This window comes from Streptomyces sp. NPDC092296 (assembly GCF_044755465.1).
Taxonomy (GTDB): Bacteria; Actinomycetota; Actinomycetes; order Streptomycetales; family Streptomycetaceae; genus Peterkaempfera.
Genome location: NZ_JBIVRB010000002.1, coordinates 209,737 through 325,079 on the forward strand (window position 1 = coordinate 209,737; position 115,343 = coordinate 325,079).

The following is a 115,343-nucleotide window of genomic DNA, read 5'->3' on the forward strand; positions in this document are numbered from 1 at the left end:
GCAGCAGCGAGGAGCTGCTGTTCGGCGGCCCGCTGCGCTATGAGAGCGGCTGGTCGCGGCATGAGTTCGCCTGGATGGGGATGTCGTTCCTGGCCATGGCGCGGCGCCTGCCGCGTACCGCGCTCCAGTCGTTCGGGCTCGCCTGGGCGGCCGACCGGCGGGCCCTGGTGGCGGTACTGGTGGCGGAGACCGGTCAGGGTGTGTCCCGGGCCTTCGGGCTGCTGGCGACCAACCTGGTGCTGGTGAAGCTGTTCGCGGCCGGTCCCACCCCGGACCGGGTGCGCGCCGCCCTGCCGTCGCTGGCCTGGGTGGCGGCGGCGGGCGCGCTCGGGGCGCTGCTGGCGGCCTGGTCCACCGCTGCCACCGGCTCGCTGGAGCCCAAGGTGGCGCGGCTGGCCACCGTGCGCTACCTGCGGCGGGCCGCGCGGGTGGAGCTGGCGGCGGTGGAGGACGCGGAGTTCCACCGGCTGCTGGACTCCGCCCAGTTCGGCGCGGACGCGGCCCGCCGGATGGTCGGCCACAGCGTGGGCGTGCTCAACGCGCTGCTGGCCCTGGTCGCGGCCGGCGGCGTACTGACCGTGCTGCACCCGGTGCTGCTGCCGCTGCTGGTGCTGATCGCGCTGCCCAGGGGCTGGGCGGCGGTGCGCACCGCGCGGCGCCGGTACGGGTCGTTCCTGGCCTGGCTGGAGCACGAGCGTGCCCGCCGGCTGCTCTCCGAGCTGATCACCAGTCGGGAGGCCGCCCAGGAGGTGCGGGTGCACGGCGCGGGCGGCTTCGTCCTGGACCACATCGAGCGGATGGCCGCCAGTGCGGAGGCCGAGCAGACCCGGCTGGCCCGCGCCGAGGCGGTCACCGGTGTGACCGCCTCCGCCCTGGCCGGGGTCGCCGCCGCGGCCACCTACCTGGTGCTGGGCCTGCTGCTGGTCGGCGGCGGCATGCCGCTGGCGATCGCCGGCACCGCCGTACTGGCCATCCGGACCGGCACCGCCGACCTGGGCTCGCTGGTGATGCAGGTGAACATCCTCTACGAGCAGGCGCTGTTCTTCCAGGACCTGGAGCGGGTCAACGAGGAGGCGGAGCGCCGGGCCATCCCGGTCGGCGGCGCGGACGTGGCGGCCCGGCCGCAGTTGGTCCGGGTCGAGCAGGTCGGCTTCGCCTACCCGGACCGTGAGCAGCCCGCCCTGCACGGGGTGAGCCTGATCCTGCGGCGCGGCGAGATCGTCGCGCTGGTGGGGGAGAACGGTTCCGGCAAGTCCACCCTGGCCAAGCTGCTGGCCGGGCTGTACCTGCCCACCGCCGGGCGCATCCTCTGGGACGGCGTGGACATCACCGAGCTGGACCGCGCCCAGTTGTTCGACCGGGTGGCGCTGGTCTCGCAGGACTTCCACCGCTGGCCGTTCACCGCCCGGGTGAACGTCGCCATCGGGCGGTCCGAGGCGCTGCCCCCGGCCACCGACCCGGCCGCCGGGGACGCCCGGCTGGAGCACGCCGCCCGGCAGGCCGACGCCCGGCCCGTGGTGGACGGGCTGCCCAAGGGCTGGGACACCCTGGTCGCCCGGCAGTTCTCGGGCGGCGTACAGCTGTCCGGCGGACAGTGGCAGCGCCTCGGGCTGGCCCGCGCCCACTACCGGGCGGCGCCGCTGCTGATCTGCGACGAGCCCACGGCGGCGCTGGACCCCAAGGCCGAGATCGAGACCTTCGAACGCATCCGCAGCCTGGCGGACGACGGCCAGAGCGTCGTCCTGATCACCCATCGGCTGGCCTCCGTCCGGCACGCCGACCGGATCTACGTCCTCTCCCAGGGCCGCCTGGTCGAGGAGGGCACCCACGCCGAACTGCTCGCCGCCGACGGCCACTTCGCCGAGCTGTACCACCTCCAGGCCGACCAGTACCACCCCACCCCGGTCCGGGCCGAGCCCGTGAACCCCTGAGCGCCGCCGAGCACCGGCGGACTGTCAGTGGCGGGTGCGAGCATCGCTGCCATGGCTGACACCACCTTCGACTGGCGGTCCTTCCCGGCTCGGTGGCCATGGGGGGCGGTGAGTGCCATGCGGTCATCCGTGCGCCGTGATCGGCGGGGCGGTGGTGGGGGGCGGGGTGAGGTAGCCGAGGAGTTCGCGGGCGGCCGGGCCGAGGCGGTCGTCGGCGGGGACGGCGGCGGAGACCTGCCAGGTCCGGGGCTCGGGGCAGTCCAGCGGGACGGCCCGCAGGCTCGCCGCCTGCTCCTTGCGGGCGTACGGGAGCGGGACGACGGCGATGCCCAGCCCGTGGCGGACCAGGTCGATCAGGCTGTGGACGTCGTTGACCTCCAGGGCGACCTGCCGCTCCGCACCCGCCGAGGCGAAGGCCCGGTCGGTGACGCCCCGGGAGCCCCAGTCGGGGTGGAAGTCCACGAACACCTCGCCGCTCAGCTTGCCGCAGCCCACCCGTTCGACGGTGGCCAGCCAGTGGTCGGCCTGGCAGAGCACCACCATCGGCTCGCGGAGCAGCGGCAGCAGCCGTACGCCCTCCGGTGGCTCCCCGCACAGCGCCACGAACGCCAGATCGAGCCGCCCCGCCGCCACATCCCCCACCAGCGCGGCGGAGCCGGCCTGCCGCAGCCGCACCTCGACCCCGCCGTGCTCGGAGCGGAAGCGGGCCAGCAGCGCGGCCACGTCCACCCCCGCGACGCACTGCTCGATGCCGACCGAGAGCGTGCCGCGCAGCAGCCCCTGCACGGCCGCCACCGCCTCCCGGGCGGCCCGCACACTGGCCAGCGCCCGGACCGCGTCCACCAGCAGCGCGCGGCCGGCGCCGGTCAGTTCGACACTCCGCGTGGTGCGCATGAAGAGCGGCGCGCCCAGCTCCCGCTCCAGCGACCGGATGGACGCGGACAGCCCCGACTGGGAGACCATCAGCCGCTGTGCCGCCCGGGTGAAGTGCTGCTCCTCCGCGACCGCGACGAAGTACTCCAGATGCCGCAACTCCATGATTGTGCAGCCTAGTCGATCAATGCCTTCGATTTCTTCTATTGGACGCGCGGCCGCCCGCGCGTGAGGCTGGAAACGTGTGCTCGACCGGAGCGCACCGGCACTGAGAAGGGCGTGAAGACCATGCAGACCCGCCGTATCGGTGACGTCGAGGTGAGCGCGATCGGGCTCGGCGGCATGCCGATGTCCATCGAGGGACGCCCCGACGAAGCGCGTTCGATCGCCACCATCCACGCAGCGCTCGACGCGGGCGTCACCCTCGTCGACACCGCCGACGCCTACCATGAGCACGCCGACGAGGTGGGCCACAACGAGTCGCTGATCGCCAAGGCGCTCGCCTCCCACCCCCGGGGCTCCGAGGTGCTGGTCGCCACCAAGGGCGGCCATCTGCGGCCCGGCGACGGCTCCTGGACGGTGAACGGCTCCCCCGAGCACCTCAAGCGGGCCTGTGACGCGTCGCTGGCCCGGCTGGGGGTGGAGGCCATCGGCCTGTACCAGTTCCACCGGCCCGACCCGAGCGTCCCGTACGCGGAGTCGGTCGGCGCGCTGCGCGATCTGCTGGACGCCGGCAAGATCCGGATGGCCGGCGTCTCCAACGCCGACCCGGAGCAGATCCGGCTGGCCAATGACGTGCTGGGCGGCCGACTGGTCTCGGTGCAGAACCAGTTCTCGCCGGCCTTCCGGTCCAGCGAACCGGAGCTGGAGCTGTGCGACGAGCTCGGCATCGCCTTCCTGCCGTGGAGCCCGCTCGGCGGCATCTCCCAGGCCGGCGGCCTGGGCTCCACGCACGAGGCGTTCGCCCGGGTGGCCAAGGCCCACGACGTCAGCCCGCAGCAGGTCTGCCTGGCCTGGATGCTGGCCAAGTCGCCGGTGATCGTGCCGATCCCCGGCTCCAGCCGCCCGGAGACCGCCCGCGACTCGGCCGCCGCCGCCGACCTGGTGCTCGACCCCGCCGAGCTGGCGGAACTGGACGCCCGCTGACCCGGGCGGCGACCGGACCGGGCGGGCGGCGGCCCGCCCGGTCCGGTGCGTGAAACCGCCGCCGCCGGGCAGGCGTGCGGAGCACGGGCCCGAGCGGATGGCTTCCGGCAGCCGCGCCCCGGTCGGCAGCCGGACCGCCGCGCCGGGCGGACCGGACGTACGCGGCTTGGACGTGCGCCACGGCCCGGACAGCACGCCCTGGCTCGGACGGACACCACGGCTTGGAGGCACACCATGGCCGAGCACCGCATCCCGACCGGCGGCACCGCCCTGGTCACCGGCGCCTCCCGGGGCCTCGGACTGCTGATCGCCCGCGAACTGGCCGACCGGGGCTGCCGGCTGCTGATCTGCGCCCGGGACGCGGCCGAACTCGACCGCGCCGCCGACCGGCTGCGTTCACGCGGCGCCGTCGTCACCGCACTGGCCGTGGACATCACCGCGCCCGGCGCCGCCGAGCGGCTGGTCACGGCCGCGTACGACCGCTACGGCAGCCTGGATGTGCTGGTCAACGACGCGGGCGTGATCCAGGTCGGCCCGCTGGAGGCGATGCGTGAGGAGGACTTCCGCGCCGCGATGGAGACGATGTTCTTCGCCCCGCTGCGGCTGGTGCTCGCTGCCCTGCCCCGGTTGCGCGCCGAGGGCAGCGGCCGGATCGTCAATGTCGCCTCGATCGGCGGCCGGATCGCCGCGCCGCACCTGCTGCCGTACGACGCGGCCAAGTTCGCCGTCACCGGCCTGTCCGAGGGGCTGCGGGCCGAGCTGGCCGGGACCGGCGTCAGCGTGACCACGGCGGTGCCCGGCCTGATGCGCACCGGTTCCCACCTGGCCGCCGAGTTCTCCGGCCGGTCGGAGCGGGAGTACGCCTGGTTCGCCGCCGCCGCGTCGATGCCGCTGCTGGCCATGGACGCCGAGCGGGCCGCCGCCGCCATCGTCCGGGCGGCCGAGCACCGGCGGCCCGAGGTGGTGCTCACCCCCGCCGCCCGGCTCGCGGTACGGCTGCACGGCCTGGCCCCGGCCACCACCACCCGGGCACTGGGCCTCGCCGCCCGGCTGCTGCCCTCGGCCGACGGCGGCACCACCCGCAACGTACCCGGCGCGGCCGCCGCCCGCAGCCTGGGCTCCCGGCTGGTCGGCCGGCTCACCACGCTGGGTGACCGGGCGGCCCGCCGCCACAACGAGCCCGCCGCCTGAGGCCGGTCCGACCCCGGTCGGCCCGGCTCACGACGGACCCCTCGGTCAGCGCCGGGCTGTTCCGCTCGAACACCCGGTGCCCGGCCGCCTGGAGCGCCCAGGCCGCCGCAGCACAGGCCGGTGGGGCGGGGCACGTCGGCCCCGCCCCACCGGTTCAGCGCGGTGTCACTTCACGGTGTCACTTCAAGGTGTCACGCCACAGCGTCACTTCACGGTGCACGAGGTGCCGTTGAGGGTGATGGCGCTGGGCTTGGCGTTGGTGCTGCCCGCGTTGCCGGTGAAGCCGAAGGAGGCGGTGCCCCCGGCCGGCAGCGACTTGTTCCAGTCGGCGTCCGTCACCGTCACGGCGGCGCCGCTCTGGGCGAGGGTGCCGTTCCACAGCGAGGTGATCTGCTGGCCGTTGGCGAAGTTCCACTTCACGCTCCAGCCGTTGATCGCGGTGGTGCCGGTGTTCTTCACCGTCACATCGGCCTGGAAGCCGCCGCTCCACTGGTTGGTGATCGCATAGGTGACCTCGCAGCCACCGGCCGCCGGCGGGGTGGTGGGCGGCGTGGTCGGCGGGGTCGTCGGGGGAGTCGTCGGCGGAGTGGTGGGCGGAGTCGTCGGCGGGGTGGTCGGCGGCTTCGTGGGAGGCGTGGTCGGCGGAGTGGTCGGCGGGGTGGTCGGCGGCGCGGTCGGGGTGTCCGAGGTGTCGCCGTAGATGACGCCGCGCCCGTTGGTGGAGACGTACACCCGGCCGTAGACCCGGGGGTCGCCGGTGATCGCGGCGCCGGTCCAGCCCCACTGGTGCTGGTCGTCGTTGATCCGCACCCAGCTGGTGCCCGCGTCGTCGGAGCGGTAGATGCCGCGTACGCCGCCGATCTTGGCGCTGGTGTAGAGCGCCGGGTAGCTGCGGCCCGGCGCGGCCTTGCCGAAGCCGATGCTGTCCGCCTCGTCCACGCCGGACACCTTGGTGAAGTGCGCGCCGGAGTCGGTGGAGTGCCACAGGCCGTACGTCTTGCCGGTGGCGCCGCCGGCCAGCCAGACGTCGCCCTCGGTGCCGGGCACCGCCTTGAACCGCACGGTGTCGGCGGGCAGGCCGGTCGCCGCGCTGGCGGTGAAGCTCGCGCCGCCGTCGGTGCTGGTGTAGAACTTCCCGGCCGCGAAGGCGTAGAACTTCTTGGCGTTCACCCGGTCCGCCGCCACCCGGGCGCCCTTGGGCACGCCGCTGGAGGCGGTCCAGGAGCTGCCGCCGAAGGAGGAGGTGGAGACGGCGGCGCCGTCCGGGCTCCACAGCACCCGGCTGCCGTCGGCCGCCACCGCGACCGTGCCGCCGCCGGTGGTGCCGGCCGGCTCGCTGCTGCCCTGGTACCAGTTGGCGCCGTTGTCGTTGGAGAACGCGATCCGCTTGGAGGTGTCGCCGTCGCCGAGGTTGCCGGTGCGCACCACCTGGAGCGGGTTGGCCTCGGCGAAGTCCAGGCTGGTGGTGGTGGAGAAGTTGGGCGAGGTGTACATCATGGCCGGGACCTTGGTCAGGTCGGTGTGCCGGAAGCCGCCGATGTCACCGAGCGCGCTCAGCAGCGGGGCGCCGCTGGGCGGGCTGATCAGGTCGTTGACCGCGGTCTCCTCCAGGCCCTCCACCATCGGCTTGATGGTGATCTTGCTGCCGGAGTCCCACTTGGTCAGGTCCGAGGAGCCGTAGATGGTGGCGCCGGTGCCGTACATCATCCGGTTGGAGTCGAACGGGTCGATCTCCAGCGACTCCGTCATCCAGCCCAGCTTGGGCGTCTCCTCGGGCGGTGACGGGTTGCCGCCGAAGGTCAGCCACGGGGAGGAGGAGACGTCCATCGTGTACTGGTCGACCCGGTTGGGGTAGCTGCCGAAGTCCCAGATCTTCTTCCAGCTGGCGCCGCCGTCGGTGGAGCGGAAGATCTGGGTGTCCGGCCACCAGGAGCTGTAGCCGGTCACCATCAGGGTGTTCGGGTGCTGCCGGTCGATGGTCAGCCCGCTGTACCCGAAGTAGTCGTCGCCGTTGGAGTCGTCCGACGGCATCGGGCTGATCCGGGTCCAGGTGCCGGTCGCGGTGGCGTACTTCCAGACGTCGCCCTCGCTGCCGTCGTACGGGCCGCCGGTGTCGCTGGTGGCGATGTACAGATAGCCGCCGACCGGGTCGAAGACGCCCTTGTGCGGCAGGTAGCCGGTGGGCTGCCCGGCCACCCGGGACCAGGTCACGCCGCCGTCGGCGGAGTGGTAGATGCTGTTCTGCTTGTCGGCCACGCCCACGAAGATGGACTGGGTGGCGCTGCTGCCGCTGCCGGTGCGCTTGTCGAACGAGACCCAGAGCACGCCCTGGTTGTCGCTCTGGTAGCCGCTGCTGTCCGACGGGTCGGCCACGTAGTTGCCCACGTTGGGGAAGGAGGCGACCTTCGCCCAGGTCACGCCGTAGTCGGTGGAGCGCCACAGCCCATTGCCGCTGGGCGCGCCGAAGTACAGCACGCTGTCCTTGTTGGGGTCGATCGCCAGCCGCTCGCCCTCACCGCGACCGGGCATATTGCCGCCGATCTTGAACGGCAGCACGGTGCGCTTCCAGGTGGCGCCCTTGTCGGTGGAGCGCAGGATGGCGCCGTTGTTCGGGTCCCAGCTGGTGGTGTAGTTGCCGGCGGCGACGTACACCCGGCTGGTGTCCACCGGGTCGGTGGCGAGGCTGGCGACGCCGGAGTAGCTCCAGTCGTCCCAGCCGACCGAGTCCAGCAGCGGAATCCACTTCTTGCTGGTGGGGTCCTGGCGGTAGGCGCCGCCGATGTCGGTCCGGGCGTAGACCAGGTTCTTCTCGGTCTGGTTGAAGATGATGCCGGGGACGAAGCCGCCCCCGTCGATGCGGACGTTCTTCCAGCTGTACGACCCGGCCGGGGTCGCCGCGGCGGCGTCGGCGCCGGTGCCGGCGAGCCAGCCCAGGCCCAGCCCGGCGGTGACCGTCATGGCGACGGCCGCCGTCCTGACGCGTTTCAACATGGGTGCGGACTCCTTGTATCGGTGCCCGCACTGCGGGAGCCAGGCAGTCCCGCCGGGGGGAGCCGGGGGAGTGCGCGGCCGATACGTCCGCAGCGTCACTGGCTCGCCGCACCCCGGAGGGGCGCGCGGGCGCGTGGTGGGGGAACCGGGCTGTCCGGGCCCCGTTGCATGAGGAATGCCGAAGCGGCGCGCGATCCGTCGCAGCCGTCGCTCAGGGCAGGCTACTGCCCCCGTCACGCCGTGCCACCGGCGTGGTCGGGCACTGTCCGACATCGGCCACCGCGCCGCCGGGCGCCTCACCGGTGGCGCACGGCCAGCGCGAGATAGCGGTCGTCCTGGTCGGTGTAGCGGGTGAGCCGCCAGCCGGCCGCGTCCAGCAGCGGGCGGAGGTTGGGCTCGGCGCGCAGGTCGTCCGGGGTGACCGCCCGGCCGTGGCGGGCGGCGAGCGCGGCCCGGCCGACCGGGTGGAACAGCGCCAGCCGGCCGCCCGCCCGGGTCACCCGGGCCAGCTCGGCCAGCCCGGCGGCCGGGTCGGGCAGATGGGAGATCAGCCCGGCCCCGAAGACGGCGTCCAGCGCCCGGTCGGGCAGCGGCAGCCGTGCGCAGTCCGCGACCAGCAGCCCGGCGGCGCCGGACCGGCCGGCCGCGGCGGCGGTGCGCAGCATGGCGGGCGTCAGGTCGGCGCCCAGCACGGTGCCCTCGGCGCCGACCGCCGCGCGCAGCGCGGGCAGGGCGCGCCCGGTGCCGCAGCCCGCGTCCAGCACCGCCTGGCCGGGGGTCAGCTCCAGCTCCGCGACGGCTGCTCGGTAGCGGGGGCCGTCATCGGGGAAGCGCACCTCCCAGTCGGCGGCCCGGGAGGTGAAGAACGCCCGGGTGCGGCTGTGGTCGGCGCGCGCCGCCACCAGCGCCGCGAACCGGTCCAGCACGCCGTCCCGCCAGGGGGCCAGCGTGGCCAGCCGCCCGGGCGCGGCGGCCAGCAGCGCGTCCCCGCCGTGGGCGCACGCCTGTTCGGGGGAGCCCGCCGCGAACGCCGCGACGGTCTCCGGCACCGCCTCCAGGTGGAACTGCACGCCCCAGGCGCTGCCGCCGACCCGGAACGCCTGCACCGGGTAGCGCTCGCCGGTGGCCAGCAGCACCGCGCCGTCCGGCAGCCGGATGGTGTCGCTGTGCCACTGGAGCACCCGGTGCTCACCGCCCGGCCCGGTGATCAGCGGCTCGGTGATCAGTGGCCCGGCGAACAGCGGCCCGCCGAACACCGGGTCGGCCGCCGCCGCCCCGGTCAGCCGGACCGGCTCCCAGCCGATCTCGGGGCCCGCCGCGCCCCGGTGGGCCGCCCCGCCGGCCGCCACGGCCAGCAACTGGGCGCCCAGGCAGATGCCCAGCAACGGCAGTTCGGCGGCCAGGGCGGCGCGGATCAGCGTCAGCTCGGCCCGCCGCGAGGCGAAGCCCTGGTCGCGCCAGGCGTCCTGCGGGCCGCCCATCACCACCAGCGCCTCCACGTCGTCGGGCAGCTGCTCCGGCACCGGTTCGCCCAGGTGGGCGCGGCAGGCCCGCAGTTCGAGACCGGCCCGCCGCAGGGCGTCGCCCGCCGCGTACGGGCCCTCGCCGGCTCCGTGCTCGACCACCAGTACCGCCATCGGGGCTCCCTCCGCCGTGTCCGCCCGCTCCCGGCATCGTACGAGAGGGGTCGGACACGGCGGGCGCGGTGGAGCGTCCGGGGCGGCAAAACCGGTGGCGGAGGTGGTGGGGCGGCATGGGAGCATGCGGCTGTCCGCACGTGGGTCCGACCCGAGGAGCGACCTTGTCCGTGCCGCGTCCCGTCCGTACTCCCAAGCCGCCGTACTACGTCGTCACCTTCGTCTCGCGGCTCGGCGCGGAGACCGAGGGCTACGCCGAGACCGATGTCCGGATGACCGCCCTGTCGGAGGGCCGGCCGGGGCTGCTGGGCGTCGACTCGGTGCGCGGTCCCGACGGCTTCGGCATCACCGTCTCGTACTGGACCGACGAGGAGTCCATCGCCAGTTGGCGGGCCGACGCCGAGCACACCGAGGCGCGGCGGCGGGGCCGGGAGACCTGGTACGACGAGTTCGTGGTGCACATCAGCCGGGTGGAGCGCGCCTATCGCTTCGAGCGGTGACCGGGGGCCGAGCAGCCTTGTAAGGCCAGGCTTCCCTACGTAGGGTCGGGCGTTGGATCGCGCGGCCCGGTCCGCCGGTGGTGCGCCGCCGACGGCGGTGCGTGCACTGCGGGTTGACGGTCCGTCAACGCCGAGCGAGAGGGACCGATGTGACCGTCGACCTGCCACCGTCCGCCGCACCGCGCGCCGCCTACCCCGCCGAGGTGCTGCCCGAGCGGGTGCGTGAGCGGCTGCTCGCCCTCGCCGCCGAGCGGACGCCCGTCTCCGCGTACCTGTACGACCCGGCGGTGGCCGCCGACCGCGCCCGCGCGCTGCGCGAGGCGCTGCCCGGCTGGGCCGAGGTGTTCTACGCGGTCAAGGCCAACTCCTTCGCCCCGGTGGTCGAGGCGCTGGCCCCGCAGGTGGACGGCTTCGAGGTCGCCTCCGTGGCCGAACTGGAGCTGACCGCCGACGCCGCCCGCGCCGCCGGGCGCCCGCACCGGGTGGTGGCGGCAGGCCCGGGGAAGACCGAGGCGCTGCTCACCGCGCTGGTGCGGGCCGACGCCGAGGTGGTCAACGCGGAGAGCCTGCTGGAGCTGCACCGCCTCAGCCGGATCGCCGCCGCCTGCGGCCGCACCACCCGGGTGGCGCTGCGGGTCAACCCGGCGTCGGTGCCGATCCGGGGCTCGCTGGGCATGGGCGGCGCGCCCACCCAGTTCGGCGTCCCCGAGCCGGACGTCCCCGGGGTGCTGGCCCAGGCCCGCGACCTGCCGGGGCTGGACGTGGTCGGCTTCCACATCCACGCCGCCTCCAACAACCTGGACGCCGCCGCCCACGCCGCCTATCTGCGCTGGTGCCTGGAGTGGAGCGCCCGGACGGCCGCCGCCTGCGGGGTGCGGCTGCGGCACGTCGACATCGGCGGCGGCATCGGCGTCGACTTCGAACTGCCCGGCGGCCAGCGGCACGGCGGCTTCGACACCGCCCTGTTCGGCCGGCTCGCGGCCGGGATCACCCCGCCGCCGGGCGTACGGGTGGTGCTGGAGCCCGGCCGCTACCTGGTGGCCGACTGCGGGTGGTACGCGGCGGCGGTGACCGACGTCAAGTACGCGTACGGGGCCTGGTACGCGGTGCTGCGCGGCGGCATCCACCACTTCCAGCTGCCCACCTCCTGGGAGCTGGTGCACAACGCGGCCGTGCTCCCGGTGGACGGCTGGCCCGCCGGGCTGCCCCGGCCGGTGGCGGCGGAGGTGCCGGTGACCGTGGTCGGGGAGTTGTGCACGCCGGAGGACACCCTGCTGCGCGATGTCCGGGTGGAGCGGGTGCGGGCGGGGGACCTGGTGGTCTTCCCGGTCGCCGGCTCGTACGGCTGGGAGTTCGCCATGCACAGCTTCCTCGGCCACCCGGTCGCGGACCGGCTGGTGCTCCCGGCACGGGCGCAGGGGCCGGGTCGGTAGCCGATAGGTCGGGTTCTGGCGGGTCGGTCGCCGGCAGGCCGGTTTCTGGCGGGTCGGTTTCTGGCGGGTCGGTAGTGGTTGGGTCGGTATCTGGCCATGTCCGGTGCCCTGGCCGTCGCCGGGCGCGGCGTGCCCGTGCCCCCGCGCCCGGCGGACGCGTTGGACAGGTGTGCCCGCCTGCGGAAGGCGGCCGGTGCGTCAGATGCCCTGGTATCGGGGGCGGCTGACGACTCCGTCGGTTGACGGAAACGCCGGTGCTGCCGGTCGGTGCGACTGGACCCACTGGACGGCCGCCGCTAGGTTGGGCACGCCGTTACTAAGGTAAGGCTTGCCTAAGTAAAGGTGAGCTCTCCGCCGTGACACCCCTACAGCCCTGCCCGCCCGGACACCCCCGGAGCCCTTTGATGACCCTCGCCGGCTGCAGCACCCTCGACCAGGCCACCCCGGCCGCGAGCCCGGCCACCACGCCGCCCCCCGCCGGGGACCAGGACGCCATCCTCCAGCGGCAGCGCGCCCGCGAGTCCTCGGCCCGCACCTACGCCCGGTCCTTCCCCATCGTCCCGGTCCGCGCCCACGGCATGACCGTGGAGGGCGCCGACGGCCGCCGCTACCTGGACTGCCTCTCCGGCGCCGGCACCCTCGTCCTCGGCCACAACCACCCCGTCGTGCTGGACGCCATCCGCCGCACCCTGGACAGCGGCGCCCCGCTGCACATCCTGGACCTGGCCACCGCCGAGAAGGACGACTTCACCACCGCCCTCTTCGGCACCCTGCCGGCCGGCTTCGCCGACCGCGCCCGCATCCACTTCTGCGGCCCGGCCGGCACCGACGCCGTCGAGGCCGCGCTCAAACTGATGCAGACCGCCACCGGCCGGCGCGGCGTGCTCGCCTTCACCGGCGCGTACCACGGGATGACCGCCGGGGCGCTGGCCGCCACCGGCAGCGTCGCCGTCAAGCAGCCGCTGCCGCCCGCCGGCGAGGTCACCCGGCTGCCCTACCCGTACGGCTACCGCTGCCCGTTCGGCGTCGGCGGCGAGCGCGGCGCCGAACTCTCCGCCGTCTACACCGAGCGGCTGCTCGACGACCCGTCCGGCGGTGTGGTGCCGCCCGCCGCGATGATCCTGGAGGCCGTCCAGGGCGAGGGCGGCGTCGTACCGGCCCCCGACGGCTGGCTGCGCGAGATGCGCAGGATCACCGCCGAGCGCGGCATCCCGCTGATCGTGGACGAGGTGCAGACCGGCGTCGGACGCACCGGCGCCATGTGGGCCGTGGAGCACAGCGGCATCGTGCCGGACGCGATCGTGGTCTCCAAGGCCATCGGCGGCAGCCTGCCGCTGGCGGCGGTCGTCTACCGCGACGACTACGACGGCTGGCTGCCCGGCGCCCACACCGGCACCTTCCGGGGCAACACCCTGGCCATGGCGGCCGGCACCGCCACCCTGCGGTTCGTCGCCGCCGAGGGCCTGGCCGACCGCGCCGCCGTGCTCGGCGCGCGGATCACCGCCCGGCTGGAGGCGCTGCGGTCCGTGCTGCCGGTGGTCGGGGACGTCCGGGGGCGCGGTCTGATGATCGGTGTGGAGCTGGTCGATCCGACCGGCGCACCGGACGCCTGCGGTGCGCTGCCGCCCGCCCCCGACCTGGCCGCCCGGGTACGGGCCGGCTGCCTGGAGCGCGGCCTGATCGTCGAACTCGGCGGCCGCCACGACGCCGTACTGCGGCTGCTGCCGCCGCTCACCATCAGCGACGAGCAGGTCGAAGCCGTCCTGGACCGGCTCTGCGACGCCCTCACCGCCACCGCCCGCGACACCCGCCCGGAGGGAGGCGCGTGACCGGCCGCCCACCCGCACTGGCCGGCGGCGGCGCCGGCCCCCGGGCGCTGCGGCCGCTGCTGAAGACCGTGCTGGACGCGCTCGCCGAGGGCGCCGCCCGGCGCGGCGGCCCACTGCCGGCCGGCACCCCCGGACAGCTCACCGCCCTGGTCGCGGAGACACTCGGGACGCTGGAGAGCGACGGCGGGCCGGAACCGGACGACGACGCGCTGCACCGGCTCACCGCGCTGCTCGCCCAGGGCAGCGCCGACCCCGCCGACCCGTCCTGCGCCGCCCATCTGCACTGCCCGCCGCTGGCCCTCGCGGTCGCCGCCGACCTGGCGGTCAGCGCGCTCAACCCCTCCCAGGACTCCTGGGACCAGGCCCCCGCCGCCACCGCCCTGGAGACGCTGCTGCTGCGCGACCTGGCGGCACTGGCCGGCTACGACCCGGACGCGGCCGCCGGAGTGCTCACCTCCGGCGGCACCGAGTCCAACCTGATGGGCCTGCTGCTCGCCCGCGACCACGCGCTCGGCCGGACCGGCGGGCGCCCCACCGAGCTGTACGGACTGCCGACCGGCGCCACGCCCCGGATCTTCGCCTCCGCCGCCGCCCACTTCTCCGTACAGCGCGCGGCGGCCCTGCTCGGTCTCGGAGAACGGGCCGTGGTCGCGGTGCCCGTCGACCGCGACCTGCGGATGGACGCCACCGCGCTGGCCGCCGCCCTGCGCGACTGCGCCGCGCGCGGCGAGACCCCGGTCGCGGTCGTCGCCACCGCCGGGACCACCGACACCGGCGCCATCGACCCGCTGCACCGCGCCGCCGACCTGGCCGCCGAACACGGCGCCTGGCTGCACGTGGACGCCGCGTACGGCGGTGGCGCGCTGCTCTCCGACCGGCTCGCCCCGCTGCTGGACGGCATAGCCCGCGCCGACTCGCTCTCCCTGGACTGGCACAAGCTGGGCTGGCAGCCCGCCGCCGCCGGGATCTTCCTCACCCGGCGCGCCGAGCACTACGCGCCGCTGGCCCGCCGCGCCGCCTACCTCAACCCGGCCGACGACGAGGAGGCCGGCTACCCCAGCCTGCTGGGGCTCTCGCTGCGCACCACCCGCCGCGCCGACGCGTTCAAGATCGCGGTGACGCTGCGGACCCTGGGCCGCGCCGGACTCGGCCGCCTGGTCGACGCCTGCCATGACCTCGCCCGGCACGCCACCGCCACCATCGCCGCCCACCCGCTGCTGGAAGCGCACACCGAACCGGTCCTCACCACCGCTGTCTTCCACTACCTGCCGCAGCGGCCCGAGCTGCGCACCCCCGCCGCCCGGGACGCCGTCAACGCCGCGCTGCGGCGGCGGCTGCTGCGGGAGGGGCGGGCCGTCGTCGGCCGCACCGAGCTGCCGGGCACCGGCCCGGGGCGGGTACGGCTCAAACTCACCCTGCTCAACCCGCACACCACCCCCGCCGACGTCGAGCGGCTGCTGCACACCGTCGCCGCCGCCGGCCAGGCCGAGGAGGCCACCCCATGACCCCGGCCCCCGCCGACCCCACGGCGCCGCGACCCGCCCCCGGGCCCGCCGTCCCCGGTTCGGGATCGCCGGGCGGCGAGGCCCCCGTACGGGCCGTCGAACCCGGCTCCGCCGCCTTCGCGTCCGCCCCGCTCCCGGTGAACGACTCGCCGGACGACCCGTTCCCGCCGGACGACCCGTTCCCGCTGGACGACCCGCTCCCGCTGGACGGGCCGGACCCCGGCCGGGCCGGGGAGGCGGCGGCGGTGGAGACGCTGCTCCGGGCCTACGTACGGGAGACCGGAGCGGCCGTGCCCAAGGCGGGCGAGGTACTGGGGCTGGCCCTGCCCGCCGCCGGGATCACGCTGCGGGTGCCCGTCCGCTACCGCTCCGCGACCGGCCGCCACCGGTTCGGGGAGCCGACCGTCGCAGGCGGCGGCCCGGCGGACACCGCGCTGGTGGCCGCCGCCGCCGTCCGCGAGACCGTACTCGGCCAGGGACTCCCCGCCCACCTGGGGTCGGACGCCGTCGCCCGGGTGCTCGGCTCCGCCCGCCGCACCGCCGTCCACCTCACCCACCGCCGGGCGGAAGGCGCCGAGAGCGGCCCGACTCCCTTCCTGGACGCCGAACAGGCCCTGCTGCTCGGCCACCCCTTCCACCCCGCGCCCAAGAGCCGCGAGGAGGCATCCGACGCCGAACTCGCCGCCTGGTCGCCCGAACTGCGCGGCGCCTTCCCGCTGCACTGGTTCGCCGCCCACCCCACCGCACTGGTGGGCGAGGACGCCGCCGGACGCCCCATCGCGGACCTGCTGCACGCCCTCGCCCCGCCCGGCCTCGACCTGCGGCCCGGCGAGGTACCGCTGCCCGCCCACCCCTGGCAGGCCCGCGAGGTGACCGGCCGCCCGGCCGCCGCCGCGCTGATCGAGGCGGGCCTGCTGCGGCCGCTCGGCGCCGCCGGACCCGCCTGGTACCCGACGTCCTCGCTGCGCACCGTGCACCGCCCCGACGCCGGGGCGATGCTGAAGCTGTCGCTGGGCATGCGGATCACCAACTCCCGCCGCAACAACCTGCGCGGCGAGATGCACCTCGGCGTCCGGGCCGCCCGCCTGCTGGACCTGGGGCCGGGGGAGTGGCTGCGCGCCCAGCACCCCGACTTCGCCGTACTGCGCGACTTCGCCTGGGCCTCGGCGGGCCACGGCGACGCCGAGACCGGCCTGGAGACCGCCCTGCGGGACAACCCCTTCCACGGCGGCCCCGGCGACGCGCTCTGCGTGGCCGGACTCACCGCCGAACGCACCGGCCCCGGCGACGGCACCCCGCCGCGCCACCGCTCCCTGCTGGCCGCCGCGGTGCACCGCGCCGCCGCCCGGCACGGGCTCGGCACCGCAGCGGCCGCCGCCCGCTGGCTCACCCGCTACCTCCAGGTGCTGGCCGTCCCGCTGATCCGCCTCCAAGCCCACTGGGGCATCGCACTGGAACCCCACCAGCAGAACACCCTGGTCGCCCTGGGCCCCGACGGCCTGCCCACCGCCGGCTGGTACCGCGACAGCCAGGGCTACTACCTGACCGCCTCCCGCGCCGAGCAGGCCGAACGGCTGCTGCCCGGCCTCGCGGACGGTGTCCACCTGGTCTTCGACGACGCCTTCGTGGACGAGCGGGTCGCCTACTACCTCGGCGTCAACAACCTGCTCGGCCTGGTCGGGGACCTCGGCGCCCAGGGCCTCGCCGACGAGGCCGACCTACTGGCCGTCTGCCGCCGCACCCTGACCGCGCTGCACGCCGCCGAACCCGGCGCCCGAGGGCTGCTCGGGCTGCTGCTCGACGCCCCGGTGCTGCGCTGCAAGGCCAACTACCTCACCTGCGTGGACGGCCGGGACGAACTCGTCGGGGACGTCCACAACCAGTCCGTCTACTTCGACCTGCCCAACCCGCTCGCGGAGGTATCCCGGTGACCGTGCCCCAGCCCAGCCCCAGCGACGCCACGGCCCCCGCCGCCGAGCCCGACGACGGGGTGTACGACCTCGTGGGCGTCGGCATCGGCCCGTTCAACCTGTCGCTGGCCGCCCTCGCGGACGGCGTCCCCGGGCTGCGCACCCTCTTCCTGGACGCCAAGCCCGCCTTCTCCTGGCACCCCGGCCTGCTGATGGAGGGCACCACCCTCCAGGTGCCCTTCCTCGCGGACCTGGTCACCATGGCCGACCCCACCAGCCGCTGGTCCTACCTCAACTATCTGCGCGCCCACGACCGGCTGTTCCCGTTCTTCTTCTCCGAGCGGTTCCACATCCCGCGCCGCGAGTACGACCACTACTGCCGCTGGGTGGCCGAGCGGCTGCCCGGCTGCCGCTTCGACGCCCCGGTGACCGCCCTGGAGTGGGACGCCAGCGCCGGAGCCTTCGCGGTCACCCACGGCGGCGCGGCCGGACCGCGCCGGGTGCTGGCCCGCCAGGTGGTGCTGGGCGTCGGCACCCGGCCGGTGGTGCCCGAGCCGCTGCGTGCGCTGCTGGAGCCCGGCCGGGTGCTGCACAGCGCCGACTACCGCACCCACCGCGACACCCTGGCCGAGGCCGGCGACGTCACGGTGGTCGGCGCCGGCCAGTCCGGCGCCGAGGTGCTGCTCGACCTGCTGCGCCGCCAGGACGGCGACGGGCAGGGCGGCCCGTATGTGCGCTGGCTGGCCCGCTCCACCGCCTTCGCGCCGATGGAGTACTCCAAGATCGGCCTGGAGCACTTCACCCCCGACTACATCCGCTACTTCCGGCAGCTGCCCGAGCCGGTCCGCGACCGCCTGGTCCGGGAGCAGTGGCAGCTCTACAAGGGCGTCAGCAGCGAGACGCTGGGGGAGATCCACGACGAGCTGTACGAGCGGACCATCGGCGGCGGCGCACCCCGCGCGGCGCTGCACCCCGGCACCGCCATCACCGCCGCCCGGCGGGACGGCGACGGCTACCTGCTGACCTGCCGCCACGTCCAGCAGGACACCGAATTCACCCTGCGCACCGACCGGATCGTGCTCGCCACCGGCTACGCCGCGGCCCGGCCGGACTTCCTGGCGCCGGTCAGCGACCTGGTCGACTGGGACGCCCAGGGCCGCTACCGGGTGGACGGCGACTACCGGGTGGCGCTGGACCCGCGCGTCACCGGCACCCTGTACGTGCAGAACGCCGAGATGCACACGCACGGCGTCGGCGCGCCCGACCTCACCCTGGGCGCCTGGCGCGCCGCCACCATCCTCAACGCCGCCACCGGACGCACCGTGCTGCCGCTGCCCGCCCGCGCCGCCTGGACCGTCTTCGGCGCCCCGGCGGACGGGGCCACCGGCACCGGGACCGCCCCCGCCCCCACCGCCGCCCAGGCCCGCTGACCGGCCTCGCCCCGAAGGGACCGCCGCCCGCCATGCACACCACCCCCATATCCGCCACCGTCACCCCCGCCGACGCCTGGGACCGCGCCGGACAGCGCCTGCTGGCCAAGGCCATCGCGGAGTTCGCGTACGAGGAACTGCTCACCCCCGAACCGGACGCCGAACCCGACGCCGAACCGGACGCCGAACCGGAACCCGGCGCCCCGGCCCGCTACCGGCTCAGCCTGCGCTCCGGCGCCACCTGGACCTTCACCGCCCGGCGCGGCACCTTCGGCAGCTGGCAGCCGGACGCCGGGTCCATCCGCCGCACCCCGGCCCCCGAGCACGGCACCGAGGCCGGCCCCGAGCTGCTGCTGCTCGACGCCCGGGACGCCCTCGGCCTCGACGGCCCCACCACGGCCGAGGTGCTGCGCGAACTCACCGCCACCCGCCGCGCCGACGCCGCGCTGCTCACCCGCGCCCTGCCCGCCGCCGACCTGGCGGACCTGGACCACCTCGACCTGGAGGGATACCAGGAGGGCCACCCCTGCATGCTGCTCAACAAGGGCAGGCTGGGCTTCTCGGCGGCCGACACCGCCGCCTACGCCCCCGAGTCGGCGGGCACGGTACGGCTGCTCTGGGCCGCCGTCCACCGCGACCTGGCCGACTACGCCGGCATACCCGGGCTCGACGCCGACACCCTGCTCCGCGAGGAGCTGGCCGCCGAGACCCGCACCCGCTTCGCCGCCGCACTGGCCGACCACTGCGCGGCCACCGGCCACGACCCCGCCCACTTCAGCTGGCTGCCGGTCCACCCCTTCCACTGGGACGAGGCCGTCGCCCCGCTCTTCGCCCCCTATCTGGCCGACGGCCGGATCGCCCTGCTGGGCGAGGGCCCGGACCGCTACCGGCCGCTCCAGTCCATCCGCACCCTGGCCAACCTCGACCACCCCGGCCGACGCAACGTCAAGGTCCCACTGCTGATCCGCAACACCCTGGTCTGGCGCGGGCTGTCCACCCGGCCGACCCAGGCCGCCCCCGACATCACCGCCTTCCTGTACGGCCTGCGCGCGGCCGACCCGTACCTCCGCGACGAACTGCGCTTCCACCCGCTCGGCGAGGTCGCCGCCGTCTCCGTCCGCCACCCCCTCTACGAGGCCGTCCACGACGCGCCGTACCGCTACCACGAACTGCTCGGCGCCGTCTGGCGCGAGCCCGTCACCACCCACGTCCGCCCCGGCGAGCGGGCCCGGACCCTGGCCTGCTACCTCCAGATCGGCACCGACGGCCGCGCCCTGGTCACCGAACTCGTCGCCCGCTCCGGCCTCGCCCCCCGCAGCTGGCTCACCCGCTTCCTGGCCGCCCTCCTCCCCGGACTGCTGCACCACCTCTACCGCTACGGCCTCGCCTTCTGCCCGCACGGCGAGAACACCGTCATCCTGCACGACGCCACTGACATCCCGGTCGGCATCGCGGTCAAGGACTTCGCGGAGGACGTCAACCTGCTGCCCGGCCGCCGCCCCGAGTACGCCGCCCTCACCGACCGCGCCGACGCCGTACTGCTGCGCTGGCCCGCCCAAGAGCTGGCCCACTCGCTGCTGTCCGCCGTCTTCGCCGGGCACTTCCGCTTCTTCGCACCGCTGGTGGCCGAGCACCTGGGCGTCCCCGAGCCCGAGTTCTGGCGGCTGGTCCGCGCCGAGATCGAGCGCTACCACGCCCGCTTCCCCGAACTGGCCGACCGCTTCGCCGACTTCGGGCTGCTCGCCCCGGCCTTCGACCGGGTGGCGCTCAACCGCGAACAGCTGCTCGGCGGCGGCTTCCACGACCGCGCCGAACGCGACGAGGGCTTCGACGTCGTCCACGGCACGGTGGCGAACCCGCTGGCCACCGCCCTCCCCGCCCCCCGGCACGAGGTGGCCTGACCCATGACCGCCACCGGACCCCACCTCACCCTCGAACAGCTCCGCGCCGAACACGCCGCCGGCCGACTGGACGATGTCGTGGTCGCCGTACCCGACCTCCAGGGCCGGCTCCAGGGCAGCCGCCTCGCGGTGCCGTACTTCCTCGACCAGGCCGCCGAACAGGGCTTCGGCGCCTGCCTCTACCTCTTCTCCACCGACGTCGAGATGGCCACCGGCCCCGGCTACGCCGTGGACGCCTGGGACCGGGGCTTCGGGGACTTCGTCCTCCGGCCCGACCTCACCACCCTGCGCACCCTGCCCTGGCAGCCCGGCTCCGCCTTCGTCCTGGCCGACGCCGTCTGGCCCGGCGGCGAACCCGTCGCGGTCGCCCCCCGCCAGATCCTGCGCCACCAGCTCGCCGCCCTGGCCGAACACGGCCTGACGGCCTTTGCCGGCACCGAACTGGAGTTCCTGGTCTTCCTGGAGGACTACCGGCACGCCTGGGAGCACGACTACCGGGGGCTGCGCCCGGCGACCCGCCACAACGTCGACTACGCCCTCCAGGGCCTCACCGAACTGGAACCGCTGGTCCGCAGGCTGCGCCGCGAGATGCCCGGCGCCGGGCTCACCCTGGAGACCGCCCGCGCCGAGTGCCACCCCGGCCAGTACGAGATCGTCTTCCGCTATGCCGAGGCCCTCACCACCTGCGACAACCACGCCGTCTTCAAGAACGGCGCCAAGCAGATCGCCGCCGAGGAGGGCCGGGCGCTCACCTTCATGCCCAAGTACGACGCGGGGGAGGGCAACTCCTGCCACATCCACCTCTCGCTGCGCGGCCGCGCCGACGGCGCCGCCGTGCTCGCGGACCCCGGCGCGGCGGACGGCATGTCGGAGCTGATGCGGCACTTCGTCGCCGGACAGCTGCACTGCCTGGCCGAACTCACCCTGCTGATGGCGCCCAACGTCAACTCCTACAAGCGGCTGCGGCCGGGCGCCTTCGCGCCCACCGGGATCGCCTGGGGGCGGGACAACCGCACCTGCCCGATCCGGGTGGTCGGCGCGGGGGAGTCGCTGCGGATCGAGCACCGGGTGCCGGGCGGCGACGCCAACCCCTACCTCGCGGTGGCGGCGGCGGTCGCGGCGGGGCTGTACGGCATCGAGCACCGCCTGCCGCTGCCCGAACCGCACCGGGGCAACGCGCTGGCCGACCCCGCCGTGCCCCGGCTGCCCACCACCCTCACCGAGGCGCTGCACCGCTGGGAGAACGGCGGCCTGGCCCGCAAGCTGTTCGGCGACGACGTGGTCTCCCACTACGCCCAGGCGGCCCGTACCGAGCTCTCCGCCTTCGAGTCGGCCGTCACCGACTGGGAACGGGTCCGCGGCTTCGAACGGCTCTGACCCGCCGGGTGGGTGGTTGTTCGCGCGGTTCCTCGCGCCCCTGGGAGGTGCGTGGCCTGGGGATGCGGACGTGCGCCGGGCAGGCGGGGGTCGTTCGCGCAGTTCCTCGCGCCCCTGAGGCCCGCGCGGGGTCGCGCACGGCGTCCGGCCCCACCGCGCGGCCGACGGTCACCCCGTCTGGGGCGCGGGGAACTGCGCGACCAGCCACCCCCGAGAGGCGAGCGTCCGCACCCTCAGGCGAGGTCCACCGGGCGGAGGCCCAACTCGCGGCGCACCTGCTGCCAGGACTCCTCGTCCGCCGCCACCAGCAGCCCTTCCACGTCCCGCCCGACCCGGTACGGGTCGCCGTCCAGCCGGGCGGAGACGCCGCCCGCCTCGGTGACCAGCAGTGAGCCGGGGGCGTGGTCCCAGGGCAGGGTGCGCCAGAAGAGGGTGAAGTCCTGGTCACCCTCCGCCACCCGGGGGTACTCCACACCGGAGCACCGACTGCCGGGGGCCAGCGTGCCGATGCCTCCCGTACGCGCGTCCACCGCCGTCCGCAGGTCGGGCGGCATGAAGCGGCTGAGCACCACCCCCCGCAGCGCCGCCGGCCCGCCCCCGGCCGGGGCGCGCCGCAGCCGTTCGCCGTTGCGCCAGGCGCCGCCGCCCAGCTCGGCGGTGTACCCGAGGCGGGTGGTCGGCTGCCAGATCCACGCGGCGACGGTCTCGCCGTCCTTGATCAGCGCCGCCATCACCGCGTACTCGGGTCGGCCGGCGACGAAGTTCCCGGTGCCGTCGAGCGGGTCGACCAGCCAGACGGCCGGTTCGGAGCAGACCGCCTTGACCAGCGAGGGGTCGGCGGAGACCGCCTCCTCGCCCACCACCGGGACCGGGAGCAGCCCGCGCAGCCGCTCGGCGATGATCAGCTCCGCCTCCCGGTCGGCCACGGTGACCAGCTCGCCCGGCGCCTTCTCCGACACATCGCCGTCGGCCAGGGCCCGGAAGCGCGGCTCGATCACCTCCGCCGCCGTCTCGGCGAGGATCTCCGCCACCTTGTCGACCAGCACGCGCCGCTCCTCTCGCTTCCCCCTCACTCTCCCACGCCGGTGATCGAGGCGTCGTACCAGGCGCCTCGCACACCCGGGTACCGAGGAGGGACCGGCGGCTCAGCCGGCCAGGTCCTGCTGGATCTGGTCGAGGATCTGTCCGGCGCCGGTGTAGCCGATGCCCAGCATCCAGAGGTTGTCGTCCACCTTGAAGGCGTGCTTGGACTTCACCGCCGCGAGGTCCTTCCAGAGCGCACCGTCGGTGATCTTCTTCTCGTTGCTCTTCACCGCGTCGCCGTAGGTGGAGTAGAAGATGACGTCCGCGGCGGCCTGGTCGACCTGCTCCGGGCTGATGTCGATGTTGAAGCCGTCCTTGTCCTGGTTGGCCGGCCGGCCCACGCCCAGGTCCTTGAAGATCGACCCGATGAAGGTGTCATTGAGGTAGAGCCGGGTGGGCGCGCCCTCCACGAAGCGGGCCATCTCGAACTTGGTCGCCTTGACCTTCGCCGCGCCGCCCAGCTGGTCGACCAGCTCCTTGACGTGGTTCTGGTAGGCCGCCTCCACCTGCTTGGCCTCGGCCTGCTTGCCGAGCGCCTCCGCGTGCAGCTCGAAGTTCTGCTTCCAGACCGGGCCGGTGGTCTCGGTGAAGACGGTGGGGGCGATCTTCGACAGCTCGTCGTAGCGCTTCTCGTCGCGGACCTGGCTGCTCAGGATCAGGTCGGGCTTGAGCGCGGCGACGGCCTCCAGATTGGGTTCGCCGATGGTGCCGACCGCCTTGATCCCGGCCAGCTCGTCCTTCGGGAGGTACGTGGAGAAGGGCGCGCCCGCCGCCACGGTGGTGGCGCCGACCGGGGTGATGCCCAAGGTGACCGCCGAGTCCAGTGCGTCGGTGTCCAGCACCACGACCCGCGAGGGGTGGTCCGGCACCTGGGTCTCGCCTCGGAAGTGCTTCACCGGGTGCGTACCGGCGCCGGCGCCGGCGCTCGCGGCGGCCGTCCCGGTGCCGTCCGTGGACGGGGTGCCGCCGTCGGAGCCGCATGCGGCGGCGGCGAAGGCGGTGACCAGGGCGAGCGCACCGGCGGCGGCCGGACGAAGGACGGTGCGGGACATGAGGGTGTGCTCCCCGGGTACGGCCGACCGGCGGGCCGGCGAACGGTGTGCTGTGGCCCGCGCAGGCGCCGTCGTCGCCGGACCACCTGAGCTTAGGTAAACCTAATCCACGCTCCGACGGCGAATCAAGCCGCCTCCGCCGCCGGGGGACAGCCGGGCGGACGGGCCGTCAGCTCTCCTCGGGGCGGTCGTCCGGGGCCAGACGGGGGCGCAGCACCTTCTCGTACTCCTCGCGCACCCGGCGGTCCATGGCCAGGGTGAACCGGGCGTCCGCCACCGCGCGGCCCAGCGGGCGGACCCGGAGCACCGTCTCGGTCAGCCGGTGCGCCTGGTCGGGGCTGAGCCCGGCCTCCAGGCCGCCGAGCAGCCGACCGCTCACCAGCTGGACGGAAGACGTCGGCCACCGCCTCCGCGCACTCCTGGGTGCGCCGGGCGACATCGAGGACGGGCGCCGGCGGGATGCCCTCCTGGACCAGGGCGGCGGTGGCGTCCAGCAGCCGCCGGCTGACATGGGTGACGCCGTCCTGGTCGGCCGTCACCTAGCCCAGCTCGATCGAGGCGCGGGTGTCGGCCTCGTCGGCCTGCCCGGGGAGCGCCGCCGCCACCTCCGCCCAGGTCGCCGTCGTCACCGGCGCCGCCCGAGGCGTCGGCGCGCTGCTGGCCCGCAAGCTGGCCGAGCGCGGCGCCCTGGTCGCCCTGGTCGCCCTGGTCGGCCTGGAACCGGCCGAACTGGCCGAGGCAGCCGCCGCCTGCGGCCCCGGGGCCGGCCACTGGGAGGCCGACGTCACCGACCTGGCCGCGCTCACCGAGGCCACCCGCGCCATCCAGGACCGCTACGGCCGCATCGACACCGTGGCCGCCAACGCCGGCATCGCCATCGGCGGCCCGCTGCTCGACTCCGACCACGCCGCCTTCAGTCGGGTCGTCGAAGTCAATCTGCTCGGCAGCGTCGCCACCGCTCGGGCCTTCCTGCCCGCGCTGACCGCGCCACGCGGCTATCTGCTCCAGATCGCCTCGCTGGCGGCCATCACCCCCGCCCCGCTGATGACCGCGTACTGCGCCGGCAAGTCCGGCGTCGAGGCGTTCGCCCACTGCCTGCGCGCCGAGACCGCCCACCAGGGCGTCAGGGTCGGCGTCGGCTACCTCAGCTGGACCGACACCGACATGGTCCGGGGCGCCGACGAGGACGAGGTGCTGCGCGAGCTGCGCACCCGGCTGCCCTGGCCCGTCGGCCGGACGTACCCGCTGGAGCCCGCCGTGGACCGGCTCGTGGCCGGGATCGCGCGCCGCTCCCCGCATGTCTACGCCCAGTGGTGGCTGCGCGGCATGCAGGCCGTCCGGGGCGGCCTGCCGTCCGTCATCGGCCGGTTCGGTCCCCGGGAGATCGGCCGGTTGGAACCGCGTCTCAAGGCCACCGCCGCCACCCGCCTCGGCCCGGTCGGCGCCGGCGGCGCGGCCGACAGCCGGGCGCGCCGCGTCCGCGACTGAGCCCGAAAAGCGCCCAGGGGCCCCCGCCGACGGCGGGAGCCCCTGGGGTGACGCTGGATCAGGAACCGCTGCACACCGCGCCGTTGAGCCGGAAGACGGTGGGCGACGGGTTGGCCCCGTCATTGATGCCGACGAAGCCGAAGGAGGCGGTGGAGCCGCCGTTCGCGGCCAGGACGCCGTTCCCGGCCGGGCTGGTCACATGCACATGGCTGCCGCTGGCGGTGACCGTGGCGTTCCACGAGGAGTCGATCGACTGGCCGGCCGACGGCCAGTCGAAGTCCAGGCTCCAGCCGTTGATGGCGGTGTCGGCCAGGTTGGTGACGTTGACCGTGGCGACGAAGCCATTGCCCCAGCCGCTGTCCACGTGGTACGTGACGGCGCAGCTGCTGTGCTGCGGGGTCCCGGTGGTCAGCAGCAGCGGGTCGGACGGGCGGGAGAGCCGCCCGGCGGAGTCCATGGCCAGCACATTGACGGTGTGGGTGCTGCCCGGCGGCAGGTTGCGCAGCGTGACGCTGGTGCCGGAGGACTCGCCCAGCAGCTGCGCGTTGACGCCGCTCAGCTGCTCGTACACCTGGTAGCGGGTCACCGGGCCGCCGCCGGCCGCCCAGGACAGGGTGGCCGTGGTGTCGGTGACGGCGGTGAGGGTGGGCGCGCCCGGGGTGCCGGTCACGGCCGAGGGGGTGGTGCCGGACTTCGGGTGCAGGGTGACGGTGGTCAGCGAGTACGGCTCGACGGTGAGGCCGGAGGCGGTGGCGCCGCCGGACACGGTGGTGATGTCGGAGTCGCCGCGGCCGTACCGCTGCACCTGCGGGGCGCCGGCCGCCGGGGTGAAGCCGTTGTAGCGCAGGTCGACCGAGTGGGCGGCGTTCGGGTCCTTGTTGACCAGCAGCACGCTCAGGTCGCCGTTGGCCCGCTGCACGGCGTGCACCGAGACCTGGCGGTCGGAGGAGGCGGAGGCGACCATGGTGTCACCGGTGGCGCCGAGCGCGGTGAGCATCTTCAGCCCGTAGTACGGGTGGAACGGCGTGTTGGCCGCCGGTTCGCAGACCGTGCCGGTGCAGGTCTCGCTGGACAGCATGCCCATGTCGCCGTAGTCGGTCTCGCCGTCCACGGTGCGGATGTCGCCGGCGCCGTTGTGGGTGTCCCACCAGTCGACGGTGAAGACGCCGTTCTCCAGCGCGGTCATCATGGCGTCCGCGGTGAACAGGCCGTTGGGCCGCCCGGTCAGCAGGGCGCCGCCGGTGTTGGTGTTGACCTCGGTCATCGCGATGCCGATGTGGGCGGAGTCCGCCCCGGCGTACTGGTTGAGCTGGCTGCGGACCTCGCGCAGCTCACCGGGGAGCTGGGCGACCTTGGTCAGCGCGTCGTCGGCGCTGCCGCCGCTGGGGTACCAGTGCACGCTGACGAAGTCGACGTGGTGGGCCACGATGCTGAGCACCGTGTGGTTCCAGTCACCGATGTCGCCGCCGTTGATGACGCCGTCCGGCCAGTTGCCGGGCATGGTCAGCACCGCGCCGATCTTGACCGTCGGGTCGACGGCCTTCATCGCGGCGGCGTAGGCCAGCACCTGCCTGCCGTACTCCGCCGGGCTCTTGTCGGCGTGGTTGTCGGTCTCCCAGCCGGAGCCGTAGTAGCCGTTGCCGTAGATCTCGTTGCCGATCTCCCAGTACTTGGCGCCGTACTTCTTGGTGACATTGGCGTACCGGACCCAGTCGGCCGCCTCCTCGGGGGTGCCCGAGCCGTAGTTGGCGATGATCACCGGCTGGGCGCCGGTGGCCTTCACGGTGCCCATGAAGTCGTCGAAGCCGGTGCCGGGCGCCACATAGCCGCCGGGGGCGGTGTGGTCCTTCCAGTGGTAGATGTCCGAGTACGAGCCGCCCGGGTAGCGCATCGCGCCGACGCCCGCGCTCTGCATCAGGGTGGCGACCTCGGGGTCGTTCATGTGCGAGTCCCAGATGGCCGCGTTGACGCCCCGGGCGGCGTCCCCGATCGTCCCCAGGCCCGAGCGGGCGTTCACCGTGACGGTGGCGTCGGCCGCCGGCGGCGCGGTGCCGGCGCCGTCGGCGGCGAGGGCCGGTCCGGCGAAGGGCAGGACGGCCAGGACGGCCGCCACGGCGGCGGTTCTGGCGAGCCGGCGGGGTCGGCCGGAAGTCGTGTGGAGCGATGGCACGTTGCGTTCCTCCTGGGACGGCCGCGGTCCCGGGCGGGCATCGTCGGGAGCGCACGGCGGAGTGGGGCAGTGCTTTCGGCGTCGACGATGCGGCGACAGCGGACGTGCGCGCTCCTCGCTGGGAGCGCTCCCATGATGGGAGTGCCGACACATCGTGTCAACGGCCCCGCCCGCCCCGGCCCGCACCGCATCCCCATCGGCCCCAGCCGCCCCCGCCGCCCGGCCCGGCACGGCCGACCGGTCAGCCCAGGCGGCGCCGGAAGAAGGCCAGCACATCCTGGCCGGCCGCCGCCCGGACGGCCGCCGCACCCGGCTCGTCCCGGACGAACTGATAGTGCGTCACCTCGTCGCCGGCCGGGCGCAGCTCGGCGCCGGGGATGTGCTCCGCGTACCGCAGCGCGTTCTGCTCGGCCGGGGTGTGCACGTCCGAGCCGCCCCAGCGGACGGCGACCGGGCGGTGCACCCTGGCCAGGCTCGCCTCGTCCACCAGCTCACCGATCCCGGGGCAGATCAGATAGGCGGCCCGGACCCGGTGGTCGGACCGGTCCGCACCGCAGTCGGCGAGCAGCGCCGCCAGCGCCGCGTCGTCGTACTTGGCCCGCAGGGCGCCCAGCAGGTCGGGGAACTCCGGCAGCGGCGGCAGCGGCACCCGCCCCTCGCCCACCGCCCGGACGCGCTCCGGGGCGAGGCGCGCGCCCACCAGGGCGGCGGCGGTGTAGCCGCCCAGCGAGAACCCGGCCGCGCCCACCGGGCCGAACTCCTCGCGCCGGGTCAGCCGGTCCAGTACGAAGGACAGGTCGCGGGGCCGCTCCCAGCCGCAGGTGAACCCCTCCGGCAGATAGCCGTCCAGGTAGTTGTTGCCGTGGTGGTCGCAGCCGGCCACCAGGTACCCGGCGTCGGTCAGCGGCTCGGCCAGCCAGCCCAGGTCGCGGGCGCTGCCCCCGGTGCCGTGCGACAGCAGCACCAGCGGCGGCGGCCCGGCGGTGGTCCGCTCCGGCCGCCAGGTGTACACCCGCACCGGGCGCGGGCCGTCGGAGTCCCAGCTGCGGCGCTCGGGATCGTGCAGTTCGCGGATCTCGGGTTCGGTCACGGCTCGGATACTACGGCTCGTCTGTTCGATTCCCGGCGGCCCCCCGGCGGGCCGGGGCGGCGGCCTCCAACTCGGCGACGCTGCCGGACATGATCGTCCGCACCTGGTCGGTGATGTGCTCGGCAGGCCAGTCCCACCAGGCCACCGCCAGCAGCCGGGCGATGTCCTCGGCGCTGTGGCGGGTGCGGATCAGCCGGGCCGGATTGCCGCCGGCGATGCCGTAGTCGGGCACGTCCGAGGTGACCACGGCCCCGGCACCGATGATCGCGCCGTGCCCGATCCGTACGCCCGGCAGCACCGTCGCGCCGCGGCCGAACCAGACGTCATTGCCGACGACGGTGTCCCCCCGGCTCGGCAGGTCGGTGAGCAGGTCGAAGTGGTCGGCCCAGGAGCCGCCCAGGAGGGGGAAGGGGAAGGTGGACGGGCCGTCCATCCGGTGGTTGGCGCCGTTCATCAGGAACCGCACCCCGGTGCCCAGCGCGCAGAACCGGCCGATGACCAGCTTCTCCGGCCCGTAGTGGTAGAGCACATTGCGGGTCTCGAACGCGGTCGGGTCGTCCGGGTCGTCGTAGTACGAGTACTCCCCGACCTCGATCAGCGGGGACGTCACCAGCGGTCTGAGCAGCACCACCCGGGGCTGGTCGGGCATCGGACGGACCACGGTCGGGTCGGCGGGCACGGGCATGGCCCCATGGTCGCAGCACCCGCGCCGGGCGGCACCGGGATTTCCGTGCGCCGGACCGCCGCCGCAGCGCGCGGCCCGTCCGGCCGCCGGGGCCGCCGCCGCTGCTGTCGGCCGGCGGGTTCAGCGGTGGCCGAGGACGTTGACCACCCGGCCGTTGGGGTCGCGGACGAAGAAGCGGCGGACGCCCCACTCCTCGTCCCGCAGCTCGCGGACGATCTCCGCGCCGGTGGCGGCCACGGCGGCGTGGACAGCGTCCACGTCGTCCACCTCGATGCTCAGGTCGGGGGTGACCGGTGCGCTGCTGTCGCGCCGGACGAAGGTGATCTGCGCGGTGGGGTTGGCGGGGGAGGCGAGCGTCATCACCCAGCCCTGGTCCATGACCTCCCGGAGCCCCAGCAGGCCGTAGAAGTCCCGGCTCTCCTCCATGGCCTCGGACGGGATGTCGGGCACGACCCGGCGGACGGACATCGGTGGCTCCCGGTGGGTGTTCGACGGCGGTGTCCGTCCGATCATGCCGCAGCGCGGCCCGCCGCGTCCCGGACGCCCCGACCGGCCGCCGCCGCACGGGGCCGTCCGGTGGCGGTGCGTCGGCGCCTCCGGGCCGGTCGGCCTGGGTAGCGTCGGGCCATGACGACTTCACTCATCACCGGCGCCACCGCCGGGATCGGCGCCGCCTTCGCCCGGCGGCTGGCTGCCGACGGGCATGACCTGGTCCTGGTGGCCCGGGACGGCGAGCGGCTGGAGCAGGCCGCGCAGGAGCTGCGGGCGGTGCGCGGCCGGGCGGTGGAGGTGCTGGTGGCCGACCTGGCGACCGACGAGGGGATCACCGCCGTCGAGCAGCGCTTGGCCGACGCCGGGCGGCCGGTGGACGTGCTGGTGAACAACGCCGGGTTCGGCCACCGGGGCCGGTTCCTCGATGTGCCGCAGGCGGACGAGCTGGCGATGGTCAAGGTCCATGTGGAGGCGGTGCTGCGGCTGACCATGGCGGCGCTGCCCGGGATGCGGGAGCGGCGCCGGGGCTGGGTGGTCAATGTGGCGTCGGTGGCGGCGTTCCTGCCGCGCGGTACGTACGGGGCCAGCAAGGCGTGGCTGGTCAGCTTCACCCAGGGCGTGGCGCGCGACCTGGCCGGGTCCGGGGTGCGGCTGCTGGCGCTCTGCCCGGGGCTGACCCGTACCGAGTTCCACCAGCGGGCCGGGATGGGCGTCGACAGCGTGCCCGGCTGGGCGTGGCTGTCGGCGGACCGGGTCGTCCGCGACGGGCTGCGCGACCTGGCCCGGGGCCGCACGCTGTCGGTGCCCAGCCGCCGCTACCAGGCGGTGGTCGCCCTCAGCCGGGTGGTGCCGCCGGGGGCGCTGGGGGCGGTGTCGTCCCGGGCGGCCCGGGAGTACGGGTCGGCCGGCGGGAGCGCGGGCCGGGAATGAACCCCTACTGATATTAGGTTGCCTAACAATGAGCAAGACTCGGTATGCTCGGAGTCCGCCCTAGCCCCACGCCCAGGAGCCGCCCGTGAAACCCCAGGGACCCGACTGGACCCCGCCCACGCCCGCCCCCGGCGAGCCGCGTCCCCCGGCGCAGGTCCGACGCATCGTCGCCCTGTTCCGGCCCTACCGGGGCCGGCTCGCCGCCGTCGGACTGCTGGTGGGGCTCTCCTCCGTGGTCTCGGTCGCCTCGCCGTTCCTGCTGCGCGAGATGCTGGACACGGCCATCCCGCACGGCCGCACCGGGCTGCTCAGCCTGCTGGCCCTCGGGATGGTCGCCGCCGCCGTCGTCAACAGCATCTTCAACGTCCTCCAGACGCTGATCTCCACCACCGTCGGCCAGCGGGTCATGCACGACCTGCGCACCGCCGTCTACACCCACCTCCAGCGGATGTCGCTGGCGTTCTTCACCCGCACCCGCACCGGCGAGGTGCAGTCCAGGATCGCCAACGACATCGGCGGCATGCAGGCCACCGTCACCTCCACCGCCACCTCGCTGGTCTCCAACCTCACCGGCGTGATCGCCACCGTCGTCGCCATGATCGCGCTGGACTGGCGGCTCACCGTCGTCTCGCTGCTGCTGCTCCCGCTCTTCGTCTGGATCAGCCGCCGGGTCGGCGGCGAGCGCAAGCGGATCACCACCCAGCGGCAGCAGCAGCTGGCGGTGCTCTCCTCCGCCGTCCAGGAGTCGCTGTCGGTCAGCGGCATCCTGCTGGGCCGGACCATGGGCCGCGCCGACTCGCTCTCCCGCGAGTTCACCGAGCAGTCCGACAGCCTCGCCGACCTGGAGGTCCGCTCCAGCATGGCCGGGCGCTGGCGGATGTCCACCATCCAGATCGTGATGGCCGCCATGCCGGCCGTCATCTACTGGGCGGCCGGACTGGCCACCGCCGCCGGCAGCCCGGTCGTCTCGCTGGGCACCCTGGTCGCCTTCGTCTCCCTCCAGCAGGGCCTGTTCCGGCCGACGGTCAGCCTGCTGGCCACCGGCGTGCAGGTGCAGACCTCGCTGGCGCTCTTCCAGCGCATCTTCGAATACCTCGACCTGCCGGTCGACATCGCGGAGCCCGCCGACCCGGTCCACCTGGAGCGGGTGCGCGGCGAGGTCCGCTTCGAGGGCGTGGAGTTCGGCTACGACCCGGCGGCCCGGCCCACCCTCACCGGCATCGAGCTGTCCGTACCGGCCGGCGGCAGCCTCGCCGTGGTCGGAGAGACCGGCTCCGGCAAGACCACCCTCAGCTACCTGGTGCCGCGCCTGTACGACGTCACCGGCGGCCGGGTCACCCTGGACGGCACCGACGTCCGGGAGCTGTCCTTCGCCACCCTGGCCGCCGCCGTCGGCGTGGTCTCCCAGGAGACGTACCTCTTCCACGCCTCGGTCGCGGACAACCTGCGCTTCGCCAAGCCCGACGCCAGCGACGCCGAGCTGGTCGCCGCCGCCCGCGCCGCCCAGATCCACGACCACATCGCCGGGCTGCCGGACGGCTACGACACCCTGGTGGGGGAGCGCGGCTACCGCTTCTCCGGCGGTGAGAAGCAGCGGCTGGCCATCGCCCGCACCATCCTGCGCAACCCGCCGGTGCTGATCCTGGACGAGGCCACCAGCGCGCTGGACAACCAGACCGAGCAGGCCGTGCAGCAGGCCGTCGACGCCCTCGCCGTCGGCCGCACCACCATCACCATCGCGCACCGGCTCTCCACCGTCCGCGACGCCGACCAGATCGTCGTCCTGGACCACGGCCGGATCGCGGAGCACGGCACCCACGACGAGCTGATGGCCCTCGGCGGCCGCTACGCCGCCCTGGTCGCCAGGAACGGCCTCTACGCCGAGGCCGCCTGAGCGGCCGGGCCCTCCCGGGGCGGAGCCCGGTCCGCTAGCCTCGTGACACGGCATCAGGCCGTTCACGGCACGGGGGCAGTGATGGATTCCATCGGGGGCGCCTGGAACGACGCCAAGGGGCCGGCCGGGGACGCGGTCAAGCTCGGCGAGGACATCGTCATGGCCCCGGCCGAGGTCGCGCACTGGGCGCTGACCCGGATGTTCGGCGGCGGCGAGGCCGACCTGCACGCGATCGCGAGCGAGCTGGCCGAGCTGAGCCGGCAGGTGGAGGGGCTGGCCAAGGAGGTCACCACCGCGCTGGGGAACCTCACTTGGCACGGCCCGGCGTCCGACGCCTTCGTCGGCTGCGCGCAGGGGCGGGCGGGCGAGCTGAACGGGCTGGCCGACGACCTGTCCTCGCTGGGCCGGTCGGTCGACCGGCTGGCCGACGTCCACTGATTGCACGGGCTTTCTCCACGGCGGCGCGATCCACGGGGGTGTCAGCGCGACATGGCAGGCGACCAGTTCGGAGTCCAGCTGCGAGAGCTCGCCACGATGGAGCAGGACTGGCGTTCGCTCAGCGCACGGCTTGAGCAGCTGAGCCGGCGGCTCGGGCAGATCCAGTCCACGCTGACCAGGGCGACGGCCGTCGACCTCGCGGCGGGCGGGCTCGCCGGGACACCCGGGTTCGGGATCGCCCTCCAGGTACTCGACGATGTGAGGCAGATCCGGGAGGCGACCGAACGCCTCCAGGCGGACAAGGATCGGTTGATCCAGGAGATCACCCAGGACGCCGACAAGATCAAGGCGGTCAGGGCCGAGTACGAGGCGACCGAGAAGAAGATCGCGGACGACCTGGAGCGGCAGCAGCGCCCCACCCCGCCGGTCCCCGAACCCCAGCAGCCCGCAGAGCCCGGGGGCCACCGGGACGGCACCGACGGGACCGGCGGGACCGACGGCGGTACCGAGACCAGCGCCGCCAGGATTCCGGTCTCGGCGGTCACCTACGGCGGCGCCGGATCGTGGCAGGGCGGCCAGGCGGCCTGCGAGGACTACATCGACCAGGCGCTGGACGAGCTGGGCATCACCGACCCACAGGCCCGGGTGGACTGGATGCGCGGCATGCTCACCATCGCCTCCCGCGAGTCCGCCTACAACTCACCGAACTACCAGGTCAACAAGACGGACAGCAACGCCGTCGGCGCGATGATGCCGGACGACGCACCGGCCCAGTCCTCGCGCGGCGGCTGGCAGTGCATCCCGAGCACCTTCGCCGCGTACCACCAGCCCGGCACCTCGACCGACATCTACGACCCGGTGGCCAACTGCGCCGCGTCCATGAACTACCTGATGTCCCGGTACCAGGTGTCCCGTGACGGCTCGAACCTCGCCGCCCAGGTCCAGCAGGCCGACCCGAACCGGCCGCCGCACGGCTACTGACGCACGTCCCGACCGCACGTCCCGACCGCACGCCCGACCGCGCGGCGGCGCCGAAGCGCCGTTCACCAGTGCCTGACACCCGACACCCGAGGACGAGCCACCCACGTGTCCCGCGCCACCGCTCTCGTCACGGCCGCCGCCCTGCCGGCCGCCATCGGCCCACTGACCGGGCGACGGCGGTGACCGGGACCTGGCCGCGACCGTCACCGTCCCGGAGTCCGGCGGCGGCTCGTACACCCTCCACCAGTACCTGTCCCTGACCGGCCGCGCGTGACCGAACTCGCCCTCTGGGCGGACCACCCGGTGAACCCGTGGTCGGCGCCCTCGGACGCCACCGTCCTGCGGGCACTGGAAGCCCCGATCTGCCCGGCCCTCGGGGACTGCTGACTCTCTCCGACGTCGGCGGACCCGGTGGACGGGAGCGACACGGCTCTGGCAAATAGCGTCACTTCTGATCATGGGCTGTTCATATTCGGAGGATTAGCGTAATTCCGGTGCTGCGCCCCGACCCGGGATTATTCTCGGGTCGTACGCAGTCATTCCGCCAGGGTTGTCCCTCCACGATCGTTTTCGCCCGCCGGTGCACACGGCCGTACAACCGAGACCGATCCCCGCGTGGGGTCGGCACCCCGCCCGACCTGGTGCTACGGCCAGCAGCAGCGGGTCATCGGCCTGCACATCCACTACGAACCCGGCAGTGCCACCAGCGCCGCCCGGGGAATTCCCCCTGCCTGGAAAAAGCAGCCGACATCCCTGAACGCTCCGGCCGACCGGGCGTAACGGCTGCCGGTACGAACCGTTCTGTGCTGCGGGCCACCGCGTACAGCAGCTGCGCCCGGCGCCGGGCCGCCCACCCTGCCGTCGGACGGCCCCGCCCCGCCCGCCCCGCCCGCCCCGACCACCACCGACCGCACCGGAGGCCCGTCATGACCCCACCGACGACCACACCGCTCACCGGACGCACCGCCCTGGTCACCGGCGGCACCCGCGGGATCGGCCACGCCATCGCCAAGCGCCTCGCCCAGGCCGGCGCCGACCTGGTCATCACCGGCCGCAGCCGGACCCATGGCCAGGCCGCCCTGGCGGACCTCGGTGACCGTGCCGTCTTCGTCTGCGCGGACGCCACCCGCCGCCCGGACGCCGAGCGGGCCGTCGAGGACGCCCTCACCCACTTCGGCCGACTGGACATCCTGGTCAACAACGTCGGCGGCGCCACCGGATTCGGCACCGTCGCGGAACTCAGCGACACCGACTGGCACGACACCCTGGCCGCCAACCTCGACCCGATGTTCTACACCACCCGCCGCGCCCTGCCCGAGCTGGTCCGGGCCGACGGCGGGCGGATCATCAACGTCTCCTCCATCGAGGGCAAGCACGCCGATCCCGGCCTGGCCGCCTACGCCGCCGCCAAACACGCCGTCATCGGCTTCACCAAGAGCCTGGCCCGTGAGGTCGGCCCGCTCGGCATCACGGCCAACTGCCTCTGTCCGGGCATGGTGGTCACCGACTGGATCGAGCAGCAGGGCCCGCACGCCGCCGCCGCAGTCGGCATCTCGTACGAGCAGCTCATCGGCGCCTTCACCCAGCGGACCGCGCTCGGCCGCCTCACCACCTGCGAAGAGGTCGCGGACGTCGCCCTCTTCCTCGCCACCCCCGGTGCGGCGGGCGTCACCGGCGTGGCCTGGTCCGTCGACGGCGGCAGCGCCGACCACTGACCGGCCGCTCCGGCCGGGCGTCGGCGAGCCTGCCCGCCCGGCTGCGGGCGGGCAGGGGACGATCGGCGGGCGGGCCGGGCGCCCGCCGGCTGCGGCGCGGGCCGCCGCAGCCGTGGGAAGGCGAGCGAGGGAGTGCGGAGCATGGCGGAGGACGCGTCGCGGGGGACGGCCGTGGTGACCGGGGCCTCATCGGGGATCGGCGCCGAGTACGCCCGGCGGCTCGCGGCGGACGGCAGCGCGGTGGTGCTGGTCGCCCGGCGGGCCGACCGGCTGGCCCGACTGGCCGGGGAGCTGCGGGAGCGGACCGGCTCGGCGGTGGAGGAGCTGGTGGCCGACCTCTCCCGGCCCGACGACCTGCACCGGGTGGCCGAGCGGGTCGCCGCCGCCGATGTCACCCTGCTGGTCAACAACGCGGGCATCAGCGGCTATGGACCGTTCGCGGAGACGGACGCCGGGCTGCTGGCGAAGGTGCTGGCGGTGAACGTCATGGCGCCCACGCTGCTGACCCGCGCCGCGCTGCCCGGGATGCTGGCCCGGGGCCGGGGCGCGGTGGTCAATGTGGCGTCCCTGCTGGCCTTCGCCGGTTCGCTGCCCCCCGACCCGCTGCCGCAGCGGGCCGTGTACGGCGGCTCCAAGGGGTACCTGGTGACCTTCACCCGGACGCTGGCCGCCGAGCTGGCCGGCACTCCGCTGCGCGTCCAGGCGCTGTGCCCGGGGCTGACCGCCACCGAATTCCACCTGTCCACCGGTGCGGAGCCCGTCGCGGGCGACCCGGGGCAGGTCCACGCCGACGGCGGCATGCCCGCGGCGGACGTGGTCACCGCCTCCCTGGCGGCACTGCGGACCGGCGAGACGGTCTGCGTACCGGGCCTGGCGGACGCCGCGGCCGTCGACCTGCTGGCCGCCGCCGAACTGGGCATCCGAGGCGCTGCGGGCGGCCCACTGGCCGCCCGCTACCGGCCGGGCCGCTGAGCGCGGGGCTCCCGGCGCGGCCGCCCGGGGTCACCGGGGGCCGGTACCGGCCTGCGGCTGCGGCGCGGCCGGGGCGAGGACCGAGCGGACCGCCTCCGGGGAGCGGCCGACCACGGCGCGGCCGTCGTCGGCGGTGATGATCGGCCGCTGGATCAGCGCCGGGTGCGCGGCCAGCGCGGCGATCCACCGCGACCGGTCCGCCGCCCCGCGCGGCCAGGACGCCAGGCCCAGCTCCGCCGCGACGGGCTCGCCGGTACGGGTGATCTCCCACGGCTCCAGGCCCAGCCGCTCCAGTACGGCCGTGATCTCCGGCGCGCCGGGCGGGTCCTCCAGATAGCGGCGGACGGTGTACTCGGCACCGGCGCCGTCGAGCAGTTCCACGGCCGAGCGGCACTTCGAGCAGGCGGGATTGAGCCAGATCTCCATGGCCCAAGCCTAGGGTCGGACCGGCCCACCGCCGGAAACCCGGTCTCCCGCGAGCGGGCCGCCGTCATCCCGAGGGCCGTGTCGATGACGACCCCGCCCAGGTGGCCCGCGCCTTCCGCGCCCACCTCACCCCTGGCACCCCGGCTGCGGTAGCTCAGCTCTTGTCGACCCGGTCCAGCACCGCTTCGGCCAGCCCCCGGAACTCCCGGAAGCAGGTCTGCACGTACTTCTGGGTGCTGCCGAGCGCTCCGTCAGCCGGTTTGAGGTCGAACATGGGCTTGCGGGCGTCGTGGGACAGCGGCATCAGGCTGCGGTAGTTCCGCAGGGTGGCGATCCGGTGGGCGCCGTCCTCCGCAGCCGGGGGTCGGCCGCCGAGCACCGCCGCCGCATACACCCCCGGGATGCGCTCCAACCACCGCTCGTACGCCTTGACCGGTCGGTCGAGGCGCATCTCCGGCTGCATGATCACATAGCCGATCGGCCGCATGTCCGCCCGGGGGGCCGGGAAGCCGGCCGGGATGCGCGGCAGCACCAGCTGCTGCCAGTCCCGGCGCCACTCCCGCAGGGTGGGGCCGAGGTTGCTCAGCCCCTTGAGGGAGAAGAGGTCGGCGGCCAGCGGCATCAGCACCGTGTCAGCCGCGATCAGCGCGGCCCGGTTGATGGCCCCGAGGTTGGGGCCGACGTCGATCAGTACGATGTCGGCTTCCACCGCGTCGGCCGCCGCGTCCACGATCCGGTGGAAGGCGGTGGTGGTCCGGATGGCCGCGATATCCCCGGCGAAGGTCTTGAACCACTCACTGGACAGCTTGTCCTCGAACCGGCTCAGATCCAGGCTGCCGGGCAGCAGCCACAGACCGGGCTGCAGCGCCGCCGGTTCGACCCGGGCGATGTCGCCGGTGCCCTCCAGGATCGGCCGTACCGCGTCGGCGATCGTCTGCCCGGCCCTGACCCGGCCGCCACCGGCGGGCCGTCTCGGCGCCGCGCCCTGCGCGATCAGCTCCGAGGGGTTCTCCCACAGCTCCTCGATCTCGTACTCGTCCAGACACATCGCGGTCAGGTTCGCCTGCGGGTCCAGGTCGACGGCGAGCACCCGCAGCCCGAGCCGCCGGAGCATATGGGCCAGGTGGTAGGTCAGCGTCGTCTTGCCGACGCCGCCCTTGTTGTTGAAGAGCGCGACCGACGTCATGCCGCCCTCCGCAGGACGACCGCCCACGAGGACGCGTCCACCTGGAACTCGGCGGGCGGGTTCCCGTTGCGCCGCAGTGCCGCCTGGATGCGCCCGATGCCGCGCCCGAACCGGTTGACGTAGCCGAGCCCCTTCATGGCGGCGGCGAGCGAGGGGTTGCGGTAGTCGGTGACCCGGTCGAAGTTGTCGTCCCGGACCTGGCCGTAGGGGCCACCGGGGTTGGTCACCTCGATCCGGTCGTCGAACCAGGCGATGCGGGTGGGGGCGTAGGAGGTCTCGTAGTTGCGGTGCATCAGAGCGTTCATGCAGACCTCGCGCAGTGCCTCCAGGGGGTAGTCCGGATGCTGGGTCTCGCGGAACCCCTCCTCGACGAGCCGGGTGTGCAGATGCCCCCGCAGCACGGCCTCCAGTCGGGCCGCCGTGCCCACCAGGTTCTGCCGCAGCTCCTGGTCGTCGGCGACCGGTGCGTCGAGGTCGCCGCCCTGGTACCGGATGAACTGCACATAGGCTCCGGGGACGCGGCTACCCGGGTCCAGCCCGACGGCCAGCAGGCCCAGAGCGGTGGGCACCCCGCCGGGGCTGCTCAGATGCAGGGACGAGAGCTGCTGACCCGGCGGACGGCCGTTCTCCTCGATCACCTCGGGGTCGACCATGGACGGCAGGTAGGCCGTGCGGAAGAGGTCCAGGTCCAGATCGTCCAGCGTCGAGCCGAGCACCGGACGGCTGTCGAACGGCCCGTCACCGGCCCGGCGCCGCTCGGCCAGCACCCGCTCGTCGTCCCGGGTGGCCCGGCGGGTGGTCGGGCCGGGGCGTACCCAGACCACGCCCTCGAACCGGACCGGCGGGGTGGCGCAGGCCGCGACGTGGATGTGCACCACCGGCTCACCCCGGTAGACGGCCGCCCGCACCGTGAAGGACGGACGGTCCAGAATCCGGCCGTCGTCCCGCAGGTCGGTCAGGGCGAGCAGCGCCCGGTCGCCGGTGTCCACGCCGCCCACCGGGTACCCCCGGTCGTCCACGCCGATCAGGATGTCCCCGCCACCCAGGCCGGCCAGGTCGTTCGCCATCGCGCAGACGGCGTTGCCGACGGCGTCGCCCCGCCGGCCCTCCCGCTTGGCCGTGCTCTTGAACTCCAGGGCCGGGGTCTCCTGGGTGCCGAGGAGCTCGGCCAGATCGTGGTTGCTCACGTCGGCCATTCTCGCGTACCGGGCGGCTCCGAGCCGTACGGCGGCCACCCCGCTGCGGTAGGGGCGGACCGTCAGCGGGGTTCCAGGGCGGCTCGGGGGCGGCCGGAGCGGACGTGCCAGCGGCCGTCGGTGCGTTCGAGGCGGACCGGGTGGTCGAAGCAGGCGCTGATGCCGTCGCTGGTCAGTACGGAGTCGACCGGGCCCGAGGCCAGGCAGCGGCCGGCGCGCAGCAGCAGGGCGTGGGTGGTGCTGGCCGGCAGCTCCTCCAGGTGGTGGGTCACCAGGACGGTGGCCAGCTGCGGGTGTTCCAGGCGCAGCAGGTCGAGGCTGTCGAGCAGCTGTTCGCGGGCGGGCAGGTCCAGGCCGGTGGCGGGCTCGTCCAGCAGCAGCAGGCGCGGCTGGGGCATCAACGCCCTGGCGATCAGCGCCCGGCCGCGCTCGCCCTGGGAGAGCGTCGGCCAGCGGGCCTCGCTCCGGGTGCCCATGCCCAGCATGCCGATCAGCCGGTCGGCCTGCGCCCGCTGCTCGGCGGTGGGCGCCCAGCGGGGTACCGGCTCGATGCTGTTGGTCAGCCCGGTCAGGACCACGTCGCGGACCCGCAGCGGTGAGCGCAGCGGGTGGCGCGGGTTCACATGGCCGACCTGGGTGCGCAGTTCGCGCAGGTCGACCCGGCCGAGCCGCTGCCCCAGGATCTCCACGGTGCCGTGCGTGGGGTGGTTGAGCGCGCCCAGCAGGCTGAGCAGGGTGCTCTTGCCGGCGCCGTTGGCGCCGAGCAGCGCCCAGTGCTCGCCCTGCCGGACGGTCAGCGAGATCGCGTCCAGCAGCGGGTTGCCGTCGCGGACGAGTCCGGCGTCGGCCACCCGCAGTACGGGCGCGTCCGGGGGGAGCGGGTTGCTGGTCACTGGTCGGCCACCTCCGAGCGGATGTGTTGCATGGTCGTGTCGAGGTTCCGTACGGCGGCGGCGACCGCCGCGTCCACGTCCCGGTCGGCCAGCGCGGCCAGCAGGTCGGCGTGGGCGCACGACAGGTCGGGCAGCCGGGTCTCGTACGTGATCATCTGGGTCAGCGCCTCGTGCAGCACCGGCTGGACCGAGGTGAACAGCGCCAGCAGTACGGCGTTGCCGGACAGCTCCACCACCGCGCGGTGGAACTCCAGGTCGGCCGCCACGAAGGCGGCCGGCTCACCGCCGACCCGCTGCTGGCGGCCCCGCAGCAGGGCGGCCAGCCTCGCGACGTCCTCGGCCCGCACCCGCTGCGCGGCCAGCCGGGCGGCCTCGACCTCCAGCGCCCGGCGGACCTCGTAGACCTCCAGCAGCCGGGCGCGGCGCAGCAGCCGCCGCAGGCCCGCGTCGTCGTCGGCCGGGCGTGCGGCCGGTGCGTCGGCGGCGTAGGTGCCCGAGCCGTGGCGTACGTCCAGCAGCCCGTCGTGCGCCAGCAGCCGGACGGCCTCGCGCACCGAGGAGCGGCCCACGCCCAGCTCGGCCGCGAGCTGTACCTCGTTGGGCAGCCGCTCGCCGCCGCGCCAGCGCCCGGCGCGGAGCATCTCGCGCAGCGCGTGCTCGACCTGCGGCACCACCGGTCCGTGCCGCAGCCCGGTTGATCCGGCCATCCGGCGCCCTCCGCTCTCCGGCTCCCTCGACGGCACGGACCGTAGCATGACTCCTCAGACGTCTGAGGACTTGTCCCACCATCCGGAACGCAACCCGGGGCCGCCCACCCACTGAGGGCGAGCGGCCCCGGGCCCGGCCGGTGAGGATCGGCCGGTCAGACCCGGCCGTTCAGAACGGCCGGTCAGGCCGCGGCGGGAACCATCCCGTGCGGGTCGAGCACGAACTTGCGGGCCGCCCCGGCGTCGAACTCCCGGTAGCCGCGCGGCGCCTCGTCCAGCGGCAGCACCGTGGCGTCGACCGCGTCCGCGATCCGCACCCGGTCGTGCAGGATCGCCTGCATCAGCTGGCGGTGGTACCGCATCACCGGGCACTGCCCGGTGGCGAACGACAGCGACTTCGCCCAGCCCAGGCCGATCCGGATCGACAGCGAGCCCTCCTGGGCCGCCTTGTCGGACGCCCCCGGGTCGCCGGTCACATACAGCCCCGGGATGCCGATCGCACCACCGGCGGCGGTGACGTCCATGGCGGTGTTCAGCACCGTCGCCGGCCGCTCCGCCCCGGCCTCGGCGCCATGGCCGTGCGCCTCGAAGCCGACCGCGTCGACCGCGCAGTCCACCTCGGGCACGCCGAGGATCTGCTCGATCTGCTCCTTGGGCCCCGCCTTGGTCAGGTCGGCCGTCTCGCAGCCGAAGCTGCGGGCCTGCGCCAGCCGCTCCCCGTTGAGGTCCCCGACGATCACCACGGCGGCGCCGAGCAGCCGCGCCCCGGCGGCTGCGGCCAGTCCCACCGGGCCCGCGCCGGCGATGTAGACGGTGGAGCCGACCCCGACGCCCGCCGTGACGCAGCCGTGGAAGCCGGTCGGGAAGATGTCCGACAGCATGGTCAGGTCGCGGATCTTGGCCAGCGCCTGCTCGCGGTCGGGGAAGACCAGTACGTTCCAGTCGGCGTACGGCACCAGCACGTATTCGGCCTGGCCGCCGACCCAGCCGCCCATGTCGACATAGCCGTAGGCGGAACCGGCCAGCCCCGGGTTGACGTTCAGGCAGATGCCGGTCTTGCCCGCCTTGCAGTTGCGGCAGCGGCCGCAGGCGATGTTGAACGGCACCGAGACCAGGTCGCCCACCTTGACGAACTCCACGTCCCGGCCGGTCTCCACCACCTCGCCGGTGATCTCGTGGCCCAGGACCAGGCCGACCGGCGCGGTGGTCCGGCCGCGCACCATGTGCTGGTCGCTGCCGCAGATGTTGGTGGCCACGCATTTGACGATCACGCCGTGGTGGCACTGGCGCCCCACGTTGGCCGGGTTGACGCCCGGCCCGTCCTTGATCACGAAGTCGGGGTAGTCGATGCTCTCCACGTCGACCTGGCCCGCTCCCTTGTACACGACGGCCTTGTTGCCCGGCATCGTCGACCTCCACTGCTCGTCGATGACTCGGTGCCCCCGTCTTCCAGGGTGCTCCTTCCCCCTCGGATGCGCCGCCGGACCCCTGCGGATGCGCCGCCGGACCCCCTCGGATGCGCCGCCGGACCCCGGCCGATCCGCCGCCGCGCCGGTCTCCGCCACGGAGTCGGCGGAGTCGGCGGAGGGCTATCGGCGTGTCACGGTACGTACTTTTTCCGGACTGGAGGTGTCATATCCGACAAGGCGGGAATGCCACCCGGGTCCGCAGAGGTGACCGAGTCATCCGCACCCGCCAGACAGGGAGGCACTGTGCCCCGCTTGACCAAGCGCACGGCTGCGACCGTGGCGACCTCGATCCTCGTGGCCGCCACCGCCGTCTTCGCGACCCACACCGCCGCCGGGGCCTCGGCAGCGTCCTCCGACCCCGCGCCCGCAGCCGTGTCCGCTGCCGCCGGACCCGCCGCCCCCGGCGCTGGCGCGGCACCCGGTTCCCCTGCCATCCCCGGTTCCGGCGTGACCTCCGGTTCCGGCGTGACCTCCGGTTCCGCCGGGGCTCCCGGTTCCGCCGACGCGCCCGTGACCTCCGTCGCGCCCGTGGCGGAGACCGGAGCGGCGGCGCCCGCCGTCCCGTCCGGGTTCGTCGACCTGCCGACCCGGCCGCTGGCGGGCGACGGCGCGGCCCACGAGTTCACGGTGCACTACCGCAACACCGGGTCCACGCCCCGTACGGTCGCCCCGCAGATCCTGGTCGAGTCCCCGGAGGCCGGGCCCTACCTCGCGCCGGGCGATGTCACGCTGGAGCGGTTCGACCAGGCGGCCCAGCACTGGACCGCCGTGCCGCTCGGCTCCCAGACCGGCACCCTGTACACCGCCATCCCCAGCTCGGGCAGCCGGCTGGCGGGCGGCGCCGACCTGGACGTCCGCTACCGGCTGACGGTCGACCGGGCGGGTTCGGCCGCCGCCGAGCACGCCGTGCTCCAGCCCCGGATCGTGCTCTTCGCCGCCGGAGCCTGAACCGCCGGAACCTGAACCGCCGGAGCCGGGCTGTCGCAGCCTGACCGCCGCAGCCCGATCGGGCGCCAGGGCCCCCGCCGCCGGAACCCACCCGGGTCCGACGGCGGGGGCCTCGGCTTGCCCCGGCCGGCCGACCGACTTTCGATCGGCGCAGCGATGCCGCAAGGGTTGACATGTACGCCGGTCCGGGCGACCATCGGCCTTGCGATCTGGGAGCGCTCCCACGTCTGATGATGTCGCCCGCCGGAGCGCCGCCGCCCCCTCGCCGTCGACGGAGCGGGACCGGTCGCCGTCCACTGCACCCACCCACCGGTACGGGCCGCCCCGCTCCGGGCCCACCGCCCCGGAGCGCTTCCGCACGTTCGCGCGCGGTCCGGCGAACCCCGTCCCTGCCCCACCCACCCCGCAGGGGTCGCGGACCCGCCCACCCCGCAGGGGTCCAGGCCGCACGACCCCGCCGGGGGCGAGGAAGGAGAACCACCACCATGCCCCTGCTCCACCGCAAGCGGCTGGCGATCGGGACTGCGCTCGCAGCCCTGGCCGCCGCCGTCACCGCCCTGGTCGCGCCGCAGGGCGCCTCGGCCCACGGGGCGCTCACCGCTCCGGCGAGCCGCACCTACGCCTGTTACGTCGACGGCACCAACGGCGGCAACGGCGGCCAGATCATCCCGAAGAACCCGGCCTGTGCCGCCGCCGTGGCGGCGGGCGGCACCCAGCCGCTGTACGACTGGTACGGCGTGCTGCGCTCCGACGGCGCCGGGCGCACCCGGGGCTTCATCCCGGACGGCCAGCTGTGCAGCGGCGGCTTCGACAAGTACGCGGCGTACGACGCGGCCCGCAACGACTGGCCGGCCACCAATGTGCAGTCCGGCGCGAAGATCGACATGTCGTACGGCGCCTGGGTCCCGCACCCCGGCGGCTTCAAGCTGTACATCACCAAGCAGAGCTATGACCCGACCAAGCCGCTCACCTGGAACGACCTCGAGGACCAGCCCTTCCTCACCGCCGATCCCGAGCCCGCCGTGGTCGACGGCGCCTACCACCTGAGCGGCACCCTGCCCGCCAGGACCGGCCGCCAGCTCATCTACGCGGTCTGGTACCGCTCGGACAGCACCGAGACCTTCTACGGCTGCTCCGACGTGGTCTTCAGCGGCGGTGGCGGTGGCACCACCACCCCGCCGACCAACCCGCCCACCACTCCGCCGACGACGCCTCCCACCACCCCGCCCACGACGCCGCCAACCACGCCGCCGACCACGCCTCCGCCGGGGGCGACCCACTGCACCACCACGGTGTCGGTCGACAGCAGCTGGCAGGGCGGCTTCCAGGCCACCGTCACGGTCAAGAACACCGGCACATCGGTGATGAACGACTGGTACGGCAGCTGGACGATGCCTGCGGGCACCACCTTCAACCAGGGGTGGAGCGGCAACTTCATGACCAGCGGCACCACGGCCATGGTCCACGCCCCGGACTGGGCCAAGTCGCTCGCCCCGGGTGCCACGGCCACCGCGGGCTTCCTGGCCAACAGCACCGGCACCGGCGCGCCGGGTGCCTTCACCAACCTCGCGTGCGGCTGACCTGACCGGAGCCGGACCTGAGTGGGTGCCCGGGGCATATGCCCCGGGCACCCTTTTTCTTTACCACTGACCGGTCGTGATGTGCTGCTCGACTAGCGGTAGTGGTGGTGGTGTCCGTGGTGGTGGCCACCGTGTCCATGGCCGCCGTGTCCGTGGCCGCTCACCGCGAACCCGTCGTTGAAGTGGTTGTCACCGAAGCGGCCGTGTCCGTCGCCGTAGCCGTTGCCATAGCGGCCGTGCCCGTCGCCGAACCCATAGCCGTTGCCGTACCGGCCGTGTCCGTCACCGAACCCGTAGCCGAAGCGGCCGTGTCCGTCCCCGAAGCGGCCGTGCCCGTCACCGAAGCGGTCGCCGGGCCCCCAGTGCTGCGCGGAGGTGCTGGTCGTCGGGTGCGCGGGCTCGGCCGAGGCCGCACCGGCGGTGGCCAGGGCGGCACCGCCCATCAGCATGATGCCGCTGGCGCCCACGGCTGCGGCTCGCACGAAGCGGTTGGTGGACATGAATCCACACCTTCTAACGCTGACTCGGAATCGTCGGCCCTGCCCGGGATTCCGGACTCCGGCCAGGCCGGAGGGGCCGAACCTTCAGTGGGTGGCAGCGCCGGGTTCTTCGCCCCGATCGCGCTTCACGCGCGCGCTTGAGAACCTCCCACGAGTTGCGAGCCTACACCTCCATGAATCGGGTCAAAAGGGAAATCTCACCCCCTTTTCACTTGACTCTGGAGGCGCCTTCCGTACGGCCCCACGCGCCACCCGACCCCCGCTCAACCGGCGGCCAACTCCGCCACCAACGGCTCCAGTTGCGCCAGCTCCAGCAGGAACGCGTCATGCCCGTAGGGCGACTCGACCACCCGCAGCCGGTCGGCGCCCGGGATGCCCGCCGCCAGCCGCCGCTGCTCGTCCAGCGGGTACAGCCGGTCGGAGTCCACCCCGGCCACCACCGTCGGCATGGTGATCCGGCGCAGCGCCGCCGCCGTACCGCCCCGGCCGCGCCCCACGTCATGGCTGTTCATCGCCTCGGTGAGCACCACATAGCTGCCCGCGTCGAACCGCCGGGCGAGCTTGGCCGCATGGTGGTCCAGGTAGGAGCCGACCGCGTACCGGCCGCCGCGCGCCGGGTCCTCGCCGCGCTGCGCTGCCCGCCCGAACCGGGCCGCCAGCTCGTCCGGCGTGCGGTACGTGAGGTGGGCGATCCGCCGGGCGACGCCCAGCCCGGCGTGCGGCCCGCCGCCCGGCCCGGCGTCGTGGTAGTCGCCGCCGCGCCACTGCGGGTCGGCGCGGATCGCGGCCAGCTGGGCGTGCGCCCAGCCGAGCTGCTCCGCCCCGGAGGCGGCCGGGCAGGAGGTGAGCAGCAGCGCCCCGACCCGCTCCGGGTGGCCCACCGCCCACTCCAGCGCCCGCATGCCGCCCATCGAGCCGCCCAGCACCAGCGCCCAGCGGTCGATGCCCAGCAGATCCGCGAGCGCCACCTCCGCCGCCACCTGGTCACGCACCGTCAGGTACGGGAACGCGCCGCCCCACCGCCTGCCGTCCGGCCGCCGCGAGGCCGGCCCGGTGCTGCCCTGGCAGCCGCCCAGCACATTGGGCGCCACCACGAACCAGCGGTCGGTGTCCACCGCGCGGCCCGGCCCGACCAGCCCGTCCCACCAGCCGGCGGTGGGGTGGCCGGGCCCGGCGGCGCCGCTGACATGGCTGTCCGCCGTCAGGGCGTGCAGCACCAGCACCGTGTTGGAGCCGTCGGGCGCGCGCCGCCCCCAGGTCTCGTACGCGATCCGGACGCCCGGCAGCTCCCCGCCCGCCTCCAGCGGCAGCGGCCGGGGGAGGACCGCCCACTGCCGACGCCCGACCGGGTCGCCGTCCTGCCAGGCGCCGGTGGCGGGCGGCGGGCCGCCGCCCGCCACCGGGCGCGGCTGGGGGACCGGTCGGGCGTACACGGTCAGGCCGTCCCCTTGATCGCGCGGAATCCGGCCTCCAGGTCGGCCTTGAGGTCGGTCAGGTTCTCGATGCCCACCGAGAGCCGCACCAGGCCGGGGGAGGCGCCGGTGGCCGCCAGCTCGGCCTCGTCCAGCTGGCTGTGGGTGGTGGAGGCCGGGTGGATGATCAGACTGCGTACGTCACCGATGTTGGCCAGGTGGCTGAACAGCTCCACCGCGTCCACGAACCGCTTGCCCGCCTCCACGCCGCCGCGCAGCTCGAAGGCGAGCACCGCGCCGGCGCCGCGCGGCAGATAGCGCTGCGCGGCCGGGTACCAGCGGTTGGACGGCAGCCCCGGGTAGTGCACCGCGCTGACCTCGTCGCGGCCCTCCAGCCACTCCGCGATGGCCTGCGCGTTGGCGGAGTGCCGCTCCAGCCGCAGCGACAGCGTCTCCAGCCCCTGGATGATCAGGAAGGAGTTGAACGGCGCGATGGCCGGCCCCAGGTCGCGCAGCAGCTGCACCCGCAGCTTCACCGCGAAGGCCGCCGCGCCCAGGTCCGGCCAGTAGCGCAGCCCGTGGTACGAGGGGTCGGGCTCGTTGAAGTCCGGGAACCGCTCGGCGTGCGCGCCGTAGTCGAAGGTGCCGCCGTCCACCACCACGCCCGCGATGGCGGTGCCGTGGCCGCCCAGGAACTTGGTCGCGGAGTGCACCACGACGTCCGCGCCGTGCTCGATCGGCCGCAGCAGGTAGGGGGTGGGCACGGTGTTGTCGACGATCAGCGGCACGCCCGCCGCGTGCGCGGTGTCGGCCACCGCCCGGATGTCCAGCACATTGCCGCGCGGGTTGCCCAGCGTCTCCGCGAACAGCGCCTTGGTGTTCGGCCGGATCGCGGCGCGCCAGGCGTCCAGGTCGTCCGGGTCGTCCACGAAGCTCACCTCGATGCCGAACCGGGGGAGCGTGTGCCGCAGCAGGTTGTAGGTGCCGCCGTACAGCGAGCTGCTGGAGACGATGTGGTCGCCCGCGCCGGCCAGGGTGAGGATCGCCAGCGTCTCGGCGGCCTGCCCCGAGGAGGTCGCCACCGCCGCCACCCCGCCCTCCAGGGCCGCGATGCGCTGCTCCAGCACATCCTGGGTGGGGTTGTGGATACGGGTGTAGATATTGCCCTCCTCGGCGAGGGCGAAGAGGTCGGCGGCGTGCTTGGTGTCGCGGAAGACGAACGAGGTGGTCTGGTAGATCGGCACCGCGCGGGCACCGGTCGCCGGGTCGGGGACGGCGCCGGCGTGCACCTGCTTGGTCTCGAAGGACCAGGCGGCGGCGGTCTCGGCGGTGGTGGCCTCGGCGGCGGCGACGGCCAGGTCGAGTTCGGCGGCTGCGGGGTCGACGGAAGCGCTCATGGACGGCTCCAGCGGTGCGTGGGGACGCGGCGGTCCCCCGGGACGGGTGGGGCGGGTGCCCGGCGGTCCGGCCGGGCGGTGCTCGCGGACGGGCCGCAGCGGTGCCCGGGTGGGCCGGGTGGGCGAGGTGGGGCGGCGGGCAGCGGCGGCGGCGTACCGGTGACAGGCGTCGGGTGGGCCGGGTCGGCCGCTGCGCGGCGGGCGGGGGCTGGGCCGGGGATCGGGCAGGCGGCATCCGACCGGATGCGGCGCGCGGGATCAGCCCTGGCGGCGACAGCCGGTGCTGGTGACGCGCACGTAGTCCACGTGGCGGCGAATCACAAGCACGGTCATGGCGAAGACCCTAGCGCCGAGCCGGGGGCGGCGCCAGCACCCTTGCGGAGTCGGTGGGTTGTCGGCTAGTGCTGTGACCGGGATGGTTCACCGTGATCGGAAGGCGGCTCGCGGGACGGGCGCACGCGAAACGGCTGGTATTACTGGAACATGCAGGAAGAGACCGCACGCTCCGCGATCGACACGTTCATCTCCGCGTTCAACGCCTCGGACGACAGCTATGTGACTGCCCTCCTCGCCCAGGCCCTGACCTCAGACGTGGTCTTCTGGGGGCCGTTGGGCCGCAGCGAAGGAATCGCGGCGGTCGAGCGGTTCGTGCTGGACATCCGGCGCCACCCGGCGGGGACCGGCACGATGGTGCGCTGCTCAGAGGTGGACATGCCTGACGAGTGGGCCCGGTACCAGTGGGTTTTCACCACGCCGGATGGAGGCCCCCGCCTGGCGGGAACGGACGTCGTCCATCTGCGGCGGAGCCTCATCGACCAGGTCATCGTCTTTGCGGGGGAGATCGAGCCATCCGCCTCCTGAGTCATCCTTCTGTCGCTGTCCTTCTCCTGAACTTGCCCCCTTCGGCGCTCGGGGGGCTGCGGTTCGCAGTTGGTCAGGCTGCGGTGTCGAGGGGGACGTCCGCCCCAGCGGATGCCCTTTTCGCTGCGGATGCGGGCGCGTTCCTTGCGTTGGGCGGCGAGTACGTCGGGGTGGCGGGCGTCGGTGTTGCGCCAGCGCAGGTAGCGGTGCAGTGCCTGGGTTTGCACGGATCGACCAGCGGGTGAAGGGTGGCCGGGCTTGCTGGGGCGAGTGGTGGCCGTCCGGATGACGAAGTCCTCGTCGTCACGACTGAGTAGGCGGGGACGGCCTCCCGCCCACTGAGGGTCCAGGCAGGCCAGGTCGATCCCGTTGAAGCGGTGGATCGCATCGCGCACGGTGTCCTCGTCGGCCTGGACCAGCTGGGCGATCACCGGGACCCGGTTCCCGCCGGCCGAGGCCAGCAGCATCATCGCGCGCCGGAACCGCACCGAACCGGTGCTGCCCCGACGCACGATCTGCTGCTGTTTTTGCCCCTCCTGGTCGGTCAACCTGCGCACACGGACAGGCTCAGCCACCGCGCCTCCAGCGATCGGATCGGACGTCACCGCACATCGAACCGTCGCGACCACCAACCCGGCGAACCTTCACGGTCAGAGCACCGGGCCGGGCCGGGCGTCAGGGCCGGGGGACGTTGCGCAGATTGGAGCGGGCCAGCTGGACCATCCGGCCGACCCCGCCCTCCAGCACCATCCGCCCCATCGACAGCGCGAAGCCGCTCACCTGCTCGCCGGTGATCTTCGGCGGGATGGAGAGCGCGTTGGGGTCGGTCACCACGTCCACCAGCGCGGGCCCCCGGTGCTTGAGCGCCGCCCGCAGCGCGCTGCGCAGCTGCTTGGGCTTCTCCACCCGCACCCCGAAGGCGCCGCACGCCTCCGCGACCGCCGCGAAGTCGGGGTTGTGGTTGCCGGTGCCGAAGGCGGGCAGCCCGGCCACCATCATCTCCAGCTCCACCATGCCCAGCGAGGAGTTGTTGAAGAGGACCACCTTCACCGGCAGGTCGTACTGGACCAGCGTCAGGAAGTCGCCCATCAGCATGGTGAAGCCGCCGTCGCCGGACATCGAGACCACCTGCCGTCGCCGGTCCAGGAACTGGGCGCCGATCGCCTGCGGCAGCGCATTGGCCATCGAGCCATGGGTGAAGGAGCCGATCACCCGGCGCTTGCCGTTGGGGGTGAGGTAGCGGGCGGCCCAGACGTTGCACATGCCCGTGTCCACGGTGAACACCGCGTCGTCCGCCGCCTCCTCGTCCAGCACCGCCGCCACGTACTCCGGGTGGATGGGGACGTGCTTGTCCACCTTGCGGGTGTAGGCGCTGACCACGCCCTCCAGCGCCTGGGCGTGCTTCTTCAGCATCCCGTCCAGGAACCGCCGGCTGGTCTTCTCCTTCACCCGGGGGGTGAGGCAGCGCAGCGTCTCGCCCACATCGCCCCAGACCGCCAGGTCCAGCCGGGAGCGGCGGCCCAGGTGCTCGGCCCGCACGTCGACCTGGGCGATCCGGACGTCGTCGGGCAGGAAGGCGTTGTACGGGAAGTCGGTGCCGAGCAGCAGCAGCAGATCGCACTCGTGCATCGCCTCGTACGCGGCGCCGTAGCCGAGCAGGCCGGACATCCCCACGTCGTAAGGGTTGTCGTACTGGATGAATTCTTTGCCGCGCAGCGCATGGCCGACCGGCGCCTTGACCCGCTCCGCGAAGGCCATCACCTCGGCGTGCGCCCCGGCCGTGCCGCTGCCGCAGAACAGGGTGACCTTCCCGGCGGCGTCCACCAGCCGGGTCAGCGCGTCCAGCTCCGCTTCACCCGGGCGGACCAGCGGCCTGCGGGTGACCAGGGCGTGTTCACTGGCCCGCTCCGGCGCCGGCTCGGCCGCCACGTCGCCGGGCAGCGCGATCACCGCGACACCGCTGCGGCCCACCGCGTGCTGGACGGCGGTCTGGAGCACCCGGGGCATCTGCCCGGCGGAGGAGACCAGCTCGCAGTAGTGGCTGCACTCGCGGAACAACTGGTCGGGGTGGGTCTCCTGGAAGTACGCGGTGCCGATCTCGCTGCTGGGGATCTGCGAGGCCAGCGCCAGCACCGGGGCCATGCTGCGGTGGGCGTCGTACAGGCCGTTGATCAGATGGAGGTTGCCCGGCCCGCAGGAGCCGGCGCAGGCCCCCAGCCGGCCGCCGATCTGCGCCTCCGCCCCGGCGGCGAAGGCGGCCACCTCCTCGTGGCGGACCTGGACCCAGTCGATGCCCCGGTGTCGGCGGATCGCGTCCACCACCGGGTTGAGGCTGTCCCCGACGACGCCGTACAGCCGCTGCACCCCGGCCCTGACCAGAACCTCGACAAACTGCTCGGCTACGGTCTGCTTGGCCATCGGGACCTCCGGGCGGCGGACGGGACGGGGCATGGCACCCCGACCATCCCCGCACGGGCGGGGGAGCGGCGCCACCGGGGGCGCCCGGCGCGCGGCCGATCGGATGGCTGTCGATACACAGGGCGGCCGGCACACAGGGCGGGTCGATACGCAGGACGGGCGGCGGCTGCGGTGGATGCACGCAGCGGGCCCGAGGGGAGAGGTCGTACGACCGCCGGTGCCGCACCAGTGCGGGGTGCGACACCGGCGACCGTCCATGGCGGCCCGACCGACCCTCAACGGCCGACCGCCGGTCCGCACACCGCCGGGAGCCAGGCCCCCGCAGCGTCGAGAGGGCCGGACAGCGACTCGGAGCGGTGTCGGAAGTCCTGGGTGAGCGCTGATCGTCACAGTGCTCGCTCGTGGCTTCACCAGTCGAACGGTGTGCGGCCCGAGCTTTCCTGTGCAGCGCTCATGAATATATTGCTTTCAGGTTTCCGTTGCGTCAATCCCTGCGGTGTGTTCACCTCCTGAACGTGTTGTCACTGGGCGTAGGCGAATGGCGGCCCGCAGGCACTCCCCGGCGGCACCCGGCCCAGCGGCCCCTGCCGCCGGGCGAGTTGTGGCCACGCGATACGGTGGAAAATCACAGGGACGGTTGCGTGGCGACCGCCAAGCACGGGTAGTCTTCGCCCACGGCCCTGGCGCCTCGTAGGGGTGGGAAGTCTCATGGAACAGATGCATGTGCGCAGCAGGCCCCGCGTGCCGGCCATCCAATGCGGTGTCGGTACCACGGGTCGGCGCATCGACCGCCACCTGGCGGTGCTTGGTGCGCCCGCTGTGCCGGCGGTGGACTCCGCCGATGCCGCGGGCCTGATAAGGGAGCTCACACCGCGCGGTGTGTGCACACCGGAAGCCCCGAGCCGCAGCGCCCGGGTCTCGTTGCTCGCACCGCTCCGGCGGCTGCGGCGCAGCCTCTTCGGAGGCCGCAGCTAGTCGTTCCCGCCGGCCGGTCAAGGCCCGGTGGACCACACGGTCCACCGGGCCTTCGCTGTGCCCGGGAGCGGCGGCCGAGGGCCCGGCCCCGTCCCGGGCGGCACGGGCCGCCCGGCCAGGAGTCGATCCACCGCAAGCTGGGCAGGGATCACGGCGCGATCCGCCCACCCGATGAGTACAAGGAGAAGCGATGGCGCACGAGCGGGCCGGGCAGCCGGCGCAGCCCGGAGACCTGGTGGACGTGGCGCGGCTGGTGACGGCCTACTACGCGCTGCACCCCGACCCGGGCGAGCCCACCCAGCGGGTGGCCTTCGGCACCTCCGGGCACCGGGGCTCCGCCCTGGCCACCGCCTTCAACGAGGACCACATCGCCGCCACCACCCAGGCCATCTGCGACCACCGCACCGCCCAGGGCACCGACGGGCCGCTGTTCCTCGGCGCCGACACCCATGCCCTCTCCGAGCCGGCCCGGGTCACCGCCCTCGAAGTGCTGGCCGCCAACGGCGTCACCGTGCTGATCGACTCCGAGGACGGCTACACCCCGACCCCGGCCGTCTCGCACGCGATCCTGACCTACAACCGGGGCCGCGGCGACGGCCTGGCCGACGGCATCGTGATCACGCCCTCGCACAACCCGCCCGCCGACGGCGGCTTCAAGTACAACCCGCCGCACGGCGGCCCCGCCGGGTCGGACGCCACCTCGTGGATCCAGGACCGGGCCAACGCCCTGATCGACAAGGGCCTGGGCGAGGTCCGCCGCATCCCGTACGCCCGCGCGCTGGCCGCCGACACCACCGGCCGGTACGACTTCCGCACCGCGTACGTGGACGACCTGCCCGCCGTCCTGGACCTGGACGCGGTCCGCGACGCCGGAGTGCGGATCGGCGCCGACCCGCTGGGCGGCGCCTCGGTCGGCTACTGGGGCCGGATCGCCGAACGGCACCGGCTGGACCTCACGGTGGTCAACCCGGCCGCCGACCCCACCTGGCGGTTCATGACGCTGGACTGGGACGGCAAGATCCGGATGGACTGCTCCTCCCCGTACGCCATGGCCTCGCTGATCGCCCAGCGCGACGCCTACACCATCGCCACCGGCAACGACGCCGACGCCGACCGGCACGGCATCGTCACCCCCGACGGCGGGCTGATGAACCCCAACCACTATCTGGCCGTCGCCATCCGGTACCTCTACACGCACCGGAACGGCTGGCCCGCCGATGTCGGCATCGGCAAGACCCTGGTCTCCTCCTCCATGATCGACCGGGTCGCCGCCGACCTGGGGCGGCAGCTGGTGGAGGTCCCGGTCGGCTTCAAGTGGTTCGTCGAGGGGCTGTACGGCGGCAGCCTCGGCTTCGGCGGCGAGGAGTCCGCAGGCGCGTCCTTCCTGCGCCGCGACGGGCGGGTGTGGACCACCGACAAGGACGGCATCCTGCTCGCCCTGCTGGCCGCCGAGATCACCGCCGTCACCGGCCGCACCCCCTCCCAGCACTACACCGACCTCACCGGCCGCTTCGGCGCCCCCGCGTACGCCCGAGTCGACGCCCCCGCCACCCGCGAGCAGAAGGCGGTGCTGGCCAGGCTCTCCCCGGACCAGGTCACCGCCGACACCCTGGCCGGCGAGCCGATCACCGCCGTGCTCACCGAGGCCCCCGGCAACGGCGCCGCGATCGGCGGCCTCAAGGTCTGCACCGACAGCGCCTGGTTCGCCGCCCGGCCGTCCGGCACCGAGGACGTGTACAAGATCTACGCCGAGAGCTTCCAGGGCGCCGACCACCTGGCCCGGGTGCAGGACGAGGCGCGGGCCCTGGTCGGCACCGCTCTGGGCGGGGCGGGCTGATGGACACCGGGGGGAGCACGGCGGCCCTGCGGCTGCGGGTCGCCCTGCTCACCCGCGAGTACCCGCCCGACGTCTACGGCGGGGCAGGCGTGCACGCCGAGTTCCTGGCCCGGGAACTGCGTCCGCTCATCGACCTCCAGGTGCACTGCTGGGCGCCGGCCGCCCCGGCGACACCGGTCTGCCACCACGACCGCAACGGCCGGGGCTCCGTGCACCGCCACCCCGTCCCGGTCGAACTGGCCGGGGCCAACCCCGTACTGCGCACCCTCGGCGTCGACCTCACCATGGCCGACGCCGTCGCCGGGCAGGACCTGGTGCACTCCCACACCTGGTACACCCACCTCGCCGGGCACCTCGCCCAACTGCTCTACGACATCCCGCATGTGATGACCGCCCACTCACTGGAACCGCTGCGCCCCTGGAAGGCCGAGCAGCTCGGCGGCGGCTACGCCGTCTCCAGCTGGGCGGAGCGCACCGCCGCCGAGTCCGCCGACGCGGTGATCGCGGTCTCGCACGGCATGCGGCGGGACGTCCTGAGCTGCTACCCGGCGGTCGACCCGGACCGGGTGCACGTCATCCACAACGGCATCGACACCGAGCTGTACCGGCCCGACCCGGGCACCGCCGTCCTGGAGCGGCACGGCATCGACCCGGCCCGCCCGATCGTGGTCTTCGTCGGCCGGATCACCCGGCAGAAGGGCGTACCGCATCTGCTGCGCGCCGCCCGCGACTTCGCCCCCGGCGTGCAACTGGTGCTCTGCGCGGGCGCGCCGGACACCGAGGAGATCGACCGGGAGTTCCGCAGCCTGGTCGCGGAGCTGCGGCAGCGCCGCGAGGGCGTCTTCTGGATTCCCGAGATGCTGCCCCGCCCGGATGTCGTCCAGCTGCTCAGCCACGCCACCGTCTTCGCCTGCCCGTCGGTCTACGAGCCGCTGGGCATCGTCAACCTGGAGGCGATGGCCTGCGGCACCGCCGTGGTCGCCTCCGCCGTCGGCGGCATCCCCGAGGTGGTGGCGGACGGCCGTACCGGCCTGCTCGTCCCGTACCGGGAGCAGGACCCGGCGGGCTTCGAGGCGGCCTTCGCCACCGCCGTCAACACCCTGGTCGGCGCCCCGGAGACCGCCGCCGGACTGGGCCGCGCCGGACGGGAGCGGGCGGTGGCCGAGTTCGACTGGCAGCCGCTGGCCCGGCGGACCGTCGCACTGTACGAGGAACTGGTCGCCCGGCGCCGCCACAACGGTGCCGGGGCCCGCCGCCGCAGCGGGCTCGGCGCCACGGACATGACCGGACGCTAGGGGAGGAGCGGGCCATCCGTGGTGGACCCTCCGGCACCGGGCGTCGTGCCGTCGCACCGAGCGCCGTCGTCACCCCGGCCAACCGGCAGCGGGTCGACCGACCGGCGGGCGGGGTAGGGATCAGCCCAGCCTTCCCGTCCGACCAGGGAGTCCGCCGCCCATGCTGCTGCACCGACTGGCCCTGACCTCCCGCGCGGTCGGCGCCGAACCCGCCCGCAACGCCAAGACCGCCCTGCTCGCCGAGGTGCTGCGCGAGCTGGACCCCGCCGAACTGCCCGCCGCCGTCGCCCTGCTCTCCGGCGAGTCCCGGCGGATGCGGATCGGCGTCGGACCGGCCGCACTGCGCGACCTGCCCGACCCCGCCGGGCGGCCGCAGCTGGAGGTGGCACCGACCGAACGGGAACTCGCCCGGATCGCCGCCGTGCACGGCAGCGGCGCCCAGGCGGAGCGGCGCCGGCTGCTGGGCGCGCTGTTCGCCCGCGCCACCGCCGAGGAGCAGGACTTCCTGCGTGCCGTCCTGGTCGGGGAGCTGCGGCAGGGCGCCCTCGACGCCGTGATGGCGGACGCGGTGGCCAGGGCCGCCGACGTGCCGGCGGCCGAGGTGCGCCGCGCGCTGATGTTCCGCGGCTCCGCGCGGGCCGTCGCGGCGGCGGCGCTCAGCGGCGGCGCCCCGGCGCTGCGCGCCTTCGGCCTGGAGGTCGGCCGACCCGTCCGACCGATGCTGGCCGCCGCCGCGCCGGACGTGTCCACCGCGCTGGAGCGGACCGGCCCCGCCGCGCTGGAATGGAAACTGGACGGCATCCGGGTCCAGGTGCACCGGGACGGCGCGGACATCGCGGTCTTCACCCGCAGCCTGGACGACATCACCGCCCGGGTCCCCGAAGTGGTCGAGGCGGCCAGGGCCCTCCCGCTGCGCAGCGCCGTACTCGACGGCGAGGCGCTGGCCCTCGGACCCGACGGCCGCCCCCGCCCGTTCCAGGTCACCGCCGCCCGTACCGCCTCCCGGCAGGACCCGGCGCGGCTGCGCGCCGAGGTGCCGCTGCACGTCTTCTTCTTCGACCTGCTGCACCGCGACGGCGAGGACCTGCTCGACCTGCCCGGCGAACGCCGCTGGGACGCCCTGGCCCAGACCCTGCCACCGGAGCTGCGGGTGCCGCGCACCGTCACCGGCGACGCCGACCGGGCGCACGCCTTCTTCCGCGACGCGCTGGCGCACGGCCACGAGGGCGTGGTGGTCAAGGACCCGGCGGCGCCGTACGCGGCGGGGCGGCGCGGCGCCGGGTGGATCAAGGTCAAGCCCCGGCACACCCTGGACCTGGTGGTGCTGGCCGCCGAGTGGGGGCACGGGCGGCGGCGCGGGTGGCTGAGCAATCTGCACCTGGCGGCCGGTGGCGGCCGGGCCGAGGGGCTGGAGCCGTGGGTGATGCTGGGCAAGACCTTCAAGGGGCTCACCGACGAGCTGCTGGCCTGGCAGACCCGGGAGCTGCTGGCCCGCGAGGTGCACCGCTCGGCGTACACCGTCCACGTCCGGCCGGAGCTGGTGGTCGAGGTGGCCTTCGACGGCCTCCAGCGCAGCCCCCGCTACCCGGCGGGGCTGGCACTGCGCTTCGCCCGGGTGCTGCGCTACCGCGACGACAAGGGCCCGGCGGAGGCCGACACCCTCGCCACCGTGCGGGAGCTGGCGGCCGAAGGGCTGTAAAGCCCGGCCGGCGCCGGGCGCCCGGCACCGCAGCGGGTACGGCTGCCGGGGCGGGGCGCAGCACGTCGTGACGAGGAGGCAGCATGGAGCAGCGGGGCAGCGGGCCCGCCGACCCGGGGCACGACCAGGGGCACGACCCGGGGCACAGCCGACCGGACGGCACACCGGACCTGGCGGTGACGGCGGCCGGGCGGTTCTCCGAGGCGCTGGAGCGGCTGGAGCGGGCCCGGGGGGCTCTGTACGACTTCCACCAGCTGGTCGGGCGGGCCGACGCCCTGCTGGACGAGGTCGCGGACGCACTGGACCGGCTCGGCCACGACGAGCTCTCCATCGAGCTGCGCGAGCGGCTGATCGGCCGCGACGTCCTGGAGGGCCGCTGGACGTACCAGATCGTGGAGGAGTTCGACGACGGGTACTACGCGATCTTCCGGGCGCTGGAGGCGAAGGGCCGTCAGGTGCTGGTCGGCGGGCGGCGGCATGTGTACGAGGCGGAGCTGAGGGAGCGGCGGCGCACCCCGGGCCGCCCCGGGGACGGGCCGCTCCCGGCGGGCTGAGGGCACCCGGACCGTCCGAACTCCGTGCGCCGCCTGCGCGGGCCGGTCCGCAGGGGCCACCATGGGTCCATGGCCGACACCTTCCTCACCCGCACCTTCGACCTCACCACCGGCTCCCAGGAGGCGGCGGTGGACATCACCGACCGCTGCGCCGCCTTCCTCGGGGAGGCGGCGGCGGGCCGCGACGGCCTGCTGAACGTCTTCGTGCCGCACGCCACCGCCGGGATCGCGGTCATCGAGACCGGCGCCGGCAGCGATGACGACCTGCTGGCCGCGCTGCGCGACCTGCTGCCCGCCGACGACCGCTGGCGCCACCACCACGGCAGCCGGGGCCATGGGCGCGACCACGTCCTCCCGGCCCTGGTCCCGCCGCACGCCACCCTGCCGGTGGTCGACGGCCGACTCGCCCTGGGCACCTGGCAGTCCGTCGTCCTGGTCGACACCAACCGCGACAACCCCCGCCGCACCGTCCGGCTCTCCTTCCTGGGCTGACGGCCCCCCGGGGGCGGCGGCAGCGGCTCGGCCCGCCGGGGAGCGGGCGGCGTGGGGTCCGCTTCCCGGCGGGCAAGGGCGGGGCAGAGGCGGCGTGGGGCTCGCTGCCGGGCCGGGGGGCGCGTCTGTGTGGGGCGGGGTGGGGAGCGGGCGGCGTGGGGCTCGCTGCCGGGCCGGGGGTCGGTGCGGGCTCGTCTTTGTGGGGGCTCGTCTGTGTGGGGCGGGCGGCGTGGGGCTCGCTGCCGGGCCGGGGTCGGTCCAAGTACGGGTGGCGGGGACGGTCAGCCGGAGCAGGCGGCGCGTTGGGCCTGCTGCCAGGTGCAGACCGGGCAGAGGGTGCCGCCGGGCTGGGTGACGGGGTGCTCGGTGGGTTCGCCGCACAGGACGCAGTCCGCCCGGGGCCCGGCCTCTTCGGGCGCGGGCGCCAGGCCGGGGTGGTCGGGCGTGTCCGAGGCCGGTGCGGTGTAGCAGTGCGCTGTCAGGTCCGCCATCGACCGGTCTCCTCGCTCTCGCCCTCCGGCCCACCCGGACGACCACTCCCAGCGTAGAGCCCCGGCCCGGCCCCTGGTGTCGGCTCGTTGGGTGGTCGGTTGTCTGGGGTGGGCTGCTGGTGGTGTGTCTGCCCATGGCGGTGGTTGGGGTTGGGGGCCCGGTCCGTGGTGTCGGCTCGTCGGGTGGTCGGTTGCTTGGGGTGGGCTGCTGGTGGTGTGTTTGCCCGTGGTGGTGGTTGGGGTTGGGGGCCCGGTCCGTGGTGTCGGCTCGTTGGGTGGTCGGTTGCTTGGGGTGGGCTGCCGGTGGTGTGTCTGCCCGTGGTGGTGGTTGGGGTGGTGGGCCTGGGTTGTTGGCGTGGGTTGGTTGGGTGGTCGGTTGTCTGGGGTGGGCTGTTGGTGGTGTGTCTGCCCGTGGTGGTGGTTGGGGTGGTGGGCCGGGTCGCTGGCGTCGGCTGGTTGGGCGGTCGGCCTTCCGGCGTGGGCCGCCGACGGTGTGTCCGCCCACGGCGGCACGCGGGTGCGTGGGCCCGGGTGCCGGGGGCTGGACCGTGCCGGACGGCGACCACCCCAGGTCGGCCGCCGCCCAGCACGACCCCGGCACGGACGGCAGCCGCGCCCCGGCTCAGGCGGCGTCGGGGCCGGTCAGGTGGAGGGTGGAGCCGGTGCGGCCCTTGCGGACGAGCAGTTGGGCGGGCACCCGCTGGCGCAGGTCGGCGACGTGGCTGACGATGCCGACGGCCCGGTCCCGCTCGCGCAGCCCGTCCAGTACGTCGAGCACCTCCTCCAACGCCTGCTCGTCCAGCGTGCCGAAGCCCTCGTCGATGAAGAGGGTGTCCAGCGGCATGCCCCCGGCCTCGTCCGTCACCACGTCGGCCAGGCCCAGCGCCAGCGCCAGCGAGGCGAAGAAGCTCTCGCCGCCGGAGAGGGTCGCGGTGTCCCGCTCGGTACCCGTCCATGCGTCCACCACCCGCAGGCCGAGCCCGGACCGCTTGGTTCCCGCCGCCCGGTCGGCGCTGTGCACCAGCGTGTAGCGGCCGCCCGACATCCGGACCAGCCGGCCGCTGGCCGCAGCCGCGACCTGCTCCAGCCTGGCCGCCAGCACATACGACTCCAGCCGCATCCGCAGCCGGTTACCGCCGCCGGTGCCCGACGCCAGGAACGACAGGCGGCTGATCCGGGCCTGCTCGGCCAGCGCCGGGGCCAGCCCGGCGGCCCGCTCCGCCAGCTCGCCGCCGAGCCGCCGCAGCTCCGCGCAGCGCCTGCGGGCCGCGTCGTCGGCCGCCGCCGCCGTCCGCAGCCGGGCCGTCGCGGCCTCCAGCGCCACCCGCGCCGCCGCCGGATCGGCCGGGGGCAGCGCGGCGGCCGCCGCCAGATCGGGATCGTCCAGCAGGGCCCGGACGGCGGCGTGCTCGCGGTCCCAGCGGGTCAGCCGCGCCTCGACCGCCGCCCGCTCCTCGGCGTCCAGCAGGGCCGCCGAAGCCTCCTCGGCGCCCGCGAACCCGGCCGCCACGGCGGCGGCCGACACCTCCGCCTGGGCGTCCTTCAGCCGGGCCGCCGCCTCCTCGGCCTCCCGGGCCGCCCCGGCGGCGGCGGCCAGCCGCTCGGCCCGGTCCGTCAGCCCGGCCGCCCGCACCGCCACCGACGGCGCGTCACCCCGGGCGGCGGCCACCCGGGCCGCCAACTGGCCGAGCTCGGCGGTCAGCGCCTCCAGCCGCGCGGTGAGCACGGCCACCCGGCCGGTTGCCTGCCGCTGCTGGTCCTCCTGCTCCGTACACTGCCGATCCAGCGCGGCGAGCGCCTGCTCGGCGCCCACCAGCCCCTCGGCCACCGCCAGCGCGTCGGCCAGGCCGGCCGCCAGCTCGGCCAGCCCGGCGGCCAGCGCCGCCACCGGCTCCTCCCCGGCCACGGCGGCGGCACCCGCCGCCTCCTCGCGCACCGAGCGCAGCGCCTCGGCGGCCCGCAGCTCGGCGGTCTCGGCGTGCCGGAAGGCCGCCTCGGCCACCTGCTCGTCCTCCCGGGTGACCCGGCCCCCGGACGGCCGGGCCGGGGCCGGATGCCCCGCCGAGCCGCAGACCGGGCAGGGATCGCCGTCCCGCAGCCGCTCCGCCAGCTCGGCCGCCATCCCGTCCAGCCGCCGCTCCCGCAGGTCCAGCCAGCCCGTGCGGGCGTCGGCCGCCGCCGTACCGGCGTCCGCCGCCAGCTGCGCCGCCCGCCGGGCCCGGTCGCGCAGCGCGTCCCGCTGCCGGGCCGCCGCCAGCCGCTGCCGGGCCTCCTGCTCCCGGGCGGCCAACTGCTCGGCCCGCGCCGCGCCCTCCCGGGCACCGGCCAGCAGCAGATCGAGCCCGGCCCGCTGCTCGGGCAGCCGGGCCAGCCAGCGCTCGGCCTCCTCGGCCAGCTCCTCGGCGGCCCGCCGCTCGGCCTCCAGCCGGTGCAGCTCCGCCGCCGCGCCCGCCTGCCGCCGCTCGTCCTCCCGGGCCGCCTCCAGCCGGACCAGGTCGGCCCGCGCCCGCTGCTCGGCCTCGACCAGCTGGGCCACCGCGTCCGCCGCCTCGCCGCCCAGCCCGGCGCGGGCCCGCCGCTCCCGCTCGGCGGCCGTGCGGTACGCCGCGTCCGCCGTACGCTCCAGCCGCAGCGCCGCCGCCACCACATCGGCGGCCCGAGCGGCGGCCAGCCGCTGCCGCAGCGCCTCCCGCTCGGTGTCGGCCTTGGCCAGCTCCCCGGCCCGGCGCAGCGCCTGGGTGTGGCTCTCCTGGCGGCGGGTCAGCTCCCGGGCGGCCGCCTCCTGCTCCGCCCGCAGCCGGTGCTGCTGCTCGGCCCGGTCCAGCGCCGCGGCGGCGACCGCCCGCTGCTCCTCGGCGCCGCAGCGCAGGATCGCCGCCCAGGCCGGGGCGGACCGCGCCAGTCCGGCGGCGTCGTCGGCGGGAATCCACGCCTCGGCGGGCTCCGCGTCCGCCCCGGCGGCCTGCTCCAGCCGGGCGACCAGCTGCCGCAGGCCGTCCTGCGCCGAGCGCAGCCCCTCCTCGCCGGCCCGCCGCCGCTCGGTCAGCCAGTCCTCCACCCGGCCGAAGCGGCGGGTGTCGAAGAGCCTGCCGAGCAGTTCGGCGCGCTCGGTGGCGTCGGCGCGCAGGAAGCGGGCGAAGTCGCCCTGCGGCAGCAGCACCACCTGGCAGAACTGGTCGCGGCTCATGCCCAGCAGCCGGCCGATCTCCTCCCCGACCTCCTGGTGCGACTTGCTCGCCGCCCGCCAGCCCGGCGGGTCGCCGGCGGTCCACTCGCGCAGCAGGGTCTGCGCCCGCTCGGTGGTGAAGCCCTCGCCGCGCTTCTTGGGGCGCGGCTGCTCGGGCCGCCGGGTGATCTCCAGACGGCGGCCGCCGAGGGTGACGTCCAGCACGACTTCGGTCATCAGCTGCGGGTCGGCGTGGTCGCTGCGCAGCCGGGTGCCCTGCCGGGAGCCGGGCACCGCCCCGTACAGCGCGAAGCAGACCGCGTCCAGCACGCTGGTCTTGCCCGCGCCGGTGGCTCCGCGCAGCAGGAAGAGGCCGGAGGCGGTGAGCGCGTCGAAGTCGACCCGCTCGGTGCCCGCGAACGGCCCGAAGGCGGTGACGGTCAGGCTGTGCAGTCTCATCGGGCCCCCTCCTGCGCGCGGTCGGCGCTCTGCCGCACCGCCTCGAACGCCTCCCGCAGCCAGACCCGCTCGGCCGGGTCGACCTCGTCACCGGGGCGGACATGCCGGACGAACCCCTCGGCGACCTCCAGATCGGTGCGGCCGCGCAGCCGGGCCGCGTACGACGGCTTGCCGTCGCCGGGTGTCTCATCGGGGTCGAACAGCAGTTGCAGGGTGTGCGGGAAGCGCCGCCGCAGCCGCTCCATGGGCTCGGCCGGGCGGCCCGGGTCGGTGAGGGTCACCTGCACCCAGCAGTCCCGGTAGGTGTCGTACTCGGGAAGGGTCAGCAGCTCCTTCAGCGACCCGCGCAGGCAGGCCAGCTCGCGCGGCACCGGGCAGGCGATCCGCTCGGCCGCCACCGCGCCGTCCGCGCCCAGCTCCACCAGCCACATGCTCTTGCGCTGCCGGGCCTCGGAGAAGGAGTACGCCAGCGGGGAGCCGCTGTAGCGCAGCCTGGGCGTCAGCGTCTGGCAGCCGTGCAGATGACCCAGCGCCACATAGTCCACCCCGTCGAAGACCGGCGCGGGCACGCCGGCCACGCCGCCGACCGTGATGTCCCGCTCGCTGTCGCAGGGCTGCCCGCCGGTCACGAAGGCGTGCGCCAGCACCACCGAGCGGGTGCCCGCCGGGCGGCCCGCCAGGTCGGCGCGCACCCGGTCCATCGCGGCGCCCAGCACCGCCGCGTGCCCGCCGCGCTCCAGCCCCAGGCCCTCCCGGACCAGCGCGGGCTCCAGGTACGGCAGGCCGTAGAGCGCCACCGGGCCGTGCCGGTCGGCCAGCAGCACGGGGGTGGCGCAGTTCGCCGGGTCGGTCCGCAGATGGATGCCGGCCCGGCCGATCAGCCCGGCGGCCACCCCCAGGCGGCGCGCCGAGTCGTGGTTGCCGCTGATGAACACGGCCGGCACCTCCAGGGCGGCCAGCCGGTGCAGTACGTCGTCGAAGAGCGCCACCGCGTCCAGGCCCGGCAGCGCCCTGTCGTACACGTCCCCCGCGACCAGCACCGCGTCCACCCGCTCGGACCGCACCACGGCCACCAGGTGGTCGAGGAAGGCCCGCTGGGCGTCGAGCAGGCTCTCCCGGTGGAAGGACCGGCCGAGATGCCAGTCCGAGGTGTGCAGAAGTCTCACCGCTCCGCCCCGCCCTTCATGTACGCCTGCCACCTCTCGCCGGGAGCCGCCCTCTGACCGCTCCAGTTCTACCGGTCGGCACTGACAACCGTAGAGCCACCCGGCCCGCCGCCCGCCACACACCGGTGACCAGGGCGCGCGGGCGGGGTCGGGGCCGGTCACCGGTTCCGCCGGTCGGTCCGGTCGCCGGGCTGTTCTTCGACCCCCCGGATCGGAGAGGATCGGATGATCAAGAGTCGGACGGCCGTGCGGGCCCGGCGGGAGGGATGTATGGGCGGCAGCACCGAGTACAGCGCCGAGATCGCGGAGCTGCTGGGCCGGGTCCGCCGCCGTCCGGTCGCCGACTGGCCGTGGCGGCCGGGGGAGGAGGTCCCCGGGCAGCTGCCGGTGAAGCAGTGCTGGGGGTGGCTGTTCGCGCCGGACGGCCGGGTCCTCACGCTGGTCAACCCCCGGGACGGCGCGGTGGGGCTGCCCGGCGGCTCGCTGGAGCCGCAGGACGGCGGCGATCCGGCGGCGGCGCTGGCCCGGGAGGCCGCCGAGGAGGCGCAGGCGGTGATCGCCGCGCCGCGCTATCTGGGCTACCTCTACGACCGGGTGGGCGCCGCCAACGGCGGCCGGGAGTGCGCCCGGGTGCGGATGGCGGCGGCGCTGTGCTCGGTGGGCCCGACCCGGCCCGACTCGGCGTCCGGCCGCCACTACCGCCGGCTGCTGGTCGCCCCGGGGCTCGCCGTCGAGCTGCTCGGCTGGGGCGCACCGGGGGTGCGCCAGGCGTGGGCCGCGGTGCGGGCGGCGGTGGACCGGCTGGGCGTGCCGGCGGTGGCCAACGAGGCGATAGAGGAGCTGCCGGCCGACGGCTGCGAGGTCTTCCCCCGCCCGACCGGCTGAACGTCCCGCTGCGGATGCGCCCGTTCGGGGTAATTCATGTCCCCGGCAGCGGTGAACGGCGGAGGATTTTCACGCGAACTGTTGACATGCCCACTTCCCGAGAGTGCTCGGGCACTGCTATTTACATGGTGTCCAATTCGCTTTCGTGGAGGCCCCCTTGAGACACTCCCGCACTGTGTCCGCCACCGTGGTGGTCCTGCTCGCCACCCTGATGGCACTCCTCAACGCACCGACCGCCAACGCCGCCACCGTCAACTACGTGGCGCTGGGCGACTCCTACTCGGCGGGGGTCGGCTCGGGCAGCTACATCGGCTCCAGCGGCGACTGCAAGCGGAGCACCAAGGCCTACCCGTACCTGTGGAACGCCGCCCACGCGCCGTCCTCCTTCACCTTCGCCGCCTGCTCGGGGGCCAAGACCGGTGACGTGCTGTCCGGCCAGCTGTCCGCGCTCAGCTCCGCCACCACGCTGGTCAGCATCTCCATCGGCGGCAATGACGCAGGCTTCGCGGACGTGATGACGACCTGTGTGCTCTCCTCCGACACCACCTGCCTCAACGCGGTGGCCACCGCCCGCAGCTACGCGGTGAACACGCTGCCGGGCAAGCTGGACCAGGTGTACGCCGCGATCAAGGCCAAGGCGCCCGCCGCCCATGTGGTCGTGCTCGGCTACCCCCACCTCTACAAGATCGGCGGTACCTGCATCATCGGGATCGGCGACACCAAGCGCAGCGCCATCAACGCCGCCGCCGACGACCTGGCCGAGGTGACCGCCAAGCGGGCCGCCGACGCCGGGTTCACCTTCGTGGACATGCGGCCGGTCTTCAACGGGCACGAGATCTGCTCCAGCTCGTCCTGGATCAACAGCACCACGCTGCCGATCGACGACAGCTACCACCCCAACCAGACCGGCCAGGCCAGCGGCTACCTGCCCAGCTTCAGCTCCCACGTCTGACCCGCTCTCCGGCGGCCCGACCGGGCCCCGGGCCGGGCCGCGGGCCGTGTCGACAGCGCCGTGCGCTGTCGGGATCATGGCCCGCGTGCCGGAGGCCCGCCCGGCCGGGACCGACGGAGTCTTGACCCATGAACCCTGCCGCCCGCCCCGCCGGGGCCCGCTCGCTCCCGCTGATCGACACCCTGGTCGACCCCGGGACCTGGCGCCGCTGGGACGAGCCGGTCACCGAACTGCCCGCCGACCCCGCCTACCGGGCCGCCGTGCTGCGCGCCCGCGAGCGGACCGGCCTCGACGAGTCGGTGGTCACCGGCGAGGGCGTGGTGCGCGGCCACCGGGCGGCCCTGGTCGCCTGCGAGTTCGGCTTCCTGGGCGGCTCGATCGGGGTGGCGGCCGGCGAGCGGCTGGTACGGGCGGTGGAGCGGGCCACCCGGGAGCGGCTGCCGCTGATCGCCGCGCCCGCCTCCGGCGGCACCCGGATGCAGGAGGGCACGATCGCCTTCCTCCAGATGGTGAAGGTCGCCGCCGCCGTCACCGACCACAAGTCGGCCGGGCTGCCCTACCTGGTCTATCTGCGCCACCCCACCACCGGCGGCGTACTGGCCTCCTGGGGTTCGCTCGGCCACCTCACCGCCGCCGAACCGGGCGCGCTGATCGGCTTCCTCGGCCCCCGGGTGTACGAGGCGCTGAACGGCGAGCCGTTCCCGCCCGGGGTGCAGACGGCGGAGAACCTGCTGGCCCACGGCCTGGTCGACGCCGTACTCGACCCGGCGGAGCTGGCCGGGGCCACCGCCCGTGCGCTGCGCGTCCTCAGCGCCCGCGACGGGTCGGCGCCGCTGCCGGCCGCCGCCCCCGCACCCGTGCCCGAGGCGGACGACACCCCCGCGCCGCCCGCCGCCGAGTCGATCCGGCGCTCCCGGCGCCCGGACCGCCCCGGCGTGCGCGCCCTGCTCGCCACCGCCGCCACCGACCTCACGGCGCTCAGCGGCACCGGCGCCGGCGAGCGCGACCAGGGGCTGCTGCTGGCGCTGGCCCGGTTCGGGGCGGCGCCGTGCGTGGTCGTCGGGCACGACCGCGAGACGCACAGCCGCCGGGGGCCGTTCGGCCCGGCCGGGCTGCGGGAGGCCCGGCGCGGCATGCGGATCGCCGCCGAACTCGGCCTGCCCCTGGTCACCGTCGTGGACACCCCCGGCGCCGCGCTGTCCCCCGCCGCCGAGGAGGGCGGACTCGCCGGGGAGATCGCCCGCTGCCTGGCCGAACTCGCCACCCTGCCCAGCCCCACCGTCTGCCTGCTGCTGGGCGAGGGCGCGGGCGGCGGCGCGCTGGCACTCTTCCCCGCCGACCGGGTGGTCGCCGCCCGGCACGCCTGGCTCTCCCCGCTGCCGCCCGAGGGCGCCTCGGCGCTGATGTACCGGACCACCGAGCGCGCCGCCGAGGTGGCCGAGCACCAGGGCGTGCGCTCACAGGACCTGCTGGCCGCCGGGATCGCCGACCGGCTGGTGGCCGAGGAGCCGGACGCCGCCGACGACCCCGGCGCCTTCCTGGCCCGGGTCGGCGCGGTCCTGGAGCAGGAGCTGGCCGCCCTGCTGGCCCGGGACCCGGTCGAGCGCCAGGCGGCCCGGCGGCGCCGCTACCGGGAGCTGGGCCTGCGCTGAGCCCGGTGCCGATGCCACCCGTCCGCTCCTCCGATTACCGGCAAATACCCCCGAAACAGCCGGAGTTGACTGCCCGTCTGTAGGCAGGCTTCGAACACAGGGTGCAACCAGTAGTAGGCTCACGCCGATTCACCGGCCCTGCGCCGCAGCCGTGTCAGGCGGGTGGCACCATCCCGCGCCCGATCGTGCGCCCTCCCGCGCCCGGGAACCCGAGGACTCCATGCGCTTCCGCAGCACATCGATCCGCGCGAAGATCTTCGCGCTGCTCGTGGTGCCGATCGCCTCCCTGGTCGGCCTGTGGGCATTCGCGACGCTGACCACCACCGGCCAGGTCTGGGACCTGGCCAAGGTCAGCGACAACTACCACCGCTACGGAAGCCCGGTGGACGACCTGGCCCGCGCCCTCCAGGAGGAGCGCCGCGCCGCCGTCCAGCACCTGGCCGCCCCAGGCTCCGGCGGTGCCGCCTCCACCCTGCGCGGTGACCAGGCCCAGACCGACCGCCGCGCCGCCGCCCTGCGCGCGGTGGCCCGGGAGAGCAAGCTGACCGACCTGGACCCCGTCCAGCGTGAACGGTTCTCCGACGTGCTGCTCGCCGCCGACCGGCTCAGCGCACTGCGCCACGACACCGCCGGCGGCGCGATCTCCTGGGAGGAGACCCTCGACCGGTACAGCAAGCTGCTGGAGCCGATGCTGCGCTTCCGCACCTCCTTCAGCACCCAGCAGACCGGCCAGATAGCCCGGCAGAGCGCCGTACTGGCCGAGCTGGCCCGCGCCCGCGAGTACGTCTCGCAGGAGGACGCCGCCATGGCCGGCCTGCGCGGCACCACCCGGCCCACCGAGGTGCAGGTCGAGCAGGTGACCAGCGCCATCGAGGCCCACGACCTGCTCTTCGACCTGTACCGCCCGGAGCTCACCGACGAGGACCGGTCGCTGTACGACGACTTCTTCGCCAGCAACCACTGGACCACCCTGCACGTCTACGAGACGCTCTTCCTCGCCAACCACGGCGCCGCCGCCCGCGACGTCGTCAGCCCCGCCTCCTGGCGGGCCGCCACCGTGCCGGTCCTCAACGACCTCGCCACCCTCAACGCCGAGCTGACCGCCAACGCCGACCGCCGCGCCGACGACGTCGCCCAGGGCGCCGTCCGGCAGGCCGTCTTCGCCGGCGCCGCCGGCCTGCTCGCCATCGTGGTCTCGCTGCTGCTCTCGGTACGCATCGGCCGCTCGCTGATCCGCGACCTGCTGGCACTGCGCAACGCCGCCCAGGAGACGGCCGGCATCCGGCTGCCCAAGGTGATGCGGATGCTGCGCCGCGGCGAACCGGTGGACATCGCCGCCCAGACCCCGCCGCTGCTGCCCGTCGGACTCAAGGAGATCAACCAGGTCGGCCGGGCCTTCGACGCCGTACGGCGCGCCGCGGTCGAGGCCGCCGTCGAACAGGCCGAGCTGCGCCGCGGCGTCTCCGCCGTCTTCGTCAACCTCGCCCGCCGCAACCAGGTGCTGCTGCACCGCCAGCTCACCCTGCTGGACGCCATGGAGCGCCGCACCGAGGACCCGGCGGAGCTGGACGACCTTTTCCGGCTCGACCACCTGACGACCCGGATGCGCCGCCACGCCGAGGGCCTGATCATCCTCTCCGGCGGCTCCCCCGGCCGGAACTGGCGCCGCCCGGTGAGCATGGTGAACGTGGTCCGCGCCGCCGTCGGCGAGGTCGAGGACTACGCCCGGGTCACCCTGCGGTCCTTCCCCGGCACCGCGCTGACCGGCCCGGCGGTGGCCGACGTCACCCACCTGATCGCGGAACTGGTCGAGAACGCCACCGTGTACTCCCCGCCGACCACCCAGGTCACCGTGCACGGCGAGGTCGTCGCCAACGGCTTCGTCCTGGAGATCGACGACCGGGGGCTCGGCATGGGCGCCGACGCGCTGGCCGAGGCCAACCGGCGGCTCGCCGAGGAGCAGCAGTTCGACCTGGCCGACACCGACCGGCTCGGCCTCTTCGTGGTCAGCCGGCTCGCTCGGCGGCACGCCATCAAGGTCTCGCTGCGCCCCTCCCCGTACGGCGGCACCAGCGCGGTCGTCCTGCTGCCCCGGGAGCTGCTGGCCGAGGCGGCCACCGCGCCCGCCTCCGGCGAGAGCACCCCGGCCCGGCTGCGCTCCCGGCCGCGCCGCGAACTGCTGCCGGTGCCGTCGCCCCGGACCTCACCCGAGGCGGGCGAGGAGGCGCCGGGCCGCACCACCCGCACCCGGGTCGACCGCGTTGCGGCCGACCGCACCGGGGCCGACAGCCTTGAGGCCGAGCGCATCGGGGCCGTCCCCGCCGAGGCCGACCGTACCGACGCCGACCGTACCGACGCCGACCGTACTGAGGCCGACCGTACTGAGGCCGACCGTACTGAGGCCGACCGTACCGAGCCGGACGACAGCACCCCCGACCTCAGCACCCCCGACCAGGCCGCGCCGCGCCCCGCCGTCCGCCCCACCGGGCCGCGCCCCGCCGAGCCCGAGGAGGCGCCCACCCCGGGCGGCCTGCCGCGCCGGCGCGCCAACCGGCTGCTGGCCCCGGTGGGCGCACCCGACGACGCCGACCGGGAGCCGGACGACGATCACCACGGCAGCGCCGCCGTCCCGGCCGCCGCCGGCGCCGCACACGACCACGGCGGGCACCCGGCCGCCGCACCCGCGCCCGCCGCCCCGGCCGGGTCCGCCGCCCTGCCGCGCCGGGTCCGCCAGGCCAGCCTGGCACCGCAGCTGCGAACCGAGCCGGAGCACGGTGCCGCCCGGCCCGGCGACGCGGGCGCCTCCGCCCGCCAGCGCTCGCCCGAGGAGGCCAGGGCGACCTTCGCCTCCTTCCAGCGCGGCCTCACCCGGGGCCGGGGCGACTCCGGCACACCCGGCACCCTGGTACCGCCCGGTGCCGGCAAGAGGTCCTCGACCGGCTCCGAGCCGGACGGAAGAATGGTGACGCCTGGTGGAACCGCACCAGATGTCTCAGTGGAAGGGAACGGTCGATGACCGCAGCGACAACGTCCGCCGGCCTCAACTGGCTCCTGGACGACCTGGTGAGCCGGGTCGCCGAGATCCAGCACGCGGTGGTACTCAGCAGCGACGGCCTGGCCACCGGTGCCTCCGGTTCGCTCGGCCGGGAGGACGCCGAGCACCTGGCCGCCGTGGCCTCCGGTTTCCACAGCCTCGCCAAGGGCGCCGGCCGCCACTTCAAGGCGGGCAGCGTCCGGCAGACCATGGTCGAGCTGGACGAGGCGTTCCTCTTCGTCACGGCGGCGGGTGACGGCAGCTGCCTGACGGTGCTCAGCGACGCCGAGGCCGACGTGGGCCTGATCGCGTACGAGATGGCCCTGCTGGTGAAGCGGGTCGGTGAGCACCTGGGGACGGAGCCCAGGGCGGACGCCGCCCCCGCCCGGGGGTGACGGCAGGTATGGCCGATCCCTTCGAACAGCCGCCGGAGCCGCCCGAGTCCGGGCCGCCGCCGCTGGACGCCGGGCCGGGCACGCCGTCCAACGCCTGGGACCTGATCTGGTACGACGACGACGCCGGCCCGGTGGTACGCCCATACGCCATGACCCGGGGCCGCACCCGGCCGGCCGGCGCCGGCTTCTTCGACCTGATCTCGGTGGTCGCGGCCGTCGACCCGGCCGAGGCCGCCCGCCCGGAAGGCGAACCGGAGCCGCTGCTCGACCCCGAGCACCACGCCATCGTCGCGATGTGCCGCCGCGAGCCGCTCACCGTGGCCGAGGTCGGCTCGGCCACCGACCTGGCGCTCGGCGTGGTCCGGGTCCTGCTCGGCGACCTCGACGAGGCCGGGCTGATCCGGGTCACCCGCCCCGTCCCGCCGGCCCAGCTCCCCGACGAACGCATCCTGAGAGAAGTGATCAATGGCCTCCGCGCCCTCTGACCCCTCGCCCCGTGGGTCCGGAGTCCCGGACGCACCGCCCGTCGCGCTGAAGATCCTGGTCGCCGGGGGCTTCGGCGTGGGCAAGACCACCCTGGTCGGCGCGGTCAGCGAGATCAGGCCGCTGCGTACCGAGGAGATGCTCACCGAGGCCGGCCGCCCGGTGGACGACCTCACCGGCGTGGAGGGCAAGTCCACCACCACGGTGGCCATGGACTTCGGCCGGATCGACATCCGGGCCGGCCTCGCGGTGTACCTCTTCGGCACGCCGGGGCAGGACCGCTTCTGGTTCGTCTGGGACGAGCTGGCGGTGGGCGCGCTCGGCGCCGTCATCCTCGCCGACACCCGCCGGCTGGAGGACTGCTTCCCCTCGGTGGACTTCTTCGAGCGCCGGGGCATCCCCTTCGTGGTCGCGGTCAACTGCTTCGACGGCACCCCGCGCCACCCGGTGGAGGAGGTGCGCGCGGCCCTCGACCTGGGCCCGGCCGTGCCGGTGACGCTCTGCGACGCCCGCCGCCGGGAGGACGGCAAGGAGCTGCTGGTCACCCTGGTGGAGCACGCCCGCGACACCTGGGCCGCCGCCCGCCCGCACCCGGCCCCCGCCGAGGTCTGACCCGGCGGGCCCTCCCTGGTGCGCACTCCCGGCGGAGCCCGCCACCCCGGACGCTGACCACGCCTGTGCAGCCGGTCCCGGGTTCCTGAGGGAACCCGGGACCGGCTGATCTGCCATCGGCCCCCGCCGGGGGTCAGTCGGCCGCGGTGAAGCGCAGCTCGGCCAGGCGGAGCGGGCCGCGCAGGGTCAGGTGGACGTCGTGCACGCCGGGCGTCGGGGTGGCGAGGTCGGCGCTGGTGGTGGTCCAGCTGTGCCGGTGGCCGGTGGCCGGGACGGTGAGCAGCGCGGCCGGGGGCGCGCCCGGGGCCGGGGTGCCGAGGTGCAGTTCGACCGTGGCGCTGCCCGGGGCGGCGCGGGAGACGGTGAGGGTGACGCGGGCGGCGCCGCTGCCCAGGTCGCAGTCGCGGAAGACCAGCGTGCCGGGGGTGTGCGGGCCGCTCGCCACGGCCTCGCCGCGCTCCCGGGTGCGGTCCACGATCCGGATCGCGGTGCTCCGGTCGAAGTCCCGGGCCAGGATCGCGCTGTCCAGCGCCGGGCGGGGCTGCGGGGCGGGGCCGGTGACGGTGATCCCGACCCGGGAGCGGAGGTCGGCGCTGGAGGAGCCGACCAGCAGCTCGTAGCCGCCGGGGTCGACGGTCCAGCGGTCGTGGGCGACGTCCCAGTGGCCCAGCGCCCGGACCGGTACGGTCAGCTCCACCTCACGCGACTCGCCCGCCCGCAGCGGGACGCGGGCGAAGTCCTGGAGCCGTCGCAGCGGGGTCGGCACCCGGGAGTCCACGGCGCGGCTGTAGAGCTGCACCACCTCGTCGCCGGCCCGGTCGCCGGTGTTGCGCACCCGGACGGTGACGGTGAGCGGCTCGGCGTCGGCGGTGACCGAGGCCCGGTCCACCCGCGCCTCGCCGTAGCCGAAGCTGGTGTACGACAGTCCGTGGCCGAAGGGGTGCAGCGGCTCCTCGTCCAGGTAGAGGTAGGTGGCCCGCGCGGCGATCACGTCGTAGTCCAGCAGATCGGGCAGCCGCTGCCCGGTCCGGTACCAGGTCTGCGGCAGCCGCCCGGCGGGGGAGTGGTCGCCCAGCAGTACCTCCGCGAGCGCCCGGCCGCCCTCCTGGCCGCCGTGCGCGGACCAGAGCACCGCCGGGACCGACCCGGCGGCCCGGTCGACCGCGTATGGGTAACTGCTGGTCAGCAGCAGTACGGTGGCCGGGTTGGCGGTGTGCGCGGCCCGCAGCGCCTCCTCCTGCTGCGGCGGCAGCGCCAGGTCGCGGCGGTCCTCGGTCTCCCGGCCGTTGAGGTGCGGGTCGTTGCCCGCGACCACCAGCGCGACATCGGCTGCGGCGGCCAGCTCGGCGGCCCGCTGCGCGCCCGCCGACACGGTGCGCTGCACAAACGGCTCGGCCTGGTCGCGGGAGGCCGCGTAGACGGTGAGCGCGCCGCTGCCCGCCGCGACCGCGACCCATCTGCCGCTGCCCAGGTGCTGGACGCGCACCCGGCCGTCGGCGCCGCGCTCCAGCCGGAAGGTCTCCTGCACCACCCACTGGTCGGGGTGCTCGGCGGTGGCGGCCAGCAGTCCGTACTCGTCGGTGGTGAGGTAGCGCCCATGGGCGGCGCGCAGCGTGCTGACGCCGTGGCCCCAGTCCTGCACCGCGAACTGCTCGGCCGCGCCCACCGCCTCGGCGTCGGCTGAGACCAGGCCGTCGGGGGCGGCGGTGAGGTAGCCGCCGGTGCTGGTGGAGCGCAGCGCGATCCGGTCCAGGCCGTCGGTGTACGCGACCCGGTCGGCGCCCAGCCGGTCGCGCAGCGCGTCCAGCAGGGTGGTGCGGTAGGGGAGGCTGCCGCTGTACCAGTCGCGCAGTACGTCGTCGCCGAGTGCGCCGATGACGGCCAGCCGCACCCCGGGGGCCAGTGGCAGCAGCGGTCCGGCGGCGCCGTGCGGGTCGTTGCGCAGCAGCACCGCGCACTGCCGGGCGGTCTCACGGGCCAGCTCGCGGTGGGCGGCGCAGTCGATCACCTCGGGTCCGGTGCCCGCGTACGGGTCCAGCTGCGGGTCGAGTTCGCCCAGCCGCAGCCGCAGGGTCAGCTGCCGGGCCACCGCCGCGTCGAGGTCGGCCTCGGTGAGCAGGCCGCGCTCCAGCGCCTCGCTGATCCGGCGGACGGTGACCGAGGAGTCCTCGCCGTGGTCGGTGAAGCTGTCCACCCCGGCCCGCAGCGCGGCGGCGTGGCTCTCGGCGTGGTCGTCGAAGTACCGCTCGGCGGCGACCAGGTTGGACGGCGCCTCGGCGTCGCTGCACACCAGCAGGTCGGCGCCGCCCCGCCAGCTGCGCAGCTGGTCCGCGAGGTGGGTGCCGACGTGGTTGGGCCGGCCGTTGACCAGGTTGTAGGACGGCATCACGGCGGCCACCGCTCCGGCCTCCACCGGGCCCCGGTAGCAGGGCAGTTCGTATTCGTGCAGCACTCGGGGCCGCAGGTCGGAGGAGGTGGTGCAGCGGTCGGTCTCGTTGTTGTAGCCCAGGAAGTGCTTCAGGGTGGGGGCGGTGCGCCAGTACTGGGGGTGGTCGCCGCGCAGGCCGTGGGTGTAGGCGGTGGCCAGTTCGGCGGTGAGCAGCGGGTCTTCGGCGTAGCCCTCCTCGTTGCGGCCCCAGAGCGGGTGGCGCAGCGGGTTCACCACGGGAGCCCAGACGTTCAGGCTGATCTGCGGCTGTCCGGCTGCGGCGGCGCGGTGGTGGAAGGCGCGGACCTCGGTGCCGACGGCTTCGCCGACCCGGCGCAGCAGCTCGCGGTTCCAGGTGGCGCCGAGGCCGACGGCCTGCGGGAACTGGGTGGCCTCGCCCAGCCAGGAGACGCCGTGCAGCGCCTCGGTGCCGGTCTTGAACGGGCCGAGCCCCAGCCGGGGGACGGCCGGCGCGTACTGGTGCAGCAGGGCCGTCTTCTCGTCCAGGGTCAGCCGGTCGAGCAGGTCCTTGACCCGCTCGGCGACCGGCAGCGCCGGGTCGCGGTAGGGCGCGTCGGCGCTGGGCGCGTCGCGGTGCTCGGCTGCGGCTGCCATGGGGCGGTACCTCCGGGGCGCGGTTGGTCGAAGCGCTTCGAAAGTGGCAGTGGACGGGGCCGGTGTCAAGGTTTCCGGGTCGGTGGATCGGCTGGCTGGGCTGAGAATTTCCGTGCCAAGCCGGGTGTCGATGCGCTTCGACTGAAGGGTTCGCCGCAGTCCGGAATGCGGCCAGGGCGGGTGGGCGCGGCGGTGTCGCGGCTGCTCGGCGGCGGTCGCCGGGATTGAAGCGCTTCGAAAGCGGTGCGGCGAGCCGTCGGCCGATGGGTACGGCCGTGCATACCGGGCCAGCGGAGCGGCCGGTCGGCGGCGCATGCCGTACCGGCCCGCCTGTGCCGTCCGGCCTGTGGCGATCCCTCGGCAAAGGCGTTGCCACCGTGGGCGGATGGAGGCCACGGGATCGAAACACCCTCGAAAAGATCTTCGCAGTGGCCCTTGTCCGGCACCGGGGCCCTCACTATGCTCACCGCAACATCGAAGCGCTTCGACTGGCCAGGGCCCTCCGCACGCCGCCGGCGATCGCTCCCTTGTGACCTCCCCATATGTGGCGCACCGTTCCACCCCAGGTCGATGGCCGCACGGTGACGCAGCTGATGACCGGTAACCCGACGAAGGGCCGCAAGCACCCATGAGCAACGCCGTGTCCCGTAGATCGTTCCTCACCGCCGCTGCCGCAGTGGCCGGTGCCGTCACCCTCTCCCCCCTGCTCACGGCGTGCGGTGGCGGCGGCGACAGCGGCCGCAAGACGGGCACCAACAGCAAGTCGGGTCTCGCGGCGGCCCTTCCGGCGTACCTCCCCAACGCGTCGGTGAGCCCGGACATCCCGTCCAGCACCGGCGCGGCCGGTGCGCTCTCCCCGGCCGGATTCCTCAAGTACCCGGCCAACCCGGTCAAGTCGGTGAGCGGCGTGCCCGGCTCCGGTGGTCACTACACCGCCGTCACCCCGCTGTGGGGCTCGATACCCGCCGCGAACAACGCGTACTACCAGGCCGTCAACAAGGCGCTGGGCGCCACCCTGACCATGCAGCCGGCCAACGGCAACACCTATGACACCGCGATCACCGCGCTGACCGCAGGCAAGAAGCTGCCGGACTGGATCCAGCTGCCCACCTGGTGGAACCCCACCTTCAACACCAGCGCCCTGGCCGGCACCCAGCTGGCGGACCTCACGCCGTACCTCTCCGGCGACAACGTCAAGAAGTACCCCAACCTCGCCGCCATCCCCACCGGCGCCTGGCAGTGCGGCGCCTGGGGCGACAAGCTCTACGGCATCCCCTCGTACGCCTCCGGGCAGGTCTTCACCGGCGCCATCTACTACCGGCAGGACGTCTTCGAGGCCAAGGGCATCAAGGGCGAGGTCTCCTCCGCCGACGACCTGTTCGCGCTCGGCAAGGAGCTGACCAGCGCCAAGGCCGGCGTCTGGGCCTTCGACGACGTCTTCACCTACCTCGCCCAGCCGTTCGGGGTGGTCAACAAGTTCACCGTCAAGGACGGCAAGCTGGTCCACAAGTACGAGACGGACGAGATGCTGGCGTCCCTGGAGTGGGCCCACAAGCTGGCCAAGGCCGGCTTCATCCACCCGGACGCGCTGGCCGGAGACACCAGCAACGCCAAGACCCGCTTCTACGCCGGCAAGGTGCTGATCACCGGTGACGGCACCGGCGCCTGGAACTTCCAGGACGCCCAGTCCGGCCAGGCGGCCGACAAGGACTACCGGCGTGGCGCCTTCGTGCCGTTCGCGGCGGACGGCCACGCCAAGCCGTCCATCGCCCTCCAGACCACCACCAGCTTCGTCAGCTACCTCAACAAGAAGCTGACCCCGGAGCAGATCAAGGAGTGCCTGGCCATCGCCGACTACCTGGCGGCGCCGTTCGGCTCGGCCGAGTACACCCTGCTCAACTACGGCGTCGAAGGCGTCGACTACACGATGACCCCGGCCGGCCCCGACTACACGGACACCGGCAAGAAGGAGGCCAACCAGTCGACGTACCAGTTCCTCGCCAGCCCGGAGGCGGTGATCTCCAACCCCGGCTACGACCAGATCACCCGGGACATCTGCACCTGGAACACCGTGGCCGGCAAGTACGCCTACAAGCCGGTGTTCTGGAACATGAACATCACCGTGCCCGCCCGCTACGCCACCGCCGACGCGGCCCAGGCGGTCGAGGACACCATCAAGGACGTCTACCACGGCCGCAAGACCGTCGCCGACTTCCAGGCGGCGGTCAGCACCTGGAAGAAGGGCGGCGGGGACGCCCTCATCGCCTGGTACCAGACCAATGTGGCCGACAAGTCCGGGACCGGCCAGTGACCGCAGCAGGCCGGTAACCGCCCCCGACCGCCGCCGCGCCCCGCGTCCCCCGGCCCACCGGGGACGGGGGCGCGGACCGGCCGGTCGAGCGCAGCCCGGTGGTCGCAGGAAGCCAGCCGGTCGAACGAAGCCAGGCGGTCGAACGAAGCCAGGCGGTCGAACGAAGGAGGACGGTGGCGTGACAGTCACCACCAGCGGTGCCCAGCCCCCCGGCCGGGAGCCCCCCGGCGGGAAGCCCCCGGCGCCGGACGAGGCCGACCCCGGCAGCGCCGCACAGCCCGGCAGCGCCACCCGCGCCGACCCCCGCCCCGCCCCGGCACCGCGCGGGCTCACCTGGCGGATCAGGCTGCGCCGCGACCGGTCGCTCATCCTGATGACGGTCCCGGCCGTCGTGCTGCTGCTCGTCTTCAACTACGTGCCGATGTTCGGCACCGTCACCGCCTTCCAGTTCTACGACCCGCTGGTCGGCGTGCTGCACAGCGAGTGGATCGGCCTGGACAACTTCCGGCAGCTCTTCGACGACCCGCTGTTCTGGCACGCCATGGCGAACACCGTGGCGATCAGCGCCGTCCAGCTGGTGCTGTTCTTCCCGATCCCGATCGCGCTCGCCCTGCTGCTGAACACCATCGTGAGCAGCAAGATCCGCTCCGTGGTGCAGTCGGTGGTCTACCTCCCGCACTTCTTCTCCTGGGTGCTGGTGGTCACCGTCTTCCAGCAGATGTTCGGCGGTGCGGGGCTGCTCAACCAGTTCCTGCGCCAGCACGGCGCCGAGCCGTGGAACATCATGACCAACCCGGCGACCTTCAAGCTGCTGGTCACCTCCCAGGCGGTCTGGAAGGAGGCGGGCTGGGGCATCATCGTCTTCCTGGCCGCGCTGGCCGCCATCGACCAGTCGCTGTACGAGGCGGCGGCGGCCGACGGCGCCGGCCGCTGGCGGCGGATGTGGCACATCACGCTGCCCGGCATGCGGGGCGTCATCGTGCTGATGCTGGTGCTGCGGCTGGGCAACGCCCTGACCGTCGGCTTCGAGCAGCTGCTCGTCCAGCGGGACGCGGTCGGCCACGACGCCGCCGATGTGCTGGACACCTTCGCCTTCTACTACGGCATCGGCACCAGCAACTACGGCTACGGCGCCGCGGCGGGCCTCTTCAAGAGCGTGATCTCGCTGCTGCTGGTCCTCGGCGCCAACAAGCTCGCACACGCCTTCGGCGAGGATGGGTTGTACCGCAAATGAGCGACACGCTGACCAGGGGCGCGCGCCGCCCGGGAGCGCCCGGCACCGCCCGCCCCGTCTGGGAGGAGCCGCCCACCGCCGTCGGGCAGGCGGGCAAGGGCACCGTCCTGCTGGTGGTGCTCGCGGTGGTGATCGTGCCGATCTACTCCATCGCGCTCACCAGCGTCTCCACCCGGGGCGCCATCAACAGCGCGGGCGGCCTGGTGCTGGTGCCGCACGGGATCACCCTGGACGCGTACCGGGAGATCCTCACCGGCGGGATCGTCACCCGGGCACTGCTGGTCAGCTTTGGCATCACCGCCGTCGGCACCCTGGTCTCCATGGTGGTCTCGGTGCTCTGCGCCTACGGGCTGTCCCGGTCCCGCTCACTGGGGCACCGCTTCATCCTGCTGCTGCTGATCGTCACCATGTTCGTCAGCGGCGGCCTGATCCCGTCCTTCCTGGTCGTCTCGGAACTGGGCGGGTACGGCAAGTACTGGGCGCTGATCCTGCCGAGCGCGGTCTCCGTCTTCAACATCCTGGTGCTGCGGTCCTTCTACTCCACCACCGCCGCCGACCTGATCGACGCGGCCCGGATCGACGGCGCGGGCGAGTGGCGCATCCTGTGGTCGGTGGTGCTGCCCACCTCCCGCGCGGTGACCGCCGTGATCACGCTCTTCTACGCCGTCGGCTACTGGAACTCGTTCTTCAATGTGATGCTCTACATGCCGACCGACAGCCAGAAGTGGCCCATCCAGTACGTGCTGTACCAGTACGTCAACCTCGGCGCCACCATGCCCGGCACCGCCAACAGCGGCTTCGGCGCCGCCCACCAGGCCGTCGCACCGCTGTCGCTCTCCATGGCCGTCGTCGTCCTCACCCTGGCGCCGATCATGATCGTCTACCCGTTCATGCAGAAGTACTTCGCCACCGGCATGCTCACCGGCGCGATCAAGGGCTGAACCCGCCCGCACCCAGGAGAGACCACCAGCCATGCCCGCACTCGCCGACGCCACCCGCGGCCGCATCCTCTACGGCGGCGACTACAACCCCGAGCAGTGGCCCGAGGAGGTCTGGCCGCAGGACATCGCGCTGATGCGCGAGGCCGGAGTCACCACCGCCACCGTCGGCGTCTTCTCCTGGGCCCGGCTGGAACCCGCCCCCGGCGTACGGGACTTCGGCTGGCTGGACCGCGTCCTGGACCTGCTGCACGACGGCGGCCTGGACGTCTGCCTGGCCACCCCCACCGCCTCCCCGCCGCCCTGGCTCGGCGAGCGCCACCCCGAGACGCTGCCGGTCACCGCCGACGGCACCACCCTGTGGTGGGGCTCGCGCAACCAGTACTGCCCCTCCTCCGCCGCCTACCGCGAACACGCCCACTCCCTGGTCGAGGCAGTGGCCGCCCGCTACGCCGGCCATCCCGCGCTGCGGATGTGGCACGTCTCCAACGAACTGGGCCCGGTCTGCCACTGCGCCGAGACCACCGCCCGCTTCCGCGACTGGCTGCGCGAGCGCCACGGCGACCTGGCCGGGCTCAACCGGGCCTGGGGCACCGCCTTCTGGAGCCAGCACCACAGCGACTGGGCCACCGTCACCGTCCCGCGCAGCGCCCCCTACCTGCCCAACCCCGCCCAGGCGCTGGACTTCCAGCGGTTCTGCTCCGACGTACTGCTGGAGTGCTTCACCGCCGAGCGCGACATCCTGCGCCGGCACACCCCCGGCATCCCGGTCACCACCAACTTCATGACCCGGTACAAGGGCATCGACAGCTGGGCGTTCGCCGCCGCCGAGGACGCCGTCTCGCTCGACATGTACCCCGACCCCGCCGACCCCCGCGCCGCCGCCTCCGCCGCCGCCGACCAGGACCTCACCCGCTCCCTGGCCGGCGGCCCCTGGCTGCTCATGGAGCAGGCCGCGAGCGCCGTCAACTGGCGGCCGGTCAACCGGCCCAAGCCCGAGGGGCGGTTGCGGCTGGAGTCGCTCCAGTCCGTGGCACGCGGCGCCGACGGGCTGCTCTTCTTCCAGTGGCGCGCCTCCCGCTCCGGCGCCGAGAAGTTCCACTCCGCGATGGTGCCGCACGCCGGACCGGACAGCCCGGGACACCGCCGGATCAAGGAGCTGGGCGCCGAACTGCGGCTGCTCACCGAGGCCGTCGGCGCCCCCGTACAAGCGGACATCGCCCTGGTCCACGACTGGCACAACTGGTGGGCCCTGGAGCAGGCCGGCCGCCCCTCCGCCCTGGTCACCCTGCCCGCGCTGCTCCAGAGCTGGCACGGCGCCCTGTGGGACGAGCACCTCACCGCCGACTTCGCCCACCCCGAGGCCGACCTCTCCGGCTACCGGCTGGTCGCCGTCCCCAACCTCTACCTCGCCTCCGACGCCGCGATCGACAACCTGATCCGCTATGTACGCGGCGGCGGCACCCTGGTCACCGGGTTCCTCACCGGGATCGCCGACCCCACCGACACCATCCGCGACGGCGGCATGGACGCCCGGCTGCGCGACCTGCTCGGCGTCCACCCCCAGGAGTGGTGGCCACTGGAGGACGGCCACACCGTCAGCTGCGCCTCCACACGGCTCGGCGCCTTCACCGGGACCCTCTGGTCCGAGCAGCTGCGCACCGCACCCGGCACCGAGACCGTCGCCACCATCAGCGGCGGCGACCTGGCCGGCACCCCCGCCGTCACCCGCCGGGCCGCAGGCGACGGCACCGCCTGGTACCTCGCCACCCTCCCCGAACCCGCCGCGCTGCGCCGCCTGCTGGCCGACGCCGCCCGCCGGGCCGGCGCGCACCCCCCACTCCCAGGACTCCCCGACGAGGTGGAGGCGGTGCGCCGAGGCGCGCTGCTCTTCCTCCTCAACCACGGGGACCAGCAGGTCACGGTGGACCTGACCGGCCGCCACCGCGATCTGCTGACCGGCCGCAGCACCGACGGCGCCATCCGCCTCCCCCGCTACGGCGCCGCGGTGCTGCGGCCCGAATAACCGGCCGCGCCACCCCCTCGGCCCCCCGGCGGACGCCCCGTCCGCCGGGGGGCCGAGGGGGTGGTGCTCGGGCGCCGAAACGGCGCAGCCACTTAACAAGAACAATTTGTCAAGCTCGGCAACCAATGCGTCCACGGCGGCCACCTAGGGACGAGCCACCCCACCCTGCCGCTCACGAGAGGACCGAGCCGCCATGTCCCCCCACGAAGCAGCCCGGACGAGGCCGTCCAGTGCGGCCTTGCGGACCCCGGCGGACCCCACCGAGGCCGCCGTCCCCGGCGTGCACCGGATGCCCGTCCCCACTTCGCCCCTGCCCGCCTCTCCCACCCACCCGCTGCCGGTCGCCGCCACGCCGCCCGGCGGTCGCGCGATCCACGACACCGCCCCCGCCACCCGCTGGGAGGACTGCTACCTCGCCGGAAACGGCCGGCACGGCGCCCTGGTCCACGGCGCCACCATCGACGAGATGGTCATCGTCACCCACCACGCCATGGTCCGCCCCGGCGGCCGGGCGGGTGCCGAACCGCCGCACCTGGCCCCGCTGCTGCGCGAGGTCCAGGACGCCCTGCTGGCCGGGGACGCGGACACCGCCGTACGCCGGTTCGCGGGCGACTGGGAGCTGGCGGCCACCCAGCCGTTCCACCCCGCCTTCGCCGTGCGGCGGCACCGCACCGACGCCCGCCCGGCCACCGGCTACCGCCGCCGGGTCGACTTCCGCACCGGAGTGGTCACCGCCACCTGGCAGGAGGGCCCCGGCGAGGGGGAGTGGCGCTCCAGCTGCTTCGTCTCCCGCGCCGATGACACCGTCGTCCAGCACCTGGCCGCCCCGCAGGGCCGCACCGTGGAGGCCGTGGTCGAACTCGACGGCCGGCTGCCCGGCTCGCCCCCCGAACTGCGGCTCGCCGTACGGTCGGTGTACCGGCCCGGCCCGCTGGCCGCGCCCGCCGTCCCCGGCACCCCGCCCACCCCGCCCGGCCCGCGCGACTCCGCCCTGCTGCGGCTGCGCGCCCGCTACCCGGAGAGCGAGATCGGCTACCGGGGCGCCACCCGGGTGATCGCGGTCGGCGGCGAGGTGGTCTGCGACGGCCCCCGCATCCGGGTCAGCGGAGCCCGGGAGCTGCTGCTGCTCACCCGGACCGCCCGGGGCCCGGTCACCGCCGAGTGCACCGACCTGACCCGGCTGGACACCGGCATGTACGACATCCCGGACGACCACGCCACGCTGCTCGCCCGGCACCTGCCGCTGCACCGCGAGGCATACGACCGGGTCACCCTGGACCTCGGCGGCGACCCCGCCGAGCGGGCGCTGCCGGTCGCCCGGCTGCTGGAGCGGCAGGCCGCCACCCCCGGCCGGCTGACCCCGGCGCTGCTGGAGCAGCTGTTCGCGGCGGGCCGCTACCACCTGCTGAGCGCCAGCGGCTACCGGCCGCCCCGGCTGTGCGGGCTCTGGTCCGGCGACTGGGGCACCGCCTGGTCCGGCGCCTTCACCACCAACGCCAACCTCAACCTCCAGCTGGCCTCCGCCGCGACCGCCGCCCTCCCGGAGGCGTCGCTGGCCCACGCCGAGCTGGTCCTCGGCCAGCTGGACGACTGGCGCCGCAACGCCCGGCTGCTCTTCGGCACCCGGGGTGTGGTCGCCCCGGCGCACACCGACGGGGAGAACGGCCGGCAGTACCACTTCGACGCCGTCTGGGCCCACCACATGTGGACCGCAGGCGCCGACTGGCTGCTGCAACCGCTGCTGGAGTACGTCGAGACCAGCGGCGACCAGGAGTTCCTGCGTGACCGGCTGCTGCCCGCCCTGATCGAGGTCGCCGCCTTCTACGAGGACTTCCTCACCCGCACCGGGCCGGACGGCCGGGTCGTCATCGTGCCGTCCTACTCCCCGGAGAACCACCCCGTCCGCCCCGGCGACCCGGACGACGCCGCCCCGGGCCCGGCCGCCTCGGTCAACGCGACCATGGACATTGCCGCCGCCCGGCACGCCCTCGGCACCGCCGCCGACCTCTGCGCCAGACTCATGCCCGACGGGGTCACCCCCGAGCGCACCGAGCTGTGGCGCCGGCTGGCCGCGCGGCTGCCCGAGTACCGGGTCAACGAGGACGGCGCCCTGGCCGAGTGGGCCTGGCCCGACCACCGCGACCGCTACGACCACCGGCACGTCAGCCACCTCTACCCGGTCTGGCCGCTGGACGAGATCACCCCCGAGGACACCCCCGGTCTCGCCCAGGCCGCCCGGATCGCCCTGCGGCTGCGCGGCGACGAGAACGACTCCGGCCACGGCTACCTGCACCGCGCCCTGGCCGCCGCCCGGCTGGAGGACGCCTCCTGGGCGGCGCGCAACCTCTCCCGGCTTCTCGACGGGGACTTCTTCTTCCGGTCCCTGATGAGCAGCCACTACCCGTACCGCAATGTCTACAACGCCGATGTGGCGCACGGGCTCCCTGCGGTGCTGATCGAGATGCTGGTGCGCTCCCGCCCCACCGGGCCGGACGGCGTCGCCAGGCTCACCCTGCTGCCCGCACTGCCCGACACCCTGCCCACCGGCAGCCTGACCGGGGTGCGCACCCGCTTCGGCGCCACCGTCACCTCGCTCGGCTGGGACCTGCCGGCGGGCCGCATCCGGGCGGTGCTGCGCTCCGACACCGACCGGACGGTGGCGCTGCGCTTCGGCCGCCCGGTGACCCGGCTGCGGGTCGCGGGGGTCGAGCCGCAGGGCCGGGACTCCTCCGGGGCCGTCCGGGTGGAGCTGCCCGCCGGGCAGGAGGTGCTGGTCACCGCAGGTCCGGTGGTGCCGCCGCAGGGCCGCTGACGGCGGTACGGACACACCGGCGGCGGCCGGCCGGGGCGCTCCCCGGCCGGCCGCCGCCGGCCTGTGCCGGGGCCGCCCGGCGGGGGGCAGGCCAGAGGGTCAGGCCGGGGGGTCAGGCCGGGGCCGGACGGGGGGTCAGGCCGGGGTCAGTGGAAGCCGCCGTGCACCGAGGCGGAGCCGGTGGAGCCGTCGACGCCGGACGCGGACGCGGTGTAGCGGTCCTGGCCCGCGTCCCGGTCGCCGTCGCCCCGGATGTACTGGGCGGCGAAGACGTACTGGCCGGGCTGGAGCACCACGCCGTCCCGCAGGGTGAACCGGTAGACGATCTCGCTGTCGCTGTTCATGATCTCGGTGGTGAGGTCGGCCGGGTCCAGCGTCGTCCAGGAGGTCGGCTGCTGTACGCCCGAGGTGCGCATGATCCGCACCTCCACCTGGAGCGTCCGCACGGCGACCTTGGTCGTGACGGTGAGGTCGCTCTGCGCCCAGGTGCTGGTGGAGTGCGGGTCCACCGTGGCGTCGGCGGTCAGGAAGTGGTCGGTGACCGGGCTGCCCTGGCCGACCGGGGGCGGCGTCGTCGCACCGGCGGGCGGCGCGGCGGGCCCGCCTGCGGTCGCCGTACCGGTCGGGTCGGCCGTCGCGCCGCCGTCGGCGGCGGGGGGCGTGACCGTGCCCGTCTCCGGGGAGTGGCCGGGGCCGCCGCCCAGCGGGGGGACCGGGGTGACGTCGGCGCCCGGGGCGGCGCCGGTGGCCGGCCCGGCCGGGGGGTGGGAGGTGCCGGGGTGCGGGCTCGCGCCCGGGTCGGCGACAGTCGCCCCGCCGGGGGCCGGCGGGGCGAGGGGGGTGTCGGTGATCCGGATGGTCGGTCGGCCGTCCTCCTGGAAGGCCGTCACCGCCCAGGCGGCGGCCCCGCCGAGCATCAGCAGCGAGCCCAGCGCCGCGCCGACGCCGGACACCCGTACCTGCCGCAGCGGCCGCCGCCTCGGCGCCGGCCGCTCGGTGGTCCGGGCCTCCGGGGCCCCCAGCGGGTCCAGCCGTCTCCGCTCCACCTGGAACAGGATGCGCTGCCGGTCGGGGGAGTGCCGGGCAGCCTCGGCGCGCAGTGCGGCGCGCAGCGGGCCGAGGTCGTCGGCGCGCCCGCGATCCTGCTCCTGGCCCGGCATCTACTCCTCCTTACGGGTGCCGCCGACAGTCGCCACCGACCGCCGCCCACGGCGCCGGGGCACGGCCCGGCGCCGTCCGGCCGGATCACCGCCGTTCGGCGCTCGGCCGCCGACGGTTTCCCCGGCATCGTACGGGGCGCCCCCGGGGCCCGGCCGCAGCAGTGCCTCCAGTTGGGCGGCGCCCCGTGAGGTCTGGCTCTTCACGGTGCCCACCGAGATGCCGAGCACCCGGGCGGTCTCCTGCTCCGAGAGGTCGAACGCGTGCCGCAGCACGACACAGGCGCGCTTGCGGAAGGGCAGTCGGTCCAGGGCGGTGCGGACATCCACCACCGCCGGTATGTCAGGGCCGTCGGAGCGTTCGCGCCAGAGCGTGGCCACCACACCGACCCGGCGGCGCTCCCGGGTCAGGGAGCGGATGCGATTGCGCGCCAGGTTGGTGACGACTCCCCGGGCATAGGCGACGGGGCGATCGGCGGCCCGGACCCGGTCCCAGTGCCGCCAGACCTCGACCAGGGCGTCGGCGGCAAGGTCGTCGGCGGAGTCCGGGTCTCCGGTGAGCAGGTAGGCGAGGCGGGAGAGCTCCGCGTGGTGGCGTTCGAAGAAGTCGTGGAACTCCCGCGCATCGGCAGTGTCCTGGGGAATCTCCGCTCTCCCTCCGTGCCCGCCCACGGTGCGGCATGGGCTCAGGCCGGCCCTGTGCTGCCCCGGCCGACGCGCCCGGGGCCTCCGGGCCGATGCGGCCCGAGGGTCACCCGCGAGCGGCGACCTCCCCTAAATACCGTACGTATGCACGGAGTTCGGCTGCGTGTCGCGGGTTGCACGAGAGTAGCAGCGATGCCCGCTCCCGCCCCACTGTCCAAACGCAACTTCGATCCGGTCCGGCCGATCCGTTTTCGCCGGACACCCGGCGGAGCCGTCAACGCGGGCCGATCCGGCGGGTCTTCCGCCGGGCAACCGCCCGGGGCGGGACCTCCGAGGAGAGCGGCCCGCAGGGCCGACACCGACTCAGCACCCGTCTCCGACCGGCCGGGTGGCGCCGCTCGCCCGTCCCGGCCGCCGGGCGCGCCGGGCTGCGCGAGCGGCTGGGCGACGCCTTCGAGGTGATCGAGCCGGACTCCTCCCGGGGCAACGCCGGGGGCTTCGCCGAGTCCGCCCATGCCGTCCTCACCACCGAGGTCCGCGACCGGCCCGGCCACCCGGCGCCGGCGGCCCGGGAGCGGGTGGCGGCCTTCCTGCGGGGGCGGCTGGGGCCGGCGGCGGGCTGAGCGGCGCGGACCCGGGGCGGAGCACGGGCCCGGAGCGGGCCGCTACTGGCGGTAGCCGGCCAGGAAGCGGCCGATCCGGCTGATGGCCACCTCCAGGTCCTCCGCCCGGGGGAGGGTGAGGATGCGGAAGTGGTCGGGGCGCGGCCAGTTGAAGCCGGTGCCCTGCACGATGTGGATCTTCTCCCGGAGCAGCAGGTCCAGCACGAACCGCTCGTCGTCCTCGATCCGGTGCACCGCCGGGTCCAGCCGGGCGAAGGCGTAGAGCGCGCCCTTGGGTTTGACGCAGCTCACGCCGGGGATGGCGTTCAGCGCCTCGTACGCCACGTCGCGCTGCCGGGCCAGCCTGCCGGTGGGCAGCACCAGGTCCTGGATGCTCTGCCGGCCGCCGAGCGCCGCCTGCACCGCGTACTGCGCCGGGACGTTGGGGCAGAGCCGCATCCCGGCGAGCATGGTCAGGCCCTCCAGGTAGTCCGCCGCGAGTTGCTTGGGGCCGGAGACCACCAGCCAGCCGGAGCGGAAGCCGGCCACCCGGTAGGACTTGGACAGGCCGTTGAAGGTCAGCACCAGCACGTCCGGCGCCAGGGCGGCCAGGCAGTGGTGCTCGACGCCGTCGTAGAGGATTTTGTCGTAGATCTCGTCGGCGAACACCATCAGGTGGTGGCGCCTGGCCAGGTCGAGGATGCCCTCCAGCAGCTCGCGCGGATACACCGCGCCGGTGGGGTTGTTGGGGTTGATGACCACGATCGCCCGGGTGCGGTCGGTGATCTTCGAGGCGATGTCGTCCAGGTCCGGGAACCAGTCCGCGCCCTCGTCGCAGACGTAGTGCACCGCCCGGCCGCCGGCCAGCGTGGTGACCGCCGTCCAGAGCGGGAAGTCCGGCGCCGGGATCAGCACCTCGTCGCCGTCGTCCACCAGCGCGGTCACGGCCATCGAAACCAGCTCGGAGACGCCGTTGCCCAGGTAGACGTCGTCCACCCCGACGCCCGGCACGCCCCGCTGCTGGTAGTACTGCACCACCGCGCGGCGGGCCGGCAGGATGCCCCGCGCGTCGCTGTAGCCGTGCGCGCGCGGCAGATTGCGGATGATGTCCTGGACGATCTCCTCCGGCGCCTCGAAGCCGAACAGCGCCGGGTTGCCGGTGTTGAGCCGCAGCACGCTGTGCCCGGCCTCCTCCAGGGCGTTGGCCTGCTCGATCACCGGGCCCCTGATCTCGTAGCAGACGTCCGCGAGCTTGCTGGACTGCCGGAACTCCATGTGGGGCCTCCCCGACCGTGGGCCTGTCGATCCTCGCGGCCGATGCCGCTACTTGGTTCTACCAAGTCTGCACTTGGAAAGTCCAACCTTATGGCTATGCTGACCCCATGCCGCGCCGAAGCTACGCCCAGTACTGCGCCGCCGCCCGAGCCCTGGACGCCGTGGGGGAGCGCTGGACGCTCCTGATCGTCCGTGAACTCCTCGCCGGGCCGCGCCGCTACACCGACCTGCACGCCGACCTGCCCGGCGTCTCCACCGACGTGCTCGCCTCCCGGCTCAAGGAGTTGGAGGCCGACGGCCTGGTCGAGCGCCGCCGCCCCGGCCGCGCCGCCAACACCCACCACTACGAGCTCACCCCGCGCGGCCGCCGGCTGCGACCGGTGCTCGCCGCGCTCGCCGCCTGGGGCGCCGACGACCTCGGCGAGCCCCGCCCCACCGACGCCGTACGCAGCCACTGGTTCGCCCTGCCGCTGCTGCGCGCGGTACGGCGGGCCGCGCCGCAGGCCGCGGGCACCGCCGAAGTCCGGCTGCCCGGCGGCCCGTTCCGGCTGCTGCTCGACCCGGACGACCCGGACGGGCCCGGGTACGCCGACGGGCCCGCCGAGGACACCGCCGACCGGCCCGACGCCGTACTCACCCTCGACGACGCCACCGCCGCCGACCTCGCGGCCGGCCGCCTCACGCTGGGCGCCGCGACCGCCCGGGAGCGGCTCACCGTGGACGGCACCACCCCGCTGGCGGCGGCGCTGCGGGCCGCCGGGTGACCGTCCGGCGCCCGGCGGCCGACCCGCGGCCATGGCCGACGGGTTGAGTGGACATCAGCTCACCGGGTCGACATCGTCCGACTGCTGCGCGGCCGACTGGGCGCGCTGCCCGCCGGGAGTTGGGCGGGTGCGTTGGGGCGGCGGGGGTAGTGCGCGCGGTGCCGCGCGCCTGCGGGTCATACCGCCGGACGGGTGGTGGTGCGCCAGAGGCGGCGGCAGCACAGGACGGCGGCGGCGGCCAGCAGGGCGTTGCGCAGCACGATCACCGCCACCGCCGGGACGGTGCCGGCCACCATCCGCGAGAAGCAGAGCGGGAAGCCCACCGTGGTCAGCCCGGTGGCGAGCAGCAGCAGCACCGCCACCGGCCGCTGGACGGTGTCCCGGACGGTCAGGCAGACCGCCGCCAGGCCGATCAGCCAGATCAGGTACTGCGGGCTGATCACCCTGCTGGTCACGGTGAACAGCAGCACCGCCGCCAGCGCCGCGTCGTACGGGGTCGCCGCCGTCCACCGCCGCGCCCGCACCCGCCACAGCAGCAGCCAGCCGAACGCCGCGACGGTGAGCAGCAGCGAGGCACCGGCCACCGAGGAGACATACGGACCGTGGAACTCCACCGATCCGTAGCGCAGCCGCACCTGCCCCGACCAGCCCAGCAGCCGGGCGACCTGGAGCGCGCTGCCGCCCAGCGACTCGAACTCCACCCCCCGGTGGTGCTGCGCGCCGAGGAAGTCGAAGGCCCCCCGGAAGGCGGTGGCCAGCAGCAGCGCCAGCACGGCGGCCGAGGCGAGCAGCGACAGCCAGGCCGCCCGGGTGGTGCGCCCGCGCGGGGTGCCGAGCACGGTGAGGGCCGGCCACACCTTGACCAGCGCGCCCAGCCCGGCCAGCAGCCCGCCCAGCCGGGGGCGGCGGCCCTGGGCCAGCAGTGCGGCCACCGCGACGGCGGTGACCAGCACGTCATAGCGCAGGTACGGCAGGTTCAGCAGCAGCGGCAGGCCGAGCGCCCAGAGCCGCGCCCCGGCCCGGCTGCGGCCGGAGCCCCGGGAGGCCAGCAGCAGCGCCGCCAGCACGGCGGCGTCGGCGGCGAGGGTCAGCGCCACGAAGCCGGCCGCATAGCCGAGCGGGCGCAGCAGCCCCGGCGCCAGCATCACCAGCGCCGCGCCGGGCGGGTACTGCCAGGTGACGTCACCGACCGGGAAGCTGCCGCCGAGCAGCTGGTCGCACCACTGGCGGTAGAGCCGCAGCTCGCCCGGCCGCTGCACCCGGCCGGTGACCACCAGGGCCAGCATCACCAGCCGGCTGGCGGCCCAGTACCCGGCCAGGGTCAGCACATCGGGCGGCCAGCTCTCCGGCCGGTACCAGCGCGGGCCGCCGTCCGGCCGGGAGGGCCGGGGGAGCCGGGGGAGCCGGGGGAATCGGTGCGTCCAGCCTGGCCGGTCCGGCCGGTCCGGCCGGGTGGGGTCCGCCGTACGCCGCCGCTGCGGTCCGAGCACCGACCGGGTGTCCGCCACCGTCCGCCTCCGCGATCAGATCAGATAGGGGTGATAACCGTTAAGTAGCGACAAAGATAGACAATGAGGTCGGCCGCCCACACACCTGACAGGCGGTCAGCTCCGCCGGACCGGAGCGGTCCACCGGCGTCGCTCCACCCGCTCTGTCACTCGGAGCTGCCACAATGCACGGCAGGCACAGCGAAAAGGGTGGTTCGAGATCGTGACGACGACGTCGGTTGAGCAGAGGATCGCCGAGGAGCTCGGCGTACGCGAAGGGCAGGTGGTCGCGGCCGTCGGGCTGCTGGACGGCGGCGCCACCGTGCCGTTCATCGCCCGGTACCGCAAGGAGGCCACCGGCACGCTCGACGACGCGCAGCTGCGCACCCTTGAGGAGCGGCTGCGCTACCTGCGCGAGCTGGAGGAGCGGCGCACCGCCGTGCTGGAGTCCGTCCAGGCGCAGGGCAAGCTGGACGACGCGCTGCGGGCCCGGATCATGGCCGCCGACTCCAAGGCGCGGCTGGAGGACATCTACCTCCCGTACAAGCCCAAGCGCCGCACCAAGGCGCAGATCGCCCGTGAGGCCGGTCTGGAGCCGCTGGCCGAACTGCTGCTCACCGACCCCGCCCAGGACCCGCAGACCGCCGCCGGGGCCTACGTCGACCCAGAGCGGCAGGTCGCGGACGCCGCCGCCGCGCTGGACGGCGCCCGCGCGATCCTGGTCGAGCGGTTCGCGGAGGACGCCGACCTGATCGGGGAGCTGCGCGAGCGGATGTGGAGCCGGGGCCGGCTGGCGGCCAAGGTGCGGGAGGGCAAGGAGGAGGCGGGCGCCAAGTTCGCCGACTACTTCGACTTCGCGGAGCCGTTCACCAAGCTGCCCTCGCACCGCGTCCTGGCGATGTTCCGGGGCGAGAAGGAGGAGGTCCTCGACCTCACCCTGGAGCCCGAGGAGGAGCCCGCCGCCGGACAGACCGGACCCAGCGGGTACGAGCAGCGCATCGCCCGCCGGTTCGGCATCACCGACCGGGGCCGCCCAGCCGACCGCTGGTTGCAGGACACCGTCCGCTGGGCGTGGCGCACCCGCATCCTGGTCCGGCTCGGCATCGACCAGCGGACCAGGCTGCGCCAGGAGGCCGAGGACGAGGCGGTCCGGGTCTTCGCCGCCAACCTGCGCGACCTGCTGCTCGCCGCGCCCGCCGGCACCCGCGCCACCATGGGCCTGGACCCGGGCTTCCGCACCGGCGTCAAGGTCGCCGTGGTGGACGGCACCGGCAAGGTCGTCGCCACCGAGACCATCCACCCGCACGAGCCGCAGCGCCGCTGGGACGACTCGATCGCCACCCTGGCCCGGCTCGCCCGCGCCCACCGGGTCGACCTGGTCGCCATCGGCAACGGCACCGCCTCCCGGGAGACCGACAAGCTCGCCGCCGACCTGATCGCGCTCCACCCCGACCTGGGGCTCACCAAGGCGATGGTCTCCGAGGCCGGCGCCTCGGTGTACTCCGCCTCCGCGTACGCCTCCGCCGAACTGCCGGACCTCAATGTCTCGCTGCGCGGTGCCGTCTCCATCGCCCGCCGGCTCCAGGACCCGCTGGCCGAACTGGTCAAGATCGACCCCAAGTCGATCGGCGTCGGCCAGTACCAGCACGATCTCTCCGAGCTGAAGCTCTCCCGCTCGCTGGACGCCGTGGTCGAGGACTGCGTCAACGCCGTCGGCGTGGACGTCAACACCGCCTCCGCGCCGCTGCTCACCCGGGTCTCCGGGATCAGCGCCGGGCTCGCGGAGAACATCGTGCTGCACCGCGACGCCAACGGCCCGTTCCGCACCCGCAAGGGGCTCAAGGACGTGGCCAGGCTCGGCCCCAAGGCGTTCGAGCAGTGCGCGGGCTTCCTGCGCATCCCCGGCGGTGACGACCCGCTGGACGGCTCCAGCGTCCACCCCGAGGCGTACCCGGTGGTGCGGCGCATCCTGGCCGCGACCGGCGGCGACCTCAAGGCGCTGATCGGCAACGGCGCGGTGCTGCGGTCGCTGAAGCCCGCCGAGTTCGCCGACGGCACCTTCGGGCTGCCGACCGTCACCGACATCCTCCGCGAGCTGGAGAAGCCGGGCCGCGACCCCCGCCCCGCCTTCCGCACCGCCACCTTCAAGGAGGGCGTCGACAAGCTCTCCGACCTGCTGCCCGGCATGCTGCTGGAGGGCGTGGTCACCAATGTCGCCGCGTTCGGCGCCTTCGTGGACGTGGGCGTGCACCAGGACGGCCTGGTGCATGTCTCCGCCATGTCCAAGACCTTCGTCAAGGACCCGCGCGATGTGGTCAAGCCGGGCGATGTGGTGCGGGTCAAGGTGCTGGACGTGGACATCCCGCGCAAGCGGATCTCGCTCACGCTGCGGCTGGACGACGAGGCCACCGCCGCCGCACCCGCCGACAGCGGCCCGCGCCGCCCGCAGGGCGCCCCGCGCGGGCCCCGGCCGCCCCGCCAGCAGCGCGGCGGCTCCGGCCCCCTCCCGGCCGGCGGCGGCGCCATGGCCGACGCCCTCCGCCGCGCCGGCCTCACCGGCCCCGACCGGGGCGGCCGCTGATAGCCGGCACCGGATCCGGCCGCGAGGTCTGACGGCAGGGACAGAAACCGCTCTGCCCCTGCCTGCTGCCCGACCGGTACCAGTCCGCGTTACGGGACCCTGCGGAAGTACTCCCCGGAGTCGCAAGGATCGTCCGGATCATCGGTTATGCAGAGTTGTAGCTCTCCGTCCCGCTTCACGGCATTCATATCGAAGTAGCAGAGGCCGCCGGCCCCCGCGCCTTCGAATCGAACCGAGAGCATGTCCCCGGCGGATTCCTCATAAGAGACCGTCGAGGTTCCGGAACCTGGGCTCACGGGCTTGTAGAAACCCCACTTGCCACTCCCCCCATCGGGCCCGGGACATCCACTCGAGCTGCCCTGGGGAGCGCCATTCTCAGGGGCGGTCGCTTTCCGGTCCTCGCGAAGGACGTACTCCTGCCCGCCAGGCCCTCGCCAAGTCCCGGTAATCTCGTACGCCCCAGCTCTGTAGACTTCGGCACCCGAAGCGCAGGACGAGAGCCCGGCAGCCGCAAGAGGCACGGCAAGCACCGCCACCAGCTTCCTTTTCACCGCTCGCCAGGATCTCTAAGCTGATCATTTTCAAATCGGAGCTGATCGATGATGTCGAGATCCCCTTCGGTGCTAACGGCTACAATCCATGATCGATCCACGGCAAGGAAATAGTGGTGCTCAGGGATTTCGAGCAACTCGGCGACAATCGAAGCGCAGCTGGCGTTCGTGAAATGCACCCCATAGGGAGAGAGACCGTCTCCTACGTGCTCAACCACCGAATCCGCGAGGGTACGCAGACTTACTTCCTTGGCCGCCATCGCCGCTAGCCGCGTTCCATCATCAATTCGCCAGTGCGCATGCCTGCCTGGCGCGCGAGCCCAATCAATCTTCGTGCCAATGGTCGGAAATTGAAGACTTAGCCAGTTGAATATGGCCGAGTCATCACAACGCTCCAGACCCTCAAGCGGCGGGGCTCAATATACGGAATTTGCCCAGTAATCTTCAGCATCATCTACATCCAAAACGGCCTTGGATTTTCGTTACGGTCGACTCGGTGGCATCGAAGTTAAAGTGTGGACCTTTTTCTTTTCCGCTCCAGGCATTGATGTGAGCACCATTGCGCCCGTCGAACTCAATCCTGAATCCTGCCTTTCTCGTCGCTGGTCTGCATGCCGATCGGCTTGCCTTGAATAGTGCCAAATTTTCCGATTGTTGGCCTTTTGGTACTGAATCCACGCTGATTGATCCATTTCAGCGCCTTGTCCATCGCCTGGTTGTAATCATCGCCATCGTCATTGTGAACAAATACCGGCGTGTTGCCCGCCAGCACATAGTACATGTGCTAAGCGGCGGTCCTGTTAGCGACGAGTCGAACCGCGACGGCGGCGACGACCCGCCGCTGTGCGGAGCCACCGTCCACTGACGTTGCCGTCAACTACTGCCGTCACCCACCGCAGAAGCCCCGCCAGGACGCACCTGACGGGGCTTCATTTTTGCTGCTGCTAACGGATCTGCTTACCCGTCCGCCTCATCGCCTGTCACTCTGCAAAAACAGGATTGAGCCAGACCGAAACCAGATCACCGTTGTCGACGCCCAAGACAGTTCCGCTAGCGATTTGGACGAAATTAGCGCCGGCGGCATCGTTCAGACGAATGGCGACCCACCCGGAGGAAGGATCATACGAAACCCGCCACCTGTCTCCAGGGACCTCGAAAGAAACCCCAGGCTCGAAGGAGTGGTCCGACGAGATGAATACCCGTCCGGGATTGGACTGTGGAGCAGTCAACTCGGCCATCACACCCCGAACGTTTGGGAAGTATCCCCAGGCGAACAGGACTTCCCGAGACTCAATATCGACCTCAAGTTGGAGCGTGCCGATCAGCACACTCGCAACCCCCTCCGAGCCGAGCCTCTCGCTCAACGACTCCCCGCTCTGCGCACTGAAGGAGAATCCGTACTCGGACTCGTCATAGGTGAGAACACCCTCAAGAGGAGATCCGTCTTGGATGGAGAATTTCATTTCGGGCTAGCCTTTTGTGCTCTTGAAGAGGAAGTGAACGATCCTGTTGGAATTTGCGTCGATGTTGAGCTCCCAGGTCCCGTTGCTTCCGTTCATCGTTCCGGGCGTTCTCCACTCGACAACCCCAGGAGCGCCACGGGAATCCATCCTGGGCGCGGATCCGTCCATGATCCCCCGAAGGAGCTGCCCATTGTTGCCGTTCATGTAAGGGCGTGCAGCCTTACCGAAGTTAGGGGCATCGACATTCCGAGTACCAGCAATGTCCCAGGTGTGATTTTCGACGGTCTTGGTCATCGAAAGGTTCTCAACATCAATCTTGGCTGCGAGATCTGTGACGCCACAGTTCCCATTGCTGTTGTGAACGAGTACCGGCGTGGCCCCCGCCAGCACATAGTACGTGTGCAGGTCTTCGACAGTCAGGTTGTACATGTCGCGGTTGCCGGCGTGGACGGTGACCGCCGAGACATGGGCATGCTCGTTGCTGGCTGTTTCGAGGGCATGGCCGACGGCAAGCTGGCCAGCTGGGACCCACGTGTGAAGGGTGTCGTCCCAGAAGGGGTGTTGGGAGGTGGTGCGGATGGTGGCATAGCTGCCATCGGTGTTGCGTATGCCGACGTCGATCAGGTCGTAGTCGTGGTTGACATGGGTGGCCGTGACGAAGTGCGGTCCCTGGTGCTTTCCGGTAGAGGGGTCGCCGGCTTCGACCTTGTCCCCGACTTTGACCTTTCCGATGGGTTTGGCAGCTCCATCCTCCATCAGGACGGGTGTGGAGGCATCGAAGCTGCAGGCTCTGAAAATGCGGCCGGCAAGTCCCGCTTCCTCCCCCTCGACCTCGACTCCAGCGCCCTTGCCAGCAGCTGCAACAATGGCGAAAACGGTCAACCGTCCTGTGGCGTACCACCCGTCGCCCTGCTGGAACTCATCATTGATGCTGGCGCCGGTGTCCCATATCCCTTTGAGTGCCCCGACTCCTTGCTCCAACTGGCCTGTTGGGGTGATTTTCCAAAGGATTTGAGAGCAATCGCCGAGGTGTCCGATAGCGCATCCACCGATCGTTTTAGCGCTGTCATAAGCCTCGCTAAACCCTCCCATGATCAGATCGGAAGCCTGGTCGTACATGCCGCTCCAGAAGCCGCCCGCCGAGCCATGCGCGCTGCTGCTGTGTGTTCCTCCAGTGCTACTGGCACCGGAACCGTTTCCTGCTGCGGAGCCGGCGTTGGTTCCGGATAGGTGCCCTCCGCCCTGCGTGCTGGGCAGCACTGTGGTGCCGTTGACGTTGCGTGGCTCGTTGGGCCTGCAGGTGTCGAGGCAGGCGGTTGCGAGGCCGGTGGGGTCGCTGAGGGTGGTGGGGTTGTTGTCGGCGTAGGTGTAGCCGTTGAGGGATTGGGGGTCGTTGGTGGTGAGGAGGGGGTCGGTGGAGAGGAAGCGGGCGGTGGTGGGGTCGTATTCGCGGGCGGCGATGTGGGTGAGGCCGGTGGTGGTGTCGGTGGGTTTGCCGAGGAATTGCTTGTCGTCGGGCCAGGTGCCGCCGGTGGTGGTGCCGCGGGGGGCGCCGAAGGGGGTGGTGTAGCGCTTGGTGGGGGCTTGGGTGACGGAGTCGACGGTGAGGCTGGAGGTGCCGTGGTTGTCGCCGGCGAGGTAGGAGACGACGCTGGTGCCGGTTTGGGTGGTGCGTAGGGCGGTGGTCTGGCCGGCGGCGGTGTAGTAGCGCTGGCCGTAGAGCTTCTTGGTGGTGCCGTTGAGGGTGTAGTGGATTTCGGTGGCGCCGAGGTAGAGGACGGTCTCGCCGTTGCCGGTGGGGCTGGTGGGGCGGCGGATCAGCAGGTTGCCGTCGGCGTCGTAGGTGTAGTCGGTGCTGGCGGTGCTGGGGGTGCCGCCGGTGAGCTGCTTGAGGTGGCCTTGGTTGTCCCAGGTGAGGTTTTCGGCGGGTTGGCCGGTGGTGGGGGCGGGGCGTTTGGTGGTGTTGCCGGTCGGGTCGTAGTCGTAGGCGGGGGTGGTGTTGGTGCAGTTGGCTGCTGTGGTGGTGGTGGCGGCGAGGGCGTGGGGCTGGTGGTGGGTGGTGGTGCCGTAGCAGTAGGTGGTGGTGGTGCCGGTGGTGTTGTTCTTCTCGCTGGTGCGCAGGCCGGCGTCGTTGTAGGTCCAGCTGGTCCAGTAGGGGGCGGCGCCGCCGAGGTTGGCGGTGGTGCGGGCGGTGGTGGCGCAGTTGGGGGTGGTGGGGGTCCAGGCGTCGGTGAGGCGGCGGTAGCCGTCGTAGGTGAAGCACTGGTTGTCGGCTTTGCCGGTGGTGCCGAGGGTGGTGGGGTCGGTGAGGGAGGTGATGTTGCCGGCGTCGTCGTAGGTGTAGTTGAGGTCCTGCAGCATGTAGGAGTGCGTCTGGTCGGTGATGTTGGACCGGGTCAGGCGGCGGGTGCCGTCCTGGTAGGTGTTGGTGAGGTAGGTCTTCTTGGTGCCGTTGGCGGTGGAGGGGCCGAGGGTGAGCTGCTGTACTTCGCCGTAGGGGCTGTAGTCGGCGGCGAGGAGGTAGCCGGTGGCGCCGGAGGCGGTGGTCTGCAGGCCGGCGGTGTTGTAGCCGTAGGAGACGTTCTCAAGGGGCAGTCCGGCGACTGCGGGCTCCCGGGTGTACTGCACGGTGCCGTCGAGGTTGTAGCCGGTCTCGAAGGTGAGGTCCTTGGGGACGCCCGCGGTGACCAGGGGGTCGTTGGCGGGCAGGGTGAGTTTGGTGTCGAGTGGCCGGTAGTGGGTGTCGTATGTGGTGATGGTCTTGGTGTAGGCCTGGCCGGTGGTGCCGCCGGTGTAGCTGGTGGCGGAGTCGGGCTGGCCCTTGGCGAGGGTGTCGTAGGCCCAGTGGGCGAGCTTGTGGGTGTCGGCCTGGTCGGTGCTGCTGTACTCGTCGGTCTTGCGGCCGAGGTCGTCGTACTTGTAGGAGAGGGTGCGGCTGGCGGCGTCCTTGGTCCAGGAGACCTGGTCCAGGGTGGTGTAGCCGGTGGTGGTGGTGCCCTTGTCGGGGTCGGTGGTGCTGACCTGGCGTCCCAGCAGGTCGTAGGTGTAGGACCAGGCGGTGTTGTCGGGGCCGGTGATGGTCTTGGGCTGGCCGGCGGGGGTGTAGGTGAAGCGGGTGGTGGTGTAGGCGCTGCCGGCGGTGGTGCCGTAGTCGCTGTCGGCCGGTGAGGTGCTCTTGTACTGGCGCTGCTCGACGGTGCGGCCCAGGGTGTCGGTGATGGTGCGGGTGGCCGAGCCGCCGGCCACGGCGGTGGTGGCGGTGGAGTCGCCGGTGTAGGTGGCGGTGGTGGACCAGCGTTTGACGCCGAAGGTGTAGACGGTGCTGGTGGTGGGGCGTCCGGCGCCGTCGAATGCGGTCTCGGTCTGGGTCGGGGCCTGGCCGTAGTCCACGCCCACGCGGGTGCCCGAGGGGGCCGCGGTGTCGTCGTAGACATCGCTGAGGGCCTCGTAGGCCAGGCCGCGGTCGTCGTAGCGGATGTCGCTGATCACCCGGCCGCGCTGGGCGCCGGGGTTCTGGGTCTGCAGCGGTCGCAGCTGGGAGTCGAAGATCTGGTAGCTGGTCTGGTAAGTGGTGCCGTCGGCCTTCAGCGTGCCGGTGGACACCCAGGACGGCTTGCCCGCGGTGACGCTGTAGGCGTAGTGGAGGTCAGCGGCGTAGCCGGACGCGCTGGAGCGGCCTGGCAGCCACACATCGGTGAGTCGGCCCAGCGGGTCGTACGCCTCTTCGGTGACCTTGGTGTTGGCGTCGGCCGACTGGGCGGGCACGCCCCAGAAGGGGTCGTAGACGGTGATGGTCTTCTGCTGCTTGGCGTTGGTGGTGATTGTTCTGGTCAGCGGGCCTGCGGCGACCGGGGTGTAGGCCGTGACGGTGGGGGCGCCGTTGGCGTCCTTGACGGTGGTCGGGCGGCCCAGCGTGTCGTAGAAGGAGGTGGCGGCGGTCTGCCAGGAGGTGGGGTTGCGCTCACCGCCGCCGGTGGCGGTGGCCGGGTAGGCGGTGGCGCGGCCGACCCAGTTCGCCTCGCCCACGGTCGGGGTCTGGCCCGGTGTCCAGGCGGTGGCCGTGGTGCTGTCGTAGACGGTGGCGGTGTCGGAGACGACGTCACCGGGCGTCGCGGAGGAGGTCGGCAGGGTCAGGGCGGTCTCGGCGGTGGAGCAGGGCTTGGCGGTGGTGCGTACGCGGGAGACCAGGTTGGTCAGGCCGGCGTTGTCGTTGCGGGCGTACCAGGTGCGGGTGCAGGTCTCGTCGCCGCTGACCGCGTCGTCGCCCGCGTCGTCGACGGTCGCGGCCATGCCGTAGTCGTCGTAGGTGGTGGTGACGGTGCGGGTCCGGTCGTGGGGGGTGGTGCCGCTTGTGACCCGGGTCCAGTCCTTGGTGGCGGAGGTGCGCACCATGTACGCCTCGGTGTCGGCGTAGGACTTGTGCTGCACTGCGGTCTGCTTGGACCAAGGCGTGAGGACGCTACCGGAGATTTCCGCCGCGCCGTTGTAGAGGACTGTTTCGCGTAGCGAGCCGGCGTACTGGTCCTTGTCGGTGATCGCGCCGGACTTGATGCCGGTCACCGTGACGCTGCGGGGGGTGTCGGGGCTGCCGTCGGACTTGGCCTGGCGGTCGCCGTCCATGCCGCGCAGGTAGAGGGAGACGGTTTTGGAGAGGGTGCCGGCGGAGCCGGTGGTGGTGGTGACCTGGCCGTAGCCGCGCCACTGCGACCAGGTGCGGTTCTTCTCGGCGGTGAAGGGGTCGTCGTCGTAGTGCCAGGCGGCGCCGCCGGAGTAGGTGTAGTGGTTCTCCACCGCGGGGGCGTGGCCGGTGGGGTCGGCGGTCGTCACCTGCGTGACGCGGTACTTGTGGAACCAGTCCAGTGTCCGCTCGACCGCGCCGTTGACGTTCCAGTACACCGGGTAGCAGCTGGCGGTGTTGGCGTCGGGCTCCGGCATGTGGGCGCTGCGGACGCACTCGGGGTCGGAGAGGTTGACGGTGGTGACGGCGCCGGTCTCGGAGGTGATGGTGTAGACGCGGGGCTTGGTCATCGGCAGGACGTCGTCGGTGGCGTCCACCCGGTTCGCGCGGCCCTGGTAGGTGAAGGTGACCGGGTCCAGGGTCAGGCCGGCTCCGGCTTTGCCGGTGTGCTGGACGCTGTCCAGGACGAGGGTCTGGTCGGAGCTGTTGTCGATGTCGCCGCCGTCGTAGAACTTCTGCTTCAGTGTCCAGGCGTCGACCTGGAGCGAGGCGGGAGTGGCCGGGCGGGTGTCCCAGGTCCAGGTGTGGATACCGGTGAGGCGCTTGCGGGTGAAGAACGACGGGCCGTGGTTGGTGCAGTCCTTGCCCTGGTTGCAGATGGCGTCGAAGGGCACGTCCGGCCAGTTCTTGGCGGTGTCCTTGGTCAGTGTGGAGCAGTCGGACGCGGTGCAGCGCTCGGCGTAGTCGAAGGTGACGCGGGACGGGCCGCCGTCCGCGCTGCCGGTGTCGAAGAGGTGCCCGGTGCGCAGGCCGTAGCGGATCTCCTTGAGGGAGCCGCCGCGGGTGTAGGCGGTGGTGGGGGAGTCGTCGCCGTTCTTGGCGTAGTAGTTGGTCTCCTTGTTGTAGAAGTAGGCCATGGCGTTGCCGTGGGTGTCGACGACGTAGTCGAGGTTCCACCGCCACGGCATGTCGTTGCAGACGCTGTCGGCGAAGGTGTTGGCGTGGCAGGGTTCGCCCGTGTCGTCGCCGTAGACGGGCACGGTCCAGACGGAGTCGGTGACGGGGTCGTCGGCGGCGGCCCCGTGGTCGCTCCAGCCGGGCAGCTTGTGCCGGCCGAACACGTACGTGGTGCCGTCGCCGGTGATGACGGTCCAGTACTCGCCGCCGTGGGCGCCGTTGTCCGCACCGGTGCCCTGCACCACCTGGGAGGCGTCGTCGTCCTTCAGTCGCCATGTGCCGGTGGTGTCGTCCTTGACCAGCTCACTCGCCTTGCCGTTCAGCACCAGCGAGGCGTTGTCGTACTTCCAGCACTCGTCGTACTTGCCGGAGTGGCCGTCATCGTCGCACGACCCGTACTTGCGCTCCACGTAGGACGACGTCAGATCGAAGCCCTCACCAACCAGCGAACCCTGGTTGTTGGTGTTCGCGGTGCGGCCGTCGATGCTGCCGGAGTCGTAGGAGACCGCCAGCGCAGGTGACGGACCCGCTGCCGCAGGCGGAGTGCGCAGCGGATAGGACCAGGTGAACGAACCCGACGAGCCACCAGACTCCCAGGAGGACGAAGCCGACAGGGGCGTGGCCGCGTAGGAGCCCGAACCGGAAGCGGACGCACCAGTGGTTGCGGCCAGCGCGAAGACCACCCGAGTGGAGGCCGTTGCCGCGCCGACGGCATCGTTGGTCAGGGCGACATCGGCCTCGACGTGCTGGGCAGCGGTGTCGTTGCGGGAGGAGGTGACCGGGGTCTGAGTGCGGCAGACCTCCCGCTGCGGAGTGGTGAGCGCGCAGGCGGGAAGCTGGACCAGGCGCAGGCGACCGGCCCAGTCGCCGCCGTAGGCGGAGGCGAAGCCGCTGTAGTCCACCGCCAGATGGGCGGTTCCGGAAGTGTCCGGGGCTGCGGTGAGCAGGACACCGGTCACTCCGGCGCGCTGCGCGGCCCGCTGATCCAGGACGCTGACCCGTACGTCGCCCGCCGCTCCACCGGCAGCACTCTTCACCTTGCTGCCGGCTGAGACCGGTGCGAGGGTGACGGGCAGTCCACCGGGGGCGGCGGCTGATCCGGCGGAGGGGAGGTGTATCGAAGCCTGGGCCGCCTTGGGCCAGGCGGGCTTGGTGTTCTGTTCGGCCAGGGCGTGGGCGGCCTGTGTGTCGTCGGCCGCGCGGGCCTTGGCGGCCCGGTCGGCGGCGGCCTTGCCCACCGTGCTGTCCACGGGGTGCACCTTGCTCACCCGGGGCTCGGGCACGTCGGGCTTGCCCAGTGCCTTCTGCGGTGCGGCGGCCGCGGCGGCGGCCGCGGCGGGGGCTGCGGCGAGTGGTACGGCGGCGAGGGGCGGCAGCAGGGATATGGCCGCCGCTGCGGCGGCCCAGGCCAGCCGGCGGCGCGCGGCCGCCGGCGCGCCTTCACGGCGTGGCGGATCGGCGGGAAGTCCTGTACCCACGTCAGGTCCTTTGCTGGAGTCGGTGGTCGCGGCCGGCTGAGGGGCACCCGCAGGGGTCGGCGCGCGGAAGTGGGAATGGCCGTTCCGAGGCAGGGGCGGGGCGGGCGGTCGGCCCGCCCCGCACCCGTGCGGGTCAGGTGTCGTCGGTCTCGCCGAGGACGACGCGGCGGATCTGGTCCTGGTCGGCGGCGGCTCCGGCCCAGATGCGCAGGTCGGTGATCACGCCGGGCAGGTAGTGGCCCCAGGCGCCGTTGGCGAAGCCCTTCCCGGCGGCCAGGTCGCCCGCCCCCTGGGCGCTGGTGAAGGCGGTGGCCGCGCCCTGGCGGACCACGCCCAGGTAGAGGGACGCCTCGCCGGTGACCGAGTCGTAGGTGCCGACCAGCCGCACGGCCGCGCCCATCTCCGCTTCGCTGTTGCTCTTCACGGAGGTGAAGGCGGTGGTGCTGCCGTCGGGGTTGAGGCGGCCGAAGTGCCATACGCCGGTGACGGTCCCGAAGTTGCTGTTCACAGCCTTCTGCTCGTACCAGATGCCCCAGGAGGAGCCGGTGGCGGTCCGCTCGCCGAACACCTGGGCGGTGTACCCGGCCGGCTTCAGCGCCAGCCTGTCCTGGTCGAGGGCGACCTCGGCGGTCACCGTGAACGACCCGGAGTCGTCGATCACCGGACCGGCCGTGCCCGCCGCCCCGGTCGAGCCGTCGAGCGTCAGGCCGTCCTCGCTCAGCCCGGCGCCGCCGCTCAGCGCCAGACCGTGGCCGTACCCGGAGCCGTCGGACACCGCGTTGCCCGACGCGGGCATCAGGCTCCAGTCCCCGACCAGGGCCATCGCGTTGTCGTTGTTCGGCAGCGTCGCGTCGGCCTCACGGGCGATCTCCGCATCGGTCAGCGTGCGCTGCCACACCCGCACCTCATCAATGTCACCCGCGAAGAAGTCGGTGTTGGTGTCGGTCCACCGCACCCGGCCGATCTGCATCGGACCGGTGGCGTTCCACGCGGTGGTGAAGGACGCGCTGCCCGCCAGCCTGCCGTTGACATACAGGCGGACCTGGTGCGCTGCGGAGTCGTAGCTGGCCGTCAGGTGGGTCCAGGCCCCCAGCACGGCCGGCTGCGGAGCGGTGATCTTCGTGTAGGTCCAGGAAGTGTTGGTGTCCGTGTTGGGCAGCCGCAGCGTCCAGGTGTTCAGAGCCGACTCGTAGGAGAGGAAGAACGGGCTGATGTGCACGCCGTCCTGCCCCAGGACGGTGCGGTTACGTCCGCCGGCCGTCAGCCGGACCCAGGCCGAGGCGGTGTAGGAGGCCCTGGTGTCGATCACCGGGCCGGCTGTGGCCGCGTAGCTGTTCTCGGTGCCGTCGAGAGCGAGGGCCCTGTCCGTCACCTTTTGGGCCAGCTTGTTGCCGTAGGCGTCGTACTCGACCGTGCCCCGGCGTCCCTTGGGGTCGCGGGTCGCGGTGGAGCCGAGGGTCGCGTTGCGGCGCAGGGCCGCGTTGGTGGTGGAGGAGTCGCCTGCCGTGCCGGAGGGTTCGTCGAAGCGCCACTGCCCGACCGGGCCGCTGCCCTCACTCACCACGAACTCCTTGGAGGCCGTGGCCCCCAGCCGTCCCAGGCTGTCCTTCGCCCGCACCTGCACGGTGAACGTGCCACCGGTCGGCGGGACGAACGACCCCCCGGCCGCACCCGTGACCACGGACGACCACGCGCTGCCGCTCGACATCTTGTACGTGTAGCCGGTGACGTTGCCGTCCGAGCTGTTCGGCGCGAACGTGAACGACGCCTTGGTCCCCGGCGCCCCACCGGGCACGCAGCTGTTGGGCAGGCACTCCGTGTACGGGCTCTTCAACGTGATCACCGGCGCCTTCGGCGCCGTGGTGTCCACAGTGAAGTAGCACCAGCCGGTCGTCGACCCGTTGGACGGGCCCGCCAGATCGCCCCCGGAGTAGTGGGAGACCGTCCAGGCCCGGTAGCGGTAGGTCTTGCCCTCCGCCAGCGTCGACCAGTCCAGCACCAGCGCCGTGTTGTTCGCCGCGTAGCCGCTGGCCGGCCGGACGACACTGGCGGGCTCGGGGGTGTCGGACCAGGTGCCGTCGGCGTTCTTCGTGTCCAGGTCGTAGGTGATCCGCAGCTGCGCCTCCGCCTCGCCGCCCGGTTCGGTCTTGGCGGTCGCGGTGAGGGTGGGCGTCGGGTCCGAGATCGTCTCCGGACTGGCGGCGTTGGTCTCGCAGGTCCGGTGCACGCCGTCGCCCAGGATGCCGATCGCACCGGGCAGCGCGGGAATGCCGACGTAGGTGACGCTGAGGGTGCCGTCGTTGTCGAACCGCTTCCAGGAGTTGGTGTCGCTCTCGTCGTGGGCGGCCAGCCGCAGCGTCAGCCGCGACCACTTCCCGTCCGCGAACGCCTGCACCGTGGAGGTGAGGTTCTCGTTCGTCTCACTGGGGTTGTCCTTGAACTCCACGGGAGCGGCGGGCTGGCTGGGGCTGCAGGCCGAACCGCGGCCGTGCGACACCGTGCGGTCGACCATCAGGTCCAGGGCCTTGGGGCCCGGCCAGGCGGTGGAAGAGGAGATGTTGTCGGTGCGCGAGAGGTCGACCGTGGTCGCGTCGCAGGAGAACGACCAGGTCTCGGTGATCCGGAACGTGGCGCTGAGGACGTGCTTGCCCGCCAGCTTGGACGGCGAGAACTCGAAGAACATCCGGTTGGTGTAGCCGGTACCGCAGTAGTACCCGTTGTACGTACCGCAGTGCCCCACCCCCTTGTCCCCGGAGAATTTCCAGAACTTGTCCCCGTCCGAGGACAGCATGGTCCATTCCCGGTTGTCGTCCAGCTTTGTGGCGGGATCGATATAGACCGGGTAGACCGTATCCTCCCCCTTCAGGACATCCGGGTCCGGCACCAGATCCAGAGCACCGCCGTCCAGACGCACCGGCAGCGCCGCTGTCGCGGCCCCGTCACCCGGCGCGTCGGCCGGATCACGCGTGACCTCGCCGTCCGACGCCCGGTCATCACCACCCGCATCCCCGGCCGAAAGCGGCCCGGTGGACGCTGCCCGACCGGAACGCACCGCAGCGCGGCCCCCCGCAGGGCTCCCAGCGGCGGACAGCACCGACCCGGCGCCGCCCTCACCCCGCTCGGCGGAGTCCCACATCTCCCCAGCCGCAGCCCGGAAGACCGCATTGCCGTCGGGATCCACCGCAGTCATGCCACCGCCCGGCCCCTCACGCACCGACAGACCCTCAGCACGCAGCGGAAAGGACACCTTCGCCAGATCCGGATTCTCCGCCGCCTGCCGGGACTTGACCACCAGCACCTGCCGGAAGCCCTCCACCGACGCGGTCACCCGCAGATCCACCCCCGGCAGCACCTCCGGATACACCGCACTGGACCCGTCCAGCACCGGCACCGGCAGCACCCCCCGCCACCCCAGACCCAGCGAACGACCACCCTCACCCAGCGTCACCAGATCGGTGTCACCACCCGGCGAGAACGACAGGTCCACCACCGCAGCCTTCGGCCCGATCGACCCGTCCGCCCGACGCACCAACGTCGCATCCGGCGCCGTGAACGACCCATCCGCCAACCGCACCCGCTGCGGCGCGACCGACTGCTCCAACGTCATCGTCCGATCGGGATTGACGAACGTCTGCGAATACTCCGTCCGCTCCTCAACCACCTCCACCCGCTCACCCGACGCCGCAGCCTCATCCGCTGCCCGCTGCGCCGCACTCTGCCCCGCCCCCAGAGCAGGCACGGGATCGGCCTGCGCCGACGCAGCCCCGAATGTGCCGGCCCCAGCCAGCAGCATTGCCGAGACGACAGAGGCACCGAGCAGGCCTCTCAGGCGTCGAGATATACGCATGCCGGTATGGAGCACGCTTCCCCCCGAATAAAGGTTGTGGACGACATGACAAAACCGCGTCAAGTTAGCGTTGGGCGACAACCGCGCGCAAGAGTGACTCGTATCACACTGTGAAGATTTGAAGACATATACAGCTATTGGTGGTCACGAATTACCTCCTCTTCATGCTCGAGGAAGGACGGCGGTTCACCATTCGAGACGGAGACGGCACTGCTCCAGCGGCGCTCCCTTCCTCGGCGTCGCGTCGCAGGGAAGTGCTGTCCCGCGTGGGGCCGCCGTGCATTGACCCGGCGATCTTCAGGGCGCAGGATGCGTGCAGGCAGCGGCCCCGGCCGCCGCGCAGCCGCCCTCGGAGGAAGCGAGCCCATGGCACTGGACGCCGATGTCATCGTGATCGGAGCGGGGCTGTCCGGGCTGGTCGCCACCGCTGAACTGGCCGCCGCCGGGCGCCGGGTGCTGCTGCTCGACCAGGAGCCGGCCGCCTCGCTCGGCGGGCAGGCCCACTGGTCCTTCGGCGGCCTCTTCCTGGTCGACTCGCCCGAGCAGCGCCGGCTGCGGGTCCGCGACTCGCACGAGCTGGCCTGGCAGGACTGGCTGGGTACGGCGGGCTTCGACCGGGCCGAGGACCACTGGCCCCGGCGCTGGGCCGAGGCGTACGTGGCCTTCGCGGCGGGGGAGAAGCGGGCCTGGCTGCGCGGTCTGGGGGTGCGGTTCTTCCCGGTGGTCGGCTGGGCCGAGCGCGGCGGCTACCTGGCGACCGGTCACGGCAACTCGGTGCCGCGCTTCCACATCACCTGGGGCACCGGCCCCGGCCTGGTCGAGCCGTTCGCCCGCCGAGTCCGGGAGGCTGCCGCCCGGGGCACCGTGCAGCTGCGCTTCCGGCACCGGGTCACCGGCCTGACGGTCACCGGCGGCGCGGTGGACGGCGTACGCGGCGAGGTGCTGGCGCCCAGCGGCGCCGAGCGGGGCACCGCCAGCTCCCGGGAGGTGGTGGACTCCTTCGAGCTGCGGGCCCAGGCCGTGATCGTCACCTCCGGCGGCATCGGCGGCAACCACGATCTGGTACGCGCCAACTGGCCGCAGCGGCTGGGCACTCCGCCCGCCCGGCTGCTCTCCGGGGTGCCCGCCCACGTCGACGGCCTGATGCTCGGGATCGCGGAGCGGGCCGGGGCCCGGCACATCAACCGCGACCGGATGTGGCACTACACCGAGGGCATCGAGAACTGGGACCCGATCTGGAGCCGCCACGGCATCCGCATCCTGCCCGGCCCGTCCTCGCTCTGGCTGGACGCGCGCGGTAACCGGCTGCCGGTGCCGCTCTTCCCCGGCTTCGACACCCTGGGCACCCTCGAACACATCATGTCCACCGGGTACGACCACACCTGGTTCGTCCTCACCCAGAAGATCATCGAGAAGGAGTTCGCCCTCTCCGGCTCCGAGCAGAACCCCGACCTCACCGGCAGGAGCATCCGCGCCGTCCTCGGCCGCGCACTGCCCGGCGCCACCGGCCCGGTGGCGGCGTTCAAGCAGCACGGGGCCGACTTCGTGGTCGCCGACGACCTGGCGGAACTAGTCCGGGGCATGAACCGGATCACCGGCGAGGAGCTGATCGACCAGGCCGCGCTGCACCGCGAGATCACCGCCCGCGACCATGCGCTGGACAACCCCTTCACCAAGGACCTCCAGCTCACCGCAGTGCACGGCGCCCGCCGCTACCTCGGGGACAAGCTGATCCGGGTCGCCGCCCCGCACCGCCTGCTCGACCCCAAGGCCGGTCCGCTGATCGCCGTCCGGCTGAACATCCTCACCCGCAAGTCACTCGGCGGCCTGGAGACCGACCTCGACGGCCGGGTGCTGCGGATGCACGGGCGGGGCGACGGCCAGCCGCTGCCCGGCCTGTACGCGGCGGGCGAGGCGGCGGGCTTCGGCGGCGGCGGGATGCACGGCTACCGCTCGCTGGAGGGCACCTTCCTCGGCGGCTGCCTCTTCTCCGGCCGTACGGCGGGCCGCGCCGCCGCGCGGGCGGTCGGCTGACGGCCTGTCAGGAGTCGGCCCGTCGGGAGTCGGGCTGGTCGGGAGTCGGGCAGTCGGGAGTCGGGCTGGTCAGGAGTCGGCGGTCAGCGCTCGGTGACCCGGCCCGCCGCCACCTCGATCCGCCGGGTGGTGTCCACCGCCGCCAGCATCCGCCGGTCGTGGGTCACCAGCAGCAGCGTGCCGGGGAAGGTCGCCAGCGCCGACTCCAGCTGCTCGATCGCGGGCAGGTCCAGATGGTTGGTCGGCTCGTCCAGTACCAGCAGGTTCACCCCGCGCGCCTGGAGCAGCGCCAGCGCCGCCCGGGTCCGCTCGCCGGGCGACAGGGTGGCCGCCGGGCGCAGCACATGGTGGGCCTTCAACCCGAACTTCGCCAGCAGGGTGCGGACGTCCGCCGGGGCCAGCTCCGGCACCGCGGCACCGAAGGCGTCCAGCAGTGCCTCCGTACCGAAGAACAGCCCCCTGGCCTGGTCCACCTCGCCCACCACCACGCCGGAGCCCAGCGACGCGTGCCCGGCGTCCAGCGGCAGCCGCCCGAGCAGCGCCGCCAGCAGGGTGGACTTCCCGGAGCCGTTGGCGCCGGTGATCGTCACCCGGTCCGCCCAGCCGATCTCCAGATCCACCGGCCCGAAGGCGAAGGAGCCGCGCCGCGCCTCGGCGCCGCGCAGCGTCGCCACCACCGCCCCGGCGCGCGGCGCCACGGCGATCTCCATCCGCAGCTCCCACTCCTTGCGCGGCTCCTCGACCACCTCCAGCCGCTCGATCAGCCGCTCGGTCTGGCGGGCCTTGGACGCCTGCTTCTCGGTCGCCTCGCTGCGGAACTTACGGCCGATCTTGTCGTTGTCGGTCGCCTTGCGGCGGGCGTTCTTGACGCCCTTCTCCATCCACGACCGCTGGGTGCGGGCCCGCGACTCCAGCGCCGCCCGGGTGTCCGCGTACTCGTCGTACTCCTCGCGGGCGTGGCGGCGGGCCACCTCCCGCTCCTCCAGATACGCCGCGTAACCGCCGCCGAAGCTGCGCACCTGCTGCTGGGCGTGGTCCAGCTCGACCACCCGGTTGACGGTACGGGCCAGGAACTCGCGGTCATGGCTGACCAGCACCGTCCCGGCGCGCAGCCCGGTGACGAACGCCTCCAGCCGGTCCAGGCCGTCCAGGTCCAGGTCATTGGTCGGCTCGTCCAGCAGGAAGATGTCGTACCGGCTCAGCAGCAGCGACGCCAGGCCCGCCCGCGCGGCCTGGCCGCCGGACAGTGCCGTCATCTGCTGGTCGAGTCCGACCTTCAGCCCCAGCCCCTCGGCGACCTCCGCCGCCCGCTCCTCCAGGTCGGCGCCGCCCAGGTCCAGCCAGCGCTCCAGGCCGACGGCGTAGGCGTCGTCCGAACCGGGCAGGCCGTCGACCAGCGCCTGGGTGGCGGTGTCCAGCGCCGCCTGTGCGGCGGCCACTCCGGTGCGGCGGGCCAGGAAGGCGCTCACCGTCTCGCCGGGGCGGCGGTCGGGCTCCTGGGGGAGGTGGCCGACGTTGGCGGTCGGCGGGCTGAGCCGCAGGGTGCCCTGGTCGGGGGCGTCCAGGCCGGCCAGCAGGCGCAGCAGCGTGGACTTGCCCGCGCCGTTGGCGCCGACCAGCCCCACGACATCGCCCGGCGCGACGACCAGGTCCAGGCCGGAGAAGAGTGCGCGGTCGCCGTGGCCGGCGGCGAGATCCTTGGCGACGAGAGTGGCAGTCATCAGGACCCGATCCTACGGCCCCGGGCAGACGTGCTCGCCGGGGGCGCGGGGAACGGTGTGCTCTCGTGGTGCGCCGAACGTATGGTGCTTCGCGCCTTGGGTGGTTGGGCGGGTGGTCTTGGGCTGTGGGGGGGTGGGTGGTTGTTCGCGCAGTTCCTCGCGCCCCTGGGGTGGTGGGTGGTGGAGCGGGTGAGGTCGTTTTCGGGTCGGTAAGCGGGGAATCCGGGCCTTATGGTGCAGATCGGATACACGATGATGACCGAGCAGGCCGGGCCCGTCGAGTTGGTGGACCACCTGGTCAGGGCGGAGGAGGTGGGCTTCGACTTCTCCGTGGTCTCGGACCACTACTTCCCGTGGCTGGACGCGCAGGGCCACGCCTCGTACGCGTGGAGTGTGCTCGGCGCCGCCGCTCGGGCCACCGCGCGGATTCCGCTGATGACGTATGTGACCTGCCCGACCATCCGCTACCACCCGGCCGTCGTGGCGCAGAAGGCGGCCACCGTGCAGTTGCTCTCGCACGGCCGCTTCCGGCTCGGCCTCGGCGCGGGGGAGAACCTCAACGAGCATGTGGTGGGCGGCGGCTGGCCCCCGGTGGACGTACGCCACGAGATGCTGGAGGAGGCGGTGGAGGTCATCCGGGCGCTGTTCGCCGGCGGCTATGTCAACCACCACGGCACCCACTTCGACGTCGAGTCCGCCAAGCTGTGGGACCTGCCGGAGCCGCCCCCGCCGATCGGTGTCGCCGTCTCCGGGGAGCAGTCCTGCGAGCTGGCCGGGCGACTGGCCGATCTGGTGATCTCCACCGAGCCCGAGGGCGGGCTGCTGGAGGCGTTCGACCGGTACGGCGGCGCGGGCAAGCCCCGGGTCGGCCAGCTGCCGGTCTGCTACGACCCGGACGCGGGCGCCGCCGTGGCCCGAGCGCACGAGCAGTTCCGCTGGTTCGGCGGCGGCTGGAAGGTCAACTCCGAGCTGCCCGGCACCGCCGCCTTCGCCGCCGCGACGCAGTTCGTCCGCCCCGACGACGTGGCCGCCTCCATCCCCTGCGGTGACGACGTCGAGGCGTTCGTCGAGGCGGTGCGGCCCTACGCCGAGGCGGGGTTCAGCGAGATCGCGCTGGTGCAGATCGGCGGCGACGCCCAGTACCCGTTCCTGGACTGGGCGGAGAAGTCGCTGCTGCCCGCCCTCCGGGAGCTGTGAGGCCCGCGCCACGCAGCCCCACCCCACGTACGAAAAGAGAGCACCATGTCCGCGACGACACTCGGCATCGACCCGGCCGAACTCGACGAGAGCCTGCTCATGCACGAGCTGGAGCAGGTCCACCGCACCCGCCACGAGACCCTGCTGCACGGCTCGCCGGAGGCGCTGGACCGGCACACCTCGCGGACCGCCGAGCTGGAGGAGGAGTATCTGCGCCGCCACCCGGAGCGCCAGGTCGCCGCCGGCCGCACCCGGCTCGGCGCACGGGCCCGCACCCGGGCGGGCGGCACCGACCCGCAGGCGCCGCGCGGCCTGGCCTGAGCAGCGCCGGAAACCGGTCCGAACGTCCAGCCGTACGTTCGGACCGGGTACCCACCGGTACCCGGTCCGATGCACAGACGACGACCCCAGCAGCGCGCGACTACCGGACCAGCAGCGGCCGGTCCGGGAACCGGTGCTCGACCAGCGCCTGCGCCAGCGCGTCCGCGAACGGCCCGGCGGCCGACGCGTCGCCGCCCGCCGTCACCACGCCCCGCTCCGCGACCACCTCCCCGGCCGGCGACTGCTCCGCGCCGGGGCCCAGCAGCCGGCGCCCGGCGCCCAGCGCGCCCACCGGCTTGCCGTGCCGGTACGCCTCCACGACGAACCGCAGCGCGTCCGGCTCCTCGGCCAGCGTCCCGGCCGACTCGTCGCCGCCGGCCACCACCACCGCGTCGTACAGCACCGAGGCCATGGTCGCCAGCGCCCGGTCCACCGCGACGGTGCCGCCGCCCTCGGCCCGCACCTGGCCGTCCCGGGGGGCCAGCAGCTCCACGATCACGCCCCGCGAGGTCAGGCCCTCGCGTACCGCCGCGGTCTGCGCCCCGTCCACGCCGTCCGCGACCAGCACCGCGACCTTGCGGGTGGCCGGGTCGCCGCCGAGCAGGTTCTGCTGGCTGAGCGCGGGGGAGACCGTGTTGTGGGCCGCTCCGGGCGCCCCCGCCGGGGGCTCCAGGCCGAGCCCGGTGGCGACCTCGGTGGCGAGCGTCCGGTCGACGTTGCCCAGGTTGGCGAGCATGCGCTCGCGTACGCCGATGTCCTCCACCTTGCCCAGTTCGAACCGGAACGCCGCCACGATGTGCTGCTTCTCCCAGTCGGCCATGCTGTTCCAGAACAGCGTGGCCTGGCTGTAGTGGTCCTGGAAGCTGTCGCTGCGGCGGCGGATCTTGTCGCCGTCCACCCGCACCTGGTAGTGCTTGAAGACGCCCTCCGGCAGCCCGGCCCCGGACCCGGCGTGCGCCGGGCAGCCGCCGCCCAGCGAGTTGGGGAAGTAGCTGGTGCCGGTCTGGATCAGCTGCTGGCCGAAGCCGTCCCGGTGGTTCTGGCTGACCTCGGCGACCGGCCGGTTGACCGGCAGCTGGGAGAAGTTGGGGCCGCCCAGCCGGATCAGCTGGGTGTCCAGGTAGGAGAAGTTGCGGCCCTGGAGCAGCGGGTCGTTGGTGAAGTCGATGCCGGGCACCACATTGGCGGTGTGGAAGGCCACCTGTTCGGTCTCGGCGAAGAAGTTCTGCGGGTTGCGGTCCAGCACCATCCGGCCGATCGGGCGGACCGGCACCTGCTCCTCCGGGATGATCTTCGTGGCGTCCAGCAGGTCGAAGTCGAACGCGAACTCGTCCTCCTCCGGCACCAGCTGCACGCCCAGCTCCCACTCCGGGTAGCTGCCGGCGGCGATGGCCTCCCACAGGTCCCGCCGGTTGAAGTCCGGGTCCCGCCCGGCCGCCAGCTGCGCCTCGTCCCAGACCAGCGAGGCCACGCCCAGCTTGGGCTTCCAGTGGAACTTCACGAACGTACCGCGCCCCTGCGCGTTGACGAACCGGAAGGTGTGCACGCCGAAGCCCTGCATCATCCGGAAGCTGCGCGGGATCGCCCGGTCCGACATCAGCCACATCAGCATGTGGGTGGTCTCCGGGGTGAGGGCGCAGAAGTCCCAGAAGGTGTCGTGCGCCGAGGCGCCGGTGGGCATCTCGTTCTGCGGCTCCATCTTCACCGCGTGCACGAAGTCCGGGAACTTGATGGCGTCCTGGATGAAGAAGACCGGGAAGTTGTTGCCCACCAGGTCGTAGTTGCCCTGCCGGGTGTAGAACTTCGTCGCGAAGCCCCGCACGTCGCGCACCGTGTCCGCCGAGCCGCGCGGCCCCTGCACGGTGGAGAACCGCACGAAGACGGGGGTGCGCCGGCCGGGCTCCTGGAGGAAGTCCGCGCAGGTGTACTCGGCCAGCGACTCATACGGCTCGAAGTACCCGTACGCGCCCGAACCCCGCGCGTGCACCACCCGCTCCGGGATGCGCTCATGGTCGAAGTGGGTGACCTTCTCCCGGAAGTGGAAGTCCTCCAGCAGCGTCGGTCCGCGGTCCCCCGCCGCCAGCGAGTTGTCGGTGTCGTCGACCCGCACTCCCTGATCGGTGGTCAGCGCCGGTCCCGGCGGGACCCGGAAGCCGTCCAGCTGCTGGTCCTTCTCGTCGTCCCGATCGGCACCGCTGCCCGCGGTCTCCGGCCCTACGGCCATGGTTGTGCTCCCTCTCGAACGGTCGGCGGCGGCGATGCCGCCCGGCGGTCCGCCCCGGTACCCGGGCCGTCCCGGTTCATGCACGGCGGACGGCAGGGCCGCCCGGCTTCCCCCGGACGGCCCTGGGCGCGGATCGGCGCGCATGAACCGGACCGACCCGGGTACCGCACCGGGCTGCCGGGCCGCACCCGTGGGCCGGCACCCACCGTCCGACCCATGGAGGAACCCGTGGCCATCAGCCCCATCGACCTGCAGAAGGCCCTCTCCGGCGCCAACTACCCCGCCGATCGCGAGTCGCTGGCCAAGTGTGCCGCCGGCAACGGCGCCGACAAGAGCCTGATCGACCGCATCCGCAAGCTCGACGCCAAGAGCTTCGAGAACCCCGCCGAGGTCAGCAAGGCCCTCTTCAAGCACGCCTGACCGGCCGGTGCCCCCGTCCCGCCGCACCGGCGGGGCGGGGGGATCGCCGGCCCGCCAAGGAGCCCGCCAAGGAGACCGTCAGCCCCTGGGGTCCGTCAGCCCCTGGGGTCCGTCAGCCCTTGGAGACCGTCAGCCCTTACGGAGGCCGTATGAACACCACCCCCGTCCGCTGGAAGCGTGCCGTGGTCACCGGCGGCGCCGGCTTCGTCGGCTCCCACCTGTGCACCGCGCTGCTCGACCGGGGCACCCGGGTCGTCTGCGTCGACGACTACTCCACCGGCAGCCCGGAGAACGTCGCCCACCTCGCCCGCCGCGACGGCTTCGCCCTGCTCAAGGCCGACGTCTGCGAGCCGTTCGAGGTCGAGGGGCCCGTCGACCTGGTGCTGCACTTCGCCTCCCCGGCGTCCCCCGCCGACTACCTGCGGCTGCCGCTGCACACCCTGGACACCGGCAGCCTGGGCACCCGCAATGTGCTGGCGCTGGCCCGCGAGCACCAGGCCCGGCTGGTCCTCGCCTCCACCTCGGAGGTCTACGGCGACCCGCTGCGGCACCCGCAGCCCGAGGACTACTGGGGCAATGTCAACCCGGTCGGCCCGCGCAGCGTCTACGACGAGGCCAAGCGCTTCGCCGAGGCGCTCACCACCGCCGACATCGCGGTGCGCGGCACCAACGCCGCCATCGTCCGGCTGTTCAACACCTACGGCCCCCGGATGCGCGCCCGCGACGGCCGGGCCGTGCCCACCTTCATCCGGCAGGCGCTGGCCGGCGAGCCGCTGACCGTCACCGGCGACGGCAGCCAGACCCGCTCGCTCACCTATGTCGACGACACGGTGCGCGGCGTCCTGGCGCTGGCCGGCTCCGACCTGGCCGGGCCGGTGAACATCGGCAACCCCGCCGAGCTGACCATGACCGAGCTGGCCCGGCTGGTCATCAGGCTCACCGGCTCCTCCTCCGAGCTGCGCTTCATCGAACGCCCCACCGACGACCCCGCCGTCCGGCGGCCCGACATCACCCTCGCCCGGGGCAAGCTCCAGTGGGACCCGCTCACCGATCCCGAGGAGGGGCTGCGGCGCACCATCACCTGGTTCCGCGCCAACGCCTGAGCCCCGTACGGCACCGCCGCCCCGCGAGTACCGAAAGGCCACCGATCCCATGCGCATCCTCGGTATCAACGCCCTCTTCCACGACCCGGCGGCGGCCCTGGTCATCGACGGCCGCACCGTCGCCGCAGCCGAGGAGGAGCGGTTCTCCCGCCGCAAGCACGGCAAGCGCCCGGTCCCCTTCGCCGCCTGGGAACTGCCCGAGCAGGCCGCCGCCTGGTGCCTGGCCCAGGCCGGACTGCGGCCCCAGGACCTCGACGCCGTCGCCTACTCCTTCGACCCGGCGCTGGCGAGGCCCGCCGACGAACTGGGCCTGGACGACCCCTGGGACCACCTGCGGCTGACGTACGCTCGCGAGGCGCCGCGCTTCCTGGCCACCGCGCTGCCCGGCCTCGACCCGGCCGCCGTCCGCTTCGTACCGCACCATGTCGCGCACGCCGCCTCCGCCGCGCACGCCGCACCCGACGCCGAGACCTGCGCGGTGCTGGTGCTGGACGGCCGGGGCGAGGCCGCCTCCCACCTGGCCGCCCGGCGGGTCGGCCGCGACCTGGAACCGCTGCACACTCAGGCGCTGCCGCACTCGCTCGGCCTGGTGTACGAGGAGCTGACCGAGCACCTGGGCTTCCTGCGCTCCTCCGACGAGTACAAGGTGATGGCCCTCGCCTCGCACGGCACGCCCCGGATGCTCCCCGA

The 115,343-nt window shown here is 73.7% G+C and carries 83 protein-coding genes and 1 pseudogene (2 of these 84 only partly in view); 48 read left to right on the top strand and 36 right to left on the bottom strand.

Annotation, left to right across the window (positions count from 1 at the left end; all coding sequences use genetic code 11):
- Window positions 1-1,931, top strand: partial view of an ABC transporter ATP-binding protein gene (locus ACIQGZ_RS08630; protein WP_402600200.1) — the 3' portion only. The gene continues 64 nt to the left of window position 1, outside the view; 1,931 of the gene's 1,995 nt are visible here — the last part of the coding sequence; its start codon lies off the left edge, out of view; the stop codon is at window positions 1,929-1,931.
- 123 nt (window positions 1,932-2,054) lie between these two features.
- Here the strand turns inward: ACIQGZ_RS08630 and ACIQGZ_RS08635 are convergent, their stop codons facing one another.
- Window positions 2,055-2,969 carry a LysR family transcriptional regulator gene (locus ACIQGZ_RS08635; protein WP_402600202.1) on the bottom strand — a complete coding sequence of 305 codons (915 nt, stop codon included), beginning with the start codon at window positions 2,967-2,969 and terminating at the stop codon, window positions 2,055-2,057.
- A gap of 123 nt (window positions 2,970-3,092) precedes the next feature.
- On the opposite strand from ACIQGZ_RS08635, the gene ACIQGZ_RS08640 reads away from it, so the two are divergent.
- Window positions 3,093-3,950 carry an aldo/keto reductase gene (locus ACIQGZ_RS08640; RefSeq protein ID WP_402600727.1) on the top strand — a complete coding sequence of 286 codons (858 nt, stop codon included), beginning with the start codon at window positions 3,093-3,095 and terminating at the stop codon, window positions 3,948-3,950.
- A gap of 234 nt (window positions 3,951-4,184) precedes the next feature.
- Window positions 4,185-5,141 (top strand): SDR family NAD(P)-dependent oxidoreductase, encoded by a 957-nt coding sequence (locus tag ACIQGZ_RS08645; protein WP_402600204.1) that lies wholly within the window; start codon window positions 4,185-4,187, stop codon window positions 5,139-5,141.
- A gap of 204 nt (window positions 5,142-5,345) precedes the next feature.
- Here ACIQGZ_RS08645 and ACIQGZ_RS08650 read toward each other — a convergent pair whose 3' ends face one another.
- Together ACIQGZ_RS08650 and ACIQGZ_RS08655 are read right to left on the bottom strand one after the other, a co-directional pair.
- Window positions 5,346-8,129, bottom strand: a complete 2,784-nt coding sequence (locus ACIQGZ_RS08650; RefSeq protein ID WP_402600728.1) for a cellulose binding domain-containing protein — start codon at window positions 8,127-8,129, stop codon at window positions 5,346-5,348.
- A gap of 299 nt (window positions 8,130-8,428) precedes the next feature.
- Window positions 8,429-9,769, bottom strand: coding sequence for a methyltransferase domain-containing protein (locus ACIQGZ_RS08655; RefSeq protein ID WP_402600206.1), 1,341 nt, complete (start codon window positions 9,767-9,769; stop codon window positions 8,429-8,431).
- Window positions 9,770-9,939: 170 nt separating this feature from the next.
- Here ACIQGZ_RS08655 and ACIQGZ_RS08660 point away from each other — a divergent pair, with 170 nt between their 5' ends.
- The 8 genes from ACIQGZ_RS08660 (at window position 9,940) to ACIQGZ_RS08695 (ending at window position 21,654) form a co-directional block, all read left to right on the top strand.
- A complete protein-coding gene (locus ACIQGZ_RS08660) occupies window positions 9,940-10,269 on the top strand; it encodes an antibiotic biosynthesis monooxygenase family protein (RefSeq protein WP_402600208.1) in 330 nt (109 codons plus the stop codon).
- Window positions 10,270-10,418: 149 nt separating this feature from the next.
- The gene (locus ACIQGZ_RS08665; RefSeq protein ID WP_402600210.1) at window positions 10,419-11,702 is read left to right on the top strand and encodes an alanine racemase; all 1,284 of its coding nucleotides are present in this window, start codon (window positions 10,419-10,421) and stop codon (window positions 11,700-11,702) included.
- A 404-nt stretch (window positions 11,703-12,106) separates the two neighbouring features.
- Window positions 12,107-13,531: a diaminobutyrate--2-oxoglutarate transaminase family protein gene (locus ACIQGZ_RS08670; RefSeq protein ID WP_402600212.1), complete on the top strand. Its 1,425-nt coding sequence runs from the start codon at window positions 12,107-12,109 to the stop codon at window positions 13,529-13,531.
- Complete coding sequence (locus tag ACIQGZ_RS08675) at window positions 13,528-15,036, top strand: pyridoxal phosphate-dependent decarboxylase family protein (protein WP_402600214.1); 1,509 nt, start codon at window positions 13,528-13,530, stop codon at window positions 15,034-15,036. The genes ACIQGZ_RS08670 and ACIQGZ_RS08675 overlap by 4 nt, the downstream gene beginning before the upstream one ends.
- Window positions 15,033-16,967, top strand: coding sequence for an IucA/IucC family protein (locus ACIQGZ_RS08680; RefSeq protein WP_402600216.1), 1,935 nt, complete (start codon window positions 15,033-15,035; stop codon window positions 16,965-16,967). The genes ACIQGZ_RS08675 and ACIQGZ_RS08680 overlap by 4 nt, the downstream gene beginning before the upstream one ends.
- Window positions 16,964-18,376 (top strand): lysine N(6)-hydroxylase/L-ornithine N(5)-oxygenase family protein, encoded by a 1,413-nt coding sequence (locus ACIQGZ_RS08685; protein WP_402600218.1) that lies wholly within the window; start codon window positions 16,964-16,966, stop codon window positions 18,374-18,376. The genes ACIQGZ_RS08680 and ACIQGZ_RS08685 overlap by 4 nt, the downstream gene beginning before the upstream one ends.
- Before the next feature lie 32 nt (window positions 18,377-18,408).
- A complete protein-coding gene (locus ACIQGZ_RS08690; RefSeq protein ID WP_402600220.1) occupies window positions 18,409-20,277 on the top strand; it encodes an IucA/IucC family protein in 1,869 nt (622 codons plus the stop codon).
- A 3-nt stretch (window positions 20,278-20,280) separates the two neighbouring features.
- On the top strand, window positions 20,281-21,654 hold the full coding sequence (locus ACIQGZ_RS08695) for a glutamine synthetase family protein (RefSeq protein ID WP_402600222.1): 1,374 nt from the start codon (window positions 20,281-20,283) through the stop codon (window positions 21,652-21,654).
- 233 nt (window positions 21,655-21,887) lie between these two features.
- Here the strand turns inward: ACIQGZ_RS08695 and ACIQGZ_RS08700 are convergent, their stop codons facing one another.
- The 3 genes from ACIQGZ_RS08700 to ACIQGZ_RS08710 form a co-directional block, all read right to left on the bottom strand.
- The gene (locus tag ACIQGZ_RS08700) at window positions 21,888-22,700 is read right to left on the bottom strand and encodes an inositol monophosphatase family protein (protein ID WP_402600224.1); all 813 of its coding nucleotides are present in this window, start codon (window positions 22,698-22,700) and stop codon (window positions 21,888-21,890) included.
- A gap of 99 nt (window positions 22,701-22,799) precedes the next feature.
- Window positions 22,800-23,789 (bottom strand): ABC transporter substrate-binding protein, encoded by a 990-nt coding sequence (locus ACIQGZ_RS08705; RefSeq protein ID WP_402600226.1) that lies wholly within the window; start codon window positions 23,787-23,789, stop codon window positions 22,800-22,802.
- A 169-nt stretch (window positions 23,790-23,958) separates the two neighbouring features.
- Window positions 23,959-24,168 carry a hypothetical protein gene (locus ACIQGZ_RS08710; protein WP_402600228.1) on the bottom strand — a complete coding sequence of 70 codons (210 nt, stop codon included), beginning with the start codon at window positions 24,166-24,168 and terminating at the stop codon, window positions 23,959-23,961.
- A 185-nt stretch (window positions 24,169-24,353) separates the two neighbouring features.
- Between ACIQGZ_RS08710 and ACIQGZ_RS08715 the strand changes: the two genes are divergently transcribed.
- Entirely contained in the window at window positions 24,354-25,277 is a 924-nt protein-coding gene (locus ACIQGZ_RS08715) for an SDR family oxidoreductase (RefSeq protein WP_402600230.1), read from the top strand.
- A gap of 58 nt (window positions 25,278-25,335) precedes the next feature.
- Here ACIQGZ_RS08715 and ACIQGZ_RS08720 read toward each other — a convergent pair whose 3' ends face one another.
- The 4 genes from ACIQGZ_RS08720 to ACIQGZ_RS08735 all read right to left on the bottom strand — a co-directional run bounded on the left by ACIQGZ_RS08720 (window position 25,336) and on the right by ACIQGZ_RS08735 (window position 29,690).
- On the bottom strand, window positions 25,336-27,447 hold the full coding sequence (locus tag ACIQGZ_RS08720) for a cellulose binding domain-containing protein (RefSeq protein ID WP_402600232.1): 2,112 nt from the start codon (window positions 27,445-27,447) through the stop codon (window positions 25,336-25,338).
- A gap of 241 nt (window positions 27,448-27,688) precedes the next feature.
- Entirely contained in the window at window positions 27,689-28,537 is an 849-nt protein-coding gene (locus ACIQGZ_RS08725; protein ID WP_402600234.1) for an alpha/beta hydrolase family protein, read from the bottom strand.
- A gap of 10 nt (window positions 28,538-28,547) precedes the next feature.
- Complete coding sequence (locus ACIQGZ_RS08730; RefSeq protein ID WP_402600236.1) at window positions 28,548-29,222, bottom strand: CatB-related O-acetyltransferase; 675 nt, start codon at window positions 29,220-29,222, stop codon at window positions 28,548-28,550.
- Between the two features lie 120 nt (window positions 29,223-29,342).
- Complete coding sequence (locus ACIQGZ_RS08735; RefSeq protein ID WP_402600238.1) at window positions 29,343-29,690, bottom strand: VOC family protein; 348 nt, start codon at window positions 29,688-29,690, stop codon at window positions 29,343-29,345.
- Between the two features lie 159 nt (window positions 29,691-29,849).
- On the opposite strand from ACIQGZ_RS08735, the gene ACIQGZ_RS08740 reads away from it, so the two are divergent.
- From ACIQGZ_RS08740 to ACIQGZ_RS08765, 6 genes are all read left to right on the top strand, one after another.
- Window positions 29,850-30,644: an SDR family NAD(P)-dependent oxidoreductase gene (locus tag ACIQGZ_RS08740; RefSeq protein WP_402600240.1), complete on the top strand. Its 795-nt coding sequence runs from the start codon at window positions 29,850-29,852 to the stop codon at window positions 30,642-30,644.
- A gap of 85 nt (window positions 30,645-30,729) precedes the next feature.
- Window positions 30,730-32,538, top strand: a complete 1,809-nt coding sequence (locus ACIQGZ_RS08745) for an ABC transporter ATP-binding protein (protein ID WP_402600242.1) — start codon at window positions 30,730-30,732, stop codon at window positions 32,536-32,538.
- 81 nt (window positions 32,539-32,619) lie between these two features.
- On the top strand, window positions 32,620-32,976 hold the full coding sequence (locus ACIQGZ_RS08750; protein WP_402600244.1) for a WXG100 family type VII secretion target: 357 nt from the start codon (window positions 32,620-32,622) through the stop codon (window positions 32,974-32,976).
- Window positions 32,977-33,027: 51 nt separating this feature from the next.
- A complete protein-coding gene (locus ACIQGZ_RS08755; protein ID WP_402600246.1) occupies window positions 33,028-33,957 on the top strand; it encodes a hypothetical protein in 930 nt (309 codons plus the stop codon).
- 926 nt (window positions 33,958-34,883) lie between these two features.
- Entirely contained in the window at window positions 34,884-35,672 is a 789-nt protein-coding gene (locus tag ACIQGZ_RS08760; RefSeq protein WP_402600248.1) for an SDR family NAD(P)-dependent oxidoreductase, read from the top strand.
- Window positions 35,673-35,813: 141 nt separating this feature from the next.
- Window positions 35,814-36,644, top strand: a complete 831-nt coding sequence (locus ACIQGZ_RS08765) for an SDR family NAD(P)-dependent oxidoreductase (protein WP_402600250.1) — start codon at window positions 35,814-35,816, stop codon at window positions 36,642-36,644.
- Window positions 36,645-36,674: 30 nt separating this feature from the next.
- Here the strand turns inward: ACIQGZ_RS08765 and ACIQGZ_RS08770 are convergent, their stop codons facing one another.
- From ACIQGZ_RS08770 to fdhA, 6 genes are all read right to left on the bottom strand, one after another.
- Window positions 36,675-37,070, bottom strand: coding sequence for an arsenate reductase family protein (locus ACIQGZ_RS08770; RefSeq protein WP_402600252.1), 396 nt, complete (start codon window positions 37,068-37,070; stop codon window positions 36,675-36,677).
- 154 nt (window positions 37,071-37,224) lie between these two features.
- Entirely contained in the window at window positions 37,225-38,256 is a 1,032-nt protein-coding gene (locus ACIQGZ_RS08775) for a ParA family protein (protein WP_402600254.1), read from the bottom strand.
- The gene (locus tag ACIQGZ_RS08780; RefSeq protein ID WP_402600256.1) at window positions 38,253-39,452 is read right to left on the bottom strand and encodes an ATP-binding protein; all 1,200 of its coding nucleotides are present in this window, start codon (window positions 39,450-39,452) and stop codon (window positions 38,253-38,255) included. The genes ACIQGZ_RS08775 and ACIQGZ_RS08780 overlap by 4 nt, the downstream gene beginning before the upstream one ends.
- A gap of 62 nt (window positions 39,453-39,514) precedes the next feature.
- The gene (locus ACIQGZ_RS08785) at window positions 39,515-40,345 is read right to left on the bottom strand and encodes an ABC transporter ATP-binding protein (RefSeq protein WP_402600258.1); all 831 of its coding nucleotides are present in this window, start codon (window positions 40,343-40,345) and stop codon (window positions 39,515-39,517) included.
- Window positions 40,342-41,052 (bottom strand): FadR/GntR family transcriptional regulator, encoded by a 711-nt coding sequence (locus tag ACIQGZ_RS08790; protein ID WP_402600260.1) that lies wholly within the window; start codon window positions 41,050-41,052, stop codon window positions 40,342-40,344. Before ACIQGZ_RS08790 ends, ACIQGZ_RS08785 begins: the two co-directional genes overlap by 4 nt.
- Before the next feature lie 182 nt (window positions 41,053-41,234).
- Window positions 41,235-42,458: a formaldehyde dehydrogenase, glutathione-independent gene (gene fdhA / locus ACIQGZ_RS08795; RefSeq protein ID WP_402600262.1), complete on the bottom strand. Its 1,224-nt coding sequence runs from the start codon at window positions 42,456-42,458 to the stop codon at window positions 41,235-41,237.
- A 315-nt stretch (window positions 42,459-42,773) separates the two neighbouring features.
- Between fdhA and ACIQGZ_RS08800 the strand changes: the two genes are divergently transcribed.
- On the top strand, window positions 42,774-43,469 hold the full coding sequence (locus ACIQGZ_RS08800) for a signal peptide protein (RefSeq protein ID WP_402600264.1): 696 nt from the start codon (window positions 42,774-42,776) through the stop codon (window positions 43,467-43,469).
- A gap of 485 nt (window positions 43,470-43,954) precedes the next feature.
- Window positions 43,955-45,049, top strand: coding sequence for a lytic polysaccharide monooxygenase (locus ACIQGZ_RS08805; RefSeq protein ID WP_402600266.1), 1,095 nt, complete (start codon window positions 43,955-43,957; stop codon window positions 45,047-45,049).
- Between the two features lie 92 nt (window positions 45,050-45,141).
- Here the strand turns inward: ACIQGZ_RS08805 and ACIQGZ_RS08810 are convergent, their stop codons facing one another.
- The 3 genes from ACIQGZ_RS08810 to ACIQGZ_RS08820 all read right to left on the bottom strand — a co-directional run bounded on the left by ACIQGZ_RS08810 (window position 45,142) and on the right by ACIQGZ_RS08820 (window position 48,358).
- Window positions 45,142-45,549, bottom strand: a complete 408-nt coding sequence (locus ACIQGZ_RS08810; protein WP_402600268.1) for a hypothetical protein — start codon at window positions 45,547-45,549, stop codon at window positions 45,142-45,144.
- Between the two features lie 263 nt (window positions 45,550-45,812).
- Entirely contained in the window at window positions 45,813-46,982 is a 1,170-nt protein-coding gene (locus ACIQGZ_RS08815) for a homoserine O-acetyltransferase (RefSeq protein ID WP_402600270.1), read from the bottom strand.
- 2 nt (window positions 46,983-46,984) lie between these two features.
- Window positions 46,985-48,358 carry a bifunctional o-acetylhomoserine/o-acetylserine sulfhydrylase gene (locus ACIQGZ_RS08820; protein ID WP_402600272.1) on the bottom strand — a complete coding sequence of 458 codons (1,374 nt, stop codon included), beginning with the start codon at window positions 48,356-48,358 and terminating at the stop codon, window positions 46,985-46,987.
- A gap of 483 nt (window positions 48,359-48,841) precedes the next feature.
- Between ACIQGZ_RS08820 and ACIQGZ_RS08825 the strand changes: the two genes are divergently transcribed.
- Window positions 48,842-49,219, top strand: a complete 378-nt coding sequence (locus ACIQGZ_RS08825; protein WP_402600274.1) for a nuclear transport factor 2 family protein — start codon at window positions 48,842-48,844, stop codon at window positions 49,217-49,219.
- Window positions 49,220-49,444: 225 nt separating this feature from the next.
- Here the strand turns inward: ACIQGZ_RS08825 and ACIQGZ_RS08830 are convergent.
- Window positions 49,445-49,794, bottom strand: a pseudogene (locus ACIQGZ_RS08830) (transposase); the annotation flags it as partial.
- 100 nt (window positions 49,795-49,894) lie between these two features.
- Entirely contained in the window at window positions 49,895-51,637 is a 1,743-nt protein-coding gene (locus ACIQGZ_RS08835; protein WP_402600276.1) for a pyruvate dehydrogenase, read from the bottom strand.
- 708 nt (window positions 51,638-52,345) lie between these two features.
- Between ACIQGZ_RS08835 and ACIQGZ_RS08840 the strand changes: the two genes are divergently transcribed.
- The 6 genes from ACIQGZ_RS08840 to ACIQGZ_RS08865 all read left to right on the top strand — a co-directional run bounded on the left by ACIQGZ_RS08840 (window position 52,346) and on the right by ACIQGZ_RS08865 (window position 58,489).
- The gene (locus ACIQGZ_RS08840) at window positions 52,346-52,612 is read left to right on the top strand and encodes a hypothetical protein (protein ID WP_402600278.1); all 267 of its coding nucleotides are present in this window, start codon (window positions 52,346-52,348) and stop codon (window positions 52,610-52,612) included.
- 190 nt (window positions 52,613-52,802) lie between these two features.
- A complete protein-coding gene (pgm, locus tag ACIQGZ_RS08845) occupies window positions 52,803-54,449 on the top strand; it encodes a phosphoglucomutase (alpha-D-glucose-1,6-bisphosphate-dependent) (RefSeq protein ID WP_402600280.1) in 1,647 nt (548 codons plus the stop codon).
- A gap of 32 nt (window positions 54,450-54,481) precedes the next feature.
- Window positions 54,482-55,744, top strand: a complete 1,263-nt coding sequence (gene glgA / locus ACIQGZ_RS08850) for a glycogen synthase (protein WP_402600729.1) — start codon at window positions 54,482-54,484, stop codon at window positions 55,742-55,744.
- Window positions 55,745-55,904: 160 nt separating this feature from the next.
- Window positions 55,905-57,443 (top strand): ATP-dependent DNA ligase, encoded by a 1,539-nt coding sequence (locus ACIQGZ_RS08855; RefSeq protein ID WP_402600282.1) that lies wholly within the window; start codon window positions 55,905-55,907, stop codon window positions 57,441-57,443.
- Window positions 57,444-57,526: 83 nt separating this feature from the next.
- A complete protein-coding gene (locus tag ACIQGZ_RS08860) occupies window positions 57,527-57,997 on the top strand; it encodes a hypothetical protein (RefSeq protein WP_402600284.1) in 471 nt (156 codons plus the stop codon).
- Between the two features lie 69 nt (window positions 57,998-58,066).
- Window positions 58,067-58,489 carry a secondary thiamine-phosphate synthase enzyme YjbQ gene (locus ACIQGZ_RS08865; protein WP_402600286.1) on the top strand — a complete coding sequence of 141 codons (423 nt, stop codon included), beginning with the start codon at window positions 58,067-58,069 and terminating at the stop codon, window positions 58,487-58,489.
- A gap of 281 nt (window positions 58,490-58,770) precedes the next feature.
- Here the strand turns inward: ACIQGZ_RS08865 and ACIQGZ_RS08870 are convergent, their stop codons facing one another.
- The 3 genes from ACIQGZ_RS08870 to ACIQGZ_RS08880 form a co-directional block, all read right to left on the bottom strand.
- Window positions 58,771-58,980, bottom strand: coding sequence for a hypothetical protein (locus ACIQGZ_RS08870; protein WP_402600288.1), 210 nt, complete (start codon window positions 58,978-58,980; stop codon window positions 58,771-58,773).
- Window positions 58,981-59,602: 622 nt separating this feature from the next.
- Window positions 59,603-62,605: an AAA family ATPase gene (locus ACIQGZ_RS08875; RefSeq protein WP_402600290.1), complete on the bottom strand. Its 3,003-nt coding sequence runs from the start codon at window positions 62,603-62,605 to the stop codon at window positions 59,603-59,605.
- Window positions 62,602-63,771, bottom strand: coding sequence for an exonuclease SbcCD subunit D (locus ACIQGZ_RS08880; RefSeq protein ID WP_402600292.1), 1,170 nt, complete (start codon window positions 63,769-63,771; stop codon window positions 62,602-62,604). The genes ACIQGZ_RS08875 and ACIQGZ_RS08880 overlap by 4 nt, the downstream gene beginning before the upstream one ends.
- A gap of 270 nt (window positions 63,772-64,041) precedes the next feature.
- On the opposite strand from ACIQGZ_RS08880, the gene ACIQGZ_RS08885 reads away from it, so the two are divergent.
- The 7 genes from ACIQGZ_RS08885 to ACIQGZ_RS08915 all read left to right on the top strand — a co-directional run bounded on the left by ACIQGZ_RS08885 (window position 64,042) and on the right by ACIQGZ_RS08915 (window position 71,784).
- On the top strand, window positions 64,042-64,656 hold the full coding sequence (locus ACIQGZ_RS08885) for an NUDIX domain-containing protein (RefSeq protein WP_402600294.1): 615 nt from the start codon (window positions 64,042-64,044) through the stop codon (window positions 64,654-64,656).
- Between the two features lie 157 nt (window positions 64,657-64,813).
- Window positions 64,814-65,608, top strand: coding sequence for an SGNH/GDSL hydrolase family protein (locus tag ACIQGZ_RS08890; protein ID WP_402600296.1), 795 nt, complete (start codon window positions 64,814-64,816; stop codon window positions 65,606-65,608).
- Between the two features lie 128 nt (window positions 65,609-65,736).
- Window positions 65,737-67,260, top strand: coding sequence for a carboxyl transferase domain-containing protein (locus ACIQGZ_RS08895; protein WP_402600298.1), 1,524 nt, complete (start codon window positions 65,737-65,739; stop codon window positions 67,258-67,260).
- Between the two features lie 220 nt (window positions 67,261-67,480).
- Window positions 67,481-70,276, top strand: coding sequence for a nitrate- and nitrite sensing domain-containing protein (locus ACIQGZ_RS08900; RefSeq protein ID WP_402600300.1), 2,796 nt, complete (start codon window positions 67,481-67,483; stop codon window positions 70,274-70,276).
- Window positions 70,273-70,689, top strand: coding sequence for a roadblock/LC7 domain-containing protein (locus ACIQGZ_RS08905; protein WP_402600302.1), 417 nt, complete (start codon window positions 70,273-70,275; stop codon window positions 70,687-70,689). The genes ACIQGZ_RS08900 and ACIQGZ_RS08905 overlap by 4 nt, the downstream gene beginning before the upstream one ends.
- A gap of 8 nt (window positions 70,690-70,697) precedes the next feature.
- On the top strand, window positions 70,698-71,174 hold the full coding sequence (locus ACIQGZ_RS08910) for a DUF742 domain-containing protein (RefSeq protein WP_402600304.1): 477 nt from the start codon (window positions 70,698-70,700) through the stop codon (window positions 71,172-71,174).
- Complete coding sequence (locus ACIQGZ_RS08915) at window positions 71,155-71,784, top strand: GTP-binding protein (RefSeq protein ID WP_402600306.1); 630 nt, start codon at window positions 71,155-71,157, stop codon at window positions 71,782-71,784. The genes ACIQGZ_RS08910 and ACIQGZ_RS08915 overlap by 20 nt, the downstream gene beginning before the upstream one ends.
- Window positions 71,785-71,917: 133 nt before the next feature.
- Here ACIQGZ_RS08915 and ACIQGZ_RS08920 read toward each other — a convergent pair whose 3' ends face one another.
- Window positions 71,918-74,827: a glycoside hydrolase family 3 C-terminal domain-containing protein gene (locus ACIQGZ_RS08920; protein ID WP_402600308.1), complete on the bottom strand. Its 2,910-nt coding sequence runs from the start codon at window positions 74,825-74,827 to the stop codon at window positions 71,918-71,920.
- 628 nt (window positions 74,828-75,455) lie between these two features.
- Here ACIQGZ_RS08920 and ACIQGZ_RS08925 point away from each other — a divergent pair.
- From ACIQGZ_RS08925 to ACIQGZ_RS08945, 5 genes are all read left to right on the top strand, one after another.
- Window positions 75,456-77,138, top strand: a complete 1,683-nt coding sequence (locus ACIQGZ_RS08925; RefSeq protein ID WP_402600310.1) for a Tat pathway signal sequence domain protein — start codon at window positions 75,456-75,458, stop codon at window positions 77,136-77,138.
- A gap of 178 nt (window positions 77,139-77,316) precedes the next feature.
- Window positions 77,317-78,372: an ABC transporter permease subunit gene (locus ACIQGZ_RS08930; RefSeq protein WP_402600312.1), complete on the top strand. Its 1,056-nt coding sequence runs from the start codon at window positions 77,317-77,319 to the stop codon at window positions 78,370-78,372.
- Window positions 78,369-79,313, top strand: coding sequence for a carbohydrate ABC transporter permease (locus ACIQGZ_RS08935; RefSeq protein WP_402600314.1), 945 nt, complete (start codon window positions 78,369-78,371; stop codon window positions 79,311-79,313). Before ACIQGZ_RS08930 ends, ACIQGZ_RS08935 begins: the two co-directional genes overlap by 4 nt.
- A gap of 31 nt (window positions 79,314-79,344) precedes the next feature.
- Window positions 79,345-81,336 carry a beta-galactosidase gene (locus tag ACIQGZ_RS08940; protein WP_402600316.1) on the top strand — a complete coding sequence of 664 codons (1,992 nt, stop codon included), beginning with the start codon at window positions 79,345-79,347 and terminating at the stop codon, window positions 81,334-81,336.
- 289 nt (window positions 81,337-81,625) lie between these two features.
- Entirely contained in the window at window positions 81,626-84,148 is a 2,523-nt protein-coding gene (locus ACIQGZ_RS08945) for a glycosyl hydrolase family 95 catalytic domain-containing protein (protein WP_402600730.1), read from the top strand.
- Between the two features lie 146 nt (window positions 84,149-84,294).
- Here the strand turns inward: ACIQGZ_RS08945 and ACIQGZ_RS08950 are convergent, their stop codons facing one another.
- Complete coding sequence (locus ACIQGZ_RS08950) at window positions 84,295-85,308, bottom strand: hypothetical protein (RefSeq protein WP_402600318.1); 1,014 nt, start codon at window positions 85,306-85,308, stop codon at window positions 84,295-84,297.
- Window positions 85,309-85,977 (bottom strand): SigE family RNA polymerase sigma factor, encoded by a 669-nt coding sequence (locus ACIQGZ_RS08955; RefSeq protein ID WP_402600320.1) that lies wholly within the window; start codon window positions 85,975-85,977, stop codon window positions 85,309-85,311. It lies immediately after the preceding gene.
- Between the two features lie 431 nt (window positions 85,978-86,408).
- Between ACIQGZ_RS08955 and ACIQGZ_RS08960 the strand changes: the two genes are divergently transcribed.
- Complete coding sequence (locus ACIQGZ_RS08960) at window positions 86,409-86,573, top strand: hypothetical protein (protein ID WP_402600322.1); 165 nt, start codon at window positions 86,409-86,411, stop codon at window positions 86,571-86,573.
- Window positions 86,574-86,615: 42 nt separating this feature from the next.
- On the opposite strand, the gene ACIQGZ_RS08965 is transcribed toward ACIQGZ_RS08960, so the two are convergent.
- Complete coding sequence (locus ACIQGZ_RS08965; protein ID WP_402600325.1) at window positions 86,616-87,827, bottom strand: pyridoxal phosphate-dependent aminotransferase; 1,212 nt, start codon at window positions 87,825-87,827, stop codon at window positions 86,616-86,618.
- A 107-nt stretch (window positions 87,828-87,934) separates the two neighbouring features.
- Between ACIQGZ_RS08965 and ACIQGZ_RS08970 the strand changes: the two genes are divergently transcribed.
- Window positions 87,935-88,591, top strand: a complete 657-nt coding sequence (locus ACIQGZ_RS08970) for a winged helix-turn-helix transcriptional regulator (RefSeq protein ID WP_402600327.1) — start codon at window positions 87,935-87,937, stop codon at window positions 88,589-88,591.
- Window positions 88,592-88,767: 176 nt separating this feature from the next.
- Here the strand turns inward: ACIQGZ_RS08970 and ACIQGZ_RS08975 are convergent, their stop codons facing one another.
- Entirely contained in the window at window positions 88,768-90,099 is a 1,332-nt protein-coding gene (locus ACIQGZ_RS08975) for a glycosyltransferase 87 family protein (RefSeq protein WP_402600329.1), read from the bottom strand.
- 199 nt (window positions 90,100-90,298) lie between these two features.
- Here ACIQGZ_RS08975 and ACIQGZ_RS08980 point away from each other — a divergent pair, with 199 nt between their 5' ends.
- Window positions 90,299-92,659, top strand: coding sequence for a Tex family protein (locus ACIQGZ_RS08980; RefSeq protein WP_402600731.1), 2,361 nt, complete (start codon window positions 90,299-90,301; stop codon window positions 92,657-92,659).
- Window positions 92,660-93,206: 547 nt separating this feature from the next.
- On the opposite strand, the gene ACIQGZ_RS08985 is transcribed toward ACIQGZ_RS08980, so the two are convergent.
- The 5 genes from ACIQGZ_RS08985 to ACIQGZ_RS09005 all read right to left on the bottom strand — a co-directional run bounded on the left by ACIQGZ_RS08985 (window position 93,207) and on the right by ACIQGZ_RS09005 (window position 105,393).
- A complete protein-coding gene (locus ACIQGZ_RS08985; protein WP_402600331.1) occupies window positions 93,207-93,470 on the bottom strand; it encodes a hypothetical protein in 264 nt (87 codons plus the stop codon).
- 314 nt (window positions 93,471-93,784) lie between these two features.
- The gene (locus ACIQGZ_RS08990; protein ID WP_402600333.1) at window positions 93,785-93,991 is read right to left on the bottom strand and encodes a hypothetical protein; all 207 of its coding nucleotides are present in this window, start codon (window positions 93,989-93,991) and stop codon (window positions 93,785-93,787) included.
- Between the two features lie 199 nt (window positions 93,992-94,190).
- Window positions 94,191-94,673 carry a hypothetical protein gene (locus tag ACIQGZ_RS08995; protein WP_402600335.1) on the bottom strand — a complete coding sequence of 161 codons (483 nt, stop codon included), beginning with the start codon at window positions 94,671-94,673 and terminating at the stop codon, window positions 94,191-94,193.
- Between the two features lie 6 nt (window positions 94,674-94,679).
- Window positions 94,680-101,786 (bottom strand): polymorphic toxin-type HINT domain-containing protein, encoded by a 7,107-nt coding sequence (locus ACIQGZ_RS09000; protein ID WP_402600337.1) that lies wholly within the window; start codon window positions 101,784-101,786, stop codon window positions 94,680-94,682.
- A 133-nt stretch (window positions 101,787-101,919) separates the two neighbouring features.
- Entirely contained in the window at window positions 101,920-105,393 is a 3,474-nt protein-coding gene (locus ACIQGZ_RS09005) for a LamG domain-containing protein (RefSeq protein WP_402600339.1), read from the bottom strand.
- A 606-nt stretch (window positions 105,394-105,999) separates the two neighbouring features.
- Between ACIQGZ_RS09005 and ACIQGZ_RS09010 the strand changes: the two genes are divergently transcribed.
- On the top strand, window positions 106,000-107,667 hold the full coding sequence (locus ACIQGZ_RS09010; protein WP_402600340.1) for an FAD-binding dehydrogenase: 1,668 nt from the start codon (window positions 106,000-106,002) through the stop codon (window positions 107,665-107,667).
- An 83-nt stretch (window positions 107,668-107,750) separates the two neighbouring features.
- On the opposite strand, the gene ACIQGZ_RS09015 is transcribed toward ACIQGZ_RS09010, so the two are convergent.
- Window positions 107,751-109,388, bottom strand: coding sequence for an ABC-F family ATP-binding cassette domain-containing protein (locus tag ACIQGZ_RS09015; RefSeq protein ID WP_402600341.1), 1,638 nt, complete (start codon window positions 109,386-109,388; stop codon window positions 107,751-107,753).
- Between the two features lie 231 nt (window positions 109,389-109,619).
- Between ACIQGZ_RS09015 and ACIQGZ_RS09020 the strand changes: the two genes are divergently transcribed.
- A complete protein-coding gene (locus ACIQGZ_RS09020; protein WP_402600343.1) occupies window positions 109,620-110,585 on the top strand; it encodes an LLM class F420-dependent oxidoreductase in 966 nt (321 codons plus the stop codon).
- 45 nt (window positions 110,586-110,630) lie between these two features.
- On the top strand, window positions 110,631-110,906 hold the full coding sequence (locus ACIQGZ_RS09025; protein ID WP_402600344.1) for a DUF6158 family protein: 276 nt from the start codon (window positions 110,631-110,633) through the stop codon (window positions 110,904-110,906).
- A gap of 100 nt (window positions 110,907-111,006) precedes the next feature.
- On the opposite strand, the gene ACIQGZ_RS09030 is transcribed toward ACIQGZ_RS09025, so the two are convergent.
- Window positions 111,007-113,130, bottom strand: a complete 2,124-nt coding sequence (locus ACIQGZ_RS09030; RefSeq protein WP_402600345.1) for a catalase — start codon at window positions 113,128-113,130, stop codon at window positions 111,007-111,009.
- A 216-nt stretch (window positions 113,131-113,346) separates the two neighbouring features.
- On the opposite strand from ACIQGZ_RS09030, the gene ACIQGZ_RS09035 reads away from it, so the two are divergent.
- The 3 genes from ACIQGZ_RS09035 to ACIQGZ_RS09045 form a co-directional block, all read left to right on the top strand.
- Complete coding sequence (locus ACIQGZ_RS09035; protein WP_402600346.1) at window positions 113,347-113,550, top strand: DUF2795 domain-containing protein; 204 nt, start codon at window positions 113,347-113,349, stop codon at window positions 113,548-113,550.
- A 149-nt stretch (window positions 113,551-113,699) separates the two neighbouring features.
- The gene (locus tag ACIQGZ_RS09040; RefSeq protein WP_402600347.1) at window positions 113,700-114,653 is read left to right on the top strand and encodes an NAD-dependent epimerase/dehydratase family protein; all 954 of its coding nucleotides are present in this window, start codon (window positions 113,700-113,702) and stop codon (window positions 114,651-114,653) included.
- Window positions 114,654-114,702: 49 nt separating this feature from the next.
- Window positions 114,703-115,343 carry the 5' end (the start) of a carbamoyltransferase gene (locus tag ACIQGZ_RS09045; protein ID WP_402600348.1) on the top strand. Its footprint extends 1,027 nt past the window's final position, so 641 of the gene's 1,668 nt are visible here — the first part of the coding sequence; the start codon lies at window positions 114,703-114,705; its stop codon lies beyond the right edge, outside the window.

Excerpts from the sequence above, each read along its gene's own strand:
- ACIQGZ_RS08895 (WP_402600298.1), top strand. The coding sequence starts at position 65,737 with ATGAACCCTGCCGCCCGCCCCGCCGGGGCCCGCTCGCTCCCGCTGATC.
- ACIQGZ_RS08855 (WP_402600282.1), top strand. The coding sequence starts at position 55,905 with ATGCTGCTGCACCGACTGGCCCTGACCTCCCGCGCGGTCGGCGCCGAA.
- ACIQGZ_RS08910 (WP_402600304.1), top strand. The coding sequence starts at position 70,698 with ATGGCCGATCCCTTCGAACAGCCGCCGGAGCCGCCCGAGTCCGGGCCG.
- ACIQGZ_RS08860 (WP_402600284.1), top strand. The coding sequence starts at position 57,527 with ATGGAGCAGCGGGGCAGCGGGCCCGCCGACCCGGGGCACGACCAGGGG.
- ACIQGZ_RS08695 (WP_402600222.1), top strand. The coding sequence starts at position 20,281 with ATGACCGCCACCGGACCCCACCTCACCCTCGAACAGCTCCGCGCCGAA.
- ACIQGZ_RS09010 (WP_402600340.1), top strand. The coding sequence starts at position 106,000 with ATGGCACTGGACGCCGATGTCATCGTGATCGGAGCGGGGCTGTCCGGG.
- ACIQGZ_RS09005 (WP_402600339.1), bottom strand. The coding sequence starts at position 105,393 with ATGACGTTGGAGCAGTCGGTCGCGCCGCAGCGGGTGCGGTTGGCGGAT.
- ACIQGZ_RS08865 (WP_402600286.1), top strand. The coding sequence starts at position 58,067 with ATGGCCGACACCTTCCTCACCCGCACCTTCGACCTCACCACCGGCTCC.
- ACIQGZ_RS08985 (WP_402600331.1), bottom strand. The coding sequence starts at position 93,470 with ATGGCGGCCAAGGAAGTAAGTCTGCGTACCCTCGCGGATTCGGTGGTT.
- ACIQGZ_RS08690 (WP_402600220.1), top strand. The coding sequence starts at position 18,409 with ATGCACACCACCCCCATATCCGCCACCGTCACCCCCGCCGACGCCTGG.
- ACIQGZ_RS08990 (WP_402600333.1), bottom strand. The coding sequence starts at position 93,991 with ATGTACTATGTGCTGGCGGGCAACACGCCGGTATTTGTTCACAATGAC.
- ACIQGZ_RS08900 (WP_402600300.1), top strand. The coding sequence starts at position 67,481 with ATGCGCTTCCGCAGCACATCGATCCGCGCGAAGATCTTCGCGCTGCTC.
- ACIQGZ_RS09030 (WP_402600345.1), bottom strand. The coding sequence starts at position 113,130 with ATGGCCGTAGGGCCGGAGACCGCGGGCAGCGGTGCCGATCGGGACGAC.
- ACIQGZ_RS08995 (WP_402600335.1), bottom strand. The coding sequence starts at position 94,673 with ATGAAATTCTCCATCCAAGACGGATCTCCTCTTGAGGGTGTTCTCACC.
- pgm (WP_402600280.1), top strand. The coding sequence starts at position 52,803 with ATGGCGCACGAGCGGGCCGGGCAGCCGGCGCAGCCCGGAGACCTGGTG.
- ACIQGZ_RS08820 (WP_402600272.1), bottom strand. The coding sequence starts at position 48,358 with ATGAGCGCTTCCGTCGACCCCGCAGCCGCCGAACTCGACCTGGCCGTC.
- ACIQGZ_RS09015 (WP_402600341.1), bottom strand. The coding sequence starts at position 109,388 with ATGACTGCCACTCTCGTCGCCAAGGATCTCGCCGCCGGCCACGGCGAC.
- ACIQGZ_RS08915 (WP_402600306.1), top strand. The coding sequence starts at position 71,155 with ATGGCCTCCGCGCCCTCTGACCCCTCGCCCCGTGGGTCCGGAGTCCCG.
- ACIQGZ_RS08770 (WP_402600252.1), bottom strand. The coding sequence starts at position 37,070 with ATGGAGATCTGGCTCAATCCCGCCTGCTCGAAGTGCCGCTCGGCCGTG.
- ACIQGZ_RS08870 (WP_402600288.1), bottom strand. The coding sequence starts at position 58,980 with ATGGCGGACCTGACAGCGCACTGCTACACCGCACCGGCCTCGGACACG.
- ACIQGZ_RS08705 (WP_402600226.1), bottom strand. The coding sequence starts at position 23,789 with ATGTCCCGCACCGTCCTTCGTCCGGCCGCCGCCGGTGCGCTCGCCCTG.
- ACIQGZ_RS08780 (WP_402600256.1), bottom strand. The coding sequence starts at position 39,452 with ATGGCCGACGTGAGCAACCACGATCTGGCCGAGCTCCTCGGCACCCAG.
- ACIQGZ_RS08730 (WP_402600236.1), bottom strand. The coding sequence starts at position 29,222 with ATGCCCGTGCCCGCCGACCCGACCGTGGTCCGTCCGATGCCCGACCAG.
- ACIQGZ_RS08755 (WP_402600246.1), top strand. The coding sequence starts at position 33,028 with ATGGCAGGCGACCAGTTCGGAGTCCAGCTGCGAGAGCTCGCCACGATG.
- ACIQGZ_RS08635 (WP_402600202.1), bottom strand. The coding sequence starts at position 2,969 with ATGGAGTTGCGGCATCTGGAGTACTTCGTCGCGGTCGCGGAGGAGCAG.
- ACIQGZ_RS08750 (WP_402600244.1), top strand. The coding sequence starts at position 32,620 with ATGGATTCCATCGGGGGCGCCTGGAACGACGCCAAGGGGCCGGCCGGG.
- ACIQGZ_RS08925 (WP_402600310.1), top strand. The coding sequence starts at position 75,456 with ATGAGCAACGCCGTGTCCCGTAGATCGTTCCTCACCGCCGCTGCCGCA.
- ACIQGZ_RS08885 (WP_402600294.1), top strand. The coding sequence starts at position 64,042 with ATGGGCGGCAGCACCGAGTACAGCGCCGAGATCGCGGAGCTGCTGGGC.
- ACIQGZ_RS08950 (WP_402600318.1), bottom strand. The coding sequence starts at position 85,308 with ATGCCGGGCCAGGAGCAGGATCGCGGGCGCGCCGACGACCTCGGCCCG.
- ACIQGZ_RS08805 (WP_402600266.1), top strand. The coding sequence starts at position 43,955 with ATGCCCCTGCTCCACCGCAAGCGGCTGGCGATCGGGACTGCGCTCGCA.
- ACIQGZ_RS08935 (WP_402600314.1), top strand. The coding sequence starts at position 78,369 with ATGAGCGACACGCTGACCAGGGGCGCGCGCCGCCCGGGAGCGCCCGGC.
- ACIQGZ_RS08940 (WP_402600316.1), top strand. The coding sequence starts at position 79,345 with ATGCCCGCACTCGCCGACGCCACCCGCGGCCGCATCCTCTACGGCGGC.
- ACIQGZ_RS08790 (WP_402600260.1), bottom strand. The coding sequence starts at position 41,052 with ATGGCCGGATCAACCGGGCTGCGGCACGGACCGGTGGTGCCGCAGGTC.
- ACIQGZ_RS09040 (WP_402600347.1), top strand. The coding sequence starts at position 113,700 with ATGAACACCACCCCCGTCCGCTGGAAGCGTGCCGTGGTCACCGGCGGC.
- ACIQGZ_RS08810 (WP_402600268.1), bottom strand. The coding sequence starts at position 45,549 with ATGTCCACCAACCGCTTCGTGCGAGCCGCAGCCGTGGGCGCCAGCGGC.
- ACIQGZ_RS08740 (WP_402600240.1), top strand. The coding sequence starts at position 29,850 with ATGACGACTTCACTCATCACCGGCGCCACCGCCGGGATCGGCGCCGCC.
- ACIQGZ_RS08735 (WP_402600238.1), bottom strand. The coding sequence starts at position 29,690 with ATGTCCGTCCGCCGGGTCGTGCCCGACATCCCGTCCGAGGCCATGGAG.
- ACIQGZ_RS08670 (WP_402600212.1), top strand. The coding sequence starts at position 12,107 with ATGACCCTCGCCGGCTGCAGCACCCTCGACCAGGCCACCCCGGCCGCG.
- ACIQGZ_RS08765 (WP_402600250.1), top strand. The coding sequence starts at position 35,814 with ATGGCGGAGGACGCGTCGCGGGGGACGGCCGTGGTGACCGGGGCCTCA.
- ACIQGZ_RS08840 (WP_402600278.1), top strand. The coding sequence starts at position 52,346 with ATGGAACAGATGCATGTGCGCAGCAGGCCCCGCGTGCCGGCCATCCAA.
- ACIQGZ_RS08775 (WP_402600254.1), bottom strand. The coding sequence starts at position 38,256 with ATGACGTCGGTCGCGCTCTTCAACAACAAGGGCGGCGTCGGCAAGACG.
- ACIQGZ_RS08645 (WP_402600204.1), top strand. The coding sequence starts at position 4,185 with ATGGCCGAGCACCGCATCCCGACCGGCGGCACCGCCCTGGTCACCGGC.
- ACIQGZ_RS08945 (WP_402600730.1), top strand. The coding sequence starts at position 81,626 with ATGCCCGTCCCCACTTCGCCCCTGCCCGCCTCTCCCACCCACCCGCTG.
- ACIQGZ_RS09035 (WP_402600346.1), top strand. The coding sequence starts at position 113,347 with ATGGAGGAACCCGTGGCCATCAGCCCCATCGACCTGCAGAAGGCCCTC.
- ACIQGZ_RS08680 (WP_402600216.1), top strand. The coding sequence starts at position 15,033 with ATGACCCCGGCCCCCGCCGACCCCACGGCGCCGCGACCCGCCCCCGGG.
- ACIQGZ_RS08640 (WP_402600727.1), top strand. The coding sequence starts at position 3,093 with ATGCAGACCCGCCGTATCGGTGACGTCGAGGTGAGCGCGATCGGGCTC.
- ACIQGZ_RS08875 (WP_402600290.1), bottom strand. The coding sequence starts at position 62,605 with ATGAGACTGCACAGCCTGACCGTCACCGCCTTCGGGCCGTTCGCGGGC.
- ACIQGZ_RS09025 (WP_402600344.1), top strand. The coding sequence starts at position 110,631 with ATGTCCGCGACGACACTCGGCATCGACCCGGCCGAACTCGACGAGAGC.
- ACIQGZ_RS09020 (WP_402600343.1), top strand. The coding sequence starts at position 109,620 with ATGGTGCAGATCGGATACACGATGATGACCGAGCAGGCCGGGCCCGTC.
- fdhA (WP_402600262.1), bottom strand. The coding sequence starts at position 42,458 with ATGCCGGGCAACAAGGCCGTCGTGTACAAGGGAGCGGGCCAGGTCGAC.
- ACIQGZ_RS08970 (WP_402600327.1), top strand. The coding sequence starts at position 87,935 with ATGCCGCGCCGAAGCTACGCCCAGTACTGCGCCGCCGCCCGAGCCCTG.
- ACIQGZ_RS08920 (WP_402600308.1), bottom strand. The coding sequence starts at position 74,827 with ATGGCAGCCGCAGCCGAGCACCGCGACGCGCCCAGCGCCGACGCGCCC.
- ACIQGZ_RS08835 (WP_402600276.1), bottom strand. The coding sequence starts at position 51,637 with ATGGCCAAGCAGACCGTAGCCGAGCAGTTTGTCGAGGTTCTGGTCAGG.
- ACIQGZ_RS08905 (WP_402600302.1), top strand. The coding sequence starts at position 70,273 with ATGACCGCAGCGACAACGTCCGCCGGCCTCAACTGGCTCCTGGACGAC.
- ACIQGZ_RS08825 (WP_402600274.1), top strand. The coding sequence starts at position 48,842 with ATGCAGGAAGAGACCGCACGCTCCGCGATCGACACGTTCATCTCCGCG.
- ACIQGZ_RS08760 (WP_402600248.1), top strand. The coding sequence starts at position 34,884 with ATGACCCCACCGACGACCACACCGCTCACCGGACGCACCGCCCTGGTC.
- ACIQGZ_RS08655 (WP_402600206.1), bottom strand. The coding sequence starts at position 9,769 with ATGGCGGTACTGGTGGTCGAGCACGGAGCCGGCGAGGGCCCGTACGCG.
- ACIQGZ_RS08965 (WP_402600325.1), bottom strand. The coding sequence starts at position 87,827 with ATGGAGTTCCGGCAGTCCAGCAAGCTCGCGGACGTCTGCTACGAGATC.